This window comes from Dietzia sp. IBK-p2-15D (genome assembly GCF_057773105.1).
In genome coordinates, this window is sequence record NZ_JBYMTK010000006.1 from 1 (window position 1) to 114,862 (window position 114,862).

Below are 114,862 nucleotides of genomic sequence, written 5' to 3' on the forward strand. Positions count from 1 at the left end.
TTGGCGAGGGACTGGCCCGCAGCATGGCCCGCAAGGTTGACGATGCGTTCTTCGGCAGCCTCGCCAGCCCCGCCCCCGCCGGACTCGGCAGCCTCACCGCAACCGCCACCGCGACCGGTGAACTGTCCAGCGTGGACGTGTTCGCTGACGCGCTCGCCGAGGCCGAGGCCGCAGGCGCAACCGTGACCGCGTTCATCCTGAATCCCGACGACGCGCTCGCGCTCGCCAAGGTCCGGGTCGCAACCGGCTCGGCGCAGCCGCTACTGGGCACCGACGCCACCGCCGGAACCTCGAGGCAGGTACTCGGCATCCCCGTCCACGTGTCCTCGAGCCTGACCGCGGGCACCGCCTGGGCCGTCGACTCAAGCCGAGTCCTCACCGTCCTGCGCGACGACGTCCGACTCGAGACCGACAGCTCGCGCTACTTCGACAGTGACCGGGTCGCCGTCCGCGCAACCATGCGCGTCGGCTTCGCGTTCCCCTCAGAGGGCGCCCTCGTGAAGCTGACGCTCACCACCCCCGCCGAGTAACAATGGCTGGACACGATGCCCCCGGCCACCACGGTCGGGGGCGTCACCAGCCGCAGAGGGGTGGGGGGTGACCCCCAGACACCCCACGGAAGCCCCCACGGCATTGCTTCCAATATCCCCCCGACCTGGAATAACGCCGGTGCCTGCGGTTTCTGGGCCGCTGCTTTTCGCGTGAGGATGACCGATGGAGCGCAAGTGTGACGAGTGTTCGGCGGGGTTTGTGGCCCGGTCGCCGCGGCAGCGGTTCTGTTCGGATCGGTGTCGGTATCTCGAGAAGGACCGCCGGCGGATGCTCGCGTGTTCGGTGTGTGGCGGGCCGATGCACCGGGGGCCGACGGTGAGGGTGGACGGGATGCAGCGTCACAATCGGTGCTGTGGTGTGGCCTGAGCGCCAGGAGGCAGGTGCGGCAAATGCCGCACCTGAGTCTCCGGTCACCGGCACGGACGGTAAGACCTACAGCCCGCGCCCCCGGTGGTCACCGTTAAAGACAAAGATCATGGACCCCTACGGGGATGGTCTTGCTTGGCCCCCTCCCACAAAAAACCCACGAACCATGCCGGCATATCGCGTCTGCCCACGACGAGTAGCCCTTCCACTTTTTCGTGAAAAGGCTGTCGTGACCCCCGGTAGCGTCCGGCCGGACACCGCTACGGGAGCGCCCCACCCGGTTGTGGGGATTACTTGCACCGGGACGATCTTTTTAGGGGTGGACCGCCTGAAACACCCGTCTGTACGGCACGCTGAGCGCCGATCCCGCCCCGCCCGACCATCTACGTCGGGTGAGGGGGAACCGCGCTCAGAGCCGCGTCTGGGCCGCTTTAACCGCTTCGATGACCTCGAGGGCGTACGCTTCCGCCTCTTCGAGGGTGAGGGGCCGTTCAGGGTCGAACACCTGGACCCGAGTGGGGCCGGCCATGATGCCGTCCGCGGTGGTCGTGTCCTCCGCTACAAGCGCGACTCCCCACGGTCGACCGGCCGGGGTGAAGTACCGCGACCAGGTGGCAAACATGGTCTGCCCGTCGCGGGCGGATGAGTGGTCCTCCGGTGCATCATCGAGGCACCACGCCGGCCGCTGGCCGGGGGCACGCTCGCTGGGGATGCGGGAGTGGCCGCACCCGCAGACGGTGAGCGCCTCGGATGCGCGGGCCGCACCGGGCCGCCCGTCGACGTACCCGACACCGAGGGGTGACGGGCCGCCGCAGACCTTGCACATGAAGCCCGCGCTCATCGCAGGGACTCCCGCCACGACTCGAGCGCCACGGCGTAGGCGGCGCGGGCCGCGGTGAGCGCGTCGGCAATCTCGACGGCTTGGTCGGTGCCCATGTCGAGCTCGCCGTGAACCGAGAGGATCGGCGGGGATGCGTCGCCGTTGTCGACCAGGCTGACAACCTCGACGGTGATCATCTGCCGGTCGTTGCCCGGTCCGCCGGCGATGATGTGCCGGTAATGGGTTATGTCGTCGCCCGTGAGCGGTGGCGGTGTGGGATGCTGGCTGTTGGCCATGACGGTTACCTCGTCTTGGTCGCTGGCCCCGAGCGTTCCCGCGCTACGGGGCCATTTCTATTGACCAACACAAGGCAACTTGTACGCCAGTTGCACGACCTGCGGATCACGCAGCATAAATGCCGCTTGACCTGCGTAAACCTTGCGCCCCCGAGAGGATTCGAACCCCTGACCAGCCGGGTAGAAACCGGATGCTCTATCCACTGAGCTACGGAGGCCTGGCGACGCGCGCGTGGGGCGTCGCCGGGAGAATGGTAACCGATCCGGGGGGTGGGTCCGACAGTGGCGAATCGGCCCGGGGGCGCCGCGGTTCCTACGATGGTGGTCATGACGTCGTCGAAGACCGCCCCCGCCACCGCCGGGCGGTTCGGAACCCGCAACATCGTCGCCCTGGTACTGCTCCTGGCGGCGGTGGCGGCCGCGGTGGTCATCCCACTGTCGGCCATGTCCGCCGAGGTGGCGCTCGAACTGGTGGGCGTGCCCGATCCGGGCCCGCTCACCACGGCCGGCCTCCCGGCCCTGCGGTCGATCGGCGAGCTCCTCGCCGCCGTGGCCGTGGGGGCGGCACTGTTCGCGGCGTTCTTCACCCCGCCGCAGAAGGACAAGACCCTCGACGTCGACGGTTACCGCATGCAGCAGATCTCGTCGTGGGCGAACATCGCCTGGGCGATCGCCGCGGCACTGCTCATCCCGCTGACCCTGTCGGACGTCTCCGGGCGCACCTTCCTCCAGTCGCTCCCGCCGGACCAGTGGTTGGTCGCGATCAACCAGATCGACATCGCGTCCTCGTGGCGCTGGGCGGCGATCATCGCGCTGGTCGCCGGGATCGGGCAGCGGCTCACACTGAGCTGGCGGTGGTCGGTCATCTGGCTGGCCGTCTCCCTGCTGTCGCTGCTTCCGGTGGCGGCCACGGGCCACGCGTCCGGCAGCACCGCGCACGACCTGGCCACCAATTCGCTGATGATCCACCTGTTCGGCGCCGCGTTCTACGTGGGTGGGCTCGTCGCGCTGATCATCCACACGTGGCGCGGCGGCTCACGCGTCGCCCTGGCCCTGCGCCGCTACTCGGTGGTGGCGACGGTCGCGATCGTCGCCCTCGGGTTCACGGGCGTGATCAACGCGCTCGTCCGCCTGCACCCGGGTGACCTTCTCACCTCCACCTACGGACTGTTGGTGGTGTCCAAGGCTCTCCTGCTGTGCCTGTTGGCTCTGTTCGGTCTGGCGATCCGCCGCCGGATCATCGCCAAGATCGAGTCGACGGGGGCCAACGCGCCGGTCGACCGGCCCACGCTGCTGCGGATCATCGTGGTGGAGGCCGTCGTCATGGCCGGCACCCTGGGGCTGTCGGTCTCGCTCGGCCGCACCCCGCCGCCGGCGCCGCTGTACGTGCCCACGAGGCAGGAGGCGCTACTGGGCTTCGAGCTGCCCGGGCCCTTCGCGTTCGGAACGGTCTTCGGCACCTGGCGCTTCGACCTGGTGCTGGGTCTGGCCGCGGTGGTCCTGCTCGGCCTGTACCTCTGGGGCCTGGTGCGGCTGCGCCGCCGTGGGGATGCCTGGCCGCTGAGCCGCACCGCGTTCTGGGTGGCGGGCTGCGTGATCCTGTTCCTCACCACCAGTTCCGGCATGGGGATGTACATGATGGCCGACTTCGCCAGCCACATGGTGGGCCACATGCTCATCTCGATGCTGGTGCCGGTCCTCCTGGCGCTCGGTGGCCCGTTCACGCTGGCCCTGCGCGCGCTCCCGGCCGCCGGTCGCGGCAACCCTCCCGGGCCCCGCGAGTGGCTGGTCGAGTTCATCAACAACCCGCTCTCGCACTTCCTCACCCACCCGATCGTGGCGTCGGTGCAGTTCGTGGCCGGTTTCTACCTCATCTACTTCGGCGGGTTCTATCAGACGTTGGCCTCGGAGCACCTGGGCCACATGTTCATGAACGTGCACTTCCTCATCAGCGGCTACCTGTTCTACTGGGTGATCATCGGCGTGGACGCCGCGCCGCGGCACTTCTCGCCGATGTACAAGCTCATGGTCCTGCTGAGTTCGCTGCCGTTCCACGCGTTCTTCGGCATCCTGCTCATGAACACCAAGACCGTGCTGGCCGAGCCCTGGTATTCGGGCATCGGCCTGCCGTGGATCCCGGATCTGCTGCAGAGCCAGCAGGTCGGCGGTGGCGTCGCGTGGGCGGCGGGGGAGATCCCGCTGGTGATCGTCATGCTGGCCCTGGCGTGGCAGTGGTACCAGAGCGACATGCGCGAGGCGCGGCGCGGCGAGCGGCAGGCCGACCGCGACGACGATGCCGAGCTCAAGGCCTACAACGAGATGCTCCGGGAGATGTCCCGCGCCGACCGCCGGCCCTGAGACCGAACACCTCGTCGTCGTCACAGGCGCCGGTTCTCCACACCCCCCGCCCCCCTCCACAGGGCGGCCACCGCGGGCGGTGGGAACGAGGGGTGACGACGACGAGGTGGGGCACGCTGCAAGTCACGAGGCCGACGCACGGTCGGCCGAACGTGACAGGAGTGACCCCATGAACGAGACCCACACGACCGTCCGCGGAACCGTGATCACCGACCCCACCACCCGGAGAGTGGGCGACGACCAGGTGTTCACCTTCCGGGTGGCGAGCAACAGCCGGTACCAGGACCGGCTCACCGGCGAATGGAAGACCGGCGGCACGCTGTACTTCTCGGCCAACTGCTGGGGACGCCTCGGGCAACGGGCGTCCGGCGCGCTGTGCAAGGGCGACGGCGTGATCCTGCACGGCCGGCTGCTCACCAACGAGTACGAACGCGACGGTCGCATCATGCGCGACCTGGAGATGCGGGTCAGCGCCGTGGGGCCAGACCTGTCCCGCATGGACGTCACCGTGCGCCGCGCCAGGACGGACGCGCCGGCCGAGGGGGCCGGCGTCGACGGGGCGGGTGTCGACGGTGCGGGCGTCGACGAGGGCGGCCTGCAGGGAGCTGCCGAGGACTCCGACGCCATGGCGCTCGGGTCGCTGGACCCGGATGAGCCGGAGTCCGAGCAGAGCGAGGCGGGCGAGTTCGTGGGGGCGGCCGGCGCCTGATGCTCCCGGGGGTGGGGCCGGCGTCCGCCGCGGACGCCGGGGCCGCGGGCGGACACGTAACATAGGGGTCGTGCCCGCGGCCGACCCGCGGCGAAGTGAACTGTCTGCGCAGGTGAGAGGGTAGAATGGCCGAGTTTATCTACACGATGAAGAAGGTACGCAAGGCGCACGGGGACAAGGTGATCCTCGACGACGTCACGATGTCCTTCTATCCCGGTGCGAAGATCGGCGTCGTGGGCCCCAACGGCGCCGGCAAGTCCTCCATCCTCAAGATCATGGCCGGGATCGACCAGCCCTCCAACGGCGAGGCGTTCCTCGATCCCGAGGCGACCGTCGGCATCCTGCTGCAGGAGCCGGAACTCGACCAGTCCAAGACCGTCAAGGAGAACGTCGAGGACGGCCTCGGCGAGACGATGGTGCAGCTGCGTCGGTACAACGAGGTCGCCGAGGAAATGGCGACCGACTACACCGACGAGCTCATGGAGGAGATGGGTCGGCTGCAGGAGCAGCTCGACGCCGTGGACGCCTGGGACGTGGACTCCCAGATCGAGCAGGCCATGGACGCCCTGCGCTGCCCGCCGGGCGACTCGCCGGTGACCAACCTGTCCGGTGGCGAGGCGCGCCGGGTGGCGCTGTGCAAGTTGCTGCTGAGCAAGCCCGACCTGCTGCTGCTCGACGAGCCCACCAACCACCTGGACGCCGAGTCCGTCCTGTGGTTGGAGCAGCACCTGGCCGCCTACCCCGGCGCCGTCCTTGCCGTCACACACGACCGGTACTTCCTCGACCACGTCGCGCAGTGGATCTGTGAGGTCGACCGCGGTCAGCTGCACCCCTACGAGGGCAACTACTCCACCTACCTGGAGAAGAAGGCCGAGCGCCTCGAGGTCCAGGGCAAGAAAGACCAGAAGCTGCAGAAGCGGCTCAAGGCCGAGCTCGAGTGGGTGCGCTCCGGTGCCAAGGCGCGCCAGTCCAAGTCCAAGGCCCGTCTGGCCAAGTACGAGGAGATGGCCGCGGAGGCGGAGAAGCACCGCAAGCTCGACTTCGAGGAGATCCAGATCCCCACGCCGCCGCGGCTCGGCAACGTGGTGGTGGACGTCGACAAGCTCACCAAGGGCTTCGACGACCGCGTCCTCATCAAGGACCTGTCGTTCACGCTGCCTCGCAACGGCATCGTCGGCGTGATCGGCCCCAACGGCGTCGGTAAGACGACGCTGTTCAAGACCATCGTGGGCCTGGAGGAGCCGGACTCCGGCACCGTCAAGGTGGGCGACACGGTGAAGCTGAGCTACGTCGACCAGAACCGCGCCAACATCGACCCGGAGAAGTCGGTGTGGGAGGTCGTCTCCGAGGGCAACGACTACATCGAGGTCGGCCAGAACGAGATGCCCTCGCGTGCCTACGTCAGCGCCTTCGGCTTCAAGGGCCCGGACCAGCAGAAGAAGTCCGGCGTCCTGTCCGGTGGTGAGCGCAACCGTCTCAACCTGGCGCTGACGCTCAAGGTCGGCGGCAACCTGATCCTCCTCGATGAGCCCACCAACGACCTCGACACCGAGACGCTGGGCAGCCTGGAGAACGCACTCGAGGACTTCCCGGGTTGCGCCGTGGTCATCTCGCACGACCGCTGGTTCCTGGACCGCACCTGTACCCACATCCTCGCCTGGGAGGGCAACGTGGACGAGGGGCAGTGGTACTGGTTCGAGGGCAACTTCGAGGGGTACGAGAAGAACAAGGTCGAGCGTCTCGGCCCCGACGCGGCCCGCCCGCACCGGGTCACGCACCGCAAGCTCACCAGGGACTGACCGCAGATGGCCACGCCGACCACCCAGGGCTCGGACGCCCCGACCACCGGAACCTCACCCGGGGCCGCCACCGTGGCGGGGGCCGTGCACCGGGTCCGGATCCCGTTGCGCATCTCCGACTTCGTGGGCATGCACGTCAACAACGTGCGGTTCCAGGAGTTCTCGCAGGACGCCCGCCTGATGTGGTTCCGCGAGAAGTTCGGGGTGCCGGGCTCCCGGGTGCCGAGCGCGCTGGCGCGGTGGATGGAGATCGACTTCCGTCGCACCATCGCCATGGGCGTGCCCGAGGTGTGGGTGGACGTGCAGGTGGTGCGGGTGGGCCGCACCTCGTTCACGATGCGGACCTCGATCGGCTCCGAGTCGACCGGTGCCGAGCCCTGCGCGGTGGTCGACACCGTGATGGTGGTGACCGCGGATGACGAGACCACGACACTGGAGATCACCCCCGTGGAGCGCGCGGCGCTGCTCGGGGACCGGGAGGAGGCGGGATGACCATGCGCGACGCCGTGGACGCCGGAACGTTCCGCTGCACCCTGCAGGTGCGGTGGGCGGATTTCGACCAGTACGGCCACGTCAACAACATCAAGTACCTCGAGTACGCGCAGGAGGCGCGGATCCTGTTCATCCGCAGCCGATTCGGACCGTTCGGCCTGGGCAACCTGCCCCAGGTCGTGCGGCGCACCGAGATCGACCACCTGCGGCCCGTCCTGCGTGACTCCACCTCGGTGGACGTGGAGATCGACGTCGAACACGTCGGGACCACGTCGTACCAGATCCGCCAGACCATCCTGGACGCGGCGGGCGAGATCTGTTGCACGCTGCGGGTGGTCATGGTCGCCTACGACTCCTCCACCTCGACCGCGGTGGAGATTCCCTCCGGTGTCCGCAACGTGCTGGAGGCGGCCACACAGCCGGCGGCGATCACCGACCAGGGGCCCGCCACGTGACCGACCAGCTCGTCTACGAGACCGGCGGCCCCCTGGGCGTGTCCGGAGAGCCGGGCCGCAGGGTGTTCACCTCGGCGATGCCGGTCCGGTGGTCGGACCAGGACCTCTACCACCACGTCAACCACGCCCGGATGATCACGCTCATCGAGGAGGCGCGGATCCCGTGGCTCTTCTCCGAGGGCATGCCCACCGCGACGCTCACCGCGGGTGCGGTGATGACCGACCTGGCGGTGAAGTACCGGGGCCAGGTCAAGCACGCAGACGGCCCCATCCGCGTGCGCATGTGGTGCGAGAAGGTCGGCGGGGCGATGTTCGTGGCCCGGCACGAGGTCCGCGGCCGCATGACGCCGGACTCGGCGCCGCCCGCGGTGGACTGCACGGCCACCATCGCCGCGTTTGACTTGGCAACCCAGCGCCCGCGCCGGTTCACCCGCGCCGAGCGCGACTACCTGCTGGAGTTCCGGCACGAGGACCCGGCGTGATGGCACCCGGACCGGACGCCGGGATGATCCGCGTGCCCGACCCCGCCGACCGCGACGACCTGCGCACCCTCCTCCGGCGCATCCTCCGCCTCGACGAGGCCGCCGTGGTGCGGCTGACCTCCGGGGCCGGGGGCCGGATGCGCGTGTGGGCCCGCACCCCCTTCGGGGCACTGGTCGTCCGCGGACTCGGCGGCGACTGCCCCGGCGGCGACGTCGTGGCAGGTGCGGACCACCTGCTCACCGAACTCGACGTCCTGCCGCGCGGAGACATCGACGGTCGGATCGACCCCGGCATGCCGCTCCTCTCGGCATGGCAGGGACTGCTGCCGCCCGCCGACGGGTTCCAGCCCGTCGAGGACGTGCCGGCCCAGGTGCTGCTCGACCTCACCCGGTCGGGCCGGGAGGCCGCGCGGGAGAACGCCGGGCCCGCCGGCTTGCCGCCGTCGCTGCTCGACCAGGTGGCCCTCACCGTCCGAGCGGACACCGCCCACCCCGTCGGCGTGGACATGCGGACGGTGTTCTCCATGGTGATGTGCGGGTTCGTGCCGGAGAAGGCCGGTTCCGCCCCGGAGGGCGAGCCGGTCCGCGTGAGCGAACGCGGCGCCTGGCTCCGCCTGGACGCCCGGTACGGCACGGTGTTCCGCCGGACCGACTCCCTCACCCTCGAACCACTGCGGTGACCGCTCCCGACTTCTCCATCTCCTGGCCCGGGCGGGGCCGCGCCGCGGCCTCGGGTGCCGACGGACCGGTCCCGCGGATCGAGGCCCTCGTCACCGGCGACGCGGATCGCGCTGACGGGGCCGGGGTCGTCACCGAGGGGGCCGTGCTGGTCGGCGACGGCGCGCGCATCGCCGAGGCCCACGACGCGCTGGACGCGCACGGCCTCGCGCCCTGCGGCGCCGCGCAGGTGGTCTACCTCGACCCGCCGTACAACCGCGGGGGCCGGTTCGACGCCTACCACGACAACATGCCGCGCCACGAGTGGCTCGACTACATCGAGACCCGGCTCGTGGTGGCCCGCGACCTGCTCGCCGAGACCGGAACCGTGTGGGTACACCTCGACGACGCCGAAGCCCACCGGGTGCGTTGCCTGCTCGACGAGATCTTCGGCGCCGACGCGTTCATCGCGGACCTCACGGTGGAGAGCAACCCCAAGGGACGGCAACTGGACCGCTTCTTCGCCGGTTCGCACGACCGTCTGATGGTGTACGCCCGTGACCCCGAGCACGTGCGGCTGGCGGGCGGGGTGGCCTCGGCGGTCGATCCGGCGGACTTCCCGCACCGGGGCGTCGACGGGGTCAGCTTCCGGCTCCTACCGCTGCGCAACACCAACAAGCGTTTCAACCCGCGGACCACGCCCACCATGACGTACCCACTCTACGGCGACCCGGTCACCGGCGAGGTGTCGGTGGAACCGGGCGGGGGACTGGAAGAGATCCTCCCGGTCTTCGGCGATCTCACCCCTGCGGTGTGGCGGTGGTCGCGAGAGCGGGCGCGGGAACGCGTCGGCGACCTGGTGTGCCGGACGGTGAAGGGTCGCTCGGGACCCCGGGTCGACATCTACCAACGGGACCGGTTCGAGGCGGGTCGGATCAAGAAGCTCAAGACCATCTGGCTGTCCCAGGAGGTCGGCTCGACGGACACCGCGCGAGCCGAACTGAGGGCGGCCGGGGTCGACGGGTTCCGCACCCCCAAGCCGGAAGCGCTGATGCGGCGGGTCGTCGAACTGGCCACCGACCCCGGCGAACTGGTCGTGGACCTGTTCGCCGGGTCCGGGACCACGGCGGTCGCGGCCCGTGCACTGGGCCGGCGCTGGGTGGTGGTCGAACGCAACCCCGAGACGGTCCGCGACGTGCTGGTGCCGAGGTTGCGCGTCGGCTCCGACGACGGTTAGCGGAGCATGAGCCCGCCGCCGTCGACCATCATCGTCTGGCCGGTCATGTACGACGCGTCGTCGCTGGCCAGGAAGACCGCGACCCGGCCGATGTCGGACTCGGGATCCCCGAAACGGCGCATCGGGGTGCCGGACAGGAGCCGCTTCTCGATCCCCGGGTTCGCCTCGATGTAGGCTTCCACGCCCTCGGTGAGCGCGAGGGGGGAGATGACGTTGACGTTGATCCCGTCGCGCGCCCACTCGTTGGCGGCCACCCGGCTGATCGCGCGGATCGCCTCCTTCGCCGCGGCGTACGACGCCTGGGTGGGGCTGCCGTCGATGCCGGCGCCGGAGGCGAAGTTGATCACCGACCCGTCCCGCCTTGCCAGATGCGGGTGCGCGGCCTTCATCAGCCAGAACGTCGGGTAGAAGCTGGTGGAGAAGGACAGGTCCATCATGTCGCCGGTGGTCTCGAGCAGTGGTGCCTGTCGGGACGCGTGGGCGTTGTTGACCAGGACGTCGAGGTGCCCGAACGCCTCCACGGCGGCCGCGACGATCGATGCGGCGTTGGCCTCGACCGAGATGTCTGAGTGGAGGTAGCGCACCTGCTCACCGAGCTCGGCGGCGAGCGCGTCCCCGGCGTCGTCGTTGATGTCCACCACGAGGACGTTGGCGCCCTCCTTGACGAACGCACGGGTGATGCCGCGGCCGATCCCGCCGGCACCGCCGGTGACGATCGCGGTCTTGTCGGAAAGTCGCACGTCGAAGCCCTTCAGGAGTCCTGCAGCCACACGGCGGTGTCCGGTGGCAGATCCCTCCCGTCGAGTGGGCCGGAGGCGAGGAGGATCTCGCCGTCGGGCAGGGGCACCGTCCGAGGGGATGTGTTGATCATGCACAGGATCCCGCCGCCTTCGCGCCGAAACGCCTGACACCCGTCAAGTTCACTTTCCCAGACGATCGCTTCCGTGTCCGCCGTCGGCCAGGACTGCCTGATCCCGATCGCCGTCCGGTACAGCGACAGCACGGAGTCGGGGTCCTCCCGCTGGGCGGCGACCGTGAGGTGCGACCATCCCTCGGGCATCGGCAACCAGGTGTCGTCGGCGGTCGAGAACCCGTACGGGGGCCGGTCGCCCTCCCACGGGATCGGCACGCGGCAGTGGTCACGGCCCATCTCGGCGTGACCGGTGCGCTCCCAGGTCGGGTCGGTGAGTCGGTCGTGGGGGATCGCGTAATCGCTGGGTAGACCGAGTTCGGCACCGTTGTAGACGAACGCGATCCCCGGCAGCGCCAGCGTCACCAGGAGCATGGCGCGGGCCCGGGCCGTACCGACGGCCCCGTTGCCGTAGCGGGTCACCTCGCGGACGACGTCGTGGTTCGACAGCGCCCACGTGGGTGCCGCCCGCGAGACCCGTGCGGCCTCGAGCGTGGAGTCGATCGCCTCGCGCAGGGCGCGCGCGTCGAACGGGGCGCCGGTGAGGGCGAAGTGGAACGCGAAGTGCAGCTCGTCGGGCCGGAGGTAGCGCGCGAACCGCTCGGTCGGTCCCACCCACACCTCGCCGAAGGCGGCGGCGCCCGGGTAGTCGTCGAGGACGCGGCGGATCCGTCGGTGGATGTCGTGGACGCCGGGTCGGTCCCAGCGCGCGTCGCGGGGGTCGACGACGAGCTGGGCGATCTCCACGTCGTCGGGTAGATCCGCCAGGTCGTCGGGTTTGGCCAGCCCGTGGGCCACGTCGATCCGGAAGCCGTCGACCCCCAGGTCCAGCCAGAACCGCAGGGTCCGCTCGAGATCGTCGGCGACCTCGGGATTCGTCCAGTCCAGGTCCGGCTGTTCGGGGGCGAAGAGGTGGAGGTACCACTGGCCGGGCGTGCCGTCGGGCTCGGTGACGCGGGTCCAGGCGGGTCCGCCGAACACCGACGGCCAGTTGTTCGGCGGTTCGGAGCCGTCCTCGCCGCGGCCGTCCCGGAAGAGATAGCGCGCGCGTTCCGGGCTGCCCGGTCCGGCGGCGACCGCGGCGGCGAACCAGGGGTGCTCGATGCTGGTGTGATTGGGCACCAGGTCCATGATGAGCACCTTGCGGGCGGCGTGGAGCCGCCCGAGGAGCTCACGCAGCGTGTCGACGCTGCCGAACAGCGGATCCACGTCCCGCGGGTCGGACACGTCGTATCCGTGGTCGGCGCCGGGGGAGCGCATGATCGGGGAGAACCACACCCCGTCGACGCCCAGATGGTCCAGGTGGTCGAGGCGGTCGATCACGCCCTGCAGGTCACCGACGCCGTCGCCGTCGGAGTCGGCGAACGACCGCGGGTAGATCTGGTAGAGGACCATGTCCTCCCACCGGCGCGTCGCGTGGGAGGGAGGCCTCACCCGATCTCCGCGGTGTTGACCATCATCGCCGCGGCGCGGGTGAGGTAGTCGATGAGCGCCGACCGGTGTTCGTCGTCCAGCGTCTCGCGGTCGATCGTGTCCACGGCGGCGAGCATGTGGGTGAGCCAGGCGTCGTGGGCGGCGCGGTCGACGACGTACGGGTTGTGCCGCATCCGCAGCCTCGGGTGCCCGCGCTGCTCGGAGTAGGTGGTGGGCCCTCCCCAGTACTGCTCGAGGAACATCCGCAGGCGGTCCTCGGCCGGTTCCAGGTCCTCCTCGGGGTACATCGGGCGCAGCACGGGGTCGCCCGCCACCCGGCGGTAGAACTCGTGGACGATCTTCCGGAACGTCTCCGCTCCACCGATCTCGTCATAAAAAGTGCTGCTGCTCATGCCTCCCATCATGCCTGCCCAGGTGTCCGTGGGGCCCCTGGGCAGGTGGTGGCGGGTGGGCGGTGGTGGCCGGAACCCCCGGGAGACGACGACGACGAGGTCCCGCGACGGCGACCCCGGATCCGCCCGCCCGCCGGGCCGAACCGGCCGGGTCGGCCACCTTCTGCTACGCGTTAGCCGCACGAAGTGTTCACCGAAGGTGCATCATCGTGGCAGGCGAGGTTCAAGACGAGCCCGGACGCGGCTGATGCACTGGGCACGGGGCAGACGAGCGGAGACCGACCATGGGCACTGCAGTGCGCGAGAACACGGAGTACCGACAACGGGGTTCACGAGCCCCCTCCCGGCTGGAACCGGTCCCGGACCGGCACGTCCCGCTCGCGTCCGCCCCGCGCGTCCTGCTGCTCAACGCCAGCTACGAGGCCCTGACGGCCCTGCCCGCCCGCCGCGCGGTGGTGATGCTGATCGGCGGCAAGGCCGACGTGGTTCACGACCACCCGGTCGAGCTCCTGGTCCGCTCGGTGGACACCGCGATCCGCGTGCCGTCGGTGATCCGACTACGCGAATACGTGCGGATCCCGTATCGGTCGCAGGTCCCCATGACCCGCGCCGCGCTCATGCACCGCGACGGCCACCGGTGCGGCTACTGCAGTGCCAGGGCCACCACCGTCGACCACGTCATCCCGCGCAGCCGCGGGGGAGCGCACAGCTGGGAGAACTGCGTCGCCTCCTGCGCGCCGTGCAACCACCGCAAGGCCGACAAGCTGCTCTCCGAGCTCGGCTGGGAGCTGCGGGAGCCCCTTGCCGCCCCGCGGGGCCGGACCTGGCGGTTGGTCTCCCAGTTGCGGGAGATCGGCCCGCACTGGGAGGACTACCTCTACCTCGACGCCGCCTGACCGACCGGTGTGGCCGCCCGGCCGACCGGCCGGTCAGCCGGCCTCGGCCGCGTCGACGGCCCGGGCGTCCAGAGCCCGGACCATGTCGGCGGTCTGCTCGGCGATGATCCGCCGGAGGGCCGACGGGTGGGTCTCGTCCGCGACGACCTGCTCGAAACGCTCGACGGTGTCGCGGTCCACCGCCCAGGACGGGAAGAGCCCCTCGGCGACGGTCTGGGCGAGATCGCCGGGTCGTGCCCTCCACAGCGCAGTGACGTTGTCCAGGTAGCGCTCGCAGAGGCCGGTGAGCAGGTGCTCCTGACCGGGCAGGTCGACACCCAGGAGCGTGGCGCGCACGATCGCGTTGGTGGGGGCGTCGGCACCGGTCTCCAGCAGCAGCTGCTCGGCCTCCTCCTTGGCTCCGACGGTGGGGCGGGCGGCACGCGCGGTGGCGGCCCGCCGGGCTCCGCCGGCGGTGTCGTCGGTGGCCAGTTCCGCCTCGATGCGGTCGGTGTCCGCGGCGCCGGCGGCGACCAGCGCGGTGAGCACGGTCCAGCGTAGGTCCGTGTCGACGACGAGGCCGGGCAGTCCCGCCTCGTCGGCTCCGGCGTCGAGGAGCGTGGCGAGCACGCGCCCCTGATCGACACCGATGGGGCAGGCGCACAGGGCGGTGAGGAACGCCAGCTGGTGATCGGACCCCGCCTCGGCGTCGCGGGCCGCGGTGAGCATGGCCGCGGAGAACGTCTTCCAGCCGGTGGCGGCGGCCCAGTCCGGGTCGGCGTACCGGGCCAGGGCTGTCTGGGCCTGGGTGAGCACCCTCTGCACCACGCCGATGTGGGACTCACGCGGCACGGCCCGGGCCACGACCTCGACGAACCGGCGGGCCGGCAGGCGCCCCTCCCGCGTCATCTCCCACAGTGCGGACCAGCACAGCGTCCGCGCCAGCGGGTCCGCGACGTCCTCGAGCGACTCCAGGACGGTGGCCAGGGACCGCTCGTCGAGCCGGACCGAGCAGTAGGTCAGGTCGTCGTCGTTGGGCAGGATCAGATCGGGCACGTGCTGCCCGGCGAGCGAGGCGACGGGCGTCCGCTCGCCGGAGATGTCCAGCTCGGCCCGTTCGGTGCGCACGATCGCACCGGACCCGTCGCGGCTGTACAGGCCCACGCCGAGCCGGTGGGTGCGCAGCTCGCCGGCGCCCGGGGACGCCGGGCCCTGGACCACGGTCAGGTCGTCGATCGTGCGGGAGTCGCCACCTGTCGTGACCTCGACGGAGATCGGGTTGATGCCGGTCGTGCGCAGCCACTGGTCGGCCCAGCCCGACAGGTCGCGCCCCGACGATGCCTCCAGTGCGGAGAGCAGGTCGTCGAACCGGGCGTTACCGAAGGCGTGGTCGGCGAAGTACGCGCGCAGACCGGCCAGGAACGGCTCGCGACCGACATAGCCTACGAGCTGCTTGAGTACCGAGGCGCCCTTGGCGTAGGTGATCCCGTCGAAGTTCGTCTCCACCGTCTCCAGGTCGGTCATGTCCGCGGCGACGGGGTGTGTGGAGGGCAGCTGGTCCTGGCGGTACGCCCACGACTTCTCCACGATCGCGAAGGTCGTCCAGGCGTCCGTGTACTGCGTCGCGTCGACCTGGGCCAGCACCGAGGCGAACGTGGCGAAGGATTCGTTGAGCCACAGGTCGTCCCACCAGAACATGGTCACCAGATCGCCGAACCACATGTGGGCCATCTCGTGCAGGATCGTCTCGTTGCGCCGTTCGTAGCGGTAGCCGGTGGCCCGGGAGCGGAAGACGTAGTCCTCGAGGAACGTCACGGCACCGGCGTTCTCCATGGCACCGGCGTTGAACTCTGGGACGAATATCTGGTCGTACTTGCCGAACGCGTACGGCAGGCCGAACTCACGGTGGTAGAAGCCGAAGCCCTCCTTGGTCTCGGCGAACAGGCGTTCCGAGTCGAGGAACTCCGCCAGCGACGCCCGGCACAGCAGGCGTAGAGGAATGGTGCCGTGCTCGTCGGTGTAGGCGTCCTCCACCACGTGGTACGGGCCCGCGATGAGGGCGACGAGGTACGTCGACATGATCTCGGTGGGGGCGAAGCGGTGCACCACGCCACCGCCGGGGGCCGGGGACTCCTGGGCCGGGGTGTTGGCCACCACCACCCACTGCTCGGGCGCGGTCACCGTCAGGGTGTAGCGGGCTTTGAGGTCGGGCTGGTCGAAGCAGGCGAACACCCGCTTGGCGTCCGCCGTCTCGAACTGCGAGTAGAGATAGACCTCCCCGTCGGCCGGTTCGACCATCCGGTGCAGGCCCTCACCGGTGGTGGTGTACGCCAGATCGGCGTCCACGATCAGCTCATTGTTCTCCTGCAGGTCGGGCAGGGTGATGCCGTCCTCGTCGTCGTACCGCTCGTCGCCGGGGGCCGGGAACAGTTCCCGGCCGTTCAGGGTCGCCGACCGGATCACGGCCGCGCGGAGGTCGATGAAGGTCTCCGCACCCGGACGCGAGCAGGAGAACCGCACCACGGTGCGCGAACGGAAGGTGTCGGTCCCGGGACTGCCGTGGCCGTCGGTGAGATCGATCTCCACGTCGTACGACTCGACGGCGAGCAGTTCCGACCGGGCGGCGGCGTCGGCGCGGGTGAGGTTGAGCGAGCGCATCGGTGAGGACCTCGGTTCGGTGGGGGTTCGGCTACCGCACCAGTCCTACCACCCGGCGGGGAGCCGAGGCGGCCGCAGTGGCGGCGGCCGCCGGAGACGGGGAGGATGGGGTCATGACATCAACTACCCGGTCCGCCACCCGCTCCGTCGACTTCTGGTTCGACCCCCTGTGCCCCTTCGCCTGGGTGACCAGCCGGTGGATCCTCGAGGTCGAGAAGGTCCGCGACATCGAGTTGACCTGGAACGTCATGAGCCTGTCCGTGCTCAACGACGGCCGCGACCTGCCCGAGGAGTACATGGAGAAGATGAAGCTCGGCTGGGGCCCGGTGCGTGTGGCGATCGCGGCAGCCAAGCGACACGGCGACGATGTCCTCGGCACGCTCTACACCGAGCTCGGGACCCGCATCCACGACCAGGATCGCGGCATCGATGACCCCACCGTGATCACCGAGGCGCTCGAGGCAGCCGGCCTGGACGCCGACCTCGCCGCCGCAGCGGGGTCCGATGAGTACGACGACGAGCTGCGCGCCTCGCACCACCGCGGCATGGACCCGGTCGGCGACGAGGTCGGCACCCCGGTCCTGCATGTCGACGGCACCGCCTTCTTCGGGCCCGTCCTGACCCGCATCCCGCGCGGCGAGGACGCCGGGAAGGTCTTCGACGGCGCCGCGCTGCTCGCGGACTTCCCGTATTTCTTCGAGCTCAAGCGCAGCCGCACCGAGGCGCCGCAGTTCGGATGACGCGGCGTTCCGGATGAGTCGCCGCTGAACTCGCGGGGTTTGCCTCGCTCACTTCACGTCGACGTAGAAGTTCCAATCGGTACTGTCCCAGGTCACCGTCACGAGCAAGTCGATCGTCCCGCGAGAGACAGATCTGGCAGGTGCGGTACAGCGCACCACGTCCCCGGAACGGAAGGTGCTGTCGGGGCACCTGATCAGGGAGGTGACGACCGCCGCACCGGTTCGCGAGGTGAGTTGGTCCCGGAGCGCGCGTTGAACCTCGCGCCCGTCAATGGTCTTTCCGGAATCCCTGCTAATCAAAAGTGGGATCAACAAGATAATGCCGATGATCAGTACTGCCGCTGCGGACAACGTTGCGATGACCTGGGGCTTGGGGCTGTTGTGCAGTTGACCAGCCCAGAGTGACTTCGGATCGGAAATTGATCCCATGCCTTCTTCTCCCACCCCAGAGTCTGTCGAGACGACGGTTGCCGCAAGCGTGTTGAACTCTTAAGGTTACCCATCCCGGAAGGCCTCGGCCATGAGCGAGAGGAACTGATGAGTCGCGACGCAGAGTACCTCCGACGAATAAATCGAGGCGTCGGGATCTCCAATGCGATCGGTGTCGCAGGGCTGGCCCAGCAGGCGATGGTGCACGGTGAGCTGAAACAGCTCAGCAGCTCCATCAGTCAGGCGCAGGACGAAGAGCGGGCGTATCGGATGGCGATGTGGCTGCAGACTCCGGATGGTCAGGCGTTTGCGCGCTGGAGGAATGCCGCACTGGACGTCGCTTCGGAGATTATGCGCAGGAGTGATTCGTGGAATGACGCGTGGTCTTCCGAAATCGCGAGGGTGATTCCGAAGGTGGAGCAGGACGCGGTTAGGGAAGACAGCTACACACCACAGCCGCGAAAGGTTCTGGTGCAATCCAAGATCGGGCCCTGGTCTGTTTTTGTTTTCCTGATCGCGGTGCTCGTAATGATGAACTCGTACACCGCTCAGTCACTCATTTTGTTTCTCCTTTCCACGCTCGTGGCGGCGGCGAGCCTCGGAGGGGCTGTGTGGGCGGCTCTCTACCGCGACCACGGTTATATCGCAGCCGAAGCCGAGATCAAGAAGACGCTCGCGACGCGGCGGATCGAGCACTTCGGCATGGATCCGATCGACGAGAGTTCGATGATGCCGACGTGGTCTGTCCGTGCGCAGCATCTTGTTCTGCTGGAGACCATCAAGCGTGTCTTGTCAGATGCCGACGTCGAGTTCCCCGCTCCCGCGAGCCTTCCGGCCCTCGAATTTCCTCAGCTCGTGGAGCCGGACTCGATGGCTCTCGAATCGCACAAGCAGCTGCTTCGCGGCTGGTCGAAGGGTGAGTGACGTCCACTGGTTCGCCCGTGTCGCGCCGTAGTGTCGTGAAGGGATCCCGGCGTGGCACAATCTGCGCCATGCGCATCTACCTGGGGGCGGACCACGCCGGCTTCGAGACCAAGAACGCCATCGCCGAGCACCTGAAGGCCTCCGGGCACGAGGTGGTCGACTGCGGCGCCCACACCTACGACGCCGAGGACGACTACCCGGCCTTCTGCATCGACGCGGCAGCCAAGGTCGTCGCGGACCCGGGCAGCCTCGGGATCGTGCTCGGCGGCTCCGGCAACGGCGAGCAGATCGCGGCCAACAAGGTCCCCGGCGCCCGCTGCGCCCTGGCGTGGAGCGTCGAGACCGCGCGGCTGGCGCGTGAGCACAACAACGCCCAGCTCATCGGCATCGGGGGCCGCATGCACTCGGAGGAGGAGGCGCTCGCGATCGTCGACGCCTTCCTCGACCAGGAGTGGTCGGGGGTCGAGCGTCATCAGCGGCGCATCGACATCCTCGCCGAGTACGAGGCCACCCACGAGGCCCCGCCCGTCCCCGGCGCCTGAGTCCCCGTGCCTGAAGGGCACACCCTCCACCGGCTGGCCCGCCTGCACACCGAGTACTTCGCAGGCGGGCCCGTCAGTGTGTCCAGCCCACAGGGGCGGTTTGCCGACCACGTCGTCGTCGACGGACGGCACCTCGACCGCGCGACGGCCGTCGGCAAGCATCTCTTCCACCACTACGAGGGCGGCCTCGCGGTCCACGTCCACCTGGGGTTGTACGGGTTCTTCGACACGCACCTGGTCCCCGAGGGGCAGGACCCGCCCGCCCCGGTCGGGCAGGTGCGGATGCGGGTGGGCGCGACGGCGGGGGACGGGCCCGCCCACGTCGTCGACCTGCGCGGCCCGACCCGCTGTGAGGTGATCGCCGAGGCGGGCGTCGCAGACGTACGAGATCGGCTGGGCCCGGACCCGCTGGACCCCGCGGCCGATCCCGACCGGGCGTGGGCGCGGATCAGTCGCAGCTCGCGGGCGATCGGCGCACTGCTCATGGACCAGAAGGTGCTTGCCGGCGTCGGCAACGTCTACCGCGCCGAGGTGCTCTTCCGGCACGGGATCAACCCCTTCCTCCCCGGGGTGGAGCTGCGCGAGGAGCAGTTCCGGGCGCTCTGGGACGACCTTGTGGAGCTGATGGAGGTCGGGGTGGAGACCGGCGCCATCCACACGATCCGGCCCGAGCACGACCACGGCGACGTGCCCCGCCGGGGCGCCGATCGACCGCGCAACTACGTCTACCAACGCGACGGCTGGGAGTGCCGGGTGTGCGGGGACGAGATCGCCCTGCAGACGATGGACGCCCGGACGCTCTTCTGGTGCCCGACGTGCCAGGCGGGCCGACGGCGCTGAGGCCGCGGGCTGATCGGACAGGCGCTCGCGCGAGTCGTCGTCCGTGGGAACTCCGGCCGGGAAATCGACGATGCCCCGCCTCGTCAGAGTCTGACGGGGCGGGGCATCCAGTGGAGCGGGTGACGGGAATCGAACCCGCGTAGCCTGCTTGGAAGGCAGGGGCTTTACCATTAAGCTACACCCGCATCGGCAGCCTGACCTGGCGTTTCATCCACGGTCACGCTCACGCCCGGATAACACTACCGGACCGTGGCGACGCTCCCAACTCCCGGCCCGACAAGTCGGAATCGGCGGGCGGATGGCCCTGTCGTACACTGGGCGAGTTGGTTTGCGGCCCGGCGGATGTCCTGTGCATGATCGCGGGATGGTTGGCCGCGCGACTCACCGGGATGTGGCGCAGCTTGGTAGCGCATCCGCTTTGGGAGCGGAGGGTCGCAGGTTCGAATCCTGTCATCCCGACCAGCGGAGCCGAAAGACACGAACCCCACATGACTTCCTAGGAGAACATCACCGTGAAGAGCACTGTCGAGCAGCTCAACCCGACCCGGGTCAAGATCACCGTGGAGGTGCCGTTCGCGGAGCTCGAGCCGGATTTCGCCAAGGCCTACAAGTCGCTCGCCGGCCAGGTCAACATCCCGGGCTTCCGCCCGGGTAAGGCCCCGGCCAAGCTCCTCGAGTCGCGGATCGGTCGCCCGGCGGTCCTCGAGCAGGTCATCAACGACATGATCCCGTCGCGCTACAGCCAGGCCGTCGACGAGCACGAGCTCGTCGTGCTGGCCCAGCCCGAGATCGAGGTGACCAAGCTGGAGGACAACGACGTCGTCGAGTTCACCGCCGAGGTCGACATCCGCCCGGAGATCACCCTGCCGACCTTCGAGGACCTCGAGGTCACCGTCGAGGCCCCCGAGACCGACGAGGCCGCCGTCGACGCGGAGCTGGACAACCTGCGTGCCCGCTTCGGCACCCTCAAGGGCGTCGAGCGCGGCGCCACCACGGGCGACTTCCTCTCGGTGGACCTGGCCGCGACCGTCGACGGCGAGCCCGTCGACGAGGCCTCAACCGAAGGCCTGTCCTACGAGCTCGGCTCGGGCACCCTCGTCGAGGGCCTGGACGACGCGGCGGCGGGTCTCAAGGCCGGCGAGTCCAAGGAGTTCACCTCCTCGCTCGTCGCCGGTGACCACGCCGGCAAGGAGGCGGTCATCACCGTCACCGTGCAGTCCGTCAAGGAGCGCGAGCTGCCCGAGGCCGACGACGAGTTCGCGCAGATGGCCAGCGAGTTCGACACTCTCGACGAGCTCAAGGCAGACCTCACCGAGAAGGTCGCGCAGCAGGCCAAGGCCGGCCTCGCGGGCGAGATCCGCGACAAGGTCCTCGACGCGCTGATGGAGGCCACCGACGTCCCGACCCCGGAGGCGGTCGTCGCCTCCGAGGCCCACGCCCAGATGCACCAGCTCATCGACCAGTTCGGTGGCGACGCGTCGATCCTGGACCAGGCGCTGGCCGCCGAGGGCACCGACCGCGAGACCTTCGAGGCCGAGACCCGTGAAGGCGCCGCCCGCGCCATCCGCAGCCAGCTGCTGCTGGACGCCGTCGCCGAGCAGAACTCGACCGACGTCTCGCAGGAGGAGCTCACCCAGCACATCCTGTTCCAGGCCCAGCGCTACGGCATGGACCCCAACCAGTTCGTGCAGCAGATCCAGCAGGCCGGTCAGCTCGGCTCGCTGTTCTCCGACGTCCGCCGGTCCAAGGCCCTGGCCGACGTGATCGGCAAGGTCACCGTCAAGGACACCGAGGGCAACGTCGTCGACACCAGCGAGTTCTTCGGCACCGTCGAGGCCGACTCCGCCGAGGACGCCGATGAGGCCGGGTCCGACGCCTGATCGTCCCCTGATCGACCCCCGACAGGGCCGGGACCGCACCACGCGGCCCCGGCCCTGTCGTCGTGGCCCCCGCGGACGATGCTGGTGGCCCGACGCTGAGAGCGAACACCCGCCCCGGCGGGACGGTTCCGTCGTCGGTGTTGGTTAGTGTTTGACGTAACGGTTCCCCGGCCACCGGTCGGCCGGGCGCCGCGCTAGCGGTGAAGACGATGAGCGAAGGTAGGTTCCCCGTGGCCCAGAACGGTTCAGCGGCTCAGCCCGGTTCGACGCAGCCCGCACTCAGCTCGCCGGGGTCGCACGGACTCACCCTCGGCGACTCCGTGTACGAGCGCCTCCTGCAGGAGCGGATCATCTTCCTGGGCTCCCAGGTCGACGACGACATCTCCAACCGCCTCTGCGCGCAGATCCTGCTGCTCGCGGCGGAGGACCCCACCCGCGACATCGCGCTGTACATCAACTCGCCCGGTGGTTCCGTGACGGCCGGCATGGCGATCTACGACACGATGCAGTTCGTCGAGTGCGACGTGGCCACCTACGGCATGGGCCTGGCCGCCTCGATGGGTCAGTTCCTGCTGACCGCGGGCACCAAGGGCAAGCGCTACGCCCTGCCGCACGCCAAGATCATGATGCACCAGCCGTCGGCCGGTGTCGGTGGTTCGGCCGCTGACATCGCCATCCAGGCCGAGCAGTACGCCGCCACCAAGCGTGAGATGGCCGAGCTCATCGCCTTCCACACGGGCCAGACGTTCGAGCAGGTCACCGAGGACTCCGACCGTGACCGCTGGTTCTCCGCGGAGGAGGCCAAGGAGTACGGGTTCGTCGATCACGTGATCTCGCGTGCGTCCCAGACGGGCGGGACCTCGCCGTCGTGATCGAGCCCTCCGCCCACGGGAGCGCTCCCGCAGCCCACCCAGCCCCGCACACCACCACGGAGTCACCGATGACCTCAATGCCGACCTCCCGATACATCCTGCCGTCCTTCGTCGAGCACTCCAGCTACGGCGTCAAGGAGTCCAACCCCTACAACAAGCTCTTCGAGGAGCGCATCATCTTCCTGGGCACCCAGGTCGACGACGCCTCGGCGAACGACATCATGGCCCAGCTGCTGGTCCTGGAGGGTCAGGACCCGGACCGCGACATCACCATGTACATCAACTCGCCGGGTGGCTCGTTCACCTCGCTCATGGCGATCTACGACACCATGCAGTACGTGCGGCCGGACATCGTGACGGTCTGCCTCGGCCAGGCCGCGTCGGCCGCCGCCGTGCTGCTCGCGGCGGGCACCAAGGGCAAGCGGGCTGCGCTGCCCAACGCCCGCGTGCTCATCCACCAGCCGGCCACCGGCGGCATCCAGGGCCAGGTCTCCGACCTCGAGATCCAGGCCGCGGAGATCGAGCGGATGCGTCGCCTCATGGAGACCACGCTGGCCCAGCACACCGGGCGCACCGCCGATCAGGTCCGCAAGGACACCGATCGCGACAAGATCCTCACGGCCGCGGAGGCCAAGGACTACGGCATCATCGACACCGTGTTCGACTACCGCAAACTGTCGACGAGCAACTGAGCCGACGGCGGCGCGCCGCTGGGGGTAGCGGTGCGCCGTCGGGTGCAATGAACTGATCTCGCGGGGTCGGCTTTACGGCCGTCGCCGCGTACCGTCGACTACGGGGCGTGACATCGGCGCCCCCGGAATGCGAGGACGTAGAACTCATGGCGCGTGTAGGTGAGAGCGGCGACCTGTTGAAGTGTTCCTTCTGTGGGAAGAGCCAGAAGCAGGTCAAGAAGCTGATCGCCGGTCCCGGCGTCTACATCTGCGACGAGTGCATCGAGCTGTGCAACGAGATCATCGAGTCCGAGGTCGACGATGCGCAGGAGACGGGTCCGGACACGCTGCCCAAGCCGTCCGAGATCCACGCGTTCCTGGACGAGTATGTGGTGGGGCAGGACGCCGCCAAGCGGAACCTGGCGGTGGCCGTCTACAACCACTACAAGCGCATCCGGGTGGGGGCCTCCCTCGGCCGCGGCGACGGTGTCGAGTTGGCCAAGTCCAACATCCTCATGCTGGGACCCACCGGCTGTGGCAAGACGTACCTCGCCCAGACGTTGGCCAAGATGCTCAACGTGCCCTTCGCGATCGCGGACGCCACCGCGCTGACCGAGGCCGGTTACGTGGGCGAGGATGTGGAAAACATCCTCCTCAAGCTCATCCAGGCCGCGGACTTCGACACCAAGCGTGCCGAGATGGGCATCATCTACATCGACGAGGTCGACAAGATCGCCCGCAAGGCCGAGAACCCGTCGATCACCCGGGACGTCTCCGGTGAGGGCGTCCAGCAGGCGCTGCTGAAGATCCTCGAGGGCACGCAGGCGTCGGTGCCGCCGCAGGGCGGCCGCAAGCACCCGCACCAGGAGTTCATCCAGATCGACACGTCCAACGTGTTGTTCATCGTGGCCGGTGCCTTCCAGGGCCTGGAGAAGATCGTCGGCGACCGCGTGGGTCGCAAGGGGATGGGTTTCGGGTCCGAGGTCGCCAGCAAGAAGGATCTCGACACGACCGACAACTTCAGCGAGGTCATGCCGGAGGACCTGGTGAAGTACGGGTTGATCCCCGAGTTCATCGGCCGCCTGCCCGTCGTGGCGACCGTGACGAGCCTGGACCGCGAGGCCCTGGTCAACATCCTCTCCGAGCCCAAGAACGCGCTGGTCAAGCAGTACGCCCGGCTGTTCGAGATGGACGGTGTCGAGCTGGAGTTCACCGAGGACGCCCTCGAGGCCGTGGCCGACCAGGCGATCCTGCGGGGGACCGGTGCCCGTGGCCTGCGCGCCATCATGGAGGAGGTCCTCCTGCCGGTCATGTACGACATCCCCGGGCGCGATGACGTCGCCCGCGTGGTGGTCACCGGTGAGACGGTCCGCGACAACGTCCTGCCGACGATCGTCCCCTTCTCCGACGAGGAGTTGCGCGAGCGTTCCGCCTGACACCGGACCCGTGAGAAGGCCCCCGCCACTCGGCGGGGGCCTTCTGTCGTCTCCGGCCCGGGTGGGCGCCGGGTCAGACCGCCGCGCGCCGCTCGAGCAGCGCCGAGACGGCCATCCCCAGCACGATGCCCCAGAACGGCGCCGAGATCCCGAGCAGCGAGACGTCCGCGACGGTGACGAGCAGACACACGAGCGGTCCGAGTGCCCGGTCGGTCCGGAACGCGGTGACGAACGCCGACTGCAGCGGCGCGAGCATCGCCAACCCGCCGAGGGCCGCGATGAACGCCGCGGGCGTGCCGAGGATGAGCCCGACGAAGGCCGGGGAGAAGACGCCCACCACCAGGGCCAGGCCGCCGTTGGCGATCGCGGCGGCGTAGTGGCGGTCGCGCTCACCGGAGGAGACGAGCAGGGCGTTCGTCGGTCCGGTCAGGCACGTCGAGACCGCGCCGACCGCCGAGACCAGCAGGGACCAGACGCCGCACGCCACCGCGCACGCCGAGACCGGGGGGTGGTGGCCCTTCGCGCGCAGGACCGCGATGCCCTGACCGTTCTGCACCACGAGGACGGTGATGGCCAGTGGCACGACCAGCTCGGCGATCGCCCGGAGGGTGAACTCCGGGGCCTGCAGCATGGGGGCGGCGATCAGTCCGTCGTCGAGCACGCCGCGCGACAGCCCACCGGACAGGACCACGGCGACGATCCCCACGACCATCGCGGCCAGGATGGGCGGTACCACCCTGGCCAGGCGGGGGACGGCGCCGACGACGAGGAACGCGATCGCCATCGGCAGGGCCACCGCGACGGAGGCCCACACGGCCTCGACCAGTCCCAGCCCGAACCGGAGGAACACCCCGGCGACCATCGCCATGATGATCGGCATGGGGATCCAGTCCATGAGCCGGCGGGCCAGGCCGGTCAGCCCGACCAGCAGGATCAGCACCCCGGTCACGACGTAGGCCCCTAGGACCTCCGACCACCGCAGGTGCCCGAGTGAGTTGCCCACGATCACGGTGCCCGGGATGGTCCAGAAGAACGCCAGCGGCGTGCGGTAGGCCCAGCTCATGATGATGGTGAGCAGTCCGTTGGCGAAGAACACGCCGAAGATCCACGAGGACAACTGTGCGGGGGACAGGTCGCCCTGCCCACCGGCGGCGAGGATGACGGCGACGGGGCCGGTCGCCGAGAACACGAGCGCGATCAGCGCGTTGGCGAACTCGCGGGGGCCGAGGTCGGCGAGCACCCGGCGGGGCGAGGGGCGCGCCACCGGGGCGGAGTCGCGTCGGCGGCCGCGCGCGGGCGGCTGGCCGGTCGCGGTCGGGTCGGCGGGGCGGACGGTGGTGTCGTCCGGGGTTCCGTTGCTCACAGGTCTCCCGTGGGGTCGGGGTCGGTACGCAGGGAATCGATACGGGGCGAGTCGGTACGGAAGGGCTCGCTGCTGCGGGAGACGTGGGCGGCCAGTTCCGTGCGACCGCTCACTCCGAGCTTCGAGTAGATGCGGGTCAGGTGGTACTGGACGGTCTTGACCGACAGGAACAACTCCTCGGCCGCCTGGGCGTTGGTCCGGCCCGCGGCGACGAGCGTCGCGACCGCACTCTCCTGGGGCGTCAGGGTGCTGTTGCCCCCTGTCCTGGCCACGTCCACGCCGCCCGCGCGGCGTTCGCGATCGCACCGCTCCACGTAGGCGCGGGCCCCCAGTTGCTCGTAGATGTCGCGGGCGGTACCCAGCGCGAGGTGCGCCTCCCGGCGCCGGCCGGCCCTGCGCAGGGTCTGCCCGTAGCCGAAGTGCATGCGTGCCGAGTAGTAGGGCATGGCCAGGCCGTCGAGGTGGTCGAGACTGCGGCGGAAGATCCGGTTGCACTCGTCCACGTCCCCGCGCACCGCGGCGACCCGGGCGCGCACCGCCCCGAGCCGGGCGAGGGTGGAACGGTGGCCCTGGCGCTCGGCGCGGGCCTCGGCGGGACCGATGAGGTCCTCCGCCTCGTCGAGCCGACCCGCGAGGACGAGAGCGTGGGAGTACAGGTCGTGCCACGGCCAGTACCCGGGCTGATCGATGTCGAGCTCGCGGGACAGGGCCACCAGGGGCTCGGCGGCCAGACGCACGGACGTGTAGTCACCGGACGAGGCCGCCACCTGCATCCGCGCCATCGCCGACGGGATGACCTGGACCGGGTAGGCGTCGGCGCTGGTCGTGAGATTGCGCAGGTGGGCGGCCGCCCCGAGGTGGTCACCCCGCATGGACCGGATGACGGCGCCGGGCCAGTGCACGACCGGGGCCAGCAGGTCCAGTTCGAGATCGTCGACCCTGCGGGCGGCGGTGTCCACCACCCGCAGGGCGTCATCCCAGTCGCCGCGCAGCAGGAGCGTGCGGGCGAGCCACGCCTGGGCCCAGATGGAGATGCGTGCGGAGCCCGAGACGTCCGCCGTGGGGACGGCGGACCCCAGGTGCCGGCGGGCGGTCTCCAGGTCGTCGCGAGCCAGGGCGATCCACCCCGCCGCCATCTCGAAGCGCTGGGCCACGGCCGGCGCGAGACCGGCGAGCCGGTCATCGACGGCGGGGGACGCGTCGGGACCGCCCGCGCCCTCGATCGCGCGGCCCAGCATCTCGATGGCCCGGGCCTCCTCGAACTCGGGTTGGTCCGGGCGCCCGCTGCCGGTGACCACCCGTGTCCAGTGGCGGATGCGGGTCGGTCGCCACTCGCACAGGGAGTGGACGACGAACTTCTGGGCCAGGGCGACCGGGTCCGCGGCGGGAGAACCCGGGACGCCGCCCTCGCGGGCGGCGAGGGCGCGGTCGAGCAGGACCTGGGCCTCCCCGGCGTGCCCGAGGTGCACCGCGAGGGATCCCAGCACGGCGTCCCGCCGGGGATCCGACCGAACCCGCTCCAGCCCCTGGGCCAGTGATCGGGCCTCGCTGATCCGGCCCGCGTTGATGAGTGCGTCGACCCCGTCGATGTGCAGGTCGCGGGCGCGGTCGCCGTCCGGGGTGAGCGCCGCCGCGGTGAGGTAGGCGTGGCCGGCCGAGCTCCATCGACCGGCGCGGGCGTGCACGAGCGCGCGGGCGCGCAGCGTCTCGGACAGGTCCGCATCGGGCCCCGTCGACGCGGAGGCGCGGTGGTCGAGCGCGCCGTCGACGTCGTCGGCGGCCTCGGCGACGCGGCCGGCCAGCGCATGCAGGTGGAGCAGTTCGCTGGGCGGTACGCCGCGCAGGACCGCCGTCCGCAACAGTGGGGAGCGGAACCGGACGGTCGCGGCGCCGGGGGAGAGGTCCACCTGGGCCAGGTCCGCCGTGTGGGCGGCGTCCAGGGCGGCGGACACGAGCGCGGGGCCGGGGACGGTCCCGCCCCGCGCGGAGATGAGCGCGGTCAGCGACTCGAGCGTGACGGGGGGAGACAGGACGGCGGCAGCCTCGATGACCTCCCGCTGTCCGGGCACCATCGCGGCGAGCAGGGCCGCCGTCTCCCGCTCGACGGAGGCGGGCAGCGGCGGAACGGAGAAGGGGGCGATCCACCACGAGTCGGGTGCCTGATCGGCGACCGTCGCGACGGCACCCGCCTCGCCGCCCGTGTAGTCCAGTAGACGCCGGGCCGCCGCCGCGGACGGTTCGCGCCCGGTCCGGGTCGCGACGAGCGTCCGGATCTCGGACTGGTCCAGGGCTCCCAGCCGCACCGTCTCGCGGGCCAGTTCCGCGCACAGTTCGGCGGAGGGACCGTGCGCGGGGCTGCCGAGGGTCAGCACGAGCATGACGGAGGCCCGGCCGGCCGCCTCCACCGCGGAGGCCAGGACACGCAGGGAGTCGGGATCGGAGTACTCGGCGTCGTCGATCACCACCACCGCGCCGGGGCCGGCGGTGACGAACGCCCGGGCCAGGGCCTCGACGAGCACGACGTCACCGACCGGCCCGGCCGTCTCTGCGGCCCCCGCTGCCCCGGCGACCCCGGCCGTCTCTGCGGCCCCTGCGCGACGTGGGGGTTCGGTGTCGGGCCGGGGCAGGCGCTCGAGGACCCGGGCGGCCACGACGAGCTTCGTGTCCTTCTCCCACGGCAGCGCCCGCACGAGCACCGAGGTGACCCCGGCGAGTTCGGCGACCACGGAATCGACGAGGTGGCTCTTGCCCCCACCGTCGGCGGCGGTGACCAGCACGGTCGTCGACCGCTTGCCCGCCACCGCGCCGTGGATCGAGTGGAGACGATCCGCGGCGCGGTGGTGACCGTAGCGGGGGACGGGGTGGGCGAAGGTCATGCGGTCAGCGTAGATCCGACCCGGCGTGCTCGACCGGTTCCGCGGCGACGGGCTCCCCGGCTCCCTCCCCGGCCACCGCTGTGGCCGGCGGGTCGAAGTCCAGCGGCGTGATCTCGTCGGGGACCGCGACGGGCTCGGACTGGGCGGGTGAGCGGGGCACGGCCAGGGTCAGGGCGGCGCCGGCGAGGGCGATCCCGCCGAACACGAGGAAGGAGGTGTCGGCCTCCAGTCCGGCGGCGACGAGGAATCCGCCGATGACGGGACCGAGGATGCCGCCGAGGCGTCCGAACCCCGCGCACCACGCCACACCCGCGGCGCGTGCGCCCGTCTCGTAGTAGTTGGAGACGAACCCGTACAGCAGGACCTGCGTGCCGATCGTGCCCATGCCGGCAGCCGCGACCAGGGCGACGACCAGGACGAACGGTGGGGACACGGTGATGGCGACCAGGGCCAGCGTGGCCAGGACGAAGGAGCAGGCGACGATCACGCGCGGCCCGTGCCGGTCGGCGAGCCACGAGGCCGCGAGACCGCCCACGATCGCGCCGCCGTTGAGGACGAGCAGGAAGCCGAGGGAGCTCTTGGCGTCGATGCCGTAGTTCTCCATGATCGTCGGCAGCCAGGTGTTGAGGCCGTAGGTGAGCAGCAGGCCGGCGAAGCTCATGAACCCCAGGAGCAGGGTGCCGAGGCGGTAGTCGGGGGACAGCAGGGCGGCGAAGCCGGTGCGGGCGACCACCTTGTCGTCGTCGTGGTCATCGCGAGGCGTCGTGTCGGCGGTGAGGGGCGCGCCCGGCGCCGCGGCCATCTCGAGCGGCAGGCCCCTGCTGGCGCACACCTCGGCGGCCTGGCGGGTGCGGCCGCGGGAGGCCAGCCACCGCGGGGACTCGGGGAGTGCGAACCAGGCGTAGGGAAGGACCAGCACCAGCGGGACGGCGCCGATGAGGAACAGGCCGCGCCATCCGATGTGGTCCCGCAGCACCATGGCCAGCGCGGAGGCCAGGACACCGCCGGCGGGGATCCCGCTGTAGACGACCGCGTTGAACAGGTTGCGACGCCCGGCGGGGGCGAACTCGGCGATGATCGCACCGGCAGTGGCGACGATGGCGCCGATCCCCAGCCCGGTGAGCAGGCGCAGGACGCCGAACGTGGTGATGTCGCGGGCGAACGCGGTGGCGGCCATCCCGACGGAGAACCAGGCGATGGCGCCGAGCATGATCCGGCGTCGGCCGATGCGGTCACCGACCGCGCCGGCGGTGAGGGCGCCGATCATCACTCCGACGAGGGCGTACGAGCCGAGTGCGCCGGCCTGAGCCGCGCCGAGGGCGCCGATCTGGGTGGGGTCGGCCATGAGGGTGGGCAGGACGGCGCCGTAGACGACGAGGTCGTAGCCGTCGAAGAGGATGGCGAGCGCCACCACGGCGAGGACACCGTAGACCGTGCGGCGGTGGGCGGGGGACTCCCACACATCGGGGGCGGGGGCGGTCCTCCCGGGCGGGCTGGAGGGGACGGGGCGGCTGGAGGGCGCAGGGGTGCTCGAGGACACGGAATGGCTCCGTTCGGTGGGGGGGGGGCAGGGCGTTCAGCCCGGGGTGGCAGGCGGTTCAGCCCTGGTCGCCGCCGGCGACGGGGAGGACGGATCCGGTGATGTAGGAGGCCTCGTCGGAGGCGAGGAAGCAGATCGGCGCGGCCTGCTCGTGGAGGGTGCCGTAGCGACCCATCACGGTCGAGTCGACGGTCTGCTCGACGATCTCCGAGTACCAGGTCTTCTCCTGGTCGGTGCGGGCGTCACCGCCGCGGGAGATCTGTCGTTCGGGGGCGAGGGTTCCGCCGGGGGCGGTGGCCACCACCCGCACCCCGTGCGGCGCGGCTTCCAGCGCCAACGCCGAGGTGAGGCCGTTGACGCCGCCCTTGGAGGCGGCGTAGGGGACACGGTTGACCCCGCGGGTGGCGACGGAGGAGACGTTGACGATCGTGCCCGCGCCCGCCGAGACCATGGACGGCAGGACCGCCCGGCACATCCACAGCGTGGGGAACAGGGAGCGGCGGACCTCGGCCTCGATCTGCTCGGCCGAGTACTCGTGGTACGGCCGGGCCCAGATGGTGCCACCGACGTTGTTGATGAGCACGTCGATCCGGCCGTGGGCGTCCAACGCCGCACGGGCCGACGACTCGGCACCCTCGAACGTCTCCAGGTCGGCCTCCACGGGCACGACCCGGTGGCCGTCCGGGGACACCGCGGTCAGCTCGTCGGCGACCGTGGTGATGAGGTCGGCCCGGTCCACCACGGTGACCAGCCCGCCCTCGCGGACCACCCGGTCGGCGACGGTGCGGCCGATCCCCTGGACGGCGCCGGTGATGAGCACCGACCGGCCGGCGAAGCGACCGGGGGAGACGACGGGCGGGACGGGGTCGTACTCGCCGACGGGCGCGCTCACGACGCCGCCTCCACGGCCTGCTGGTCCAGTGCGGTACGCATGGTGGCCTTGGCGTGTTCGCTGTGCCGACGGATGAGGTACCGGGCGGCGTCGCGGTCGCCCGTCTCGAAGGCCGCGACGATCTCCAGGTGCTCGGGGACGATGTCCTCGGACACCCAGCGGGCGTCGGGCAGGACGCTGTTCATCACCTGGGTCACCTCCAGCATGCGGTAGGCCTGCAGCAGCGAGTCGTTGCCGGTGCAGCGGAACAGGAACTCGTGGAACTGGGCGTTCGCGGCGGTGAACCGTTCGGGGTCGAGGAACCGATCGCCCTCGATGTACTGGTTGGCGGACTCGGCGAGCATCCGGAACTCGGCGAGGCGGGCGCCGTCGAGACGTCCCATGGTCAGCTCGATCACGCCGAGCTCGAGCGCCATGCGGGCGTCGAACTGGGCGTCGGAGTGGCGGATCGCGGGATGCACCTCGCCACTGACGACGCCGGGGGCCGACGTGATGGTCTCGGAGCGGTTCCCGCCGGCCAGGGACACCGTGGTCGTGGTGCCCGCGGTGGGTGCGGGTGACCGGGGCGCGAGCGTGACCTGCGGCGGGACGTAACCGACCGGGCGTGCGGCGATGGGCGCGGGGGATTCGGTCGCGCGGTCGGCGGGCACGGCGTGCCCGCCCGGGGTCGGCGGGGTGAAACCGACCGGGCGCGCGGCGATGTTCGTCACCGGCTCGGCGGTCCGGGTGGCGGGCGCCGTGTGTCCGCCGGGGGCGGGCGGGGTGTAGCCGACCGGTCGGGCCTCGATGGCCGGCACGGGGTCCCCGGGGCGGCGCGAGATGATCCGGGCCGGCCCGTGTGGTGCGGCCGGGGCCGTGGTGGCCGCGGCGGGTGCCGCGGGCTCCGTCTCCGGGGTGGAGGGGGAGGTGTCGACGACGAGGGCGGCCTCCTCCGTCGGCTCCGCCGATTCCGCGGCGGGCTCGGCGGACTGGTCGGGCACCGCGGTCGCGGGAGTGAACTTCTCGTAGTAGAAGTGCGTCACCTGCAGGCCCTCGTCGTCGAGGAATCCGCGCACCGCCTCGACCATCGGGGGAGGCCCGCACAGGTAGATGTCGGTCGTCCCGTCATGCAGGTGCTCCGGGCGGATCAGCCCCGTGACGTACCCGCTGTTCGGGTGGGTCGTGGCCGGGTCGGCGACGACCAGGTCCCAGGTCATGCCCGGGATCCGGGTGGTGAACTCGTCCAGCAGGTCCGTGTAGACCACGTCGGTGTCGAACGAGGCGCCGTAGATGAGGTGGACCGGCCGGTCGGTGGTGCCGGCGGCGGCGAGGGTCTCCAGGATCGACAGCACGGGCGCCAGGCCGGTGCCGCCCGCCAGCAGGAGCAGGGGGCGGCTGGACTCGCGGAGGAAGAAGCTGCCCATCGGACCGGTCAGCTCGAGGCGGTCGCCCACGGCGCAGCGCTGGGCCAGGTACTCCGACATCGCGCCGCCGGAGGCGTACTTGATGAGGAACGACAGGTGCCGCGAGTCCGCTCCGGTGGAGAACGAGTACGACCGCGTCTGGTCGGTACCCGGAACCGCGATGTTGACGTACTGGCCGGGCAGGAACGCCAGGGCGTCGCGGTCGTCCAACTCGACCGACAGCGCGAACGCACCCTCGGCCAGGCGCTCGACGGCCGTGACCGTCGCCGGGTGCGCCGCGGCGGCCGTCTTGGCCACGTCGGAGGTGGTGGGGATCTGCACGACCAGGTCGGATCGCGGGACCATCTGGCAGGGCAGGCAGTATCCGGCCGCGGCCTCGTCCTCGGTGAGGGCGTCGTCGATGTAGTCGCCGCCGTCGAAGTCGCCGGACTCGCACAGGGACTTGCACGTCCCGCACGCTCCGTCGCGGCAGTCGAGGGGGATGTTGATCCGGGCCTTGTACGAGGCGTCGGCGACGGTCTCCATCGGACCGCAGTTGACGAAGCGCGTCACGCCGTCCTCGAAGGCCAGTGCCACTGAATAGCTCATGGGGTCTCACTCCAGGTCGCTGGCGGTGTCGGCCGCGCACGCGACCGGGTGGGTGCCGGCGCCCTGGGCGGGCGCCGGCGTGGGTGTGGGATCACACCATGTAGACGTCCACGATGTGGTGGATGTAGTCGTTCTTCAGGACCACCTTCTTGTAGGTGATCAGCGGGGACTCACCGGTGACGTCGAGGGTGTAGAAGGACGTGCCGAAGTACTGGTCGGTGGTGTTGTACCGGAAGTACGACGACAGCCAGTTGAAGCGGATGTCGACCTCTCCGGGCCGGCGGTCGAGCACCTCGATGTTGCTGATGAGGTGGTTCGTCCGCGGTTCCGGCAGTGACGTCGAGGAGGAGCGCTCGGTCCGGATGCGGAACACCCGGTCCTCGATACCGGCCCGGTTCGGGTAGAAGATCAACGAGATCTCCGAGTACGGGTCGGTCGTGAGCTCACCGTCGTCGTCCCAGGCGGGCATCCAGTACATCGCGTCCTCGCGGTAGCACTCGATCCACTGCTCGAACTGGCGGTCGTCGAGCAGTCGTGCCTCGCGGAACAGGAAAGCGGAGATCTCGTCGACGGAGATCGACGCCACGGCGGGTGCGGTCATGGTCAGGCCTTTCGTGGGGCGGGGGTGGGGCGTGCGGTCGACTCGGGCCGGGTCAGGCGTCTGCCGGGACGGTCGTGCGCTGCCGGGCCCGACGCTCGTCGTCCTCGCGGGCCTGAGCCTCGGCGGCATCACGGGCGGCGGTCTCGGCCTCGAGCGCGCGCTGCATGGTCTCGAGCCAGTAGGCGTGCTGGATCGGGTACAGCCCCTCGTCCTCGGTCTTGGCCCCGGAGGACAACACGTTCTCCATGCCCAGACCGCGGGCGGTCTCGTCCGGGCCGGTGATCTGGTGGGTGCTGCCGCGGGTCATGTCGTTCCACGGCGCGACGTCCGCCAGGTAGGTCTTCTGGCAGGACCGGAACTCCTCCAGGTCGTCCGGGGTCGCCATCCCGGTGGCGTTGAAGAAGTCCTCGTACTGACGGATCCGGGCCGCGCGGTTCTCGGCGCTCTCGCCCTTGGGGGCGATGCAGTAGATCGTCACCTCGGTCTTGTCCACCGAGACGGGCTTGAAGTGCCGGATCTGACTCGAGAACTGGTCCATCAGGTACACGTTCGGGTACAGGCACAGGTTGCGGGAGGCTCCCACCATGAACTCGGCCTTCTTGGTGCCGATCTGGTCGGCGAGCTCCTGGCGGCGGTCCCACAGCGGCCGGTCCTCGGGGTTGCCCCACCACATCCACAGGAGCAGGTGGCCGTGCTCGAACGACCAGTAGCCGCCGCCCTGCTTGCCCCAGGTGCCGGCGTCCATCGCCTTGGTCTCGTTCTTGGACTCACCCGACGAGCGGCGCGCGGTGGTCGCCGCGTAGTTCCAATGGGTGGCCGACACGTGGTAACCGTCGGCCCCGTTCTCGGCCTGGAGCTTCCAGTTGCCGTCGAAGGTGTAGGTGGACGAGCCGCGCAGGACCTCCAGTCCCTCGGGGGACTGGTCGACCAGCATGTCGATGATCGTGCGGCTGTCACCGAGATGCTCCTCCAGCGGGACCACGTCCGGGTTGAGGCTGCCGAACAGGAACCCGCGGTAGCTCTCGAAGCGTGCCACGCGACGCAGGTCGTGCGAGCCGTCGGTGTTGAACTGCTCGGGGTACCCGGCGTCCCGCGGGTCCTTGACCTTCAGCAGCTCCCCGGAGTTGGAGAACGTCCAGCCGTGGAACGGGCAGGTCAGGGTGGTGCGGTTGTCGGTCTTGCGCCGGCAGAGCATCGCGCCGCGGTGGGAGCAGGCGTTGATGAGGCAGTTGAGCTGCCCGTCCTTGCCGCGGGTGATCACGACGGGCTGGCGGCCGATGTCGGTGGTGAAGTAGTCGCCGACCTCCGGAATCTGGCTCTCGTGCGCCAGATAGACCCAGTTGCCCTCGAAGATGTGCTTCATCTCGAGTTCGAAGATCTCCTCGTCGGTGAAGATGCGACGGTTGGCGCGGATGATGCCGTCCGCGGGCCGGTCCTCGAGTGCGGTCTCGAGGGTGGCCTGGACGTGGTCGAGTCGATCTGACATCGAGGGCTCCTAGCGTGGGGTCGGTTCCGGCCGCGACGATGCGGCCTGCTGCCGGTGTTCCTCCACGGTGCCCTACTGTGGGTTCGATCACACTAGGGCACCTCCTAGTCATACCTAGGTGTGCCGCGTTCGCAATGCGAACACTGTGGAGGCTCCAGGCACGAGACCTGCACCATTGCCCGAAAAACGTTCGCTCCGCGCACGAAATGCGCTCTACATGTGTAGTGGACGGTGATTGACGACACATCGAATCCGGCGCACAGTAGGGGCATCGACCGGGCCCCACCGGTCCGATCCGACCCCCACCCCGACCCCACCAGAGGGAGCGTCATGACCAGCACCGCAGTGCCCACCGCCGCCGGCTCCGGCTCCGCCGCGACGGACAAGTTCAAGGGCAGCCGCTTCACGTCCGACACGAGCACCGAGCGTGCGGCCGCCATCTACAAGGACGTGCTCACCAAGCTGTCCGAGGTGATCTTCGAGCACGAGGTCACCTACGACGAGTACCGCGTCCTCAAGCAGTGGCTCATCGAGGTCGGCGAGGGTGGCGAGTGGCCGCTCTGGCTGGACGTCTTCCTGGAGCACTTCATCGAGGACTCCAACAGCCGCATCTTCAACGGGACCAAGGGTTCCATCGAGGGCCCCTACTACGTGCCGAACGCCCCGGACCTCGGCGCCGTGGGCGTCATGCCGATGCGCGAGGACGAGAAGGGCACGCAGTTCGTGTTCAAGGGCCAGGTCCGCGACCTGGACGGCACGGGCATCGAGGGCGCGTCCGTCGAGCTGTGGCACGCCGACGCCGACGGTTACTACTCGCAGTTCGACGACGGCATGGGCATCCCGGAGTGGAACCTGCGCGGCACCTTCACCACGGACGCCGAGGGCAACTTCCACATCACCACGGTCCAGCCGGCGCCGTACCAGATCCCGCACGACGGCCCGACCGGCGAGTTCATCGCCAGCTACGGTGGCCACCCGTGGCGTCCGGCGCACCTGCACCTGAAGGTCACCGCCCCGGGCAAGCGCCTCATCACCACCCAGCTGTACTTCCAGGGTGGAAAGTGGGTCGAGGACGACGTGGCCGGGGCCGTCAAGCCCGAGCTGATCCTGGACCCGAAGCCCAACGCGGACGGGATCGACGAGGTCGTCTACGACTTCGTCCTGGACCCCGTCTCCGAGAAGCGTTTCGTGGCCTGACCGGCGACGACCTCGTCTGCAATCCCCGCCCGCCCCGGCCGCCACGAGCGGCCGGGGCGTCGGCGGTCGATCCGGCCGGACCACCACTACGAAGGGCTCGACGATGTCTGACCTGACCATCCGTTCCGTGGAGACACGGATCCTCGACGTGCCGCTCATCAGGCCGCACAAGTTCGCCACCACCACCGCCACCGCCCAGTCGATCCTGCTCGTGGCGGTGACCACCGAGTCCGGGGTCGTGGGCTACGGCGAAGGCGTCACACCGGGCGGCCCCTGGTGGGGAGGCGAGTCCGCCGAGACCATGCAGGTCCTGGTGGAGAAGTACCTGGCCCCCGTGGCCGTCGGTCGGCGGGTCGACGAGATCCCCGCCGTCCTCGAGGCGATGGAGGGCGTGGTGGCCCGCGGCCGTTTCGCCAAGGCCTCCCTCGAGATCGCCCTGTTCGACGCGTGGGCCCGGTCGCTGGACGTACCCGTGCGCTCGCTGCTCGGCGGAGCGGTCCGCGACTCGATCGAGTGCACGTGGGCCCTGGGGGCAATGCCGCTCGAGGAGATGGTCGAGGAGATCGACGAACTCCTCGCCGCGGATCGTCACCGCACGTTCAAGCTGAAGATGGGCGCCCTGGACCCGGCCGAGGACGTCGCCCGCATCGCGGCGCTGGCCGAGCGCCTCGACGGCCGGGCTGGGCTTCGGGTGGACATCAACGCACGCTGGGACCGGTTCACCGCGAACGTCCACCTCCCGGCGCTCGTCGAGGCCGGCATCGAGCTGATCGAGCAGCCGACCCCCACCGAGCAGATCGAGGTGCTGGCCGAGCTCAACCGCTCGCTGCCGGTGCAGTTCATGGCCGACGAGTCGGTCCAGTCCCCGCACGACGCCCTCGAGGTGGCACGCCGGGACGCGGCCGGGGTGATCGCGGTGAAGACCACCAAGCTCGGTGGACTGACCCGGGGCAAGGAGGTCGTGGCGATCGCCCGCGCGGCCGGGATCGCCTGCCACGCCGCCACGTCGCTCGAGGGGCCGATCGGGACCGTCGCCTCACTGCATCTCGCGTGCGCCGAGCCCGGCTTCAACTACGGCTCGGAGCTCTTCGGGCCGCTGCTGCTCGCCGAGACCTACGTGACCACCCCGATCCGCTACGAGGCCGGCCGGGTCCACCTGCCGTCCGGGCCCGGGCTGGGCGTCGAGCTCGACCACGACGCCGTCGACAAGTTCACCCGCCGCTGACCGCGGCACCACACGAGAAGGAGAGCCCGACGATGGCACTGTTCCACGTCCGCATGGACGTCAACATCCCCAATGACCTGGACCCCGAGGTCCGCGCCGACACCCTGGCCCGTGAGAAGGCCTACAGCCAGGAGCTGCAGCGCTCCGGCACGTGGCGGGAGCTGTGGCGCATCGTGGGCCGGTACTCGAACATCAGCATCTTCGATGTCGAGTCCGGCGACGAACTGCACGAGATCCTCCAGGGGCTGCCGCTGTTCCCGTACATGGACATCGAGGTCATGGCCCTGACGCGGCACCCGTCGCGAATCGAGTGATCGCGCCGGGCTGACCGCCCGGGAACTCCCGTCCCGCGGAAGACGACGAGGCCGCCCGCCCCGAAAGGGGCGGGCGGCCTCGTCGCGCGGGAGGTGTGTCGGTCAGACGCGCTCGAACACCGCCGCGAGCCCCTGGCCGCCTCCGATGCACATGGTCTCCAGGCCCCACTGCGCGTCGCGGCGCACCATCTCGCGCGACAGGGTGGCGAGCATGCGCGCCCCGGTGGCGCCGACGGGGTGGCCCAGGGAGATGCCGGAGCCGTGCGGGTTGAGGTGCTCGGAGGTGGGGTCGAGGTCCCACTCGCGCATCACGGACAGGGCCTGCGCGGCGAACGCCTCGTTGAGCTCGATGACATCCATGTCGGCGAGCGTGAGGCCGAGTCGGTCGAGCGCCTTGGCGGTGGCGGGGACCGGCCCGATGCCCATCGTCTCCGGTGCCACGCCCGCGACGGCCCACGAGGCAAGGCGGACCAGGGGGGTCAGTCCGAGGGAGGCGGCCCTGTCCGCGGTGGTGACGATGCACATCGCGGCACCGTCGTTCTGGCCGGAGGCGTTCCCGGCGGTCACGGTGGCCTCCGGGTCGGTGCGGCCCATGATGGGCCGCAGGCGCGCCAGCGCCTCGACGGAACTGTCGGCACGGGGATGCTCGTCGGTGTCGACGACGAGGTCGTCACCCTTGCGCTGCGGAACGGTCACCGGGACGATCTCCTCGGCGAACGCCCCGGACTCCTGCGCGGCCACGGCCCGCTGGTGGGACTGCACGGTCAACCGGTCCTGCTCGTCCCGGCTGATGCCGTACTCACGACGGAGGTTCTCGGCGGTCTCGATCATCCCGCCGTCGATGATGTGCGAGCGTCCGCCGACGGTCGTGCGAGCCCGGCCGAGACGGTCGACCAGCGAGATCCCGTCCCCGCGGATGCCCCAGCGGGGGCTCGGGGAAGCGTAGAACTCCACCTGGCTCATCGACTCGACGCCGCCGGCGACCACGAGGTCCATGCCGCCGGAGGCGACCTGGAGTGCGCCGGTGATGATCGCCTGGAGTCCGGAGCCGCAGCGCCGGTCGAGTTGCATGCCCGGCACGTCGATCCCCAGGGGGGAGTCGAGTGCGGCGATGCGGCCGATGGCGGGCCCCTCGCCGTTCGGGGAGCCCTGTCCCAGCACCACGTCGTCGACGTCGGCTCCGGTCAGGCCGGTGCGCTCGACGAGGGCGGTGAGCAGGTCGGTGGCCAGGGTGTTCGCGTCCAGGTCGCGGAACACCCCGCCGAAGCGTCCCACGGGGGTGCGCAGGGGTTGGCAGATGACGACGTCACGCATGGGGTTCCTTCGTTCGGGTTCAGCGGTTGACTATGGCGAGGTCCGCCGACAGTGCGCGGGCGGTGGCCAGCAGTTCGGGGATGACCTCGTCGTCGAGTTGGGTGGGGGAGTAGCGGGCGGCGTGGGTGGAGACGTTGAGGGCGGCGCTGACCGCGCCGTGGCGGTCGTGGACCGGGGCGGCCACCGAGCGCAGGCCGGGCTCGAGTTCCTGGTCGACGACGCACCACCCGCGCTCGGCCACCCGCGAGAGCTCCGCGCGGAGCGCTGACTCGTCGGCGAGGCCGTGGGGGGTGAGCGCCCGCAGGTCCGTCGCGGCGAGGTAGGCGTCGAGGTCCTCGGCGGGGAGCGAGGCGAGCAGGACCCGCCCCATCGATGTGGCGTAGGCGGGGAACCGGGTTCCGATGGTGATGCCGATGGTCATGATGCGACGCACCTGGACGCGCCCCACGTAGACGATGTCGGGGCCGTCGAGGACCGCCACGGACGAGGATTCGCCGAGCCGCGAGCTGAGCTTCTCCAGGTGCGGTTGGGCGAGATCGGTCAGCGGGAGCGCCGACAGGTAGCTGTACCCGAGGTCGAGGACCCGGGGGGTGAGCCAGAAGACAGAGTCGGCCGTGTCCACGTAGCCCAGTTCGACGAGGGTGTGGAGGAAGCGGCGGGCGGTCGCCCGGGTCAGGCCGGTGTTGCGCGCGACGTCACTGAGGGTCTGGCGGGGCTGGCGGGCGTCGAATGCCCGGATGACCGCCAGGCCGCGCGCGAGCGACTGGACGAAGTCGGGGGAGGCCGGGCGGTCCCCGCCGTCGTCCACGGACCCGGCCGGGGTCGACACCACGTCGGGGCGGGTCACGCCGCGCCCGTGTTCCGTGCGGCGTCGAGGTGTCGGCGGAGCACGTCGGTGATGCGGTCCGGGATCTCGACGGTGGGCACGTGGGCCGCCGGGGAGACGACGACGAAGTCCGCTCCGGGCACCCCGTCGGCGATCTCGCGCAGTACCTCCGGGGGAGTGGAGGGGTCTTCTTCCCCGGCGAGCACGAGGGTGGGGCAGGAGATCCGACCCAGCTCGGCGCGGTTGTCCCAGCCGGCCAGCGCGTCGCAGCAGGAGGCGTATCCCTCGGCCGGGGTGCCCAGGACCATCTCACGGAGCCCGGCGACCAGCTCGGGCTCGGCCTCGGCCCGCGCGGCGGTGATCCACCGTGCGACGACGGCGTCGGCGACCGCGGCCGTCCCGCCCTCGCGGACCGCGGCGGCGCGATCGGCCCAGCCGGACGGTTCACCGAACTTCGCGGCGGTGCACAGGAGGGCGGTGGAGAGCACGCGGGTGGGCTCGTGGACGGCGAGCCACTGGGCCACCGCGCCACCGAGCGACAACCCGGCCACGTGGAACCGGTCGACGTCGAGCGAGTCGAGCAGGGCCAGAACGTCGGCGGCCAGGTCGGCGATCGTGCACGGCCCGGGGACGACCTCGGACGTGCCGTGGCCCCGGTGGTCCACCGCGACCACGGTGTGGTCGCGGGACAGGTCCCGGACCTGCGCGTCCCACATCGAACGGTCGGATCCGAGTGATCCGAGGAGGACGAGGACGGGGGTGTCGGCGGACCGGGGTCCGCTGACCTCGTGGGACAGGGTGGCGGGCATGGTGTCGGTCCTCTCGTGCGTCTGGCTTCCGGTTCGGGACCACGATACGCGGAGATCGTGCGAAGGGCGAACACTTGTACAAGATGCGAACACCGGATAGGGTTCGTGACATGACCAACAAGATCTTCTCGTCGGCCGCGGACGCGGTCGCGGACATCCCCGACGGTGCCTCCCTGGCCGTGGGCGGGTTCGGTCTGGTCGGCATCCCCGCCGTCCTCATCGACGCGCTCCTCGAGCAGGGCGCCACCGACCTGAGCACGGTGAGCAACAACTGCGGCACCGACGGTTTCGGCCTGGGCAAGCTTCTGGAATCGCACCGGATCACCCGGACCACGGCCTCGTATGTCGGCGCCAACAAGGAGTTCGCCCGCCAGTACCTCTCCGGCGAGCTCGAGGTGGAGCTCACGCCGCAGGGCACGCTCGCCGAGCGCATGCGGGCCGGAGGCGCCGGCATCCCCGCCTTCTACACCCCGGCCGGCGTCGGCACGATGGTCGCCGACGGGGGCCTGCCGCTGCGCTACGACGGCGAGGGGGGCGTCGCCAAGGCGTCCGAGCCCAAGGAGGTCCGGGTCTTCGACGGCGAACAGTACGTCCTCGAGCGCGGGATCGTCACCGACTTCGCCCTGGTCCACGCCCACAGGGCCGACACCATGGGCAACCTGCAGTTCCGTGGGACGGCCCGCAACTTCAACCCGGACGTGGCCATGGCCGGTCGGATCACGATCGTGCAGGCCGAGGAGGTCGTCGAGCCGGGCGGGATCGACCCGGCCAACGTCCACATCCCCGGCATCTTCGTCCAACGGATCGTCGAGGTCGGCCGCCAGGAGACCGGCGTCGAGATCCGCACCACCAGGGAGGCCTGAGCCATGAGCTGGACCCACGAGCAGATGGCGGCCCGCATCGCCGCGGATTTCACCGACGGCCAGTACGTCAACCTCGGTATCGGTATGCCCACCCTCATCCCCGGCTATCTTCCCGAGAGTGTGCAGGTGACCCTCCACTCGGAGAACGGCATCCTCGGCGTCGGGCCGTACCCGACGGACGACGAGCTCGACCCCGAGATGATCAACGCCGGCAAGGAGACCATCACCGCCGAGGCGGGGGCGGCGTTCTTCTCGTCGTCGGAGTCCTTCGCCATGATCCGCGGCGGCCACGTCGACGTCGCCGTCCTCGGCGCTATGCAGGTCTCGCAGTCCGGCGACCTGTCCAACTGGATGGTCCCCGGCGCCATGGTCAAGGGCATGGGCGGTGCGATGGACCTCGTCCACGGCGCCGACCGCGTGATCGTGATGATGGACCACGTCACCCGCAAGGGCGACCTCAAGCTCATGCAGGAGAACACGCTCCCGTACACGGGCAAGGGCTGCGTCCAGCGGGTCGTCACCGACCTCTGCGTCCTCGACATCGCGCCGGAGGGCTTCCGGCTCGTCGAACTGGCGCCGGACGTGACGATCGACGAGGTCCGCCGGAAGACGGGCGCCGAGATCCACGCCTGAGTCGACCCTCGGGTGGACGTCAGGTGTACACCGCCCGCGGAGGCGGGAGGCGGGGTCGGTTTCTCACTACTGTGGGAACCGACCCCGTCGTCGTCCCCGGAAGGTCCGCCCCACATGAGCACCTCCACCCCGGTCACCGCCACCCCGGCCACCGTGACCGTCACCGGCGCCGCCGGAAAGATCGCCTACTCGTTGCTGTTCCGTCTCGCCTCCGGGTTGGTGTTCGGGCCCGGGACCCCGGTCCGCCTGCGTCTGCTCGACATCCCGTCGGCCGTGGTCGCGGCGGAGGGCGTCGCGATGGAGATCGAGGACTGCGCGCTCCCGCTGGTCGAGTCGATCGAGATCACCGACGACGTGGACACCGCGTTCGACGGCGCCAACGCGGCATTCCTGGTGGGCGCCAGGCCGCGCGGCAAGGGGATGGAGCGCGCCGACCTGCTCACCGCCAACGGGGCGATCTTCCGGGAACAGGGCCGCGCCATCAACGCCCACGCCGCCGACGACGTGCGGGTGGTGGTGGTGGGCAACCCCGCCAACACCAACGCCTACATCGCCCACCGACACGCGCACGACGTCCCCGCCGGTCGCTTCACCGCCCTGATGCGGCTCGACCACAACCGCGCGCTCAGCCAACTCGCCACCCGGCTGGGAGCGCCGGTCGCCGACCTGGACGGGGTGGTGGTATGGGGCAACCACTCGGCCACCCAGTTCCCCGACGTGTCGTACCTGACGCGACGAGGCGAGCCGGTCACCTCCGGGCTCGACGAGGAGTGGTTGGCCGACACGTTCATCCCACGGGTCGCGAACCGGGGAGCCGAGATCATCTCGGTGCGCGGATCGTCGTCGGCCGCCTCGGCCGCCGGCGCGGCGGTCGACCAGATGCGCGACTGGGTGCACGGCACCAGTGGGGAGAGCTGGACCACGGTCGCACTGCCGTCGGAGGGGCAGTACGGCACCGTGCCGGGTGTGGTGACGGGGTTGCCCTGCCGCAGCCGCGGCGCGGAGTGGGAGGTCGTCGAAGGACTGGCGATCGGGGACTTCCAACGAGCCCGCATCGACGCGTCGGTGGCGGAGCTGGTCTCGGAGCGTGACGCCGTTCACGGACTGGGACTGGCCGACTGACCTCGGGTGCACCGGGGCTGACGGCGTGTGCCGGGCCCCGGCGTCCACGGCCTAGGATGGTCGGGTGACGACTCCAGCTTCTGCCTCCCCGAACACCGACCGCGCGGACGCCCTGCCCGCCTCCTGGAACCCAGGTGAGGTGGAAGGCGGGCTGTACCAGCGCTGGGTGGAGGCCGGCTACTTCGAGGCCGATCCGTCCAGCGACAAGCCCGCCTACTCGGTGGTGTTGCCGCCGCCCAACGTCACGGGCAGCCTGCACATGGGCCACGCGCTCGACCACACCCTCATGGACGTGCTCACGCGGCGCAAGCGCATGCAGGGCTTCGAGGTCCTGTGGCTGCCCGGCATGGACCATGCCGGGATCGCCACGCAGACCCTCGTGGACCGCAAGCTCCGCGACGAGGGGATCGACCGCCACGAGATCGGCCGCGACGCGTTCATCGAGAAGGTCTGGGAATGGAAGCGCGAGTCCGGTGGGACCATCGGGGAGCAGATGCGTCGCCTCGGCGACGGTGTCGACTGGTCGCGTGAGCGGTTCACCCTCGACGACGGACTGTCGCGCGCGGTGCAGACCATCTTCAAGGAGCTCTACGACAACGGCCTGATCTACCGCGCCGAGCGACTGGTCAACTGGTCGCCCACCCTGCAGACCGCGATCTCGGACATCGAGGTCAAGTACGCGGACGTCGAGGGCGAGCTGGTGAGCTTCCGCTACGGCTCGATGGACGACTCCGAGCCGCACCTGGTCGTGGCCACGACCAGGCTCGAGACGATGCTCGGTGACACCGCGATCGCCGTCCATCCCTCCGACGAGCGCTACGCGCACCTGGTGGGCACCGAGATCCCGCACCCGTTCCGGGACGGGTGGACCATGCGCGTGGTCGCGGACGACTATGTCGATCCCGAGTTCGGGACCGGCGCGGTGAAGGTCACGCCCGCGCACGACCCCAACGACTTCGCGATCGGCCAGCGTCACGGCCTCGAGATGCCCACGATCATGGACGCCACCGGCCACATCACCGGGACCGGGACCCGCTACGACGGCATGGACCGTTTCGACGCCCGCAAGGCCGTCCGGGAGGACCTCGCCGAGCAGGGACGCATCGTCAAGGAGGTGCGTCCGTACCTGCACTCGGTGGGCCACTCCGAACGGTCCGGCGAGCCGATCGAGCCGCGGCTGTCGCTCCAGTGGTGGGTGCGGGTCGAGGAACTGGCGAGGATGGCCGGGGACGCCGTGCGCGACGGTGACACGGTGATCCACCCGACGAGCCAGGAACCGCGCTGGTTCGACTGGGTCGACGACATGCACGACTGGTGCATCTCCCGCCAGTTGTGGTGGGGTCACCGCATCCCGATCTGGTACGGCCCCGACGGCGACGTGGTCTGCGTGGGACCAGGCGAGGAGCCGCCCGCCGGATACACCCAGGACACCGACGTGCTCGACACGTGGTTCTCCTCCGGACTGTGGCCGTTCTCCACCATGGGCTGGCCCGATCGCACCGCCGACCTCGAGCGGTTCTACCCGACGTCCGTCCTGGTCACCGGGTACGACATCCTCTTCTTCTGGGTGGCGCGGATGATGATGTTCGGCACCTTCGTGGGCCGGACCCTCACCGGCGACAAGGCCGCTCCGGGGAAGGTTCCGTTCACCGACGTCTTCCTCCACGGCCTCGTGCGCGACGAGCACGGCCAGAAGATGTCCAAGTCCAAGGGCAACGGCATCGACCCGCTCGACTGGGTGGACCGCTTCGGCGCCGACGCCCTGCGCTTCACCCTGGCCCGCGGGGCCAACCCGGGCGGCGACCTGTCGGTCGGGGATGACGCCGCCCAGGCGTCGCGCAACTTCGCCACCAAGCTGTTCAACGCCACCCGCTTCGCGCTGATGAACGGGGCGAAGGTGGGCGAGCTGCCCGCCGCGTCCGCGCTCACCGACGCCGACCGGTGGATCCTGCATCGCCTCGGGGAGGTGCGGGTGGGCGTCGACGACGCGCTGGACCGCTACGAGTTCTCCAAGGCGTGCGAGGCCCTGTACCACTTCGCCTGGGACGAGGTGTGCGACTGGTACCTCGAGCTCGCGAAGGTCCAGTTCGGTTCGGACGACGCCGCGCGCGCGTCCGAGCGGGCGGAGAACACGAGACTCGTCCTCGGACACGTGTTGGACGTCCTCATGCGGATGCTGCACCCGGTCATCCCGTTCGTCACGGAGACGCTGTGGACGGCACTGACCGAGCGGGAGTCCGTGGTGGTCGCGGACTGGCCCACCGACGTGGCGCCGGCCGATGACGCCACGGAGCCGGTCCGCCGCGTGGCCGACGCCCAGACCCTCGTCACGGAGATCCGGCGGTTCCGCTCCGACCAGGGCCTCAAGCCCGGTCAGCGGGTGCCGGCACGGATCTCCGGCGTCGACGCCGCCGACCTGCCGGCGGACCTGCTCGCCCAGGTGTGCGCACTCGCCCGGCTGACCCCGGCCGCCGAGGACTTCACCGCGACGGCCTCGCTCGAGGTCCGGCTCGGGTTGTCGACGGTGGACGTGGAGATCGACACCTCCGGGACGATCGACCTCGCCGCCGAGCGACGCCGGTTGGAGAAGGATCTCGTCGCCGCCCGCAAGGAACTCGAGACCACCGGTGCCAAACTCGGCAACGAGGCGTTCCTGGGCAAGGCGCCCGACCACGTCGTCGACAAGATCCGCGGTCGCCGCGACCTCGCCGAGGCCGAGGTCGCCCGGATCGCCGCCCGGCTCGAGTCGATGCCGGTAGGAAGTGACCCCGCGTGAGCGATCGACAGTGGCTCCCACCGCACGACCCGAGCGAGGGGTGGGACACCCCGACCGAGGAGGACGTCGCCGAGATGCTCGGCGAGGACGGCCTCGTCTCGGGCGTCCCGCTCGGTGGTCCGATCCCGGGTGACGAGGACGGCGACGGCGACGATCACCTGCCGCCGCGCCCGGTCCCCGAGGTCGGCAGCCCCGAATGGCAGGCCGACGCGGCCGACCTGGCCGCGGTCGAGGAGGAACTGACGACCCGCTGGCCGGAGTCCCGCCTCGAGCCGAGCCTGGACCGGATCGCCGAGCTGATGTCCGTGCTCGGCGATCCGCAGCACGCGTACCCCGTGGTCCACGTGGCGGGCACCAACGGCAAGACATCGGTCACGCGGATGGTCGACGCGCTGCTGCGGGCCCTGCACCAGCGCACCGGACGCAACTCCAGCCCCCACCTGCAGAGCGTCACCGAGCGCATCGCGCTCGACGGGGAGCCGGTCACCGCCCGCACCTTCGTGGACACCTACCGCGAACTCCAGCCCTATCTCGAGCTCGTCGACCAGCGGTCCGAGGAGGCCGGCGGCCCACGGATGAGCTACTTCGAGGTGCTGACCGCGATGGCGTTCGCCGCGTTCGCCGACGCACCGGTCGAGGTGGCGGTCGTGGAGACGGGGATGGGCGGGACGTGGGACGCCACGAACGTGGTCCGGCCCGCCGTCGCCGTGATCACCCCCGTCGGCCTGGACCACACCGACTACCTGGGCGAGGACCTCGCGACGATCGCGGGGGAGAAGGCCGGGATCATCCAGCCGGGCCCGGAGGACGATCTGCTGCCGCGTGACCCGATCGCCGTGATCGGGCGCCAGGAGCCCGAGGCCATGGACGTCCTGTTGCGTCGCGCCGTGGAGGTGGGCGCGGTCGTCGCCCGCCTCGGTTCGGAGTTCGACGTGGTCGAACGGCGGGTCGCCGTCGGAGGCCAGCAGCTCACCCTGCGAGGCCTCGGGGGCGAGTACCCCGAGGTGTTCCTCCCGCTGTTCGGGGAGCACCAGGCCGAGAACGCCGCGACCGCGCTCGCGGCCGTCGAGGCGTTCTTCGGCGCGGGCCCGGACAGGGCCCTGGACCCGGAACTCATCCGTGCCGGCTTCGCGGCGGTCGACAATCCCGGGCGCCTCGAGCGGCTCAGCTCCAGCCCCACCGTCCTGGTGGACGCCGCCCACAACGGGCACGGCGGACGCGCACTCGCCGAGGCTGTCACCTCGGAGTTCGACTTCAAGCGGCTGGTCGCCGTGGTCGCGATGCTCGACGGCAAGGACGCCGACGCGTTTCTCGCCGCACTCGAGCCGGTGGTGGAGGAGGTCGTCGTCACTCGGGCCGCCTCACCGCGCGCGATGGACCCGGGCGACCTCGCTCGCATCGCCGAGGAGCGGTTCACCGCCCAGCGCGTCCACGTCGTGGACACCCTGCCCGACGCGGTCAGCGCGGCCCTCGACCTGGTCGGGGTCCCGGATCCGACCGCGGACGACGACGTCTCGGGCGTCGGCGTGCTCATCACGGGTTCCGTGGTGACCGCCGGGGCCGCCCGCAGCCTGTTCGGAAAGGACGCACAGTGACCGACCCGACCCCCGGCCCCCGGGGCACCGCGCACGAGCCCTCGGTGGACCCGTGGAAGGGGCTGCGGGGCATCATGGCCGGCACTCTCGTCCTCGAGGCGATCGTGATCGGTCTGGTGCTGACGGTCATCGCCCGGCTCGACGGCGGCGCCCACTTCCAACCGTGGAAGGTGTGGTTCGTCAGCCTCCTCGCGGTCGCGATGCTCGTGGCCAGTGGACTCCAGCGCAAGCCCTGGGCGATCCCGCTGAACCTCACGCTCGCGGGTCTGGCCGTCGCCGGCTGGGCCGTGCACTGGTCGATGGGGGTCTGCGGGCTCATGTTCGCCGCGGTCTGGGCGTACATCCTGTACCTGCGCCGGGACCTGACCCGCCGGATGGCCGGTGGCTATCTGCCCAGCCAGCACGACTGACGGCTCCGGACGGTCGGCGTGGACACAGGGCTTGTAGGATCGCCCTCGTGACCGAGAGAACTTTCTTCCTCATCAAGCCCGACGGTGTCGAGCGCGCGCTGACCGGGACCATCCTGGCCCGTATCGAGGCCAAGGGCCTCAAGATCGTCGCCATGGACATGCGTCAGGTGTCCAGGGAGACGGCGGCCGAGCACTACGCCGAGCACTCCGAGCGTCCGTTCTACGGGGACCTGCTCGAGTTCATCACCTCCGGTCCGGTTGTCGCCGGCGTGCTCGAGGGACCCCGGGCGATCGCCGCGTGGCGTCAGCTCGCCGGGGGCACCGACCCGGTGGAGAAGGCCGCGCCCGGCTCCATCCGTGGCGACTTCGGTCTCGAGACCCAGTTCAACCTCGTCCACGGCTCGGACTCCGAGGAGTCCGCCGCCAGTGAGATCGCGCTCTGGTTCCCCGGTCTGTAGATCCCCCGTCCTCCCGCAGTGATCGAGCTGCGCGCGCCCGTCGGCCCTGAGGCCCGGCGGGCGCGTTTGCGTTCGGTGGTGCCGGGCGACGACGTTTCGGCGGCGGGTGTGGGAGAATGGTCGAAGCCCATCCTGGCGAGTGGACCACCAGTCCGCCCCGGAACGGGCGCCCGCCACCCGTGGCCCGGTTCGTCCCGGTGCCGCGGACCACAAGACGTCGCCCCACCCCGGTGGGGCCCAGACAAGAAGACGCCCGACCCCGTGCGGCGGCGTGGGTCACCGGTATCCGGTGACGTGATCGCGCCCGGAGTCCGGCCGGAGGAGACACGTGTCGGATCCGAACCTGACAATCGACGACATCAACGCGCTTCCCGAGAGGATGCGCGCGCACGCGGCCGCCAGGGCCGTGGGCATGAGCAGCAGGGAATTCCTGACCGCCATGGCCGGGATCGGCGTGGAGATCAAGAGCGCCCAGTCCGGGGTGACCCGGCAGGTGCTGCTCGACTGGTTCACCAGCCGCGGGCAGGACACGGGGACGGCGCCCGGTGCTGCGCCGGCAGGGGACACCGGTGCCCAGGCGCCGGTGGCCGAGGCGTCCGCGACCGACGCCCCCGCCCGGAAGGCCCCCGCGAAGAAGGCCGCCGCCAAGAGGGCGGCCAAGGCGCCCGCCGGGAAGACCGCCGAGAAGACCCCCACCGCAGAGGTGCCCGCCGACCCGGCGTCGGCTGAGCCGACCGCCGCTGAGACGATGCCGGCCGAGGCGCCTGCTGCAGAGTCGGCGACGGGCGGGACGGCGGCGACGGAGACCGCTCCCGCGAAGAAGGCGTCCGGCAGGAAGAGCCCGGCGCGCAAGACCACAGCCGAGAAGACCGCCGAGAAGGCCACGGACGCCGAGAAGTCCGCCTCCAGGTCCGCGGAGAAGTCCGGCACGAGGACCGGGAAGAAGTCCGTACAGGGCTCCGCGGACGAGTCCGCAGGGACCGGGGGAGGCGGGACGAGCGGTCGGAACCGCCCGGCGCTGCCCGAGATCGCGATCGTCACCGGCGAGGTGGGGTCGGAGGAGTCGGGCAACCGTCGGCGTCGGTCCACCGCGACCCCGTCGTTCTCTCCGCTGTTCCTCTCGCCCGACGAGGCTCCCGCGCAGACGCAGGCGGACACCCGTTCGGGCGACGAGCCCCGCGGCCGCCGCGGCCAGGGCCAGACCCAGGGCCAGACCCAGGGCCGGGCCCGCACCGAGACCGCCCCCGACACCGCCCCCACCCCTCCCGCCGAGGACGCGCAGGTCGAGCAGGACGGGCAGGAGCAGGGATCCGACGACGGCCGCGCCACGGACCAGTCCGACTCCGGTGACGGCGGGGCCCGTCGTCGCCGTCGGGGCCGTCGTGGGCGTGGGCGCGGGCGCGGCGAGGCCGGCGACGACCAGAACGGCGAGAACACCGGGACCGAGTCGTCGGACGACGGAGACCAGCGCGGCGACGACCAGCGCGGCAGCGACCAGCGCGACGACGCCCCGGACGAGACCTCCGGCAGCGATGACGGGAGCTCCGACGCCCGTCCCGATTCCGCCGCTGAGACCGACGACCGGTCCGCCGACGACTCCGACGGGCAGTCCGGTCCGGGTGACGCCGACGGTGACGATTCGGACGACTCGGGGAACGGTCCGTCGGGTTCGAGGCGCCGTCGCCGTCGTCGTCGTCGCAGTGGGAGCTCCGGCTCCGACGACACCCAGACGTCCAACGACGACCCGCCCCAGACCGAGGTCCACGAACGCGAGGCCCGCCGTCGCTCCGGACGCGGGGGACAGGGCCCGGGCACGTCGTCCGACGAGGTCCAGGGCATCACCGGCTCCACGCGGCTCGAGGCCAAGCGCCAGCGCCGCCGCGACGGCCGCGAGGCCGGTCGTCGTCGCCAGCCGATCCTCTCCGAGTCCGAGTTCCTCGCCCGCCGCGAGGCCGTGGACCGCGTCATGGTGGTCCGCGAGAAGCAGCGCGGCGACGGCAAGGGCGTCATGACCCAGGTCGGCGTACTCGAGGACAAGGTCCTCGTGGAGCATTTCGTCACCACCGAATCGGCGCGTTCGATGGTCGGCAACGTCTACCTCGGCCGTGTGCAGAACGTGCTGCCCAGCATGGAGGCGGCGTTCGTCGACATCGGGCGCGGCCGCAACGGCGTCCTGTACGCCGGCGAGGTCAACTGGGAGGCCGCCGGGCTCGGTGGCAAGGCCCGGCGGATCGAGCAGGCGCTCAAGTCCGGCGACATGGTGCTGGTGCAGGTCACCAAGGACCCGATCGGGCAGAAGGGTGCCCGCCTGTCCACGCAGATCTCGCTGGCCGGGCGCTTCCTCGTGTACGTGCCGGACGGCAACTCCACCGGCATCTCGCGCAAGTTGCCCGACACCGAGCGTCGCCGCCTCAAGGCGATCCTCAAGGAGGTCGTGCCGGAGGGCTCCGGCGTCATCATCCGCACCGCCGCCGAGGGCGTCAGCGCGGAGGAGATCGGCCGCGACGTCGAGCGTCTCGCCGCCCAGTGGACCGAGATCTCGGAGGCTGCCGCCAAGCGCACCGACTCCGGGGCCGGCACGCCCGTGTCCCTGTACGAGGAGCCGGACCTGCTGGTCAAGGTCGTCCGCGACCTGTTCAACGAGGACTTCTCCAAGCTCGTCATCCAGGGCGAGACATCCTGGGACACGGTGCACGACTACGTCTCGCGGGTCGCGCCCGAGATGACGGAGCGCGTGGAGCGGTACGACAACCCGGATGTGGACGTGTTCGCCACCTATCGCGTGGACGAGCAGCTGGCCAAGGCGCTCGACCGCAAGGTGTGGCTGCCCTCCGGCGGCTCGCTGGTGATCGACCGCACCGAGGCGATGACCGTCATCGACGTCAACACCGGCAAGTACACCGGCTCCGGCGGCAACCTCGAGGAGACCGTCACCAAGAACAACCTCGAGGCCGCCGAGGAGATTGTCCGCCAGTTGCGCCTGCGCGACGTCGGCGGGATGGTGATCATCGACTTCATCGACATGGTGCTCGAGTCCAACCGCGACCTCGTGCTGCGGCGCCTCACCGAGGCGCTGGGGCGCGACCGCACCCGGCACCAGGTCTCCGAGGTCACGTCGCTGGGGCTGGTGCAGCTCACCCGCAAGAAGCTCGGTACCGGTTTGGTCGAGGCGTTCTCCACCCCGTGCGAGCACTGCCAGGGCCGCGGGCTGATCGTGCACGCGGACCCGCTGCACACCGAGTCGCACAACGCTGACGAGCCCGGTGGCCGCCGCGGCCGTCGCAAGGGTGGCAACGGCAAGGGCTCGGGGGAGTCCGAGGCGCCCGCGCCCAAGCAGGCCCCGCGCAAGGACGGCCCCGCGCCGGCCGCGCACCCGGCCGCGCTCGCGATCTCACGGCAGAACGGCGAGGCCGACGCCGACGCGGACAGCGCGGCCGGGTCGCACGCCGAGGGTGGCACCCGCACCGACGGGGGCCGTGGCGCGGCGCCCGAGACCCGGGCAGCCGAGACCCCGGCAGCCGGGACCGAGGCAGCCGATGCCAGGGGGGCCGCGACCCCCGAGGTCGTGACCGCGCCCACCGCGGAGACGCCGACCGCTCCCACCGCGGAGCAGACCGCCGAGCCGACGCCGACGCCGGGGACCGCCGAGCCCGACTCGGCGGACGCCGCCGGGACCACGCGGCCGGCGCGTCGCCGCCGGGCAGCGAGGCGGGCCACGAGCAGTGCTCCGGCGCCGACGACAGCGGCCGAGGACGCCGCTGCGGCCGAGGTGACCGACACCCCGCAGTCCGAGGCCGCCGTGGTGGCCGAGGCGGAGACCGTCGTGGAGCAGGTCTCCACCCCGGGTCCGGACACGGCGGGTCCGGACTCCGGGCCGACGGGTCAGGCCCCGGGCGGGCGTCGCCCCCGCAGGCGGTCCACCCGCCGCGAGGCGGGCGCCGCCGGGGCCGATACCCCGCCGCAGGCCGCACCGGCCGATCCGGTGGCGAAGGTCGAGGCCGCGCCCCTGGCGGAGGCACCCACCACCGTGGTCGCCGAGCCGCGCACGCGGCCCGCGAGGCGACGTGCCACCAGGACGACGACCGCCCCCGCGGGCGACTGACGCACCTGGCCGCGGGCCGGCGGCACGGTCGGTTTGACCTGCTGTGCCGCCGGACCGTAACCTTGACAGGTCGCTCGTCGCGGCGCTATGTCGTGGCGCGAGGAGTCGCGCGACGGGACCGGGAACGGTTCCGGGGCCCGCGACCCTCGACCGACGCGAGTCGGCGAGCAAGAGAGAACACCGCACACCAGGTGTGGTCGCCCCAGGCGGCCGCACACCCGAGAAGCAAGGGGAAGCCCTCGATGTACGCGATCGTCAAGACCGGCGGCAAGCAGTACAAGGTCGCCGAAGGGGACCACGTCAAGGTCGAGAAGATCGAGGGCGAGGCCGGAACCTCCGTGTCGCTGTCCCCGATCCTCGTGGTCGACGGTTCGGCCGTCACCTCCGACGCCGACGCCCTGGCCAAGGTCACCGTCTCCGGCGAGATCGTCGAGCAGACCAAGGGACCGAAGATCCGGATCCACAAGTTCAAGAACAAGACCGGGTACCACAAGCGTCAGGGCCACCGTCAGAAGCTGACGGTCGTCAAGATCACCGGTATCAAGTAATCCATCTCCGGCCGCTCAGGCCACCAGCTCAGCGCCCTCGGGCGTGCTCCCTGAAGGAGGGACTCGGACATGGCAAGTAAGAAGGGCGCATCCAGCACCCGTAACGGTCGTGACTCCAACGCACAGCGCCTCGGCGTCAAGCGGTTCGGCGGCCAGGAGGTCAACGCCGGTGAGATCCTGGTGCGCCAGCGCGGCACCAAGTTCCACCCGGGCGTCAACGTCGGCCGTGGTGGCGACGACACCCTGTTCGCCCTCTCCGCCGGTGCGGTGGAGTTCGGCACCAAGCGCGGTCGCAAGACCGTGAACATCGTGCCGGCCGGCGCCGAGGCCTGAGCCTCCCAGCCGACCACTTTCATGAACAGCCCTCGGGGGCCGGGCGGGGTCGTCAAGACCTCACACCCGGCCCCCGAGAGTATTTGCACCACCCCGCCCGTCACCACCCGTCACCCGGAGGAGTCCCCACCATGTCGAGATTCATCGACCGCGTAGTGCTCCACCTCGCAGCGGGGGACGGCGGCCGCGGCTGCACCTCGGTGCACCGCGAGAAGTTCAAGCCCCTCGGCGGCCCCGACGGCGGCAACGGCGGGCACGGCGGCGACGTCGTCCTCGTCGTGGACCCCCAGGTCCACACCCTGCTCGACTTCCACTTCCGGCCCCACGCCCGCGCGGGCCGGGGCCAGCCGGGTATGGGCGCCAACCGCAACGGAGCCCAGGGCGCCGACCTCGTGCTGTCGGTGCCGCCCGGCACCGTCGTCCTCGACGAGGACGGCGAGGTGCTGGCCGACCTCACCGGTGTCGGCACCCGCTTCGTCGCTGCCGAGGGCGGCAAGGGCGGGCTGGGCAACGCCGCCCTGGCCTCCCGGGCCCGCAAGGCCCCCGGCTTCGCGCTGCTCGGCGAGCCCGGCGAGGTCCGCGACCTCACGCTCGAGCTCAAGTCCATGGCCGACGTCGGACTTGTCGGCTTCCCGTCCGCCGGGAAGTCCTCCCTGGTCTCGGTGCTCTCGGCGGCCAAGCCCAAGATCGCCGACTACCCCTTCACGACCCTGGCACCGAACCTCGGCGTGGTCTCGGTCGGCGACGACACCTTCACCATCGCCGACGTGCCCGGCCTCATCCCCGGCGCCAGCGAGGGCAGGGGCCTGGGTCTGGACTTCCTGCGTCACATCGAGCGCACCGCCGTGCTGGCCCACGTGGTGGACTGCGCGAACCTCGAGTCCGACCGGGACCCGATCTCCGACGTGGACGCCCTCGAGGCCGAGCTCGCCGCCTACCGGTCCGAACTGACCGACGCCGGGATCGGCGACCTGGCAGACCGCCCCCGCGTGGTCGTGCTCAACAAGATCGACGTGCCCGACGCCGCCGACATGGCGGAGATGGTGCGCGAGCACTTCGAGGCCAAGGGGTGGCCCGTCTACGCGATCTCCGCGGTGGCCCACAAGGGGCTCGACGAGCTGCGGTACGGCCTGTACGAGCTGATCAAGGCACACCGTAAAGCCAACCCGCCCGCCGCGCCCGAACGGATCGTCATCCGCCCCAAGGCGGTGGACGTCGAGGAGTTCCGCGTCCGCCCGGATCCCGCCGACCGCGGCGCGTTCATCGTCACCGGGGCCAAGCCCGAGCGGTGGATCCGCCAGACCGAGTTCGACAACGACGAGGCCGTGGGCTTCCTCGCCGACCGGCTGGCCCGGATCGGGGTCGAGGAGGCGCTCATCAAGGCCGGCGCCACGGAGGGCTGCACCGTCACCATCGGTGACGTCTCGTTCGAGTGGGAGCCGCAGACCCCGGCCGGCGTCGACCTCATGCGCACCGGGCGTGGCACCGACATCCGGCTCGAGTCCGACGAGCGGATCGGCGCCACCGAGCGCAAGTACCGCAAGCGGGTGCGCCGCGGCCTGATCGACCCGGACGAGGAGATCCTGGAGTGACCAAGGAGCGGGAGTTGCGCCGTCGTATCGGCGCGGCCCGCCGCGTGGTGGTCAAGATCGGCTCGTCGGCCATCACCAGTTTCCACGGCGGGATCCGGCGGGCCGAACTCGACGCACTCGCCGACGTCTGCCAGTCGCGGATGGCCGCGGGGTCGGACGTCTTCGTCGTCTCCTCCGGTGCAATCGGCGCCGGCATGGCGCCACTGGGGATGACCACCCGCCCCGGCACCCTGTCCGCGAAGCAGGCCGCGGCCAGCGTCGGACAACTCGAATTGGCGCGCGCGTGGGGCGACTCGTTCGCCCGCTTCGACCGCGTGGTGGGTCAGGTCCTGCTCACGGCCGCCGACATCGGCCGGCGGGACAGCGCCGCCAACGCCCAGCGGACCCTCGATCGCCTGCGCACCCTGCACGCGGTGCCGGTGATCAACGAGAACGACACCGTGGCCACCAACGAGATCCGGTTCGGCGACAACGACCGGCTCGCCGCGTTGGTCGCGCACCTCATCAGCGCCGACGCCCTCATCCTGCTCTCGGACGTCGACGCCCTGTACGACTCCGACCCGCGCAAGGGCGGGGCCAGCGCGGTGACCATGGTCGGCGGCGAGGGCGACCTCGACGGCGTGATCGCCGGTGCCGGCGGTGCCCTGGGGACCGGCGGCATGGCCTCCAAGCTCGCCGCCGCCCGTCTGGCCGCGGACGCGGGCATCCCGGTCCTGCTCACGGCCGCCGAGTTGGCGCCGCAGGCCCTCGCCGCAGACCCGGCGGTGGGCACGGTCTTCGCGGCCCGGCCCGAGCGGATGACCGCCCGGCGCTTCTGGGTCCGGCACGCCGCGGACGCCCGCGGGGCGGTCCTGCTGGACGACGGAGCGGTCCGGGCGGTGACCGGCTCGCGGCGCTCCCTGCTACTGGCCGGGGTGGCCGGGGTGGACGGGCTGTTCCACTTCGGCGACGTCATCGAGATGCACGACGTCGACGGCCGGGTGGTCGCCCGCGGGATCGCCCAGTACGACTCGGTCGAGGTCCGCGCCCGGTTGGCCGACCGGGCGGCGGGCGGCACCGGCTCCGGTCAGGGGCGCCCGTTGGTGCACGCCGACGACCTCGTCCCGGTCTGACCAGCGCTGATCCGGCCGGCGGCCCCGGTCGGCCCGCGCTCAGCCGTCCGTGACGGTCCCCTCGGTGTGGACCGGGGTGACGGTCCCCTCCTCGAGGTTGTAGATCGCGCCGACGATCGCGGTGCGGCCCTCGGTGATCGCGCGGTCGACGGCGGCCGACTTCTGCCGGATCGCGGTGACGGTGTGGCGGACGTTCTCCACCACCACGTCGTCGTACCCGGCGTCCGGGTCGCGCCGCGCCTCGAACACGGCCGGCGAGATCCGCTCGACCACGTCGCGCAGGTAGCCGGACGGGGTGGAGTGCGTGTCGATGGCGGTGATCGTGGCGCCCACCGCACCGCACGAGGTGTGTCCCAGCACGAGGGTCAGCGGGATGTTCAGGGCCTCGATCCCGAACTCGATCGCCCCGAGCACCGACGAGTCCACGATGTGGCCGGCGTTGCGGATCACGAACAGGTCGCCGAGCCCCTGGTCGAAGACGACCTCGGCGGGGACGCGTGAGTCGGCGCAGCCGAACACCTGCGCGAACGGATTCTGCTGGCCGGCGAGCTCGGTGCGCCGAGAGGGGTCTTTGTGCTCGTTGAGGTTCTCCCCGGCCACGTAGCGGGCGTTGCCGCGGAGTAGTCGGGCCAGTGCGGTCTCCGGTGTCTTTGCGATCTGCATTGCCCTATTTTGCTCCTCGACGCTCACCCGTGGTGCGGCAGGGCCGCATCTGTCAGCTCGAGGACCTCCACGCAGTCGCCGTCGATCGTCAGGGTGGCCTCGTCGTGCGCGCGGGTGCGGCCGCGGTTGACCACCGCGACGGGCGTGCCGGTGGTCACCGCACGCCGTACGAACCGGTATCCGGAGCGGACGGTCAGGGAGGAGCCGACGACGACGAGGACGTCAGAGGAGTCCACGAGGTCGTTCGCCGCGTGGACACGGGAGGCGGGGACGTTCTCGCCGAAGTAGACGATGTCCGGTTTGAGGACTCCCGAGCAGGCCCGACAGTCGACCATGCGGAAGTCGGAGGTCTCGGCCAGGACGGCGTCGGCATCCGGCGCCACCTCGATCGCCCCGCGGGAGGTCACGCGTTCGATGAAGCCGGGGTTGAGGCGTTCGAGCTGTTCGTGCAGAGCCCACCGGCTCTGTCGCAGGCCGCAGTCCAGGCAGATGACCACGGCGTAGGTCCCGTGCAGGTCCACGAGACGGCGGCTGCCCGCCTTGAGGTGCAACAGGTCCACGTTCTGGGTGATCACCCCGGTGACCAGGCCGCGACGCTCCCAGTCGGCGAGCAGGAGGTGCGCGGCGTTGGGTCGCGCGGCCTCCATGTGCCGCCAACCGAGGTGGTTGCGCGCCCAGTAGTGCCGGCGGAACGTGGGGTCGCCCACGAACTGCTGGAACGTCATCGGGGTCCGACCGGGCGAATCGGGGCCGCGATAGTCGGGGATGCCCGACGGGGTCGAGATCCCGGCGCCGGTGAGCACCACCGCCCGCCGCCCCCGCAGGAGTTCGGCGAGTGCCGCCGCCCGGTCGGGCAGGTCCGGGTCCGCCTCCGTGCGCTCGGCCGGCGTCCAGGCGGTCTCACGGATCCTGACCATCTACAGGCCCCCGGGGCCCGAGGGATCGTGCGCGCACACCACGTCGAGGGTGTCCCGGCGGCGCCGGGCCAACCCGGCGAGCCTGGCGTGCGTCGGGGACACCGCGCCCGGCTCCAGGGCCAGGGCGCGTTCCATGACGGGGATCGGCCGCGGCACGCGACCCGTCGGACCGATCTGTCCCCGGTGGTAGAAGGCGTCCCCGGCGTGGAGGAGGTCTTTGTCGTCGTCGTCGTTGCCGTGGACGCGGTCGTGGTCCCCGACACCACCGGTGCGGCCGCCGCCGGGCACCAACACCCCGGCGTGACCCACCGCGTGGCCCGGCAGGTCCACCAGCATCATCCCCTCGGCGACATGGTCCAGGGGGTGCGCCCGGAAGCCCTCCCACCGGTCGGTCCCGTAGGAGTACTCGACGAACCGCGGCCCGTGCGACCACTGGGGGCGGCGGTACCGGCGGCGCTCGACGAACCGCGGCGTGCGCACCGCCCACGTCAGCGCCTGGGCAGCGACGTGCACCTGCGCGTCCGGGAAGTCGGCGAGCCCACCGATGTGGTCGGCGTCCATGTGGGTCAGCACGATGTGCCGCACGTCCCGCGGATCCAGGCCCAGCGTCTCGATGCGGCGGACCGCGGTCTCGCCGGTGCGCAGCGCCGGGCGCAGCGCGTGACGCATCGCACCGAGGCGGCCGGCCGGATCGGCGATGTCCTGCAACCCGATCCCGGAATCCACCAGCACGAGCCCGTCCGGGGCCTCCACGAGCAGCACGCGCGTCGGAACGAGGCCCCCCATCGTGCCGCAGTTGAGCTGGTGGATCCGCATGGGAGAAACGGTACCGACCGACGGTAGGGTGCGTGGCATGGCCGCAGGTGGAGTGCTCGATCCACGACCGGTGGTACGCGTCGAGCGGCAGCGCGACGGGGGCGTGGACGAGCGGGCCGAGCCCGTGTCGGCCGGGGCGGGGCGGTGGCCGTACTCGATCCCGGCGGTGGCCCAGCTGTTGCGCGAGGGACTCGAACTCGACGACCTCACCGTGCTCGTGGGGGAGAACGGCGCCGGCAAGTCGACGATCGTCGAGGCCGTCGCCATGGCGTACGGGCTCGGCGCCGAGGGCGGGTCGGTCAACGGCCGTGACGTCACCTGGGAGTCGGAGTCCCCGCTGCACGACTCACTGCGGCTGGTCCGGGGCGGGGGCGCGCCGAAGTGGGGCTACTTCCTGCGCGCCGAGACCATGCACGGCATGTTCACCTACCTGCAGTCCTCGGGCCCGGAGCAGGACTTCCACTCCCGCAGCCACGGTGAGGCGTTCTGGGACATCGTCACCACCTCGCGGTTCTCCGGAGGCGGGTTGTTCGTGCTGGACGAGCCCGAGGCCGGGCTGTCCTTCGACGCCCAACTCAGACTGGTCGCCCTGCTGCTCGAGCTGGCCGACCGGCGCGGGGCGCAGGTGCTCATGGCCACCCACTCGCCGATCCTGGCCTCGGTGCCCGGCGCCGCGGTGTACGAGCTCTCCGACGCCGGGATGCACCGCACCCGGTGGGAGGATCTGGCGATGGTCGACCACCACCGGCGCTATCTCGACGCGCCGGAACGGTATCTGCGCCACCTGTCGGAGTGACCGGGCACACTGGGGCGCATGAGCCGCTCTGAGTCCCGATCGCACCGCACCACCGGCGAGGCCCGGCCCGTCCACCCCGTCTATCCGGAGTGGCAGCCGCCATCGGCGTCACGGGCGGCCAACACCGGACCGCTTCCCGCGCCGGAGCCGGGCTTCACCCCGGACGTGATCGTCGTGGGGCACGGTCTGTCCGGACTGGTCGCCACCCACGAGGCGACCCGCGCGGGCAAGAAGGTGCTCGTGGTGGACCAGGAGAACGAGAAGAACCTCGGCGGTCAGGCGTTCTGGTCCCTCGGCGGACTGTTCCTCGTGGACACCCCGGAGCAGCGGCGGATCGGGATCTCCGACTCGCTCGAATTGGCGTGGCGGGACTGGCTGGGCTCCGCCGGCTTCGACCGGCCGGAGGACCACTGGCCGCGGCAGTGGGCGCGTGCCTATGTCGAGTTCGCCGCGGGGGAGAAGCGGCGGTACCTCCACGACCTGGGCCTGCGGATCATCCCCACCGTCGGCTGGGCCGAGCGCGGCGGCGGCGACGTGGCCGGGCACGGCAACTCCGTCCCGCGCTTCCACGTGACCTGGGGGACCGGGCCCGAGGTGGTGCGGGTGTTCGAGGAACCCGTTCTGGAGGCCGCCCGGGCCGGGCTCGTGCGCTTCGCCGTACGTCACCGGGTGGACGAGATCGTGGTCGAGGACGGTCGCGCCGTCGGCGTGCGCGGCGCGATCCTCGTGCCCTGCGACCACGACCGGGGTGTGGCCTCTCCGCGCGAGGAGACCGGCGCGTTCGAGTTCCGGGCCGGGGCGGTGCTCCTCGCCTCCGGCGGTATCGGCGGCAACCCCGACCTCGTTCGTCGGTACTGGCCCGCGGACCGGCTCGGCGACGCTCCCGAGCGCCTGATCCTGGGGGTGCCCGAGCACGTGGACGGCCGGATCCTGGAGATCTCCGCGGTGGCCGGGGCCAACCTCATCAACCGGGACAGGATGTGGCACTACACCGAGGGCGTCGAGCACTACGCGCCCGTGTGGCCCTCGCACGCGATCCGCATCATCCCCGGGCCGTCCACCCTGTGGCTGGACGCGAACGGCGACAGGATGCCGGTGCCGCTGTTCCCGGGGTTCCACACCACGGCGTCCATCGAGGCCATCCGCCGCACCGGCCGGGACTACTCCTGGTTCATCCTCGACTCGTCGATTGCCAGCAAGGAGTTCATCCTCTCCGGCTCCGAGCAGAACCCCGAGCTCACGGACAAGAGCATCAAGAAGTTCGCCTCCAAGGCCGGAAGCGGACTGCCGCCATCGATCGCCGAGTTCGCCGAGAAGGGCGTCGACTGGGTGGTCGCGGACACCCTGGAGGAGATGGTCGCCGGCATGAACTCGCTGCTGCGCGACGGGGAGCCGGAGCTCGACGTGGAGAGGGTGCGCGAGTTCGTCCTGGCGATGGACGGGCAGATGGACAACCCGTTCGCCAAGGACGCCCAGGTACAGGCCATCCACAACGCCCGGCGCGTCCTCACCGACAAGCTCACCCGGTTGGCCAAGCCGCACCGGCTGCTCAGGGACTCGGGGCAGGGCACGGGCTCGGCGGCCGGCTCCGGCGGCCCGCTCATCGCGGTCAAGGTGCACCTCATGACCCGCAAGACGCTCGGCGGCATCGAGACGACCCTCGACTCCCAGTGCCTGACCCCCGGCGGCGAGCCCTTCCCGGGTCTGTACGCGGCGGGCGAGGTCGCCGGCTTCGGCGGCGGCGGCGTGCACGGGTACAACTCGCTGGAGGGGACGTTCCTCGGCGGGTGCATCTTCTCGGGCCTCAAGGCGGGCCGGGCGATGGCGCGGGAGGCCTGATCGGCGCGGGCGGCGGCGAGGAGCGCACGCTCTCCGCGGCGAGGATCGGTATCGCCGGCGCGGCGGTCGTCGGCGTCGCCTTCGGCATGGCGCGGTACGTCTACGGGCTCACCCTGCCCGACATCCGCCGGGACCTCGGTCTGCCGGAGCTGGTGCTCGGGCTCGTCGCCAGCGCCACGTTCGTCGGCTACCTGGCCGGCCTGCTGCTCGCGGGACCCCTGGCGGCCCGGCGTGGACCGCGCGCACCGACCACCGTGGGCGGGGTCTGCGGCGCGCTCGGTGCCGCCATCGTGGTGACCGCGCAGTCGCCGTGGCTGCTCGCCGTGGGCGCGGTGCTGGCCGGCAGCGCGGGCGGCTGGGTCTGGGCGCCGTACTCGGACATCGTCACCCGGACGGTGACCGCCCGACACCAGCCCAGGGCTCTGGCGATGATCACCACCGGCACGGGAGTCGGGCTGATCGCCCTGGGCGGCCTGGCCGTCCTCGCCGTCCAGGGATCCTGGCGTCTGGTGTGGGCGGGGGTCGCCGCGGCAGCGGTCGTCGCGGCGGTCGTCAACCTGCGCCTGGTACCGCGGAGCGACCCGGTGGCGCGCCCGCGGGGTCAGCGCGGGCTCGCGGACCTGGCCAGGGTCCTGCCCGTACCCGCCGGCTACTCGGTCGTCTACTTCGCCGTCGTCATCATCTACTTCACCTACGCCTCCGACGTCCTCGACCGCACGGACCTGCCGGAGCTCGCCGTCCCGGCGGCCTACGTCCTGATCGGTGCCAGCGGCCTGACGGCACTGGCGACCGGCGCCATGGCGCAACGGTGGGGCAGTGCCCGGGTCGCGGCGATGTGCCTGGTGACCGTCGCGGTCTCGTTGGCGCTGCTGGGTCAGGCGGGGAACTCCCTGGTCGCGACGGTGATCTCCGCCTGCGTCTTCGGTGTGGGGTACATGACCGGTTCGGCGGTCCTCGCCGTGTGGACGGCGGAACTGGCCCCCGATCGCGCGGGGGCGGCCTTCACGGCGTGCCTGGTGGTGGGCGCCGTGAGCTCGGTGATCGCGCCTGCGCTCGCCGGGGCCGTCATACCGTCCCTGGGCCTCGGTGCACTACTGCTCGCCTCCGCCGCGGTCTCGGGGGTCAGCGGTGCCGTGTTGCTCCGGGCCCCCGGAGCCCCACGCCGGTCGCCCGCGCCCGCCGAGTGACCATCGGAACGTGCGATTCCGATGTGGGCCGGGTACCGGTCCGCGAGTGTTGCGGGTATGCAGGATGCGCACGAGATCATGGACCTGTTCGACCCCTCGAGGACATCGCCGGGAATCGAGCGGGTGGGGGACTCGGGCTTCTACGCCGTCCGGTCATGGGACCTGATCGCGGAGGCCGCGAGCAGGGTCGAGGATTTCTCGTCCAACCTCACCGCGACGATGGTGGTGGGCCCCGGTGGGGAGGTGACCGAGTTCCCCGTCGCCGAACTCGGATCCCCCGTCCACGCGCTGGCGATCGCTGACGGGCAGGTGCACCGAGCCCACCGGAGCGTGGTCACGTCGTCCCTCTCCCCGCGCACACTGCGAGCCTGGCGGCCCTTCGTCGACCGCCGACTGCGAGAACTGTGGGCGGACGGCTGGCGAGACGGCGGGATCGACGGGGTGAGGGACATCGCCGAGCGTCTCCCGCCCGCCGTCATCGCGGAACTCATGGGGCTGCCGCCACAGGATGCCGACCGACTGTGGGAGTGGGCGTTCGCCAGTACCAGGATGTTGGACGGGATGGTCACGGCCGACGAGTTCGACGACTCGCTCCGGTCGGCCGGGGAGCTGGTCGACTACCTCTCGGCCGCGGTGACCGGGGCGGAGGCCGGACAGGGCGCCTCGGTGCTCGGGGCACTCGCCCGTGAGCTGGAGCGTGGCGAGATCTCCCACGACGCCGCGGTGCAGGTCCTGGTCCAGCTCGTGGCGGCGGGTATCGAATCCACCGTGGGCCACCTGGGCACGCTGGTGTGGCGCCTGGGGCAGCACCCCGAGCACCTCGACACACTCCGGTCGGACCCGGGGCGCCGCTCGCCGTTCATCGAGGAGACACTGAGAACGGATGCGCCCTTCCGGGGGCATTACCGCCACGTCACCACGGACACCGAACTCGGCGGGACCGCTCTCCCCGCGGGCACCCACCTCTTCCTCCTGTGGGGTAGCGCCAACCGGGACCCCCACCGGTTCGGGGATCCGGACCGGTTCAGACCGGACCGCGATGAGGGCTCGCACTTGTCGTTCGGGCGCGGCATCCACTTCTGCCTGGGTGCGGCGCTGGCGCGCGTGGAATCCCGCGCCGCACTCGACTTCCTCCTCGATCTCGGCGGGGAGCTCGAGATCGACGTGTCGCGGACCGAATGGCACCAGAGTCTTCTGGTCCGTCGCCTCCGGAGCCTCCGACTCACCGTGTGAACCGGAGGTCCTCGGCGAACGGGCCCGGCGAGGGCGCTCACCCGTCGCGGGTCACCCCTTCCGTCGGGTCCTCCTCGTCCGCTACGCGCGCCCCCGCCGCGACTCGCCGCTCCCGCGCCTGTCGGCGCCCCCGCAGTACGCCGAGTTCATAGGTGGCCAGCACGATGAGCCACAGCGCGGTGATGGGGATGACGAACCAGAGCATGGCGGCGCTGAACGGATCCAACGCGTCGTGGTCGGCCGCCTGCAGCACCACGTAGACGACGTACGCGGCGTAGAAGCCGGTGAAGAGCAGTCCCTCCCACCGCTTGATCGCCATACCGGTGAAGGCGATCGGGAGCAGGGCCAGCGAGACGGCGAGCATGATCGGCAGGTCGAAGCGGACGGCCCCGGGGGCGACGTCGATGGGCGTGATGAGCGAGGTCATCCCGAGAACGGCACCGAGGTTGAACATGTTGCTACCGACGATGTTGCCGATGGCCAGGTCCCGTTCACCGCGGATCGCCGCCACCACGCTCGTGGCGAGCTCCGGCAGCGATGTCCCGACCGCCACCACCGTGAGACCGATGACCAGGTCACTCATTCCCCATGCCGATGCGAGATCACTCGCCGCCGCGACGAGTAGTCGCGCGCCGACCACCAGCAGGGCCACTCCGACGATCACGAAGGCGCTGCTGACCAGAACCGGGTGTGACGACGCGACGCCGGACGACCGCGTCTCGCCGGCACTGGCGCCACCCGCGTCGCCATCACCCGCGCCGTCGACGGCGGCGTCGCCACCACCGGCGCCGTCAGCGACCGGGTCCTCCGGTGCCGCGGCGGCCCGGCCTCCATCCTGCTTGCGCGAGATGACGATCGTCGCCACCACATACGCCACGAGGCCGGCGAACAACAGCAGACCGTCGAGGAAGCTGATCGTGCCGTCGAGTGCCACCAGCAGCGCGACCAGCGAGAACAGCACCATGATGGGGATGTCGACCCGCACGATGCGGGACGTCGCCACCAGCGGGGCAACGATCGCTGTCAGACCCAGGATGAGCAGGATGTTCGCGATGTTGCTGCCCACCACGTTGCCGACGGCCAACCCCGGGTATCCGCTCAGCGCGGCGTCGACGCTCACCGCGAACTCCGGCGCGGAGGTCGCGAAGGCGACGACGGTGAGTCCCACCACCAGCGGGGAGATCCCGAGGGTCGCGGCCAGACCGCCGGCGCCTCGCACCAGCACTTCGCCGCCGCCGATGAGCAGGACGAATCCCACCGCGAGGGCGAGCACCGTGAGGGCGCTCATGACGGGTCCGACCGGATCGTGGTGAACCCCGGCCCGGCCGACGGTGACGGTCTCGTTGCGTTACCCATGGGTCGATGATCCCGTGCCGGACTCCGGTCTGTCGATGCGCGGGCGGCGACCTCCCCGGACATCACACCCAGCCGGATATCACACCCAGCCGGACATCACACCCAGCCGGACAACACACCTAGCCGGCTGTGGCCACGGCCAGGGGCAGGACGGCGGGGACCCCGGAGGAGCGGAGATGCCGGGCCGCCTCGGTGATCGTCCACCCCGTCCCGAGCAGGTCGGTGACCAGGAGGACGGGGCCCTCGGACGGCGTCGACGGGCCGGAGAACGTGCCCCACAACTGAGCCACGCGGTACGCGGAGTTCTGGGCCGTCACCGCGGGCAGGGCCGGATCGCGGGAGATCTCCCCGAGGTGTTCCATGCGACCCATCTGAGCCAGGGCATGCGCGAGAGTGGTGACCAGCTGCGGGTGCTCGCCGGTGAGGAGGGCGGCGACGCCGGTGGGCCGGTCCGCCCAGCCCCACTCGCGGAGGACGGGAATACACGCGCGGGCGAGCCATTCCGGGGCGTCCTGGTCGGGCTCGGCGAGCAGGGCGCGCAGCTTCTGGCCCAGGCCGAGATCGGTCAGGCGGGCCAGAGCCCGGCCCTCGGCGGGGCCGTCGGCGATCTTGCCCTTGAGCGGGACGTCGAGCTTGGCGAGGCCGGTGGGCCACTGGCGGCGGGGCGGCAGGACCACGCCGGGCCGTTCGAGGGCGTCGCGGGCGCGGGTCAGGGCGCCGGAGTCGACGTCCGTGGTGCGGCGCTGGCCCGTGCAGTTGTCGCAGCGACCGCAACCGCCGGAGGCCGGGTCGAGGGTGGGGTCGTCGAGCTGGCCGCGGAGGAACTCCATGCGGCAGGACCCGGTGCGCTGGTATTCCAACATCGCCTGCTGCTCGGACTGCCGTGCCTCCGCCAGCCCCGCGTACCGCTCGGCGTCGTAGTGCCACGGCCGCCCGGTGGCCACCCAGCCACCCCGGACGCGCTGGACCGCGCCGTCGACGTCGAGGACCTTGAGCACCATCTCGAGCCGGTTGCGGCCGAGGTCGACGGCGGGTTCGAGCGCCTGCGTGCTCTGCGGTCGATCGGGCTCCAGCGCGTCGAGGACCCGCCGCACCACGTCCTCGGGCGGGAACGCCAGGGAGGCGAAGTGGTTCCAGATCGCGCGGTCCTCGGGCCCGGGAAGCAGGACCACCTCGGCGCGGTCGGCGGCACGTCCGGCGCGGCCGATCTGCTGGTAGTACGAGATGGGGGAGGGTGGGGCACCCAGGTGGACCACGAAGCCCAGGTCCGGCTTGTCGAAGCCCATGCCCAGCGCGGAGGTGGCGACCAGGGCCTTGACCTCGTTGTCGAGCAGCGCGCGCTCCAGCTCCTCCCGTTCACCGGCGTCGGTGCGGCCGGTGTAGGAGCTGACCCGGTGCCCGGCCGAGGTGAGTAGTTCGGCCATGTCCTCGGCCGCCGCGACGGTGAGGCTGTAGATGATGCCGCTGCCCGGCAGCGACTCGAGGTTCTCCACGAGCCAGGCGGCGCGCTTCTCCGAGTCGTCGATAGCCACCACCGACAGCCGCAGCGACTCGCGGTCCAGTCCGCCTCGCAGGACGAGGGTGTCCTCCGAGGCGGACTCACCGACCCCGAGCTGCTGCGCGACGTCGCGGACCACCCGGTCGTTGGCCGTGGCCGTGGTGGCCAGGACCGGCACGCCGTGGGGCAGATCGGCGAGCAGGGTGCGGATACGCCGGTAGTCCGGCCGGAAGTCGTGACCCCAGTCCGAGACGCAGTGGGCCTCGTCCACCACCACGAGGCCGGCGTCCGCCGCGAGCGCGGGCAGGACCGTGTCCCGGAAGTCGGGGTTGTTGAGACGCTCCGGGCTCACCAGCAGCACGTCGACCTCACCGGCCCGGACCGCCGAGCGGACCTCGTCCCACTCGGTCATGTTGGCCGAGTTGATGGTGGCCGCCCGCACCCCGGCCCGGGCGGCGGCCTCGACCTGGTTCCGCATGAGTGCGAGCAACGGCGAGACGATCACGGTGGGGCCCGACCCCAGCTCGCGGAGCAACCGGGCGGCGATGAAGTACACCGCCGACTTGCCCCAGCCGGTGCGCTGGACCACCAGCGCGCGTCGCCGGTCCGCCACCAGGGCCTCGATGGCGACCCACTGGTCCTCGCGCAGGACGGCGCCCGGGCCGGCGAGGCCGCTGAGCAGTTCGTCGGCGCGGGCCCGGAGGGCGGCCCGGTCCCCGGTGGCCGGGTCGTCGGATGTGGGACGGTCCGCTGTCGAGGTCATGGACCCATCGTGCCCCACCGCTCCGACAGCTCACCTGCGGAGCGGAGCCCGGAAGCGTTTACTCGGTCCCATGACCGGTGGTGGGCAGGGAATCGCGGGGCAGGTCGAGCGGGCGACGGACCGACTGTCGCGGCGGCGGGTCGGGGTCGTGATGGCTGCCGGGCCACCGGGCGGTGTCCACACCGCCACCCGCGGGGACACCGGTCGGGGCGCCACCCCGGACGCCCACACGCTCTTCGAGATCGGCTCCATCACGAAGGTGTTCACCGCCCTGCTGCTGGCCGACGGTGTCGTCCGGGGGCAGTGGCGGCTGGACACCCCGGTCCGGGACCTGCTCCCCGCCGGCACGGACCTGCCGGGTGGCGGCGACGAGCCGATCACGCTGCAGCACCTCGCGACCCACACCTCCGGGCTCCCGCGGACGCCCGGTCGGTTGGGGCTCCGGGAGAACCTCGCCTACGTGCGCACGGGTGCGGATCCCTATGCGGACCTCACGGAATCGGACGTCCTCGCCGGACTCCGTGGCCTCCGCCCGCGTCGGCACCCGGGGCAGGGCACGCCGAGGTACTCGAACCTCGGCTTCGGCCTTCTCGGCATCGCGATGACCAGCGCGACCGGCGCCGACTTCGGGGCGCTCGTCCGCGACCGGATCTGCGGACCACTGGGCATGCCCGACACCGTGACCGAGGATCAGATGACCGACGAGCAGCGGCGACGAACGGCCCTCGGGCACCGCAGCCGCCACCGCGGCGCCGAGCCGTGGCCACTGCGCGGCATGCCGGGCGCCGGAGCACTGCGCTCCACGGCGGCCGACATGACGCGGTTCCTCGCCGCGCACCTCGATCCGTCGACCACCGACCTCAGGGCCGCCGTCCGACTCACGCAGGCCACGCCGCCGTCCGGGCCCGAACGGATGGGGCTCGGGTGGCATCGCGCCGGCCCGGGCACCCTGTGGCACAACGGCGGGACCGGCGGATTCCGGTCGATCGCCGTCGTCGACACCGTCGGCGGGACCCTCGCGGTCACCCTCGTCAACCAGACCAGGGGAGCCGATCTGCCCACCTTCCGACTCCTCCGCGCCATCGGCTCGTGACCACCGCGTTCCGCCGGCCCTGCTGCGGCCGCGCTCGTCGTCGTCGTCGTCCTCCGCGACGCATGTCGCTCCCTGCGGCCATACTGGGCCGCATGGCTCAGACATGGAAGCAGATCGTGGAGGCCGACCCCGAGCACTCCCGGCGGTACGCCCGGCGGTGGGACGACATGGTGGCCGAGGGAGTGGACATCGACGGCGAGGCGCGGCTGATCGACGCGATGGTCCCGCGCGGTGCCCGGATCCTCGACGTGGGCTGTGGTCAGGGGCGCACCGGCGCCTACCTGCACTCGCGTGGTCACCGTGTCACCGGCGTCGACCTCGACCCCCACCTGATCGAGCGGGCGCGGGAGCTGTGCCCGGAGGCATCGTGGGAGGTCGCGGACCTGGCGGACGAGGGCTGGCCCCGCGGGCCGTTCGACCTCGCCGTGTCGGCGGGCAACGTCCTGGCCTTCGTCGACCCCGCCGACCGCGGCACCGTGCTGACCAACCTCGCCGCGCGGCTCGCCACGGCGGACGAGGGCACCGAGGGGAGGGCAGGTCGCCTGGTCGTGGGCTTCGGGCTCGACCGGGGCTGGACCCGGGAGGAGTTCGACCGCGACGCCGACCGCGCCGGGCTGCGGGTGCAGCAGCGCTGGTCGACGTGGGATCTGTTGCCGTTCGACGACGACAGCGGCTTCATGGTCACCGTCCTCGTGCGCAGCGACGGGGCCGCCTCGTGAGCTCCGCGGCGTGGACCGTCGACGACCTGCCCGACCTGACCGGGAAGACCATCGTGGTCACGGGCGGCACCAGCGGCATCGGGAAGGAAGCCGCGCGTGAACTCGCGCGCCGGGGCGCCCACGTCGTGCTCCCGTCCATCACCCGCGCCGAGGGGGAGGCGGCGGCCGCGGAGATCGGCGGCTCCACCGAGGTCCACGAGCTGGACCTGAGCGACCTGCACGCCGTGCGGGAGTTCGCGACCTCGTACACGGACCCCGTCGACATCCTGCTGGACAACGCCGGTCTGATGAGCAAGACCCGGCGGGAGACTGCGGACGGCTTCGAGCTGCACTTGGGGGTCAACGTCCTCGCGCCGTTCCTGCTCACCGAACTCCTGCTGCCCCGAATCCGGGAGCGGGTGGTGATCACGGCCTCCATGGCCCACGCCAAGGGGCGGATCGACTTCGCCGACCCCCACTTCCGACAGCGCCCCTACTCGATGGCGGCGGCGTACGCCCAGTCGAAGCTGGCGTGCATGCTCTGGGGACTCGACCTGCAGACCCGTCTCGCCGCCGCGGGCTCCGCGGTGGACGTACAGCTCGCGCACCCCGGGTTCGCCGCCACCTCGATCCTCGACCCGACCCCGTTCCCACCGGTCAACGCCGTGCTCAATCTGCTCGGCCGGCGGATCGTGCCCACGGCCGCCGATGGGGCACGCCCGCTGCTGTACGCGGCGACGGAGGATCTGCCGCCGGCGTCGTACATCGGACCGACGGGTTTCCGACAGATCGCGGGCCCGCCCGGACCCGGCGAGCGATCGGGCCCTGCCGGGGACCCGGACCTGGCCCGCCGATTCCGGGAGTTCGCCGTGCGCGAGACCGGGGCCGTCCCGACGGTCTGACTCGTCGGAAGTGGCCCCGCCGGCCGCATCGGTAAGCTGGAACGCATGACAGCCAGCCACCTCGACGCTTCCGACCTCACTGGCCAGACGGACGCCGGGCCCGCCGCGGACCCGACCCGCGACGCCGTCCACGACGCCGCCCGCCGGGCCCGGTCCGCCTCGCGCGAGCTGGCCCTGCTCACCGCGGACCGCAAGAACGCACTGCTGCAGGCCGCCGCCGACGCCCTCGTGGTGGCGGAGTCGACGATCCTCGAGGCCAACGCCCGGGACCTCGCCGAGCAGTCCGAGGCCGGGATGGGCGAGGCCATGCTCGACCGGCTGCGGCTCACCGCCGAGCGGATCGAGGGCATCGCCGGCGGCCTGCGTCAGGTGGCCGGTCTGGCGGACCCTGTCGGCACCGTCACGCGTGGCTCGACCCGCCCCAACGGGCTGCAGTTGCGACAGGTCCGGGTCCCGCTCGGGGTGGTCGGGATGATCTACGAGGGTCGCCCCAACGTCACCGTCGACGCGTTCGGGCTCGCCTTCAAGTCGGGCAACGCAGCACTGCTGCGGGGGTCGCGCTCGGCCCGCAACTCCAACGAGGCGCTGGTCGAGGTGCTGCGCGGTGTGCTCGCGGAGCACGGCCTGCCCGTGGACGCGGCCCAGCTCCTGCCGTCCGATGACCGGTCGTCGGTCACGCACCTCATCCAGGCGCGCGGTCTGGTGGACGTCGTCATCCCCCGCGGCGGCGCTGGTCTGATCCAGACCGTGGTGGAGAACGCCAAGGTCCCGGCCATCGAGACCGGCACCGGTAACTGCCACCTCTACATCCATGGAGACGCGGACCTGGACGAGGCCATCAGCCTGCTTCTCAACGGGAAGACGCGTCGCTGCAGCGTCTGCAACGCCACCGAGACGGTGTTGCTCGATTCCGCACTCGGCGACGCGGCCGTGGACCGCGTCGTGGGGGCGTTGAGGTCGGCCGGCGTCACCGTCCACGGTGACCGCGAGGGCCTCGTCCCCGCCGATGACGTCGACTGGGGCGAGGAGTACCTCAGCATGGACATCGCGCTCAAGGTGGTCGACGGGGTGGACGAGGCGATCGAGCACATCGACCGCTGGTCCTCCGGACACACCGAGGCCATCTCCACCCGCAGCATCGACGTGGCGGACCAGTTCTGCGCCCGCGTCGACGCGGCGGCGGTGATGGTCAACGCCTCCACCGCCTGGACCGACGGTGAGATGTTCGGCTTCGGCGCCGAGATCGGTATCTCCACCCAGAAGCTCCACGCTCGCGGCCCGATGGGGCTCGAGGAACTGACCAGCACGAAGTGGATCGCCCACGGCAAGGGGCACGTGCGGCCGTAGAGGCACTCGCGCCCGGGCCACCCGCCGGCCCGCCACCGTCGACCCCGAACCGAAAAGGACCCACCCGATGGACCGAGCCCGCACCGCCCAGCGACCCGCATTCGAGAGCATCGACCACGTCATCGAGGCCCTCGGCGGACAGGGGTACCTGGCCGACCGGTCGACCGCCACGGTGGTCTACCTCGCCGACCGGCTGGGCAAGCCGCTGCTCATCGAGGGCCCGGCCGGTGTCGGCAAGACGGAGCTGTCGAAGGCCGTCGCCGCCGCCACGGAGGCCGAACTCATCCGCCTCCAGTGCTACGAGGGCGTGGACGAGGCCCGTGCGCTCTACGAGTGGAACCACGCCAAGCAGATCCTGCGGATCCAGGCCGGGCAGGGCGAGGGGTGGGACTCCACGCGCGATGACGTGTTCGCCGAGGAGTTCCTGCTGTCGCGGCCGCTGCTCACCGCCATCCGGCGCAGTGAGCCCACCGTCCTGCTCGTCGACGAGGTGGACAAGGCCGACATCGAGATCGAGGGACTGCTGCTGGAGGTCCTCAGCGACTTCGCGGTGACCATCCCCGAGCTCGGGACCATCGAGGCCTCCCGACGCCCGTTCGTGGTGCTGACCTCCAACGCGGCCCGCGAGCTGTCCGAGGCGCTCAAGCGGCGGTGCCTCTACCTGCACCTGGACTTCCCGACCCCCGAGCTGGAGCGCAAGATCCTCGCCTCCCGGGTGCCGGAGCTCGACGACCGGCTGGCCGAGCAGCTCGTACGCGTGGTGGGCGTCCTGCGCGCGATGGCGCTGAAGAAGGTGCCGAGCGTGTCGGAGACGATCGACTGGGGCCGCACCCTCGTGGCGCTGGGCCTGGACACCATCGACGACGAGGTCGTCCTGCAGACGCTCGGCGTGGTGCTCAAGCACCAGTCCGACCAGCTGCGCGCGGCCGCCGAGCTCCGGCTCAACTAGGGCCGTGGGGACAAGGAGGTGGGTGACAAGGAGATGGGCGGAATGACCGACAGGGCCCCGGGCGGGATGTCCGGCCACCTCGTCGACTTCGTCGACGCACTGCGCCGCAAGGGCATCCCCGTCGGCCCGAGCGAGGCCGTGGACGCCGCCGCGGCGATGGTGCACGTCGACCTGCTCGACCGCGCCGCGCTGCGCGAGGCACTGGCCTCGACGATCCTGCACAAGTCCACGCACCGTGGGGTGTTCGACCAGCTCTTCGACCTGTGGTTCCCGGCCGCCGTGGGGTCCCACACCGCGGGCGACGCGGTGACGCTCGAGGTGGAGATCCCGACCGACGACGACGGCAAGGTGGATCCGGACGCCCTGAACGAGCTCATCGCGTCGCTCCTGCTCGAGGACACCGAGGAGTCGCGGGCCAAGGCCCGGGCGTTGGCGGAGCTCCTGGTCGAGCAGCTGGGCTCGTACGACTCGGTGAACGGACCGCGCTACTCCGCCTACCAGGCACTGAGCCCGCTCGACACCAACTCGATCATGCAGCGGATCCTGGACGGACTGCTCGGCGCCGACCCCTTCGACCCAGACGGCGCGAAGCGACACGCCGAGAAGACGGCGGCCGCCAACTCGGCGGCCGACCTGGTCCGCGGCTTCCTGCGGGAGGTCGCCGACGAGACCCGCCGCCGTACCGCCGAGACCGTGGGCCGCGATCGCGTCGCGCAGTACGCGGTGGGGCCCGCGGCCGAACAGGTCGACTTCCTGCGGGCCAACGACCAGGACCTGCAGGCACTGCGCCGCAGGGTGGGTCCGCTGGCCAGACAGCTGGGCAGCCGACTGGCGGCCCGCCGGCGTCGTCACCGGCACGGTGCGATCGACATGCGCAAGACCATGCGGCGGTCCATGTCCACCGGCGGCGTGCCCGTGGAACTGGTGCTGCGCAAGCCCCGCCCGGCCCGTCCGGAGCTGGTCGTGCTGTGCGACGTGTCCGGCTCGGTGGCCGGGTTCAGCCACTTCACCCTCCAGTTGGTGCACTCGCTCCGTGAGCAGTTCTCCCGGGTGCGGGTGTTCGCGTTCGTCGACACCACCGACGAGGTGACCTCGTTCTTCGAGACCGGGTCGGACCTCGGATCCGCGATGAGCCGGATGGTCCGCGAGGCCGAGATCGTCACCTATGACGGTCACTCCGACTACGGCCACGCGCTGGCGGGCTTCGCGGACAGGTACGCCCACACCCTGACCAGGACGGGGTCGCTGCTCATCCTGGGAGACGGCCGCAACAACTACCGGGATCCGTCCGTCGAGGCACTCGAGTTCGTCAGCGAGCGGGTCGGACACACCCACTGGCTCAACCCGGAGCCCAAGCGGCAGTGGGGGACCGGCGATTCGGCCGCCAGGCTGTACTCCCAGTACGTCCCCATGCACGAGTGCCGCAACGTCGAACAGCTCACGACGGTCGTCGCGAGCATGCTCCCCGTGTGAGCGATAGCGGCGACGGGGCGCGGCAGACGACTGGGCGGCACCCCCGACCGATAGACTCACCGACCATGACCACGACGGGGACCTCCGACGGCGCTCGACGCCGCATCGGAGTGATGGGCGGGACCTTCGACCCCATCCATCACGGTCACCTCGTCGCGGCCAGCGAGGTCGCCCACCGGTTCGGTCTCGACGACGTGGTGTTCGTCCCCACCGGCGAGCCGTGGCAGAAACGGGGCCGGGCGGTGTCACCGGCCGAGGACCGCTACCTGATGACGGTCATCGCCACGGCCTCCAACCCGCGCTTCTCGGTCAGCCGCGTCGATATCGACCGGGACGGACCGACCTACACGCTCGACACGCTCAAGGACCTGCTGCGCCAGCACCCGGACACCGATCTGTACTTCATCACGGGCGCCGACGCGCTGGAGAAGATCCTCACATGGCGCGGGTGGGAGGAGATGTTCGACTTCGCCACGTTCGTCGGGGTCTCCCGGCCCGGGTTCGAACTGTCCGACACACACCTCGCCGAGATCAGGGACGGGCGCGTCTACCTGCTCGAGATCCCCGCGCTGGCCATCTCGTCCACGGAGTGCCGCCGCCGGGCGGCCGAGGACGCGCCCGTGTGGTATCTCGTGCCGGACGGTGTCGTGCAGTACATCGCGAAACGCAATCTCTACCGGCCCGAGGGCTCGACCCGCCTGGACGGCACCCCCGCAGCGACGGCCCCGGTACACCGGGTGCCCGTCCCCACCGATCCCCACCCCGAGGAGAATTCCCAGTGACCGCAAGCCCCGAGGCCCTTGAGATGGCCGCCATCGCGGCCCGCGCCGCCGACGACAAACTGGCGACCGACATCGTCGTCATCGACGTCTCCGGCCAGCTCATCATCACCGACTGTTTCGTCCTGGCGTCCGCCGACACGGAGCGACAGGTCAACTCCGTCGTCGACGAGATCGAGGACAAGCTGCGCGAGGCCGGCCACAAGCCGCTGCGTCGCGAGGGCACTCGTGAGGGGCGGTGGGCACTGCTCGACTACAACGAGCTGGTCGTGCACGTCCAGCACGTCGACGAGCGTGACTACTACTCGCTCGACCGCCTGTGGAAGGACTGCCCGGTCGTCGAGATCGAGGGCGTCGAGTCGTCGCGACGGTCCGCTGACGATGCCGGCAACGCCGACGACTCGCTCGCGCCGGAGGAGCCACAGCGGGATCAGGAGCTCTGAACCACCCGGTGACCCGACGTCTCATCCTCCTGCGTCACGGCCAGACGCACTACAACGCCTCGTTGCGGATGCAGGGACAGCTGGACACCGAGCTCAGTGAGCTGGGTGAGCGGCAGGCCCACGCCGTCGGCCGTGTGCTGGCGCCGCGTCGCCCGTGGACGATCCTGTCCTCGGACCTGCAGCGGGCGCACGAGACGGCGAAGGCGTTGGCCACCGAGGTGGGATTGGACGTCCGGACCGACCCGCGGCTGCGGGAGACGCACCTGGGCACCTGGCAGGGCATGAGCCACTCCGAGGTCGACGGGCAGTGGCCCGACGCCCGGGTCCGGTGGCGCAGCAGTCCCCGGTGGTCACCGCCGGAGGGGGAGAGCCGTCTGGACGTGGCGCGGCGGACCCGAGAGGTCGTCGACGAGTTGGTCGAGTCGTCGCCCGACTGGAGCGAGCACCCCGCCGTGATCGTGGCCCACGGCGGCGCGATCGCGGCCCTCACCGCGTCGCTGCTCGAGTTGCCGGTGGAGCAGTACTCGGTGTTCAACGGGTTGGGCAACACGTGCTGGGTGCAGCTGTCGGCGCATGTCCGCCCCGAGGGCACGGCCGCGCAGCCTCCCGAGCCCGAGGTCGGCCCCGCCACCGAGGCCGCCCGAGGTGTGCTGTGGCGCCTAGACCAGTGGAACGCCGGCATCACGCCCCCGGTGGGCTCGTCATGACGATCCGCCTGGTCACCGACTCGAGCGCCGACCTGCCGGCCGAGTGGGTCCGCGGGTTCGGCATCACGGTGGTGGGTCTGCACGTCGTGGAGGAGAACGACCGGGCGGTGTCCACGGCCGCGGTCACGCCCGACGAACTGGCGGAGATCTACGAGGAACTGCTCGCGGATCCCGACTGCACCGGCGTGGTGTCGGTGCACCTGTCCCGCGAGCTCTCGCGTACCTGGCAGTCGGCGGCCGATGCCGCGACCAGATTCGGGGGCCGGGTGCTGGTCTCGGACTCCCGCGGGGCGGGCATGGCGTTCGGGGCCGCCGTCGCCCAGTGCGCGTGGGCGGCGGGAAACGGGCTCGGTCTGTCCGCGACCTACGAACTCGCCGAGCGGCTCTGCCGGGGCGCCTCGACCTACGCCGCCCTGGAGTCACTCGAGAGCCTGCGCAGAGGCGGCCGGATCAGTGCGCTCGCCGCGCTCTTCGGAAGCGCCCTGGCAATGCGCCCGGTGATCGTGTTGCGTAACGGATCGGTGGACCTGGCGGCCAAGGCCCGCACCACCACCAAGGCGCATGCGCGGCTGCGGTCCCTGCTGCGCGACGACGTGGCGCGCGGTGACGTGCTGGTGGTGGTCCACCACCACCAGGCGCGCGAGCGGGCCGAGGAGATGGCCACCGAGATCCGCAAGGAGACCCAGTTTCCGGAGCGGGTCATGATCGTCGAATTCGACGAGGTCCTCGCATGGCACCTGGGGCCGGGAACAGTGGGTGTCTCGGTGACGGACCTGGTCGACACCGAATTCCCCATCCTTCCCCCCTCTCCACAGCCGGCGGACTGACGGCCGCGATCGGGGCCACCGCGGAGGATGTGCCGGGCTAGCTTCGCGCCATGCGAACCGAGACCCCGGCACGATCCGGCGGCCCCGTCGACTCCCACCGGGACCCTGCGCGGGCGGCCGCCCTGCACCGACTCGCCAGCGCACTCTCGCCGCCGGACGCCGACCGTCCCGCCGCGGTCGATCATCGTCCGGCCCCGGGCGACGCCCCTCCGGCAACCGGTGGTGGGCCCGGCCGGCTGGCCGCGGTGCCGTGGGCCGACCTCGACCCCGCGGGTGACCGGCCGGAGCGGATCCCGCCGCAGTACCCGGATGCGACCGCCTGGGCCGACCCGCCGTGGTGGGGTCGCATCCGGTGGGCGCCCGACCGGCTCGCCGGGATCGCCCTGGTGATGCTCGTGCTGGGTCTCGGCGCGTTCTCCGTGCACCGTCTGATCTCGTCCGTCCCCGAGGGGCCTGCGGTCCCCGACCTCCCGTTGGCGCAGGTGGGGGAGCCTGTCGCCGATCCCGCCGATCCCGCCGATCCCGCCGACGCGGCCACTGACGAGGGCGGCGCCTCGACCCGGCCCGCCCCGCCGTCCCCGGGGTCGGGGAGCGGGGAAGCGGGTACCGCCGGGGAACCGCTCGTCGTCTCCGTCGTCGGGCTGGTCGGCCGCAGCGGACTGGTCACCCTCGCGCCCGGCGCGCGCGTCGCCGACGCGCTCGACAGCGCGGGGGGTGTCCTGGAGGGCGGGGACCGGGACGGGCTCAACCTGGCGCGCAAGGTCTCCGACGGCGAACAGATCCTCGTCGGGTCGGCCCCCGGCCCGGACGGGTCGGGAGGCCCGCGCAGCGACATCATCGGACCGGGCCCCGGCCCGGGCCCCGGCCCGGGGCCGGGTTCTGGTGCGGGGCCGGGAACGGCGGGGACCGGCGCGCCAGCGGGCGGCCCACCGGATCCGGGAGGAGGTGGGGGTCTGGTCGATCTCAACACCGCCGACGCGGCGGCACTCGAGTCGTTGCCCGGCGTGGGGCCGGTGACCGCGTCGTCGATCCTGGCGTGGCGGGCCGCGAACGGGTCGTTTACCAGCGTCGACCAGCTGGTGGAGGTCGACGGTATCGGGCCGGCGACCCTGGCACGGCTCCGGCCGCTGGTCACGGTGTGAGCGACCCGGTCGACACGTCACGGCGCCGGATCCCTGCGGCGCGGGATCTGCGGTTGGTCGTGCCGACGCTCGCGGTGTTCGCGGCCACGGCCGCGACGGGCGTGGTCCGCCCGGCTCTCGCCGCCGCCGTCGCGGTGGTGTTGGCGGCGGCCGCGGTGGTCGCCGCGCTGTGGTCCGTCGGCGGGTCGACCGGTTCCGGGCACGGGGTGCGTGAGCGACTCGACCGCGCCGCGCTGGGCGTCCTCGCGGTGGTGTGCGCGACGGGCGCGGTTGCGGCGGGGGTACAGGCCGCCCGGGTGCACGCCCTGTCCGCGCACCCGCTGAACGATCTGGTGGGCGCGCGGACAGGGGTACAGGCGGTGGTGACCGGGTTTGACCGGCCGATCCGCGGCGGCGGGGTGATGGTGCCGGTCCGGGTGGAGTCCACCGGGTCGGGGAGCTCGGCGCGCGAGGCCGAACTCGACGTTGTGCTGCTGGCCCGCAACGGCTGGCGGGGGCTCCCGCCGGGGACCCGGGTGGAGGCATCGGTGGCGGTGGTGGAGCCGCGATCCGCGGGAGAACCACCTGCACTCCGGGCGCTGTCCCCGCCCCGCGTGACGGGCCCACCCGGATGGTCCGGACAGATCCCGGCGGCGGTGCGGGAGCGGCTCCGGCAGGTCTCCGGCCGCGCACTCGAGGGAGAGGCCGCCGGGCTGCTCCCCTCCTTCGTCCTGGGCGACGAGGGAGGGGTCTCCGCCCGGACCCGGGACGAGTTCCGGGCGGCGGGGCTGGCGCATCTCGCTGCGGTCTCGGGCGCCAACACCACCTACGTCGTGGGGGCGGTCCTGCTCGCCGCGGCGGCTCTCGGGGTGGGGCGACGCGGGCGGATCGTGGCGGCAGGACTCGCCCTGGGCGGGTTCGTGGCCGTGGTCGGCCCGGAGCCGGCCGTTCTGCGGGCCGCCGGCACCGGGGCCATCGGTCTGGCGGCGCTGGGCGCCCACCGCACCGGCCGCCCGCTTGCCGCCCTGGCGGCGGTGGTCCTCGTCGTCGCCCTCCTCGATCCCGCCACCGCCACCGGGACGGGCTTCGTCCTGTCCGTCACCGCGACCGCCGCTCTCGTACTGGCCGCGAGGCCGGTGGCCCTGCGGATCCGTCGACCGTGGATGCCCGGCCCGGTCGCCGATATCCTGGCGGTCTGCGTCGTCGCCCACCTGGCGACGCTTCCGGTGCTCGTGGCCTCGGGGCTGGGTCAGGGGCCGTGGGCCCTGCCCGCGAACATCGCCGTCGCTCCGGCCGTCCCGTTGGTCACCGTGCTCGGTACGGCGGCGGCCACGCTCGGTCCGGTGTGGGAGGGCGGTGCGGTCCTGCTCGCCGCGGCCTGCGCCCCCGCACTGTGGTGGCTCGAGACCGTCGCCGACATCGCTGCCGGGCTGCCGGGCTCGCCACCCGTCATGCCCGGGTGAGAAGCTCCTGGTCGCGCACCAGGTCGAGCGACAGCGTTCGGTAGCCCTGTTCCTCGAAGAACACGGTGAGCCGGTCGTCGTCGACGCTCATGACGATCCCGGATCCCCACTCGCGGTGCACGACCGCGGACTGCAGGGGGAAGTCCGCCGCGTCGTGGGTGAGGTCGACGGCGGTGCCCGCGTCGCAGGTGTCGCAGTTCCCGCACGGGTCCGCGAGCTCCTCGCCGAAGTAGCCGAGCAGGAACTGGCGCCGGCACCCGTCGGTCTCGGCGTATCCGCGCATCATCCCGATCCGCGAGCGATCGATCCGCTCGAACATCTCCGAGGTCTCCTCGGCCCGGCGGACCGCCTCCTTCGGCCGCACGTCCTCAACGAGTTCCAGCCCTTTCCGGCCGGACTCGACGAGGGCCGCCGCCTCGAGCAGGTTGACCGCGCCCGTGACACGCCGCGGGCCGAAGTCGAGGGACTTCTTCAACCGGCTCAGCCGTACCGGGCCGTCGGCGCGACGCAGGTGCTTGATGACCGCGCGGATGACCTCCTCGTCGGCACTGTGCGACGAGAAGAAGCTGCGCAGACCGAGGTCCTCGCTGCGGTAGTGGAGTTCGATCGTCGCCGGCTCGCGGTCGCGTCCGGCCCGTCCCGCCTCCTGGTAGTACGTGTCGAGCGAGTCGGGGATGTCGGCGTGCAGGACGAACCGCACGTCCTCCTTGTCGATCCCCATCCCGAACGCGCTCGTCGCCACCACCACGTCGAGGTCACCGTCGAGGAAGGAGCCCAGCGTCTCTTCACGGTCGGCCGACTTCTGCCCGGCGTGGTAGGCACGGACCGTCAGTGGGCGATCTGAGTCGGCCGCTCGTGCAGCGATCCGCTCGGCGTACTCCTCGGTGGAGCGGCGGGTGGCGGTGTAGACCAGGCCGGGGCCGGCGAGTTCGACGGCCCGCTCGACGACCGCGTCCTTTTTGCCGTCGTCCTCGACGTGTCGTCTCACCGCGAGGTGCAGCTCCGATCGGTCGAACCCGCCGGCCAGCACCAGGGCGTCGGTCATGGCGAGTCGGTCGACGATCTCCTCGCGGACCGGGGTCGAGGCGGTGGCGGTGAGCGCGATGACGGTGGGTGACCCCATCCGGTGGCGGGCGGTGTCCAGCCGCAGGTAGTCGGGGCGGAAGTCGTGGCCCCAGGCGGAGACGCAGTGCGCCTCGTCGACCACGAGGAAGCTCGGCCCGGCCTCACGGAGCCGGTCGAGGACCTCGCGTTTGGCCAGCTGCTCGGGGGTGAGGAACACGAAGTGGACGCGACCGGCGACGACCTCGTCCCAGGCCTCGGCCTGCTGGCGTGCACCCATCGAGGAGTTGATCGCCAGCGACCGGGTGGGCGCGGAGTCCGCCACTGAGTTCAGCCCCTCGCATTGGTCGCTCTGCAACGCGATGAGCGGTGAGACGACCACACACGGGCCGTCCGCCATGATCCCGGCGAGCTGGTAGATGGCCGATTTGCCGTAGCCGGTGGGCAGCACCGCCAGCACGTCCCGACCACCCACCGCCGCCTCGATCGCCTCGGCCTGCAGCGGGCGCAGGTCGTCCCAGCCGAACACGTGGTGCGCCACCTCGTGGGGATCGGTGGCCTCGGCCCGGGTCGTCGTCACGTGTGCGTCCTCTCGAGTCGCGGTCGGGCTGCCCGCGGTGGGATGGTCCCGGATCGTCGAGCGTAAGCGCACCAGGCGGGGTGCTCCCACCGGACGGGCCCCGGCCGGTCGTGGTCGCACCCACCGGCCGCTCAACCGTCCCGGGGTGGGCCGTCGGGGGCATCCAGGTCGCCGGGGTGGTCGATGTCGCGCGGTGACCCGGTGTCGTCGCACGGCACCTCGGTCACGAGGTGGGGGTGTGCCCGCAGGTAGTGGCGGGCGCCCGCGTCTCCGGCCGCCGTGGCGATGATCCCGGGGAGGTGTGGCGCACCGAGGAGGACCGGGTGCGCACGGGTCCCGCCGTAGGTGGCGACCGCCAGTGACGCTTCGGCGGCGAGGACCCGGCGGACCGACTCCGGTCCCAGCCACGGCATGTCGACGGGGACCACCACCACGTCCTCGTCCCCGACCGCGGTGAGCCCGACGCGCAGGGAGGAGCCCATGCCGGTGTCCCAGTCCGGGTTGTGCACCACCTCGGCGCCGGGCACCTCCAGCTCGACCGCGCCACTGACCACCAGCACCCGGTCGCATCCGCCCGCGCGGAGAAGGCCCACCGCGCGGTCCACCAGGCGGACACCGCGGAAGTCGACGAGGGCCTTGGGGCCGCCGAACCGTCTGCCGGCGCCCGCGGCCAGGACGAGGCCGGTCATCGGGGCACGGTCGCGTCGAGGCCGGAACCGGGCCCACCGTCCCGGGGCCGACGGCGCACGACCTCGAGCAGCGGACTCACGCCACCAGTATCCCCCGACGGCTAGGGCGTGGGCATGCCGCCGGTCACCGCGAGCGTCTCGCCGATCACGTAGCTCGACTCGGGCGAGGCCAGGAACACGTAGGCGGGTGCCAACTCGGTGGGCTGCCCGGCACGGCCGAGCGGGGTGGAGTGCCCGAACTCGGGCAGCTCGTCCTTGGGTTGCCCGTCCGACACCTGTAGAGGCGTCCAGATGGGGCCGGGCGCCACGGCGTTCACCCGGATGCCCTTGGGGGCGAGCTGCTGGGCCAGCCCCTTGGTGAAGTTGTTGATCGCGGCCTTGGTGGACGCGTAGTCCAGCAGGTTCGGCGGCGCCATGTAGGCGACCACGGAGGTCGTGTTGATGATCGTGGACCCGGGCTCCAGGTGGCGCAACGCGGCCCTGGTCACCCGGAACATCCCCACGATGTTGACCTCGAAGGTGTCGGTGAGCTGCTCGTCGGGCAGGTCCTCGAGCGCGGGTGCGACCACCTGCTTGCCCGCGTTGTTGACGAGGATGTCGAGGCCTCCGAGCCGCTCGACGGCGGTGTCGGCGAGGCTCTCGCAGAACGCGCGGTCGGTGAGGTCGCCGGGGATGAGCGCGGCGGTGCGGCCCTCGCGTTCGATGATCTCGGCGACGGCACGGGCGTCGGGTTCCTCGTCGGGCAGGTGGTGGATGGCCACGTCGGCGCCCTCGCGGGCGAAGGCGATCGCCACCGCGGCCCCGATGCCCGAGTCGCCGCCGGTGATGAGCGCCCTGCGGCCGGTGAGCCGGCCGGTGCCGCGGTAGGAGTGCTCGCCGAGGTCCGCCTTGGGTTCGAGCCGCGCGTCGAGTCCCGGCTCGTCCTGGTGCTGGACCGGCGGTTCGATGGAGGGGTAGCGGGTCGCCGGGTTCTGGAACGTCAGCTGGTCGCTCGTCTCGGTGTCGGCGTCGTGGTTCTCGCTCATGTCGTTCCCTTCGATGCTCGGACACCGCGCATGGTGGCGCTTCGCGTCGGCGTCGCTCGGTCGGACTGGCTCGCCCCGAAAATACGTGGGGGAGCGGGCGGGGTCGACCGGTCGGGCGCGGTGGTGGTGCGGGCCTGTCGGCGCGGCGTGGCACGATGACTGGGATAGACGACGAAGAAGACGACGACGAGGAGCGCAGATGGCATCGGGGTCCGCGCCGGCTGTGTTGCACCTGGTGTTGGGCGAGGACGAGTTCCTCACCGAACGCGCCACCACGGGCGTCGTCTCGACGGTGCGTGCGGCGACCCCGGCCGGGCAGGACCCGCCGGTGGTCTCGAGGCTCGGTGGGCCTGAGGTCACCGCCCCGCAGTTGTTCGAACTGCTCTCGCCGTCCTTGTTCGGCGAGGCCCGCATCGTGGTGATCACCGGCGCGGCGGAGCTGGGCAAGGACGCCCAGTCCGCGGTGCTCGGCGCGGCCCGTGATCTACCCCCCGAGACGGTTCTGGTCGTCCAGCACACCGGTGGCGGCCGCGCCAACGCCCTGGTGGCGGACCTGCGCAAGGCGGGGGCCGAGGAACATGCGGCCGGCAAGCTCACCCGGCACATGGACGTGGTCGGCTTCGTCCGGTCCGAGTTCCGGACACTCGACGTGAGGGTCGCGCCCGAGGCCTGCGAGGCCCTGGTGGAGGCGGTGGGCACGGACCTGCGGCAGTTGGCGTCGGCGTGCGGTCAGCTCGTGGCCGACACCGGCGGCAAGGTCGACGTGGAGGCGGTGCGGCGCTACCACTCGGGGGTCGTGGGGGTCAGCGGGTTCACCGTGGCCGAACGCGCTGTCACGGGGGACGTGGCCGGCGCGATCGAGGCACTGGAGTGGGCCATGCACACCGGCGTCCCGCACGTCGTGCTCGCGGATGCCCTGGCCGACGCGGTGAACTCCATCGCCCTGGTCGGTACCCAGCGGGGCGTGCCGCCGGCCGACCTGGCCCGGCAGGGCCTGCCGCCGTGGAAGGTCAAGAAGGTCACCGCGCAGACCCGGTACTGGTCCATCGAGACCCTGGGCAGCGCGCTGCAGGTCGTCGCCACCCTCAACGGCGAGGTCAAGGGCGGGGCGGAGGACACGTCCTACGCGCTCGAGCGCGCCGTCCGCGCGGTCGGAACGCTCGCGTCCGCCGGCTGACCGGACCCGCGCGGCAGGGACGCGGGCGGGCCCGAATCGGGGAATCGACGGCCAGACACATGGCGGCCAGGCACACGACGGCCATACATACGACGAGGGCCCACCTCACGCACGTGGTGCGGGGTGGGCCCTCGGAGCCTCGTCACGTCAGGCGAGCAGACGTGGGGCTGGGTGCCTCCCGGTCAGGGGAGGGACCGGGGTGCTCAGAGGCTGTTGACAGCCTTGGTGAGCGCCGACTTCTTGTTGGCGGCCTGGTTCGGGTGGATGACACCCTTGCTGGCGGCCTTGTCGAGCTGACGGGAGGTGGCGACGAGCAGGGCGCCGGCCTTCTCCTTGTCACCGGCCGCGGTGGCCTCACGCAGGCTGCGGATGGCGGTACGCAGGCCCGACTTGGTCGACTGGTTACGGAGGCGGTTGCGCTCGTTGGTGAGGTTCCGCTTGATCTGGGACTTGATGTTGGCCACTCGTCACACCTTTTTGTCGTGTGTCGACGGCTCCACGAGGGGATCCCGCCGATCGGATGTCTTGTCGTCTCGTCCGCGCGGACACGTGCACAACGTGGTCCGGTGGACACCGACGACCCACTTTACCAGCGGGGGTGTCACCGGCCAAAACGTGCGGCGACGCCTCCGTTGATCCCCGGGCCCGGAGGGCCGCTCGTGCTCAGCGCCAGCCGTAGTCCGCGCGGAGCCGATCGGCGACCGCCTCGAACTTCGGCCGCGGGCAGATCGCGCCCTCGCGGCGGATGCCCTGTTCGGGAACGTCCAGCACCCGGTCGAGGCGCACCCAGCTCGGTCGGCCCTCGGGGTCCCAGGGGCCCGATCCGAGCCCGAGCCACCCCTCGTCGTCGTCCCTGGAGTCCTGGGACGAGAGCTGGAGGCCGAGCAGGCGGTCCCCGTCGCGCCCCACCACCAGGACCGGGCGGTCCTTGCCGCGGCCGTCGTTCTCCTCGAACTCGACCCAGGTCCACACGATCTCGCCGGGGTCGGCGTGGCCGTCGAGGTCGGGGGCGTAGGCGATCCGGCGGGCCCGGCTCGAGGTGGGGGCGGTGCCGGTGGTGGCGGGCCGTCCCCCGCCACCGACCTCCGAGGACAGGGCGGGGGAGACCCCACGGTCGTCCAGCCGCCTGCGTACCTCGCGCGCGACGGTCGGTCCGTACCTGCGGCCCACGCGGACCGCCGTTCGACCCACCCGGGCCCAGTCGATAGCCATGGGCGTCAGCGTAACCGCCCTATGATCTCGACATGGACATGCTGTTGGCAGTGGTGTGGGCAGACGACGACGCCTCGGTGGATCCTGCGGACGCCGCGGGCCTGCGGGCACGGATCGCGGACGCCGTCGAGGGGCCGCTGGCCGCCCTCGGGGTGGAGGAGTACCTGCTCAACGTGCGCGACGAGGCGGTCTCGGGCGCGATGATCGACGTCCGGGTCACGCCGCGGCCGGTGCTGGCGGCGCTGCGCGCCCGCGTGCCGGTCGCCTCGGCTTCCGCGTGCGCCGACCTGATGGAGGCACTGCGCGAGCTGGGGCCGGTGTCGGCCTGGTCGGTCACCGCCTCCGAGCCGCTGCCCGCGGCCGGACCGGGGCCGGACGGCCGGTGCGAGGGGATGGCCAACCTGGCGTTCCTGCGGCGGCCGGAGCGCATCGGCCGGGAGGAGTGGCTGCGCACCTGGCTCGAGGAGCACACGCAGGTCGCGATCGACACCCAGTCCACCACCGCCTACACCCAGCACGTGGTGGTCCGCGCGTTGACCGCCGACGCACCGGTGATCGACGGGATCGTGGAGGAGGTCTTCCCCATCGAGGCCGCGACGGACCTCGGGGTGTTCTTCGACGCCGGCGGTGACGACGCGCGCATGGCGGCCAACATCGAGGCCATGACCGCCTCGACCGGACGGTTCCTCGACGACGGCACGGTGGACGCCGTCCCCACAGGGCGGTACGTGATGGGAGTTCCCGGCGTGGGCGTGTGACAATGGGGTGATCGCCCGGTCGGACCGCACCCAGCCACGCCCGGGCCCGCCCGAGGAGTGATCGAGATTCCCAACTTCGCAGAGACGACGTTCACCGATCCCGCCAGGATCAGGAACTTCTGCATCATCGCCCACATCGACCACGGCAAGTCGACGCTCGCCGACCGCATGCTGCAACTCACCGGCGTGGTCGAGGAGCGGCTCATGCGCGCCCAGTACCTCGACCGGATGGACATCGAGCGCGAGCGCGGCATCACCATCAAGGCGCAGAACGTCCGCCTGCCGTGGGTGCCGCGTTCCGGCCCCCACCAGGGCGAGGAGATCGTCCTGCACATGATCGACACCCCGGGCCACGTGGACTTCACCTACGAGGTCTCCCGCGCGCTCGAGGCGTGCGAGGGTGCGATCCTGCTGGTCGACGCCGCGCAGGGCATCGAGGCCCAGACGCTGGCCAACCTCTACCTGGCCATGGAGAACGACCTCGAGATCATCCCGGTGCTCAACAAGATCGACCTGCCGGCCGCGGATCCGGACCGGTTCGCGGAGGAGATCTCCCACATCGTCGGGTGCGAGCCGGACGACGTGCTGCGGGTCTCCGGCAAGACGGGCATGGGCGTCGAGGCGCTGCTGGACAGGGTGTGCGAGCGGATCCCGGCGCCCGTGGGCGATCCGGACGCCCCGGCCCGCGCGATGATCTTCGACTCGGTGTACGACACCTACCGCGGTGTGGTCACCTACGTCCGGGTGTTCGACGGCTCGCTCAACCCGCGCGAGAAGGTCAGGATGATGTCCACGGGCAGCACCCACGAGGCGCTCGAGGTCGGCATCATCTCGCCGGAGCCCAAAGCGATGAAGGGGCTCGGGCCCGGCGAGGTCGGTTATCTCATCACCGGCGTCAAGGACGTCCGCCAGTCCAAGGTCGGCGACACCATCACCACCGCCCGCGGCGGGGCGGAGGAGCCGCTCGCGGGGTACGCCGAGCCCAACCCGATGGTCTTCTCCGGGCTGTACCCGATCGACGGGTCGGACTACCCGGTCCTGCGCGACGCCCTGGACAAGCTGCAGCTCAACGACGCCTCGCTGGACTACGAGCCGGAGACCTCGGTCGCGCTCGGGTTCGGCTTCCGCTGCGGCTTCCTCGGACTGTTGCACATGGAGATCACCCGGGACCGGCTGGAGCGCGAGTTCAACCTGGACCTCATCTCCACCGCCCCGAACGTGGTGTACCGGGTGGTCGCGGAGGACGGCAGCGAGCACCAGGTCACCAACCCGTCGTACTGGCCCGAGGGCAAGCACCGCGAGATCTACGAGCCGATCGTCAAGTGCACGATCATCGTGCCCAGCGAGTACGTGGGCACCGTCATGGAGCTGTGCCAGTCCAAGCGCGGCGAGATGAAGGGCATGGACTACCTGTCCGAGACCCGCGTCGAGCTCCGGTACGTCATGCCGATGGGCGAGATCATCTTCGACTTCTTCGACTCGCTCAAGTCCCGCACCAAGGGCTACGCGTCGATGGACTACGAGGAGGCCGGCGAGCAGGTCTCCGATCTGGTCAAGGTCGACATCCTGCTGCAGGGTGAGGCCGTGGACGCGTTCAGCGCGATCGTGCACCGCGACTACGCCCAGGCCTACGGCAACAAGATGACGGGCAAGCTCAAGGAGCTCATCCCGCGTCAGCAGTACGAGGTGCCGATCCAGGCGGCGATCGGCGCGAAGATCATCTCCCGCGAGAACATCCGCGCGATCCGCAAGGACGTGCTCTCCAAGTGCTACGGCGGCGATATCAGCCGTAAGCGCAAGCTGCTGGAGAAGCAGAAGGAGGGCAAGAAGCGGATGAAGTCCATCGGGCGGGTGGACGTGCCGCAGGAGGCCTTCGTCGCGGCGCTGTCGGCGGATTCGAGCGCGGACAAGAAGTAGGCCCGGCCGCAACGCGGGTGCGATCCGCCCGGACGGCGGGGCCTCACGCCCGCGCGCGGTGTCGGCGGACGGCGCACCGGTTGGTGCACCGCGTCGAGCAGTAGGTCTTGCGTCCGTTGCGGGTGGTGTCGGCGAAGACGGCGTCGCAGTCGTCGGCGGCGCACCGCGCGAGCCGGTCGATGCCCCGCGAGGTCAGGTGCAGTGCGGTGCCCACCGCGAACATGGCGGTGAGCAGGCGCGCGAAGGAGACGTCGTCGGCGCGGTAGTGCACGTGCCAGTGGCCGTCGTGGTCGGTCAGGCGCGGCGGTGCCGAGTGCTCGGCCAGGAGGGCGTTGAGGGCGTCGGCGCGCCCGTGCGGCGCAGTGGTGTCGACGACGACGAGCCACGCGTCCAGGAAGGTGTCGACCTCGTCCAGGTCCGCGTCCGAGGCGCTCCGATCGATGGTCACCCCCGCCTCGCGACAGCGGTCCACCAGTTCGCGGGTGGTGCGGGGGCGGCGATTGGCCAGGTCGGCGGCCAGGGTGACCGGATCGGCCCCGTAAGGGTTGATATACACAAACCGATTACAGCACAGTGATCGCCATGCCTTCGTCATTCGCGGCCGTCGCCGCGTCCCCCGCAGTCGGTGTGTCCGTCTGGGTGCTCGCCGCGCTGGTCCTGGCGGCGTTCGTCGCCGGGTGGGTGGACTCGGTGGTCGGCGGGGGAGGGCTCATCCAGTTGCCGGCGCTGGTGATCGCGCTGCCGGCGGAGGCCTCGACGCCGGAGATCCTCGGCACCAACAAATTGTCTTCGGTCGCCGGCACCCTGGTCGCGACCCTGACCTATCTCCGGAAGATCCGTGTGCCGGTGGCAATGGTGCTCCCACTGGTGGTGGCGGCCTTCGCGGGGTCCGCGGCCGGGTCCTCGGTGGCCCGGTTCATCCCCAAGGAGCTCCTCACGCCGATCGTCCTGGTGGCCGTCGTGGCGGTGGGCGCCTACACCTACTTCAAGCCGACCATGGGGCGGGTCCACGAGGAACGGCACACCGGCTGGTCGAGGACGTGGCGCCCGGCGCTCATCGGTGGGGTGATCGGCTTCTACGACGGGGTGCTCGGCCCGGGGACGGGGTCGTTCTTCGTCATCGCGATCGTCGCGTTCCTGGGGTTCGGGTTCCTCCAGGGCACCGTGGCGGCCAAGCTCGCCAATCTCACCACGAACATCGCGTCGATCCTGGTGTTCGGCCTCCACGGTGAACTGCTGTGGATCATCGGCGGGTGCATGGCGGTGGCCAACCTGGCCGGGGGTTTCCTCGGGGCGCGGATGGCGATGCGGCACGGCAACGAGTTCATCCGCACCGTGTTCCTCGTGGTCATCAGCATCCTGGCGGTGAGACTGGCCTGGGAGACCGCCACGCAGTGGCTGTGACCCCGGGGCCCGCCGCGGCGGGCGCCGACGCGAGCGCCGGCGGACGTAGACTCCCGGTCATGACCCTTCCGAGCCCCGAGGCCTCCCGTCATCCGCTGCTCGACGAGTCGCCGTTGCCGTACGGCCTGCCGGACTTCGCCGCCATCCGGGAGGAGGATCTGGAGCCGGCCATCCGGACCGCGATCGACGACCACGCGGCCGAGGTCGCCGCGATCGTCGCCAACCCGGAGTCGGCGACGGTGGACAACACCGTGGTCGCCCTCGAGCGCTCGGGCCTGGCCCTGAACCGGGTGCTGTCGGTGTTCTACGGCCTGCTCGGCCCGGACGCCACCAAAGCCCGCCTCGACGTGGACCGGGTCGTCTCGCCGCTGCTGGCCGCGCACCATTCCGCGGTGATGACCAACCCGGTCCTGTTCGGCCGGGTCGACGCGGTGCTCTCCGCGCTGGAGGCGGGGGAGTTGGAGGCCGACGACGAGACGGACCGGCTCGTGCGCCGCCACCACCGTGACCTGCTGCGCGCGGGCGCCGCCCTCGACGACGCCGGCCGCGCCCGACTCACCGCCATCGACACCAGGCTGGCCGAGTTGACCACCGAGTTCGGCGAGAACCTGCTGGCCTCGACCACGGAACTGGCCGTCCCGGTCACCGATGAGGCCGAACTCGCGGGCCTGTCGGACTCCATGCGGTCCACGCTCGCCGCGGTCGCCGCCGAGTCGGGGCGTGAGGGGTGGCTGATCCCGCTCGGGCTTCCCACCGTGCAGCCGATCAGCGCCCTGCTGGACGACGCCGGTCTGCGCCACCGCGTCATGGAGGCCTCACTCGGTCGGGGCGCGACGCCGGGCCACGAGAACACCCCGGTCGTGCTGGAGATCGTCCGCCTACGCGCCGAGCGGGCGCGACTGCTCGGGTTGGGATGCCACGCGGAGCACGTCCTCGCGGTGGAGACCGCCGGATCGCCCGAGGCGGCTCGCGGGCTGCTGCTCGACGTGGTCGACGCGGCCGTGACCAACGCCCGCAACGAGGCCAAGGACCTGCTCGGCGGCGACGACAGTGAACTGAACCCGGCCGACTGGGCCTGGGCGTCCGAGCGGCTGCGGGCCGAGCGGTTCCGGGTCGACGACGCGACCGTCCGTCCCTACTTCGAGCTCGAGCGGGTGCTGCGCGACGGGGTGATGCACGCGGCCTCCGAGCTGTACGGGCTGCGCTTTTCCGAGCGGAACGACCTGCGCGGGTTTCTCCCCGACGTCCGGGTCATCGAGGTGTTCGACGACGAGCGGGCCGAGCCCGACGCCGGCGTGGGTCTCCTGCTGTTGGACTACTACGCCCGCCCGACCAAGCGCGGCGGTGCGTGGATGAGCTCGTTCCGCGACCAGTCCCGGCTCCTGGACTCGCGGCCCGTCGTCGTCAACGTCATGAACCTGGCCCGTCCCGCGGCGGGGCAGCCCACGCTGCTCACGATGGACGAGGTCACCACGATGTTCCACGAGTTCGGGCACGCCCTGCACGGGCTGCTGTCGGACGTGGAGTACCCGGTGTTCTCCGGCACCTCCGTGCCCCGGGACTTCGTCGAGTTCCCCTCCCAGGTCAACGAGATGTGGGCGCGTCGACCGGAGATGCTCGCGCACTACGCCCGGCACGTGGAGACGGGGGCACCGATCGCCGAGGACCTCGTCGAGCGGATGCGGGAGGCCGAGCGCTTCGGTGAGGGGCAGGCGACCGTGGAGTACCTCGGGGCGGCACTGCTCGACCTGGCCTGGCACTCCCTGTCGCCGGAGGAGGCCGACGCCGTCACCGACGTCGACGAGTTCGAGGCCCGCGTCCTCGCCGAGGCAGGTCTCGACGTCCCCGGCATCGAGCCGCGTTACCGGTCCCGGTACTTCCAGCACATCTTCGCGGGTGGGTACTCCGCCGCGTACTACTCCTACTTCTGGGCCGAGGTGCTCGACGCCGACGCCACCGAGTGGTTCGTCGAGAGCGGGGGCCTGAAGCGGTCCTCGGGCGAGCGGATGCGGCGCGAGGTGCTGTCCCGGGGCGGGGCCATCGACTTCCTCGACGCCTACCGCCGCATGCGGGGGTCGGAGCCGAGCACCGCCGCGCTGCTGCGTCGGCGCGGGCTCGACTCCTCGGTGGTGGGAGGCCACGGGGTCGCCACCGCCGGGCGGTCGTAGGATCGGGACGTGACGGCGTTCCTGCAGTTCTGGGACAGAGTCGAGCTCTGGCTCGCCACCCTGCCGTTCCCGTTGCAGGTGATGATCCTGCTCGTGATGGGGCTCCCGCTGTTCTTCCTCGTCGCGGTGGCGGTCGAGAAGGGCGCGGATGTCCTCGTCCACCGGTTCCGGGCGCTCGTCGCCCCGAGGACCGTCGAGACCCGGAAGGAGGTCCGTTGATGCCCCGGTCGCGTGTGACACTCGCCCTGGTCCTGCTGATCGCGCTCGTCGTGATCGCGTGGCTCCTCGTCGAGGTGCTGTAACCCCCTTCTTCCGGGCTGTTTTTTCCGCGTTCACCACGGAAGGGCAACGACCTCCGCAGAGTGCTCCCCGGACGTACACTCCTCGGCATGCAGCGCTTGAGTGGGCTCGATGCCAGCTTCCTCTACTTCGAGACCAGGTCCCAGCTCCTGCACGTCTGCGGGTTGATCGTCCTGGACGTGTCCGAGATGGCGGGCGGGTATTCCTACGACGCCCTACGGACCGAGCTGCATCGCCGGATCACGGCGATGCCGCCGTTCCGGCGCAAGCTGCACGACTCGCTTCTCAACGTGGACCATCCGGTGTGGGTCGAGGCCGAGGACTTCGATATCGATCACCACCTCCACCGCATCGGCATCCCGGAGCCCGGCGGGGACCACGAGCTCGCCGAGCTGTGCGCGCATCTGGCCAGCCAGCCGATCGACCGGTCCATGCCGCTGTGGCAGATGTACGTCATCGAGGGACTGCCGGACGGCCGGGTCGCGGTCTTCGCCAAGATGCACCACTCGACCGTCGACGGCGTCACCGGCGCCAACATGCTCTCGCAGCTGTGCACCCTCACACCGGACGAGCCGGAGCTCGACGAGGAGCTGGTCGAGGAGACCGCCGGTGGGTCCGGTGCCCTGGAGCTCGCCGTCGGCGGTGCCCTGTCGCGCCTGGCCACGCCATGGCGGCTCGCCTCCCTGTTGCCGGGGACGGTCGGGGTGCTCCCGTCGTGGATCAACCGCGCCCGCAAGGGTCTGGCGATGCCCGCGCCGTTCACCGCCCCGCGGACCCCGTTCAACCGCACGATCACCGGGCACCGGTCGATCTCCTACGCGAGCGTGGACCTGGCGGACATCAAGCGGGTCAAGAACGCGTTCGGAACCACCGTCAACGACGTGGTGCTCGCCGTCTGCTCGACCGCCCTGCGCAAGTACCTCGACGACCAGGACGCGCTGCCGCGTAAACCGTTGATCGCCATGGTGCCGATGTCCGTGCACGCCGCGGAGTCCCGCCCGGGTACGAACCGAGTGTCGGGCATGTTCATGTCGCTGGCCACCGACATCGACGACCCGGTCGGTCGGCTGGAGGCGATCCGAGACGCCAACACCGTCGCCAAGGACCACACCGACGCACTGGACGCCAACCTGCTCACCGACTGGGCGCAGTTCGCGGCGCCGTCGGTATTCGGCTCCGCGGTCCGGATGTACTCGCGGCTACGGCTCTCCGAGCGCCACCCCGTGGTGCACAATCTCGTCATCTCGAACGTGCCCGGCCCCAACTTCCCGCTGTACTTCCTCGGTGCCAAGATCGAGAAGATGCTGCCCCTGGGCCCGGTCTTCCACGGCGCGGGGCTCAACTGCACGGTGATGTCGTTGGACGGCAGCCTGCACTTCGGGTTCATCGGATGCCGTGACCTCGTCCCGGATCCCTGGCCACTGGCGAACGCGGTCGAGGACGCACTGGCAGAGTTCGTCGTCGCGGCGGAGGAGCGGGAGAAGAGCGGCACCCCCACCGCCGCGCGCAAATCGGCGGGCGAGTTGGCGCAGCAGCGCAAGGAGCAGCGCAGTGCTGCCCGCCAGGCGTCCAAGGAGTCCGCGAAATCGGGGTCCAAGGCCACGGCGGTGACCGGACGCGAGCGCGATTCGACCCGGGAGGCCACGCAGGCCGGGACCGGCGCTGGCGCGGCCTCGCGGCCCGCCACCGGAGAGGCGGGTGCCACGACGGCGCCGGCGAAGAAGGCGCCGGCGAAGAAGGCTCCGGCCAAGAAGGCGGCCGCGAAGAAGGCTCCGGCCAAGAAGGCGGCCGCGAAGCAAGCGCCCGCGGAGAAGGTCTCGGCGGAAAAGGCTCCCGCGAAGAAGGCGCCCGCGAAAAAGGCACCGGCGACGAAGGCTCCGGCAAAAAAGACCTCGGCAAGAAAGGCCCCGGCCACGACGAGTTCGCAGCAGAAGCGCGCGGCGAAGCCGACCGGGTCCAAGCCCGCAGCCTCCACACCGGCCGCGACCACACCGGCCGCGACCACGCAGACCGCGCCCACGCAGACCGCGGCCGGGCCCGATCGTCGGACAACCGCGCCGGAGGCTCCCGCGGGACCGGGTACCCCCGACGATGCCGCCCAGGCACCGACCTACAGCGCGCCCGCGGCTACAGTCCTTGGCGACGACGAGATCTCGGCGACGCCGACCCCGCCGATCGAGACCCTGCCCGCCCCGGACCCGACTGGAGATGAGACCTCATCGGACACCCAGACCGGTCAGGTGTGACCGCCGCTCCCCACGACCCCGCCACACTGGCGAGCGCGCCCCCGCCCCGCGATCCGCGGGCGCCCTTCGGCATCTACCTCCACGTGCCGTTCTGCTCCACCCGGTGCGGATACTGCGATTTCAACACCTACACCGCCGGCGAACTCGGCTCGGCGACCTCCCCGGTCGACTGGGAACGGGCCGCGGCCGTCGAGATCGACCGGGCCGCACAGGCCCTGGCCGCGACGGGCACGCCCCCGCAGGTCGACACGGTCTTCATCGGCGGCGGCACCCCATCGCTGGTCGGCGCGGACGTCCTCGTGGGCCTGCTCGAGCGTATCGACTCGACCTTCGGATTGGCACCCGGTGCGGAGGTCACCACCGAGAGCAACCCGGAGTCCACCTCGCCGGAGTTCTTCGCCCGGTTGCGTGAGGGCGGGTTCACCCGCATCTCCCTGGGCATGCAGTCGACGGCCGCCCACGTCCTGCGCGTCCTCGACCGGACCCACACCCCCGGACGCCCGCAGGAGGCGGTGGCCGAGGCCCTGCGGGCCGGGTTCGAGCACGTCAACCTCGACGTCATCTACGGCACCCCGGGCGAGACGGACGACGACCTGGCGCGGACACTCGACGCGGTCGTCGACGCCGGGGTCGACCACGTCTCCGCCTACTCGCTGATCGTGGAGGACGGCACCGCGCTGGCCCGCCGCATCCGCCGCGGTGAGATGCCGGGCACGGTCGACGACGTCCTGGCCGACCGTTACGAGCAGGTGGCCGAGCGTCTGGCCCGCGCCGGGTTCCACTGGTACGAGGTCTCCAACTTCGCCACCGATTCCTCGGGATACTGCCGCCACAACATGGGCTACTGGCGCGGCGGTGACTGGTGGGGCATCGGGCCGGGCGCGCACTCGCACGTCGCCGGGGCCCGGTGGTGGAACGTCAAGCATCCCGCCCGCTACGCCGCCGAGTGCGACGCGGGCCGGCTGCCCGTGGACGGCGGGGAACTCCTCACCGACACCGACCGCCACATCGAGCGCATCATGACCGGGCTCCGCCTGGCCGAGGGGCTCGGCGACGGCGCCTTCACCGCCGACGAGCGGACCCGCGCCGACACCCAGGTGGCGGCCGGACTGCTCCGGCGACGGGCGGCGGGCGATCCCGCGGGCCCCGGTTACGCGCTCACCGAGGCGGGCCGGTTGTTGGCCGACGGGGTCGTGCGCGACGTCCTCGTCTGAACCGTCGGCCCGGGAAGTGGCATAGAATCGCCACGACGAGGACAAGGAGGAGCGAGCATGTCGAGTACGGCCGATCGTAGGACCGACGTCTTACGCGCGATCGTCTCCGACTACATCGCCTCCCACGAACCGGTCGGGTCCAAGGCCCTCGTCGACCGGCACTCACTGGGCGTGTCCAGCGCCACCATCCGCAACGACATGGCTGTGCTCGAGGCCGAGGGGTTCATCGTCCAACCCCACACCAGTTCCGGTCGGGTCCCCACGGAGAAGGGCTACCGGCACTTCGTCGACTCCATCGAGGAGATCACCCCGCTGTCGCGCGCGGAACGCCGGGCGATCCAGGCCTTCCTCGAGGGCGCCGTCGACCTGGACGACGTCCTCCGGCGGGCCGCACGGCTGCTGTCCCAGCTCACCCGTCAGGTCGCCGTCGTCCAGTACCCGGTCCTCGGTCGCTCCACGGTGCGCCACCTCGAGGTGGTGAGCCTGAGCCCCACCCGCCTGCTGCTGGTCCTCATCACCGACACCGGCCGCGTCGATCAACGGACGGTGGAGCTGGCCGCGCCGTTGACCGACGAGCTCCTCGGGGAACTGCGGACCCTGCTGTCCGAGGCCGTCGCCGACAAACGCCTGCCTGACGCCTCCGAGGCCCTGACCGCCACGGGCGACCGGGCCCGTCCCGAGATCCGCGACGCGGTCGAGCGCTGCGTCGCGGTCCTGGTCGGCACGCTCGTCGAACACCCCGACGACCGGATCGTCCTCGGCGGCACGGCCAACCTCACCCGCAGCGCCGCCGACTTCGACGGCTCCCTGCGCTCGGTCCTCGAGGCGCTCGAGGAGCAGGTCGTGATCCTGCGGCTGCTCACCGCGGCCCACTCGGTGGGCCGGGGAGGGCCGGGGGGTGTCTCCGTCCAGATCGGGGCGGAGACCCAGGCCGCCGAGATCCGCGGCGCCTCCGTGGTGTCCTCGCAGTACGGGGCGGAGGGCCAGACATTCGGTGGGATGGGGGTGCTCGGGCCCACACGGATGGACTACCCGGGAACAATCGCCTCGGTCGCCGCTGTTGCCCACTACGTGGGCGAGCTCATCACCGGGCGCTGACGTCCGTACGCTCCTTCCCGGAGCCAGAACTTCCTCTCGACGAAAGGCCACACGTGTCACGCGACTACTACGGGACCCTCGGGGTCGATAGGGGCGCCTCGGAATCCGAGATCAAGCGCGCCTACCGCAAGCTCGCCCGGGAGCTCCACCCCGACGTCAACCCGTCGGACGAGGCGCGTGAGAAGTTCAGTGAGATCACCGCGATCTACGAGGTGCTCACCGACCCCGAGAAGCGCCGGGTCGTCGACATGGGCGGCGACCCGCTGGACTCCTCGCCCGGCGCCGGTTACGGCGGCGGCGGCGGCTTCGGTGGTGGCTTCGGCAGCGGCGGCCTCGGTGACGTGTTCGAGGCCTTCTTCGGCGGCGGCGGGGGAGGCGGCGGCGGCCGCGGTCCGCGCAGCCGCGTGCAGCCCGGCTCGGACGCTCTCATCCGCGTGACCCTGGGCCTGGACGAGTGCGCCACCGGAGTGACCAAGGAGATCCAGGTCGACACCGCCGTGCTGTGCGAGAAGTGCCACGGCAAGGGGTCGGCCACGGACACGCCGCCGGCCACGTGTGGCATGTGTCAGGGCCAGGGCGAGATCCAGTCCGTCCAGCGGTCGCTGCTCGGCAACATCATGACCAGCCGCCCGTGCCCCACCTGCGCGGGCACCGGCGAGATCATCACCGACCCGTGCGGTGAGTGCACCGGCCAGGGCCGCGTCCGCAAGCGCCGCACCGTCTCGGCCAAGATCCCCGCCGGCGTCGGCGGCGGCATGCGCATCCGCCTGTCCGGGCAGGGTGAGGTCGGTCCCGGTGGCGGTCCCGCCGGCGACCTGTACATCGAGGTCAACGAGCGCAACCACCCGGTATTCGTCCGCGACGGCGAGGACCTGCACTGCACCGTCCGCGTGCCCGTCGTCGACGCCATGCTGGGCGGCGAGGTCGAGCTCGAGACCGTCGTGGGCGAGCCCCTGACGATCGACATCCCGTCCGGTACCCAGCCCGGTCACACCGTCACGCTGACCGGCCGGGGGATGCCCCGCGTGCGCGGCGGCGGCGCCGGCGACCTCACGGTCCACATGGAGGTCGTGGTCCCGGAGAAGTTGGACCGCAAGCGCCGCGACCTGGTCGAGCAGCTGCGCCGCCTCGACGGCGACTCGGCCGAGGTCGTCAACGAGGACACCGCCCGCCGCGGTGGCCTGTTCTCCCGCCTGCGCGACGCCGTCGCGGGGCACTGAGGCGCCCGTGACCCCGTCGTTGTTCCGGGCCGGGACGGTCCCCGGTGTCGGCGAGACACTGGTGCTCGACGGGCCGGAGGGCCGGCACGCCGGATCCGCGCTCCGCGTCCGGGTGGGAGAGGCCGTGCGGGTCGGTGACGGTCGGGGAGTGGTGGCGGACTGTGTGGTGATGACGACGAGCCCCGGCAGGGTCGAGGCGGAGGTCGTCACCCGGGTCGACGTCCTACGCCCCACCCCGGAGGTCACCGTCGTGCAGGCCCTGCCCAAGTCCGAGCGGTCCGAGCTGGCGGTCGAACTGGCCACCGAGGCCGGAGCCGACCGGATCGTGCCGTGGCAGGCCGACCGCTGCGTGAGCCGCTGGACCGGCCCCAAAGTCGACAAGGGCCGCACCAAGTGGACCAACGCCGCCCGCGCCGCGGCCAAGCAGTCGCGGCGGGCGTGGGAGCCCGAGATCGGCGACCTCGTCGACTCGACCGCCCTCGCCGCCCTGGTCGCCTCCGAGGTCGACGCCGGCGCCTGCGCACTCGTCCTGCACGAGGACGGCGCCGCCGGTTTCGCCGACGCGGTCACCGCGGGCCCGCCGGCGACACGGGTCCTCGTCGTCGTCGGCCCCGAGGGCGGGGTCTCCGACGCCGAACTCGACGCGCTGACCGCGGCAGGCGCCCGGCCCGTCGTCCTGGGCCCGGAGGTGCTCCGCACCTCCACCGCCGCCACCGTGGCGCTGGCCGCACTCGGCGTTCTCACACCGAGATGGTCGCCCGCGGGGTCTACACTCGATCCAACCTCACCATGACACGGGAAGTGATCCACGTAAGCACCGCAGGAAACGACCGCGCCACCGGAAACGACCGCGCCACCGGAAACGACCGCGCCACCGGAAACGACCGGGATCCCGCCACGGCCACCGACACCGGTGGCGTCCGACGCGACACGGGCGACTCCACCGCCCGCACGGCCGTCCAGCTGGACCCGGACCTGGCGATGGCGGTGCTCGGCACCGCCGACGCCAACCTCCGCGCACTCGAGGACCTGCTCGACGCGGACCTGCACGTGCGGGGTGGCACCATGACCATCTCGGGCGATCCGCCCCACGTGGACCGTGCCTCCCGCGTCGTGTCCGACCTGCTGCGGCAGGCCCGCAGGGGAGTGGAGATCACCCCCGCCTCGGTGCGCCGCTCGGTGGAGATCCTCGCCGACTCGGGGCCGCTCACGCCCGAGGAGGTGCTCGGCACCGACGTCCTGTCCCGCCGCGGCGGCATGATCCGGCCCAAGACCCTCGGCCAGAAGCGGTATGTCGACGCCATCGACGACCACACGATCGTGTTCGGACTGGGCCCGGCCGGCACCGGCAAGACCTACCTCGCCATGGCCAAGGCCGTCGCCGCGCTCCGCGCCAAGGAGGTCAGCCGCATCATCCTCACCCGGCCCGCGGTCGAGGCCGGTGAACGCCTGGGCTACCTGCCCGGCACCCTGCACGAGAAGATCGACCCGTACCTGCGGCCGCTGTACGACTCGCTGCACGACATGATGGACCCCGAGGCCATCCCGAAGCTCATGGCGGCCGGGGTGATCGAGGTGGCGCCGCTGGCGTACATGCGCGGGCGGACGCTCAACGACTCGTTCATCATCCTCGACGAGGCGCAGAACACCACGCCCGAGCAGATGAAGATGTTCCTCACGAGGCTCGGCTTCGGCTCGAAGATCGTCGTGACCGGGGACGTCACGCAGATCGACCTCCCCGGCGGGCAGCGCTCGGGCCTGAAGGTCGTCCGCGACATCCTCACCGGGGTCGACGACATCCACTTCTCCGAACTCACCTCCCGCGACGTCATCCGCCACGCGCTGGTCGGGCGGATCGTCGACGCCTACGCCAAGCACGAAGCGCGTCTCGAACGAGGCGAGCGACCCACCATCCACAAGAACAGGGAGCAGCGCCGCCGATGAGCATCGAGGTCGCCAACGAGTCGGGCGTGGAGGTCGACGAGGCAGAACTCATCGACGTGGCCGCGTTCGTGATCGCCCGGATGGACGTCCACCCGGCCGCCGAACTGTCGATCACCCTCGTCGACAAGGACACGATGGCCGATCTCCACGTGACGTGGATGAACCTGCCCGGCCCCACCGACGTCATGAGCTTCCCCATGGATGAGCTCACGCCCGGAGGCCGACCCGACCTGCCCGAACCCGGACCGGCCATGCTCGGCGACATCGTCCTGTGCCCGGCGTTCGCCGCCGACCAGGCCGCCAGCTCCGGGCACCCCCTCGCCCACGAACTCGCGTTGCTCACCGTCCACGGGTGCCTGCACCTGCTGGGGTACGACCACGCGGAGCCCGCCGAGGAGCGGGAGATGTTCGGCCTCCAGAACGAACTGCTGGGCGAGTGGTACGACCACCGCGACGAGTCCCCGAGAGTGGACGCCTGAGACGTGGACACCACCATCCTCACGGCTGTCGCGGCCGTGGTGCTCATTCCCGTCGCTGGACTGTTCGCCGCCCTCGACGCCGCCCTGAGCACGGTCTCGGTGGCCCGCGTCGAGGAGATGGCCAAGGAGAACCGTCACGGCGCGACGCGGTTGTCGAAGATGCTCGCCACCCGGCCGCGGTACATCAACGTCACCGTCCTGCTCCACATGCTGAGCCTCGTGGCCGCGGCGGTGTTGTTCACCGTCGTGTTCAACGATCTCATCGACTCCACGGGCTGGGCGCTGGCCGTCGCCGTCGTGGTGACCACCGTCGCCGCCTACATCGTGGCCGGGGTCGGACCCCGCACCCTCGGCCGACAACACGCCTACTCCCTCGCCCTGGGCGCCGCGACCCCGCTGACCGTGACCGGGTTCGTCCTGGGCCCCGTCGCCACCCTGCTCGTCGGCCTGGGCAACGCCGTCACCCCCGGCGGCGGTTTCCGCAACGGTCCCTTCGCCTCCGAGATCGAGCTGCTCGAGATCGTCGACATGGCCCGCGAGCGCGGGGTCGTGGCCGACGACGAGTCCCGCATGATCCAGTCGGTGTTCGAACTCGGGGACACCACCGCGCGCGAGGTGATGACGCCGCGCACCGAGATGGTGTGGATCGAGTCGGACAAGACGGTCGGCCAGGCCGCGCGGCTCACCGTGAAGTCCGGGTACTCGCGTATCCCGGTGGTCGACGGGGACAACTCCGACGACGTGGTGGGCGTCGTCTACCTGCGCGACATCGTCGCCCGGCTCGACGACCCGGACGGGCGCGCCGCCCCGGTGGCCGACGTGATGCGCCCCGCGGTGTTCGTGCCGGACGCCAAGCGGATCGACGACCTGCTGAGCGAGATGCAGCGGGACCACAACCACCTGGCGATCCTCGTCGACGAGTACGGCGGGACCGCCGGGCTGGTCTCCATCGAGGACATCCTCGAGGAGATCGTCGGGGAGATCGTCGACGAGTACGACACCACCGAGGTGCCGCCCGTCGAGGACCTCGGCGACGGACGCTACCGCCTGTCCGCCCGGCTCGGGCTGGACGAGGTGGCCGAGCTGTTCGACGTCGAGTTCGCCGACGAGGTGACCGAGGAGGTCGAGACCCTGGGCGGGCTGCTCGCCCTGGAACTCGGGCGCGTCCCGCTGCCCGGCGCGCACGTCGTGTCCACCGGGCTCGACCTGCGCGCCGAGGGCGGCCACGACCGGCGCGGACGGGTCAAGGTGGTCACCGTCGTGGCCGCGCCCGTCGAGACGAACGAGCACGACACCCAGGATCACGACGAGGAGAACAGATGAGCACCCCCGAGGGCTACCGGAGCGGGTTCGTCAGCTTCGTGGGCCGGCCCAACACGGGCAAGTCCACGCTGACCAACGCGCTCGTGGGGGAGAAGATCGCCATCACCTCCTCGCGGCCCCAGACCACCCGGCACGCGATCCGCGGGATCGTGCACCGGCCGGACGCCCAGATCATCCTGGTCGACACCCCCGGACTACACCGCCCCCGCACGCTGCTCGGCGAGCGGCTCAACGCGCTGGTCGAGGACACCTACTCCGACGTCGACCTCATCGGCCTGTGCATCCCCGCCGGGGAGCGCATCGGCCCCGGGGACCGCTGGATCCTCGAGCAGGTCCGCAAGCTGTGCCCCACCACGCCGGTGCTCGGGCTGGTGACCAAGATCGACACCGTCTCCAAGAAGAAGGTCATGGAGCAGCTCGTGGCCGTATCGAGGTTCCTCGGACCGGACTCGGAGGTCGTCCCGGTGTCGGCCGCGTCCGGCGAGCAGGTCGACGTGGTGGCCGACGTCATCGCGACCCTGCTGCCCGAGGGGCCCCAGTTCTACCCCGACGACATCATCACCGAGGAGTCCGACGAGAGCCGCATGGCCGAGCTCATCCGCGAGGCGGCCCTCGAGGGCGTCCGCGACGAGTTGCCCCACTCGATCGCCGTGTCGATCGAGGAGATCCTGCCGCACGAGGGCCGCGACGACATGGTGGACGTCCACGCCACCGTGTACGTGGAACGACAGAGCCAGAAGTCGATCGTCCTGGGCAAGGGCGGCTCGCGGATGCGCGAGGTCGGCACCACCGCCCGGGCCGGCATCGAGAAGTTGCTCGGCACCAAGGTCTACCTCGACCTGCACGTCAAGGTCCTCAAGGAGTGGCAGCGCGACCCCAAGATGCTGGGACGCCTGGGCTTCTAGCCTCTCCACGGCTCGTGGCCCGTGGGACACTGGACACCTGAGCGCGCACGCACCCGCGTGCGCGCCCGCCCGGACATCGCCCCGGAAGGAGGCCCGGATGCATCCCTTCACCGACACGGGCCTCGTCGTGCGCACCTACGACCTCGGTGAGGCCGACCGGATCGTCACCCTGCTGACCGAGCGGCACGGGCTCGTCCGCGCCGTTGCCCGGGCCGTGCGACGCACCCGGTCCCGGATGGGCGCGAGCCTCGAGCCGTTCGCGGTGGTGGAGGTGCAGATCGCCCCGGGCCGTGGTCGCAGTGGGCTCGGGACCGTCCGCCAGGCCAGCAGCCGTGAGTCCCTGGCTCGTCCGCTGGTGGCGGACTACCCGGCGTACACCTCCGGGTGCGTGGTCCTGGAGACCGCCGAGCGCCTCGCGGGCGAGGAGGGGGCGCCCACCCCGCGGCTGCTCGGCCTCGCCGTGAACGCCCTGCGCTCCCTGGCCGAGCACCGCCGCGAGCCCGGACTGGTCGCCGACGCGTTCCTCCTGCGTGCCATGTCCGCCTCCGGCTGGGAGCCCGTCCTGGACTGCTGCGTGCGCTGCGGCGTGGTGGGCCCGCACCGGGCCTTCCACGTCGCGTCCGGCGGGACCGTGTGCGTGCACTGCCGCCCGCAGGGATGCGCGATGCTCTCACCCGGTGTCGCCGAGCACCTGTCCGCGCTGCTGGCGGGGGAGTGGGACGCCGTCGGGGTGTCCTCGCCCGCCGTCGTGCGGCAGGCCTCCGGCATCGCCGCCGCCCACCTGCAGTGGCATCTCGAACGAGACCTGCGCAGCCTGCCCCTGGTCGACCGCGGCACGGTCGGCCCCGTCGAGCCAGTAGAGGAGTCCCGTGCCCGGACTACCCAGATTTCGTAAGCGTCCCGTCCCTCAGGCGAGCGTGGTCCGGCCACCCACCCCGCACGCGTCGGGTGCCCGTCCGCCGGCCATCCCGGCCGAGTTCGTGCCGCGCCACGTCGCGCTGGTCATGGACGGCAACGGCCGCTGGGCGCAGGAGCGCGGTCTGCCCCGCACCGAGGGGCACAAGCGCGGCGAGGCCGTGCTCATGGACGTCGTGCAGGGCTGCATCGAGATGGGTATCCCGTACCTGTCCGCCTACGCCTTCTCGACCGAGAACTGGAAGCGCAGTCCCGAGGAGGTCCGATTCCTCATGGGCTTCAACCGGGACGTCCTGCGCCGCCGCCGGGACGAGATGCACTCGCTGGGGGTGCGGGTCCGGTGGGCGGGGCAGCGACCCCGGCTGTGGCGGTCGGTGATCTCGGAGCTCGAGGAGGCCGAGGAGCTCACCCGCGACAACACGGTCATGACCCTGGCCATGTGCGTGAACTACGGGGGTCGCGCCGAGATCGTCGACGCCGCCCGCGACTTCGCCCGCCGCGTGGCCGCCGGCGAACTCTCGCCCGATGACCTCACGGAGGACAACTTCTCCCAGTTCCTCGACGAGCCGGACATGCCGGACGTGGACCTGTTCCTGCGGCCGTCCGGAGAGCTGCGCACGTCCAACTTCATGCTGTGGCAGGCCGCCTACGCCGAGTTCGTCTTCCAGGACACGCTGTTCCCGGACTTCGACCGCCGCGACCTGTGGGCGGCGTGCCTGGAGTACGCCGAGCGCGACCGGCGCTTCGGCGGCGTCACCAGCCCCTGACTCGCGGGCGCCCGGTCAGTCAGCCAGGCCAGCCCCGCCCGCCTGGCCCGCCGCGCACTCCGCGCACAGGCCGAACAGCTCGATGGTGTGGCTGACGTCGGTGAACCCGTGTGCCCGGCCCGCGCGATGGGCCCACACCTCGACCCCCGGCTCCTCGACCTCCACGGTGAACCCGCACACGCGGCACACGAGGTGATGGTGGTGCGAGTCGGAGCACTTGCGGAAGATGAGCTCCCCGGAGTCGGTCCGCAGCACGTCGACGGCCTCCGCGTCGGCCATCGACTGCAGGGTCCGGTACACGGTGGTCAGCCCGATCGTGTCCCCGCGCTCACGGAGTTCGGCGTGCAGGTCTTGGGCGGAACGGAAGCCCTTGGACTCGTCGAGCAGAGCGGAGATCGCGCTGCGCTGTCGGGTCGACCGCACGCCGATCGGCTTGTCCGGTGTCGTCATGGATCTACTGCTCTCCGGCGTGCCCGACGGCCGCCTCGACGATGTCGAGCAGATGCTCGTCCAATAGTTCGTAGCGCATCTCCCGACCCTGCCGGTGGGAGGAGACCACGCCGGAGGACTTGAGGATGCGCAGGTGCTGACTGACCAGCGGCTGGGTGACGCCGAGTGCGTCGACCAACTCGTGCACGCACCGGGGACCGTCCCGGAGCTGCAGCACGATCGCGATACGCAGCGGGGCGGACAGGGCCCGGAGCAGTTCCCCGGCCGCGGACACCACCCGCTCGGGCGGCAGGGGGACCGGGGAGGCCCGGTGGTCGGCGTCGTGGACGTCCGTGACCGGGTCGGATCCGGTCGATCGGGGTCCGCTGTGCATCGTCTCCACCTTCCGGGCTCGCTCCCGGGCTCGCTCCCGGGCTCGGTCGCCGCCGGCGTCGTATCGGGTAGGGGACCCCAGTATCCCAGACCCGGGGGCCCGACCGGATACCCTGGTGAAAGTGCCCGGGCGCCGGCCCGCGCCGAGGTGGTCCATCCGACGCCTCCGCCAACCGACTCACCAAGGGAGAACCCCCGACGTGGCAGCCTCAGCTTCCGTCATCGACACCGTCGTCAACCTCTGCAAGCGCCGAGGACTGGTGTACCAGTGTGGCGAGATCTACGGCGGTACGCGCTCGGCGTGGGACTACGGCCCCCTGGGTGTGGAGCTCAAGGACAACATCAAGAAGCAGTGGTGGCGCACCTTCGTCACCGGCCGGGACGACGTGGTGGGCCTGGACTCGTCGATCATCCTGCCCCGCCAGGTGTGGCAGGCCTCCGGCCACGTCGAGACGTTCACCGACCCCCTGGTCGAGTGCAGGTCCTGCCACACCCGGCTGCGTCAGGACCATCTCCAGGAGGCGTACGCCGCCAAGAAGAAGCTGGATCATCCGTCCGAGGCCCCGATGTCGGAGATCGCCTGCCCCAACTGTGGGAACAAGGGCCAGTGGACCGAGCCCCAGCTGTTCTCGGGCCTGATGAAGACCTTCCTCGGCCCCGTGGACAACGAGACCGGCCTGCACTACCTGCGTCCGGAGACCGCGCAGGGCATTTTCATCAACTACAAGAACGTCATGACCACCGCGCGTCGCAAGCCGCCGTTCGGTATCGGCCAGATCGGCAAGGCGTTCCGCAACGAGATCACCCCCGGCAACTTCATCTTCCGCACCCGCGAGTTCGAGCAGATGGAGATCGAGTACTTCGTCAAGCCCGACGAGGCGGACGAGTACTTCACGACGTGGGTCGAGGACTGCTGGGACTGGTTCGTGGACCTGGGGATCGACCCGCAGAACCTGCGTCGCTTCGACGTCCCCGAGGACGAGCGCGCCCACTACTCGGCGGGCACGATCGACTTCGAGTACAAGTTCGGGTTCTCCGGCAACGAGTGGGGCGAGCTCATGGGTATCGCCAACCGCACGGACTACGACCTCACGCAGCACCAGACCCACTCCGGTGAGGACCTGCAGTACTTCGACCAGGCCTCGGGCGAGAAGTACATCCCCTACGTCATCGAGCCGAGCTTCGGCCTGACCCGCTCGCTCATGGCGTTCCTCGTCGACGCCTACACGGAGGACGAGGCCCCCAACGCCAAGGGCGGGGTGGACACCCGGACCGTGCTCAAGCTCGACCGCCGGCTCGCGCCGGTCAAGGCCGCGGTGCTGCCGCTGTCGCGCAACGCGGACCTGTCGCCCAAGGCCCGTGACCTGGCGGCCCAGTTGCGCAAGAACTGGAACGTCGACTTCGACGACGCCCAGGCCATCGGTCGCCGCTACCGCCGCCACGACGAGATCGGCACCCCGTTCTGCATCACGGTCGACTTCGACACCCTCGAGGACCAGGCCGTGACCATCCGTGAGCGCGACACCATGGCGCAGGAGCGCGTGGCGATCGACCAGGTCGAGGGGTACCTCGCGCAGCGCCTGATCGGGTGCTGACGGACTCCCCTGGCACACTGGTCGGGTGAGTAGAACAACCCGGTCCCCGGTCCGTGCGGTGTCCAGGGCCGTCGGCTGGCTCCTGGCCATCGCACTGCTGTTGTGCCTGGTCATACCCGGATTCATCTCGTTCCGAGTGTGGTCCGTGGCGCGTGTCGATGATCGATCTCCGGCCGACGCGATCGTGGTGCTGGGCGCGGCGCAGTACAACGGCATCCCCACCCCCGTGTTCCAGGCCCGGCTGGAGCACGCGGCCCTGCTGTTCGAGGAGGGGGTCGCGCCGCAGGTCATCACGGTCGGTGGTAGCCAGCCGGGTGACCTGTACACGGAGGCCGGGTCGGGGCGGGCTTATCTGACCCGCCTAGGCGTGCCCCCGGAGGTGATCCTGGCGGTGGAGACCGGGACCAACACCGAGGGCAGTCTGGACGCCGTGGCGCAGACCGTGCGCGACCAGGGCGGGCAGTCGGTGGTGCTGGTCAGCGACCCCACGCACTCGTATCGCTCGCGCATGATGGCGCGGGACGCGGGGCTGGACGCGTGGACCTCGCCGACCCGCCACGGGCCGGCGGTGTGGACCCGGGAGAACCAGATCATGGGGATCATCCGGGAGACGGGCGCGGTGCTCTGGTACCAGTACCACCGGCTCGCCGGGAGCAGTGTGGACTTCCCGGACTGAACCGCCGGGGCGGGTCGCGCGAGCGGATGCGGCCTGCCGCAGGGATGACGGGGCGGTGACGCCCGGAGGAGAAGTGGATGACGGGATACGCGTACGACGCCGCGGACGCCGAGCGCCGGGTCGACGAGGGTTCCGGCCGCGCCCGCGGGAAGGCGAGCGAACGCAGCCCGTTCGACCGGGACCGCGCCCGCGTCCTGCATTCGGCCGCATTGCGCCGACTCGCCGACAAGACCCAGGTGGTCGGCCCCGGGGACGGCGACACCCCGCGGACCCGCCTCACCCATTCGCTCGAGGTCGCCCAGATCTCCCGCAGTATCGCGGCCGGGCTGGGGAGCGACCCGGACCTGGCGGACCTGGCGGGCCTGAGCCACGACATCGGACACCCGCCCTACGGACACAACGGCGAGCGGGCGTTGGACGAGGTCGCCCGCGGGTTCGGCGGCTACGAGGGCAACGCCCAGACCGTGCGGATCCTGTCGCGGCTCGAGCCCAAGGTCGTCGACGCCTCCGGCCGTGGGGTGGGGTTGAACCTCACCCGCGCCGCGCTGGACGCGGCCACCAAGTACCCGTGGCTGCCGCGGGAGGGGACGCGGAAGTTCGGCGCCTACGCCGATGACGCGGACACCCTCGCGTGGATCCGGCAGGGCGCTCCCGGGGACACCCGGTGCCTCGAGGCCCAGATCATGGACTTCTCCGACGACGTTGCCTATTCGGTCCACGATGTCGAAGACGCGATCGTCGCCGGCCGGCTGGACCTGCGCTCGCTGTCCGACCGGTCGGAGGTCGCGGCGCTCGCGGAACTGGGCGCGGAGGAGTTCCGCGGTCCGGACGCCGATCTGCTGGAGCAGGCCGCCGGGCGTCTCGGTGCGCTCGAGGTGGTCCGCGCCGTGCAGCCGTTCTCCGAGAGCTTCACCGGGTTCGTGGCGCTCAAGGCCCTGACCAGTGAGCTGGTGGGCCGGTTCGTCATGCCCGCTATCCACGCCACCCGCGAGGTGCACGGGGCCAGGCCGCACGGCCGCTACAGCGCGGGTCTCGAGGTGCCGGTGGAAGTCGAGGCCGAGGTGGTGATGCTCAAGACGATGGCGGTGCGCTACGTCATGAGCGACCCCGGCCACCGCTTGAGGCAGGACCGCCAGCGGGACCGGATCCATCGGGTGGCGGAGTTCCTCGCCCAGTCCGCGCCCGCGGGCCTCGACCCGGTCCTCCGCCCGCTGTGGGATTCGGCGCCGGACGACGCCGCGCGGATGCGGGTGATCGTCGACCAGATCGCCCTGTACACCGAGAGCCGGCTCGAGCGGGTCGACCGGGCGAGCGCCGGCATCCAGGCCGCCTGGGGCTGAGCCGCCCGCCCTCGGCGCCCGTCAGCCGACCGCGCGCACGACCTCGCCGACCAGCTGGTCCACGCCCACCGCGTCGAGGGTCGAGCCGGGGGAGAAGCCGGTGCGGACCACCACGAGATCGGCCGAGTGGACCACCACGACGTACTGCCCGTCGTGCCCGGAGGCCCAGAACGCGTCGGTCGGCAGGTCCGCGAACCGGAGCGGGGTCCCGTCACCGGCCGTGTTGAGCCACCACTGGGCGCCGTACGGTTCGGGCTCGCCGCCTGCCGGGACCCCGGTCGTCGCGTAGTCCATCCATCCCGCGGGCAGCAGCCGCTGTCCGTCCACCTCGCCGTCGTCGAGCACGAACTGACCGAACCGCGCCCAGTCGCGCGGGCTCGCCCACAGGTACGAACTACACACCGATCCGCCGGAGGCGTCGGCCTCGAGGACAGCGCTGCGCATCCCGAGCGGGCGGAAGAGCAGTTCCTCGGCCATCTCCGGCCCCAGCCCGGTGCGTTGGTGCAGCAGGTCGCAGACGATGTTGCTCGTGCCGGACGAGTACTGGCGGAACTCGCCGGGGGCGTGGGCGGCCGGCTGTGAGGCGGCGAAGGCGGCCATGTCGGGTTCGAGGAAGAGCATCCGGGTGATGGGCGTGCCCAGGTCGTACTCCTCGTCCCAGTCGAGGCCGGAGGTCATGCGCAGCAGGTGGTCCAGCGAGATCTGCGACCGTCCGTCGGTCCACTCGGGGCGCAGGCCGGTGGTGGCGGGGTCGAGGTCGGCGTCGGGGAACTCGACCTGCGCGCGCCCGACGAGCGTGGAGGCCACGCTCTTGGCCATGGACCAGCCGAGCTGGCGGGTGTCGGGGCCGAAACCGTCGGCGTACCGCTCGCCGAGGATCTCGCCGCGTCGGACGACGACGAGGCCCCGCGTCCCCTCCTGCGCCGCGGCCTCATCCAGTGCCGACGAGACCTCGTCCGGTGCGTCGGACGCCTCTGCCAGGCGGATGCCCTGAGGGCCATCCCCGCGGAGCGGCGGGGGCGGCTCGCTGCCCTGCGATCCCGCCGCGCGGTCACCGAGGGCACAGCCGTGCTCGGAGACGTGGGCGGTCTGCCGGAAGCCCACCCCCAGCACCGAGGCGGTCGCGGTCCCGGCCTCCTCGTCGACCGATGTCCGCATGACGGGCACCAGCGGATTGGGCGGGAGGTCGGTGTCGTAGTCCTCGCGGCCCACGAGGTAGTGCAGGGCGCAGGCGTTGTGGGCGGCGTACCCGGTGCCGGTGAGCAGCATCGGCCGGTACCAGACGCCCACCGCGACCACGGCTGCGACGAGGAGCGCGACCACCGCGACCACCGCGATGAGAACTTTCCGACGACGTGTCATGGGGTCAGAACCGCCCGCCCGCGCCGCCACCGCCGAAGCCGCCGCCACCGCCTCCGAGGCCGCCGCCGCCGAAGCCGCGGGCGGATCCGAAGCCGCCACCGCCGCCGCGGAGCATCCCCTGGATGAGCGCGCCGGCGACCATGCCGCCGACCATCGCGCCGGTGTTGGACCCGCGCCGTCCGCCGCGTCCGTACGGGCCGCCCCGGCCGCCGTACCCGCCGTACCCGCCGGAGTACTGGGGCCGGGAGGCGTCGCTCTGCGCGAGACGGAGCGCCTCGCGGGCGAGGTTGAGCGCGCGCTCGGCGGCAGGGAACGCGGCCGGGCCGACCGTGCCCTCGGCGGTCGCCAGCGAGCTCTTCGCGGCCGCGAGGCGCGTGCGGGCGGCCTGGCCGATCACGTACGAGCGGCTGCCGATGAAGTCGTCGGCCTCGCGGACCGCTCCGGCGGCGCGGGTGATCGCGGCCCGGCGGGCGGCCCGGGCGCGGTTGGCGGCCTCGGCCTCGTGCCCGGCGGCGGCCAGGGCCTCGTCGAGGTCGCGGTCCACGTCGATGAGGTGGGAGAAGGTTCCCAGCGGATCGGTCTGACCGTCGCGGCGGGCCGCGTCGACCGCCTCGCGCGCCGCGGCGGCCACCTGCGTGAGGGTCTGGCTGGAGGTGTCACTGACGTCGGTCGACGCCAGCAGCCGCGAGGCCATGGTCAGTTCCTCCTCGACCTCCTCGATCAGCGGGTCGAGGTCGCGGCGCGCGGTCGCGATGTCGTCGGCGGCGTGTTCGACGCCGTTGACCAGCTTCTCGGCCCGGGACAGCTCGCCTTCGGCGGAGGTGATGGCGTCCACGGCCTCGCCCTGCTCACCCACCGGCCGGGCCAGTGCCGCGCGGGCGCGGACGGTCTCGCCTTCCGCGGCGTCGAGCAGCTCCCCGGCCAGCGAGAGGTTGTCGGAGATGGAGGAGAGCACGGCCGACGGGAACCGCTCGCGCAGGTCCGCCATGGTCTTCTCGGCCTCGGGGAGCCGGGCGCGCAGGGAGACCGCGCGGCGGGTGAGCGTGTCGACGGAGGCCGCGCCGTTGATGAGCAGGTCGCGCATCTCAGCGAAGGCCGTGGCCTGTCCCTCGAGGCCGCGTTCGGCGCGTTCGGCGCGGGCGGCCACCTCGAGCAGCATGGCCTTGCGCTGGTCGGGCGTCTCGGGGATGTCGTCGTCGAGCCGCTGGACGAGTGCGTGCGCGGCGGCGACCTCGGCCCGTGCCGAGTCGAGCGCGGAGCGGAACGGCCGGGTACGCAGCTCGCCGAACTCGCCTGCGGCGGTCTCGAGGGCGTCCGTGGAGGCGTCCACCGACTGGTCGGCATCGGCCAACCCGGAGCGGGCGCGCGCGTCGAGCACCTCCACAGGCAGGGCCGACATCCGGGCGGTGTCGTCGCCGGGGATGTCGCGGGCGTCCTCGGCCTGCCTGGCCGTCCGCGTGGCGCGGCGCCGGCGGGCGAACAGGACCACGGCCGCGACGACGGCGATGATCACCACGATGATGGCCAGGATGGCGAACGGCGAGATCTCCGAGCCGGAGCCCTGGCGTTCGAGCCCGTCGGCCGCGCCGGTGACGGCGCCGGCCCAGTCGCCGGCGGCGAGGCGCGGTTCGATGTCGCGGTCGGCGATCTCTTGCGCGGTCAGCTGATCGGCAGTGGGCGAGGCCTCGGGGTCGTCGAACTCGAACCAGTACCTTCCCTCGTCCACGGCCACCACGAGCAGTGCGTCGGACGCGCCCAGGTCGGACAGTTCCCGGGTCTGCTGCGTCCACTGCTCGACCGGGATGCCGTCGAGGGTGTCGACGAACGTCACCCACAGCTGGATCTGATCGGTCGAGCGCAGTTCGGCCAGTCTGCTCTCCACCTCGGGGGTGTCGCCGCCGAGGACCCCCGCGGAGTCGGTGAGCTGCTGCTGCAGGTTCGACGGGGGCTCGGCGGAGGCGCCGGGGGCGGCCCACACCAGCGCGCAGGCCAGGAACGCGACCACCGTCGCGAGCGCTGTCACCGGGGCCTGGCTGAACCGGGAACGGGGTCGCCGGGCGGCGGCGGGCGGGAGTTGGGCGGCGATCATGGCCCCAGCGTATCGGCCCCGAACAGGGGGCACGCCGGTCCTCGCCGGAGGCGGCTACTCTGGGCGTCATGGCAGGGCGGATTCCGGAGCAGGACATCGCCGCGATCCGCGAACGCACCCGTATCGAGGAGATCGTCGGCGAGTACGTCGCGCTCAAACCAGGTGGCGCGGACTCGCTCAAGGGGCTGTCCCCGTTCAAGGACGAGAAGACCCCCTCGTTCCACGTGCGTCCGCAGCACGGCTACTTCCACTGTTTCTCCACGGGTGAGGGCGGCGACGTCTTCGCGTTCCTCATGAAGATGGAGCACATCAGCTTCGTGGAGGCGGTGGAGCAGCTGGCCGACCGGCTGGGCTACCGCATCTCCTACGAGGGTGGCGGTCAGGTCATCCAGCGCGATCGCGGCACGCGGTCCCGGCTGGCGCAGGCGAACGCGGCCGCGCAGAAGTTCTACGCCGAGCGCCTGGCGCAGGATCCGGAGGCGGAGACGGCGCGCACCTTCCTCACCGACCGCGGGTTCGACATGGCCCAGGCCCAGCACTTCGGCTGTGGGTACGCGCCCGCCGGCTGGGACACCATGAGCAAGCACCTCATGCGCCAGGGGTTCGAGCCCAAGGAGCTGGAGGCGGCCGGGCTGTCCAAGACGAGTTCGCGTGGCACCCTCATCGACCGTTTCCACCGCCGGTTGTTGTGGCCCATCCGCAACCTCGGGGGCGAGGTGATCGGGTTCGGCGCGCGCAAGCTGTTCGAGGACGACACCCTGGGCAAGTACATGAACACCCCCGAGACGATGCTCTACAAGAAGTCCCAGGTGTTGTTCGGTCTGGACCTGTCCAAGCGGGAGATCGCCTCGCAGCGTCGCGCGGTCGTGGTCGAGGGGTACACCGACGTCATGGCCATGCACGCGGCCGGCGTCACGACGGCGGTGGCCGCGTGTGGCACCGCGTTCGGCGAGGACCACCTGTCCACGCTGCGGCGCCTGATGCTGGACGACAACTACTTCCGCGGCGAGATCATCTACACCTTCGACGGCGACGAAGCCGGCAAGAAGGCCGCGCTCCGGGCGTTCTCGGGGGATCAGCAGTTCTCCGGCCGGACGTTCGTGGCGGTGGCCCCGCCGGGGACGGATCCGTGCGACCTGCGTCAGAACAAGGGCGACGCCGCGGTGCGGGATCTCGTGTCCGCGCGGGTGCCGATGTTCGAGTTCGCGATCCGCTCGATGCTCGAGGACTACGACCTCGACCACGCCGAGGGGCGCGTGGAGGCCCTGCGTCGCACGGTGCCGGTGGTGGCGGACATCCGCGATTCGACGTTGCGTGACGAGTACGCCCGCCAGCTCGCCGGCTGGGTCGGTTGGGACGATCCTGCGACGGTGGTGCGCCGCGTCCGCGAGGAGGCGCGCAAGAAGGGTCGCGCGCGGTCGGCCGGGTCGGGTCCCGGGTTGCGCAAGCGTGCCCCCGGTGGACCGGGCGGGGGAGCCCGACCGGGATGGGACGCCGCCGAGCGTGGGGGCGCCGACCGTGGCCGTGGGGGATACGACGACGACGAGGCCAGCGGCCGCGATGCTCCGCAGGCACCGGAGGCGCCGAGAGGCGTGCCCATCCCCGCCGCGGCGGACCCGGTGCTGTGGCCCCAGCGGGAGGCCGTGAAGGCGGCCCTGCAGTACCCAGGGCTGGCCGGGCCGCTCTTCGACTCCCTACCGGAGGAGTGCTACACCCACCCCGCCTATGCCACGATCGCGCAGGCGCTGTCGAAGGCCGGGGGGTGCGCGGCCGGCAAGAGCGGCGCGAACTGGGTCTCCGAGGTCTCCGAGGGGCTGGGCGACGACGGGCTGCGCCGACTGGTCGGGAGCCTCGCGGTGGAGACGCTGCGCGTGTCCGAGGAGGCGTTGCCCCGCTACATCTCCGGTGTCCTGGCGCGTCTGCAGGAGGTGTGGGTCTCGGGTCAGATCGCGGACCTCAAGTCCAAGGTGCAGCGGATGAGCCCCGCCGAGGACCCGGAGGGTTATTCCGCGTTGTTCGGTGATCTGGTGGCTCTGGAGGAGTACCGGCGCGGCCTGTTGAACCAGGCGGTCGGCGCGACTCCGGACATCGCCTGACCAGCCGATTTGGTTCGTCGGCCTGCGGCGCACTAAGGTGAGTTCTCGGTATCCGGCATCGCCGCCGGGCGCCAGCAGTGATCCCCCATAGCTCAATTGGCAGAGCATTCGACTGTTAATCGAAGGGTTATTGGTTCGAGTCCAATTGGGGGAGCTCAGCAACCAGGTCAGTGGCTTCCGAGCCACTGACCTGGTCTGCATTTCAGGGTGGTCAGCCGGGTGGGGCGTGCAGGGTGGGCCGGTAGATCAGTTCCTGGATCCGGCCGTCGAGGGTACGGCTCTCGAGCAGCTCGAGGTCACACTCCGCTCCCCCCACGGCCCGGGACACTCTCGCCCGGCTCTGCGCCGAGGTCGCGGGGGAGCACTCGGCGCGGGTGGCGGCGGTCCACCGCGTGGGTGTGCTGCCGGTGGGCGAGGTCGCGATGGTGGTGGTCGCCGTGGCACCGCATCGGGCCGAGGCGTTCGCGGCGTGCTCGGAGCTCATCGAGCGGCTCAAGCACGGGGTGCCAATCTGGAAGCGGCAGCGCTTCACCGACGGCGTCTCCGAATGGGTGGGCGTCGGCGACTGCTGAGGCGGTCAGGCCGGCCGTCTGCGGGGTCCGCGCGGGTTCTGACCCGGCGGATTGATGAGTGTGCCGTCGTCGGCGACGATGCGGTCGGCGAAGGCGTTCCACTCGCGTTCCCAGATGGCGTCACGGGCACGGGCCAAGGGGCCCTTGGGTCTGGTGCGGTGTTCGTGTCCGGTGTCGGTGATGATGACGAGTTCACCCAACGGCCCGGACCGGTAGGCGTTGGTCCCGAACGT

General features: G+C 71.3%; 102 protein-coding genes, 4 tRNA genes and 3 pseudogenes (1 of these 109 cut by a window edge). 73 read left to right on the forward strand and 36 right to left on the reverse strand.

Annotated elements, in window-relative coordinates; translation table 11 throughout:
• The coding region (locus AC3DEV_RS09395) for a phage major capsid protein (protein ID WP_488371935.1) at nt 1-530 on the forward strand (530 nt) is incomplete at its 5' end.
• A gap of 797 nt (nt 531-1,327) precedes the next feature.
• On the opposite strand, the gene AC3DEV_RS09400 is transcribed toward AC3DEV_RS09395, so the two are convergent.
• From AC3DEV_RS09400 to AC3DEV_RS09410, 3 genes are all read right to left on the reverse strand, one after another.
• The gene (locus tag AC3DEV_RS09400) at nt 1,328-1,759 is read right to left on the reverse strand and encodes a hypothetical protein (protein WP_488371936.1); all 432 of its coding nucleotides are present in this window, start codon (nt 1,757-1,759) and stop codon (nt 1,328-1,330) included.
• The gene (locus tag AC3DEV_RS09405) at nt 1,756-2,034 is read right to left on the reverse strand and encodes a hypothetical protein (RefSeq protein ID WP_488371937.1); all 279 of its coding nucleotides are present in this window, start codon (nt 2,032-2,034) and stop codon (nt 1,756-1,758) included. Before AC3DEV_RS09405 ends, AC3DEV_RS09400 begins: the two co-directional genes overlap by 4 nt.
• A gap of 145 nt (nt 2,035-2,179) precedes the next feature.
• A tRNA-Arg gene (locus AC3DEV_RS09410) sits at nt 2,180-2,252 on the reverse strand.
• A 109-nt stretch (nt 2,253-2,361) separates the two neighbouring features.
• Here AC3DEV_RS09410 and AC3DEV_RS09415 point away from each other — a divergent pair.
• From AC3DEV_RS09415 to AC3DEV_RS09450, 8 genes are all read left to right on the forward strand, one after another.
• Entirely contained in the window at nt 2,362-4,392 is a 2,031-nt protein-coding gene (locus AC3DEV_RS09415; RefSeq protein WP_182633982.1) for a bifunctional copper resistance protein CopD/cytochrome c oxidase assembly protein, read from the forward strand.
• 169 nt (nt 4,393-4,561) lie between these two features.
• Entirely contained in the window at nt 4,562-5,101 is a 540-nt protein-coding gene (locus AC3DEV_RS09420) for a single-stranded DNA-binding protein (RefSeq protein WP_396444552.1), read from the forward strand.
• A gap of 125 nt (nt 5,102-5,226) precedes the next feature.
• On the forward strand, nt 5,227-6,900 hold the full coding sequence (gene ettA, locus AC3DEV_RS09425; protein ID WP_067719805.1) for an energy-dependent translational throttle protein EttA: 1,674 nt from the start codon (nt 5,227-5,229) through the stop codon (nt 6,898-6,900).
• Nucleotides 6,901-6,906: 6 nt separating this feature from the next.
• Nucleotides 6,907-7,392, forward strand: a complete 486-nt coding sequence (locus AC3DEV_RS09430) for an acyl-CoA thioesterase (RefSeq protein WP_119192396.1) — start codon at nt 6,907-6,909, stop codon at nt 7,390-7,392.
• The gene (locus AC3DEV_RS09435; RefSeq protein ID WP_067719802.1) at nt 7,389-7,847 is read left to right on the forward strand and encodes an acyl-CoA thioesterase; all 459 of its coding nucleotides are present in this window, start codon (nt 7,389-7,391) and stop codon (nt 7,845-7,847) included. The genes AC3DEV_RS09430 and AC3DEV_RS09435 overlap by 4 nt, the downstream gene beginning before the upstream one ends.
• The gene (locus AC3DEV_RS09440; protein ID WP_082924106.1) at nt 7,844-8,329 is read left to right on the forward strand and encodes an acyl-CoA thioesterase; all 486 of its coding nucleotides are present in this window, start codon (nt 7,844-7,846) and stop codon (nt 8,327-8,329) included. Before AC3DEV_RS09435 ends, AC3DEV_RS09440 begins: the two co-directional genes overlap by 4 nt.
• On the forward strand, nt 8,329-9,009 hold the full coding sequence (locus AC3DEV_RS09445; protein ID WP_082924105.1) for a DUF8185 domain-containing protein: 681 nt from the start codon (nt 8,329-8,331) through the stop codon (nt 9,007-9,009). The genes AC3DEV_RS09440 and AC3DEV_RS09445 overlap by 1 nt, the downstream gene beginning before the upstream one ends.
• Complete coding sequence (locus tag AC3DEV_RS09450) at nt 9,006-10,223, forward strand: site-specific DNA-methyltransferase (RefSeq protein ID WP_067719799.1); 1,218 nt, start codon at nt 9,006-9,008, stop codon at nt 10,221-10,223. Before AC3DEV_RS09445 ends, AC3DEV_RS09450 begins: the two co-directional genes overlap by 4 nt.
• Here AC3DEV_RS09450 and AC3DEV_RS09455 read toward each other — a convergent pair.
• The 3 genes from AC3DEV_RS09455 to AC3DEV_RS09465 are packed head-to-tail and all read right to left on the reverse strand — an operon-like array spanning nt 10,220 to nt 12,959.
• Nucleotides 10,220-10,963 (reverse strand): SDR family NAD(P)-dependent oxidoreductase, encoded by a 744-nt coding sequence (locus AC3DEV_RS09455; protein ID WP_478218045.1) that lies wholly within the window; start codon nt 10,961-10,963, stop codon nt 10,220-10,222. The genes AC3DEV_RS09450 and AC3DEV_RS09455 overlap by 4 nt on opposite strands.
• Before the next feature lie 11 nt (nt 10,964-10,974).
• Complete coding sequence (locus AC3DEV_RS09460; protein ID WP_488372054.1) at nt 10,975-12,528, reverse strand: glycoside hydrolase family 13 protein; 1,554 nt, start codon at nt 12,526-12,528, stop codon at nt 10,975-10,977.
• A gap of 35 nt (nt 12,529-12,563) precedes the next feature.
• Nucleotides 12,564-12,959: a globin gene (locus AC3DEV_RS09465; RefSeq protein WP_488371938.1), complete on the reverse strand. Its 396-nt coding sequence runs from the start codon at nt 12,957-12,959 to the stop codon at nt 12,564-12,566.
• A gap of 284 nt (nt 12,960-13,243) precedes the next feature.
• Here AC3DEV_RS09465 and AC3DEV_RS09470 point away from each other — a divergent pair, with 284 nt between their 5' ends.
• Entirely contained in the window at nt 13,244-13,855 is a 612-nt protein-coding gene (locus AC3DEV_RS09470) for an HNH endonuclease (RefSeq protein WP_206474228.1), read from the forward strand.
• A 33-nt stretch (nt 13,856-13,888) separates the two neighbouring features.
• Here the strand turns inward: AC3DEV_RS09470 and pepN are convergent, their stop codons facing one another.
• Nucleotides 13,889-16,492, reverse strand: coding sequence for an aminopeptidase N (gene pepN, locus AC3DEV_RS09475; protein WP_488371939.1), 2,604 nt, complete (start codon nt 16,490-16,492; stop codon nt 13,889-13,891).
• Nucleotides 16,493-16,605: 113 nt separating this feature from the next.
• On the opposite strand from pepN, the gene AC3DEV_RS09480 reads away from it, so the two are divergent.
• Entirely contained in the window at nt 16,606-17,232 is a 627-nt protein-coding gene (locus AC3DEV_RS09480; RefSeq protein ID WP_488371940.1) for a mycothiol-dependent nitroreductase Rv2466c family protein, read from the forward strand.
• A 48-nt stretch (nt 17,233-17,280) separates the two neighbouring features.
• Here the strand turns inward: AC3DEV_RS09480 and AC3DEV_RS09485 are convergent, their stop codons facing one another.
• Nucleotides 17,281-17,661, reverse strand: a complete 381-nt coding sequence (locus tag AC3DEV_RS09485) for a hypothetical protein (protein WP_488371941.1) — start codon at nt 17,659-17,661, stop codon at nt 17,281-17,283.
• A 108-nt stretch (nt 17,662-17,769) separates the two neighbouring features.
• Between AC3DEV_RS09485 and AC3DEV_RS09490 the strand changes: the two genes are divergently transcribed.
• The 3 genes from AC3DEV_RS09490 (at nt 17,770) to AC3DEV_RS09500 (ending at nt 19,967) form a co-directional block, all read left to right on the forward strand.
• Nucleotides 17,770-18,585: a hypothetical protein gene (locus AC3DEV_RS09490; RefSeq protein ID WP_488371942.1), complete on the forward strand. Its 816-nt coding sequence runs from the start codon at nt 17,770-17,772 to the stop codon at nt 18,583-18,585.
• Between the two features lie 68 nt (nt 18,586-18,653).
• Complete coding sequence (locus AC3DEV_RS09495) at nt 18,654-19,127, forward strand: ribose-5-phosphate isomerase (RefSeq protein WP_096905799.1); 474 nt, start codon at nt 18,654-18,656, stop codon at nt 19,125-19,127.
• Nucleotides 19,128-19,133: 6 nt separating this feature from the next.
• Nucleotides 19,134-19,967, forward strand: a complete 834-nt coding sequence (locus AC3DEV_RS09500; protein ID WP_488371943.1) for an Fpg/Nei family DNA glycosylase — start codon at nt 19,134-19,136, stop codon at nt 19,965-19,967.
• 111 nt (nt 19,968-20,078) lie between these two features.
• Here the strand turns inward: AC3DEV_RS09500 and AC3DEV_RS09505 are convergent.
• Nucleotides 20,079-20,152 (reverse strand) — tRNA-Gly (locus AC3DEV_RS09505).
• A 200-nt stretch (nt 20,153-20,352) separates the two neighbouring features.
• Here AC3DEV_RS09505 and AC3DEV_RS09510 point away from each other — a divergent pair.
• The 5 genes from AC3DEV_RS09510 (at nt 20,353) to clpX (ending at nt 24,826) form a co-directional block, all read left to right on the forward strand.
• Nucleotides 20,353-20,429, forward strand: a tRNA-Pro gene (locus tag AC3DEV_RS09510).
• A 50-nt stretch (nt 20,430-20,479) separates the two neighbouring features.
• Nucleotides 20,480-21,847 carry a trigger factor gene (gene tig / locus AC3DEV_RS09515; RefSeq protein ID WP_488371944.1) on the forward strand — a complete coding sequence of 456 codons (1,368 nt, stop codon included), beginning with the start codon at nt 20,480-20,482 and terminating at the stop codon, nt 21,845-21,847.
• 209 nt (nt 21,848-22,056) lie between these two features.
• Nucleotides 22,057-22,719, forward strand: a complete 663-nt coding sequence (locus AC3DEV_RS09520) for an ATP-dependent Clp protease proteolytic subunit (protein ID WP_119192410.1) — start codon at nt 22,057-22,059, stop codon at nt 22,717-22,719.
• Between the two features lie 68 nt (nt 22,720-22,787).
• Nucleotides 22,788-23,411, forward strand: a complete 624-nt coding sequence (locus AC3DEV_RS09525; protein WP_119192402.1) for an ATP-dependent Clp protease proteolytic subunit — start codon at nt 22,788-22,790, stop codon at nt 23,409-23,411.
• Nucleotides 23,412-23,557: 146 nt separating this feature from the next.
• Entirely contained in the window at nt 23,558-24,826 is a 1,269-nt protein-coding gene (gene clpX / locus AC3DEV_RS09530; RefSeq protein ID WP_096905794.1) for an ATP-dependent Clp protease ATP-binding subunit ClpX, read from the forward strand.
• Nucleotides 24,827-24,899: 73 nt separating this feature from the next.
• Here clpX and AC3DEV_RS09535 read toward each other — a convergent pair whose 3' ends face one another.
• The 7 genes from AC3DEV_RS09535 to benA all read right to left on the reverse strand — a co-directional run bounded on the left by AC3DEV_RS09535 (nt 24,900) and on the right by benA (nt 35,575).
• Nucleotides 24,900-26,189, reverse strand: coding sequence for a benzoate/H(+) symporter BenE family transporter (locus AC3DEV_RS09535; RefSeq protein ID WP_488371945.1), 1,290 nt, complete (start codon nt 26,187-26,189; stop codon nt 24,900-24,902).
• Nucleotides 26,186-29,065 (reverse strand): helix-turn-helix transcriptional regulator, encoded by a 2,880-nt coding sequence (locus AC3DEV_RS09540; RefSeq protein ID WP_488371946.1) that lies wholly within the window; start codon nt 29,063-29,065, stop codon nt 26,186-26,188. Before AC3DEV_RS09540 ends, AC3DEV_RS09535 begins: the two co-directional genes overlap by 4 nt.
• Nucleotides 29,066-29,069: 4 nt before the next feature.
• A complete protein-coding gene (locus tag AC3DEV_RS09545; RefSeq protein ID WP_488372055.1) occupies nt 29,070-30,527 on the reverse strand; it encodes an MFS transporter in 1,458 nt (485 codons plus the stop codon).
• A 136-nt stretch (nt 30,528-30,663) separates the two neighbouring features.
• The gene (locus AC3DEV_RS09550) at nt 30,664-31,497 is read right to left on the reverse strand and encodes a 1,6-dihydroxycyclohexa-2,4-diene-1-carboxylate dehydrogenase (protein ID WP_472981151.1); all 834 of its coding nucleotides are present in this window, start codon (nt 31,495-31,497) and stop codon (nt 30,664-30,666) included.
• Complete coding sequence (gene benC / locus AC3DEV_RS09555) at nt 31,494-33,488, reverse strand: benzoate 1,2-dioxygenase electron transfer component BenC (protein ID WP_488371947.1); 1,995 nt, start codon at nt 33,486-33,488, stop codon at nt 31,494-31,496. Before benC ends, AC3DEV_RS09550 begins: the two co-directional genes overlap by 4 nt.
• 91 nt (nt 33,489-33,579) lie before the next feature.
• Nucleotides 33,580-34,089, reverse strand: a complete 510-nt coding sequence (gene benB, locus AC3DEV_RS09560; protein WP_173674771.1) for a benzoate 1,2-dioxygenase small subunit — start codon at nt 34,087-34,089, stop codon at nt 33,580-33,582.
• Between the two features lie 52 nt (nt 34,090-34,141).
• A complete protein-coding gene (gene benA / locus AC3DEV_RS09565) occupies nt 34,142-35,575 on the reverse strand; it encodes a benzoate 1,2-dioxygenase large subunit (RefSeq protein ID WP_119193189.1) in 1,434 nt (477 codons plus the stop codon).
• A gap of 330 nt (nt 35,576-35,905) precedes the next feature.
• On the opposite strand from benA, the gene catA reads away from it, so the two are divergent.
• From catA to catC, 3 genes are all read left to right on the forward strand, one after another.
• Nucleotides 35,906-36,772 (forward strand): catechol 1,2-dioxygenase, encoded by an 867-nt coding sequence (gene catA / locus AC3DEV_RS09570; RefSeq protein ID WP_256820711.1) that lies wholly within the window; start codon nt 35,906-35,908, stop codon nt 36,770-36,772.
• A gap of 103 nt (nt 36,773-36,875) precedes the next feature.
• The gene (locus AC3DEV_RS09575) at nt 36,876-37,997 is read left to right on the forward strand and encodes a muconate/chloromuconate family cycloisomerase (RefSeq protein ID WP_096905787.1); all 1,122 of its coding nucleotides are present in this window, start codon (nt 36,876-36,878) and stop codon (nt 37,995-37,997) included.
• Between the two features lie 32 nt (nt 37,998-38,029).
• The gene (gene catC / locus AC3DEV_RS09580; protein WP_119193192.1) at nt 38,030-38,311 is read left to right on the forward strand and encodes a muconolactone Delta-isomerase; all 282 of its coding nucleotides are present in this window, start codon (nt 38,030-38,032) and stop codon (nt 38,309-38,311) included.
• Between the two features lie 102 nt (nt 38,312-38,413).
• Here catC and AC3DEV_RS09585 read toward each other — a convergent pair whose 3' ends face one another.
• From AC3DEV_RS09585 to pcaD, 3 genes are read right to left on the reverse strand one after another with little or no spacing between them, the layout of a single operon-like run.
• A complete protein-coding gene (locus tag AC3DEV_RS09585) occupies nt 38,414-39,625 on the reverse strand; it encodes an acetyl-CoA C-acetyltransferase (protein ID WP_341254332.1) in 1,212 nt (403 codons plus the stop codon).
• Nucleotides 39,626-39,644: 19 nt separating this feature from the next.
• On the reverse strand, nt 39,645-40,433 hold the full coding sequence (locus tag AC3DEV_RS09590) for an IclR family transcriptional regulator (protein ID WP_119193199.1): 789 nt from the start codon (nt 40,431-40,433) through the stop codon (nt 39,645-39,647).
• Between the two features lie 35 nt (nt 40,434-40,468).
• Nucleotides 40,469-41,260 (reverse strand): 3-oxoadipate enol-lactonase, encoded by a 792-nt coding sequence (pcaD, locus tag AC3DEV_RS09595; RefSeq protein ID WP_067719754.1) that lies wholly within the window; start codon nt 41,258-41,260, stop codon nt 40,469-40,471.
• 110 nt (nt 41,261-41,370) lie between these two features.
• Between pcaD and AC3DEV_RS09600 the strand changes: the two genes are divergently transcribed.
• The 12 genes from AC3DEV_RS09600 (at nt 41,371) to proB (ending at nt 56,804) form a co-directional block, all read left to right on the forward strand.
• Complete coding sequence (locus AC3DEV_RS09600; RefSeq protein WP_120286322.1) at nt 41,371-42,123, forward strand: CoA transferase subunit A; 753 nt, start codon at nt 41,371-41,373, stop codon at nt 42,121-42,123.
• Between the two features lie 3 nt (nt 42,124-42,126).
• The gene (locus AC3DEV_RS09605; protein ID WP_067719746.1) at nt 42,127-42,756 is read left to right on the forward strand and encodes a 3-oxoacid CoA-transferase subunit B; all 630 of its coding nucleotides are present in this window, start codon (nt 42,127-42,129) and stop codon (nt 42,754-42,756) included.
• A gap of 114 nt (nt 42,757-42,870) precedes the next feature.
• Nucleotides 42,871-43,878, forward strand: a complete 1,008-nt coding sequence (locus AC3DEV_RS09610; protein ID WP_119193194.1) for a malate dehydrogenase — start codon at nt 42,871-42,873, stop codon at nt 43,876-43,878.
• Between the two features lie 64 nt (nt 43,879-43,942).
• Complete coding sequence (locus tag AC3DEV_RS09615) at nt 43,943-46,654, forward strand: valine--tRNA ligase (protein ID WP_488371948.1); 2,712 nt, start codon at nt 43,943-43,945, stop codon at nt 46,652-46,654.
• Nucleotides 46,651-48,249 (forward strand): bifunctional tetrahydrofolate synthase/dihydrofolate synthase, encoded by a 1,599-nt coding sequence (gene folC / locus AC3DEV_RS09620; RefSeq protein ID WP_182640345.1) that lies wholly within the window; start codon nt 46,651-46,653, stop codon nt 48,247-48,249. The genes AC3DEV_RS09615 and folC overlap by 4 nt, the downstream gene beginning before the upstream one ends.
• Complete coding sequence (locus tag AC3DEV_RS09625) at nt 48,246-48,659, forward strand: DUF4233 domain-containing protein (RefSeq protein ID WP_119193196.1); 414 nt, start codon at nt 48,246-48,248, stop codon at nt 48,657-48,659. The genes folC and AC3DEV_RS09625 overlap by 4 nt, the downstream gene beginning before the upstream one ends.
• 47 nt (nt 48,660-48,706) lie before the next feature.
• Nucleotides 48,707-49,117: a nucleoside-diphosphate kinase gene (gene ndk / locus AC3DEV_RS09630; RefSeq protein ID WP_067719736.1), complete on the forward strand. Its 411-nt coding sequence runs from the start codon at nt 48,707-48,709 to the stop codon at nt 49,115-49,117.
• Nucleotides 49,118-49,445: 328 nt separating this feature from the next.
• Nucleotides 49,446-53,219, forward strand: a complete 3,774-nt coding sequence (locus tag AC3DEV_RS09635) for an Rne/Rng family ribonuclease (protein WP_488371949.1) — start codon at nt 49,446-49,448, stop codon at nt 53,217-53,219.
• 242 nt (nt 53,220-53,461) lie between these two features.
• Nucleotides 53,462-53,767 (forward strand): 50S ribosomal protein L21, encoded by a 306-nt coding sequence (gene rplU / locus AC3DEV_RS09640; protein ID WP_067719729.1) that lies wholly within the window; start codon nt 53,462-53,464, stop codon nt 53,765-53,767.
• 69 nt (nt 53,768-53,836) lie between these two features.
• Entirely contained in the window at nt 53,837-54,100 is a 264-nt protein-coding gene (rpmA, locus tag AC3DEV_RS09645; protein WP_007626965.1) for a 50S ribosomal protein L27, read from the forward strand.
• Between the two features lie 131 nt (nt 54,101-54,231).
• The gene (gene obgE / locus AC3DEV_RS09650; RefSeq protein ID WP_067719726.1) at nt 54,232-55,692 is read left to right on the forward strand and encodes a GTPase ObgE; all 1,461 of its coding nucleotides are present in this window, start codon (nt 54,232-54,234) and stop codon (nt 55,690-55,692) included.
• Complete coding sequence (proB, locus tag AC3DEV_RS09655; RefSeq protein WP_488371950.1) at nt 55,689-56,804, forward strand: glutamate 5-kinase; 1,116 nt, start codon at nt 55,689-55,691, stop codon at nt 56,802-56,804. The genes obgE and proB overlap by 4 nt, the downstream gene beginning before the upstream one ends.
• Nucleotides 56,805-56,843: 39 nt before the next feature.
• Here proB and AC3DEV_RS09660 read toward each other — a convergent pair whose 3' ends face one another.
• The 3 genes from AC3DEV_RS09660 to AC3DEV_RS09670 are packed head-to-tail and all read right to left on the reverse strand — an operon-like array spanning nt 56,844 to nt 59,200.
• Nucleotides 56,844-57,467, reverse strand: coding sequence for a carbonic anhydrase (locus AC3DEV_RS09660; RefSeq protein ID WP_488371951.1), 624 nt, complete (start codon nt 57,465-57,467; stop codon nt 56,844-56,846).
• Between the two features lie 23 nt (nt 57,468-57,490).
• Entirely contained in the window at nt 57,491-58,384 is an 894-nt protein-coding gene (locus AC3DEV_RS09665; RefSeq protein WP_488371952.1) for a Sir2 family NAD-dependent protein deacetylase, read from the reverse strand.
• On the reverse strand, nt 58,385-59,200 hold the full coding sequence (locus AC3DEV_RS09670) for an MBL fold metallo-hydrolase (RefSeq protein WP_488371953.1): 816 nt from the start codon (nt 59,198-59,200) through the stop codon (nt 58,385-58,387).
• A gap of 37 nt (nt 59,201-59,237) precedes the next feature.
• On the opposite strand from AC3DEV_RS09670, the gene AC3DEV_RS09675 reads away from it, so the two are divergent.
• From AC3DEV_RS09675 to AC3DEV_RS09690, 4 genes are read left to right on the forward strand one after another with little or no spacing between them, the layout of a single operon-like run.
• Nucleotides 59,238-59,996 (forward strand): AAA family ATPase, encoded by a 759-nt coding sequence (locus AC3DEV_RS09675; protein WP_488371954.1) that lies wholly within the window; start codon nt 59,238-59,240, stop codon nt 59,994-59,996.
• An 18-nt stretch (nt 59,997-60,014) separates the two neighbouring features.
• Nucleotides 60,015-61,835: an FAD-binding dehydrogenase gene (locus tag AC3DEV_RS09680; RefSeq protein WP_488371955.1), complete on the forward strand. Its 1,821-nt coding sequence runs from the start codon at nt 60,015-60,017 to the stop codon at nt 61,833-61,835.
• Nucleotides 61,784-63,022 (forward strand): MFS transporter, encoded by a 1,239-nt coding sequence (locus tag AC3DEV_RS09685; protein ID WP_488371956.1) that lies wholly within the window; start codon nt 61,784-61,786, stop codon nt 63,020-63,022. Before AC3DEV_RS09680 ends, AC3DEV_RS09685 begins: the two co-directional genes overlap by 52 nt.
• Before the next feature lie 57 nt (nt 63,023-63,079).
• A complete protein-coding gene (locus AC3DEV_RS09690) occupies nt 63,080-64,255 on the forward strand; it encodes a cytochrome P450 (RefSeq protein ID WP_488371957.1) in 1,176 nt (391 codons plus the stop codon).
• Between the two features lie 37 nt (nt 64,256-64,292).
• On the opposite strand, the gene AC3DEV_RS09695 is transcribed toward AC3DEV_RS09690, so the two are convergent.
• Both AC3DEV_RS09695 and AC3DEV_RS09700 read right to left on the reverse strand, forming a co-directional pair.
• Nucleotides 64,293-65,543: a calcium/sodium antiporter gene (locus AC3DEV_RS09695; protein ID WP_488371958.1), complete on the reverse strand. Its 1,251-nt coding sequence runs from the start codon at nt 65,541-65,543 to the stop codon at nt 64,293-64,295.
• A 187-nt stretch (nt 65,544-65,730) separates the two neighbouring features.
• Nucleotides 65,731-67,872 (reverse strand): RecQ family ATP-dependent DNA helicase, encoded by a 2,142-nt coding sequence (locus AC3DEV_RS09700; RefSeq protein ID WP_488371959.1) that lies wholly within the window; start codon nt 67,870-67,872, stop codon nt 65,731-65,733.
• 70 nt (nt 67,873-67,942) lie between these two features.
• Between AC3DEV_RS09700 and AC3DEV_RS09705 the strand changes: the two genes are divergently transcribed.
• From AC3DEV_RS09705 to AC3DEV_RS09760, 12 genes are all read left to right on the forward strand, one after another.
• Nucleotides 67,943-68,965 (forward strand): serine hydrolase domain-containing protein, encoded by a 1,023-nt coding sequence (locus tag AC3DEV_RS09705; RefSeq protein ID WP_488371960.1) that lies wholly within the window; start codon nt 67,943-67,945, stop codon nt 68,963-68,965.
• A gap of 92 nt (nt 68,966-69,057) precedes the next feature.
• Nucleotides 69,058-69,684, forward strand: coding sequence for a class I SAM-dependent DNA methyltransferase (locus tag AC3DEV_RS09710; protein WP_182633926.1), 627 nt, complete (start codon nt 69,058-69,060; stop codon nt 69,682-69,684).
• Nucleotides 69,681-70,565, forward strand: a complete 885-nt coding sequence (locus AC3DEV_RS09715; protein ID WP_488371961.1) for an SDR family NAD(P)-dependent oxidoreductase — start codon at nt 69,681-69,683, stop codon at nt 70,563-70,565. Before AC3DEV_RS09710 ends, AC3DEV_RS09715 begins: the two co-directional genes overlap by 4 nt.
• Nucleotides 70,566-70,610: 45 nt before the next feature.
• Nucleotides 70,611-71,912: a glutamate-5-semialdehyde dehydrogenase gene (locus AC3DEV_RS09720; protein ID WP_488371962.1), complete on the forward strand. Its 1,302-nt coding sequence runs from the start codon at nt 70,611-70,613 to the stop codon at nt 71,910-71,912.
• A gap of 67 nt (nt 71,913-71,979) precedes the next feature.
• The gene (locus AC3DEV_RS09725) at nt 71,980-72,861 is read left to right on the forward strand and encodes an AAA family ATPase (RefSeq protein ID WP_096905768.1); all 882 of its coding nucleotides are present in this window, start codon (nt 71,980-71,982) and stop codon (nt 72,859-72,861) included.
• A 42-nt stretch (nt 72,862-72,903) separates the two neighbouring features.
• Entirely contained in the window at nt 72,904-74,334 is a 1,431-nt protein-coding gene (locus AC3DEV_RS09730; protein ID WP_488371963.1) for a vWA domain-containing protein, read from the forward strand.
• A gap of 65 nt (nt 74,335-74,399) precedes the next feature.
• Nucleotides 74,400-75,116, forward strand: coding sequence for a nicotinate-nucleotide adenylyltransferase (gene nadD, locus AC3DEV_RS09735; protein ID WP_096905766.1), 717 nt, complete (start codon nt 74,400-74,402; stop codon nt 75,114-75,116).
• Entirely contained in the window at nt 75,113-75,556 is a 444-nt protein-coding gene (gene rsfS / locus AC3DEV_RS09740; protein WP_154830439.1) for a ribosome silencing factor, read from the forward strand. The genes nadD and rsfS overlap by 4 nt, the downstream gene beginning before the upstream one ends.
• A gap of 8 nt (nt 75,557-75,564) precedes the next feature.
• Nucleotides 75,565-76,263 carry a histidine phosphatase family protein gene (locus AC3DEV_RS09745; RefSeq protein WP_488371964.1) on the forward strand — a complete coding sequence of 233 codons (699 nt, stop codon included), beginning with the start codon at nt 75,565-75,567 and terminating at the stop codon, nt 76,261-76,263.
• Entirely contained in the window at nt 76,260-77,090 is an 831-nt protein-coding gene (locus AC3DEV_RS09750; protein ID WP_335673036.1) for a DegV family protein, read from the forward strand. Before AC3DEV_RS09745 ends, AC3DEV_RS09750 begins: the two co-directional genes overlap by 4 nt.
• Before the next feature lie 50 nt (nt 77,091-77,140).
• Nucleotides 77,141-78,232 (forward strand): ComEA family DNA-binding protein, encoded by a 1,092-nt coding sequence (locus AC3DEV_RS09755; protein WP_488371965.1) that lies wholly within the window; start codon nt 77,141-77,143, stop codon nt 78,230-78,232.
• The gene (locus AC3DEV_RS09760) at nt 78,229-79,674 is read left to right on the forward strand and encodes a ComEC/Rec2 family competence protein (RefSeq protein WP_488371966.1); all 1,446 of its coding nucleotides are present in this window, start codon (nt 78,229-78,231) and stop codon (nt 79,672-79,674) included. The genes AC3DEV_RS09755 and AC3DEV_RS09760 overlap by 4 nt, the downstream gene beginning before the upstream one ends.
• Here AC3DEV_RS09760 and AC3DEV_RS09765 read toward each other — a convergent pair.
• From AC3DEV_RS09765 to AC3DEV_RS09775, 3 genes are all read right to left on the reverse strand, one after another.
• Nucleotides 79,661-81,316 carry a RecQ family ATP-dependent DNA helicase gene (locus tag AC3DEV_RS09765; protein ID WP_363425300.1) on the reverse strand — a complete coding sequence of 552 codons (1,656 nt, stop codon included), beginning with the start codon at nt 81,314-81,316 and terminating at the stop codon, nt 79,661-79,663. The genes AC3DEV_RS09760 and AC3DEV_RS09765 overlap by 14 nt on opposite strands.
• Nucleotides 81,317-81,447: 131 nt before the next feature.
• The gene (locus tag AC3DEV_RS09770; RefSeq protein WP_119192820.1) at nt 81,448-82,005 is read right to left on the reverse strand and encodes a nucleotidyltransferase family protein; all 558 of its coding nucleotides are present in this window, start codon (nt 82,003-82,005) and stop codon (nt 81,448-81,450) included.
• A 101-nt stretch (nt 82,006-82,106) separates the two neighbouring features.
• Nucleotides 82,107-83,030, reverse strand: a complete 924-nt coding sequence (locus AC3DEV_RS09775) for an SDR family oxidoreductase (protein ID WP_488371967.1) — start codon at nt 83,028-83,030, stop codon at nt 82,107-82,109.
• A gap of 199 nt (nt 83,031-83,229) precedes the next feature.
• Here AC3DEV_RS09775 and holA point away from each other — a divergent pair, with 199 nt between their 5' ends.
• The gene (holA, locus tag AC3DEV_RS09780) at nt 83,230-84,207 is read left to right on the forward strand and encodes a DNA polymerase III subunit delta (RefSeq protein WP_488371968.1); all 978 of its coding nucleotides are present in this window, start codon (nt 83,230-83,232) and stop codon (nt 84,205-84,207) included.
• Between the two features lie 203 nt (nt 84,208-84,410).
• Here holA and rpsT read toward each other — a convergent pair whose 3' ends face one another.
• Nucleotides 84,411-84,671, reverse strand: a complete 261-nt coding sequence (gene rpsT / locus AC3DEV_RS09785; RefSeq protein ID WP_067719663.1) for a 30S ribosomal protein S20 — start codon at nt 84,669-84,671, stop codon at nt 84,411-84,413.
• Between the two features lie 199 nt (nt 84,672-84,870).
• Entirely contained in the window at nt 84,871-85,419 is a 549-nt protein-coding gene (locus tag AC3DEV_RS09790) for a type II toxin-antitoxin system PemK/MazF family toxin (protein ID WP_488371969.1), read from the reverse strand.
• A gap of 32 nt (nt 85,420-85,451) precedes the next feature.
• Here AC3DEV_RS09790 and AC3DEV_RS09795 point away from each other — a divergent pair, with 32 nt between their 5' ends.
• Both AC3DEV_RS09795 and lepA read left to right on the forward strand, forming a co-directional pair.
• Entirely contained in the window at nt 85,452-86,177 is a 726-nt protein-coding gene (locus AC3DEV_RS09795; protein ID WP_488371970.1) for a hypothetical protein, read from the forward strand.
• A 57-nt stretch (nt 86,178-86,234) separates the two neighbouring features.
• Nucleotides 86,235-88,094 (forward strand): translation elongation factor 4, encoded by a 1,860-nt coding sequence (gene lepA / locus AC3DEV_RS09800; protein ID WP_488371971.1) that lies wholly within the window; start codon nt 86,235-86,237, stop codon nt 88,092-88,094.
• A gap of 43 nt (nt 88,095-88,137) precedes the next feature.
• Here lepA and AC3DEV_RS09805 read toward each other — a convergent pair whose 3' ends face one another.
• Nucleotides 88,138-88,650: a CGNR zinc finger domain-containing protein gene (locus AC3DEV_RS09805; RefSeq protein WP_185951463.1), complete on the reverse strand. Its 513-nt coding sequence runs from the start codon at nt 88,648-88,650 to the stop codon at nt 88,138-88,140.
• Between the two features lie 26 nt (nt 88,651-88,676).
• Between AC3DEV_RS09805 and AC3DEV_RS09810 the strand changes: the two genes are divergently transcribed.
• From AC3DEV_RS09810 to AC3DEV_RS09875, 14 genes and pseudogenes are all read left to right on the forward strand, one after another.
• Nucleotides 88,677-89,498 (forward strand): TSUP family transporter, encoded by an 822-nt coding sequence (locus AC3DEV_RS09810; protein ID WP_488371972.1) that lies wholly within the window; start codon nt 88,677-88,679, stop codon nt 89,496-89,498.
• A 59-nt stretch (nt 89,499-89,557) separates the two neighbouring features.
• Nucleotides 89,558-91,666, forward strand: a complete 2,109-nt coding sequence (locus AC3DEV_RS09815) for a M3 family metallopeptidase (RefSeq protein WP_488371973.1) — start codon at nt 89,558-89,560, stop codon at nt 91,664-91,666.
• Between the two features lie 9 nt (nt 91,667-91,675).
• Nucleotides 91,676-91,885 carry a hypothetical protein gene (locus AC3DEV_RS09820; protein WP_472985803.1) on the forward strand — a complete coding sequence of 70 codons (210 nt, stop codon included), beginning with the start codon at nt 91,676-91,678 and terminating at the stop codon, nt 91,883-91,885.
• Nucleotides 91,886-92,055: 170 nt separating this feature from the next.
• Nucleotides 92,056-93,444 (forward strand): annotated as a pseudogene (locus AC3DEV_RS09825) (WS/DGAT/MGAT family O-acyltransferase); the annotation flags it as partial.
• Nucleotides 93,445-94,238: 794 nt separating this feature from the next.
• Nucleotides 94,239-95,426 (forward strand): radical SAM family heme chaperone HemW, encoded by a 1,188-nt coding sequence (hemW, locus tag AC3DEV_RS09830; RefSeq protein ID WP_488372056.1) that lies wholly within the window; start codon nt 94,239-94,241, stop codon nt 95,424-95,426.
• 57 nt (nt 95,427-95,483) lie between these two features.
• The gene (gene hrcA, locus AC3DEV_RS09835) at nt 95,484-96,524 is read left to right on the forward strand and encodes a heat-inducible transcriptional repressor HrcA (RefSeq protein WP_488371974.1); all 1,041 of its coding nucleotides are present in this window, start codon (nt 95,484-95,486) and stop codon (nt 96,522-96,524) included.
• Between the two features lie 53 nt (nt 96,525-96,577).
• Nucleotides 96,578-97,744, forward strand: coding sequence for a molecular chaperone DnaJ (gene dnaJ / locus AC3DEV_RS09840; protein WP_067719637.1), 1,167 nt, complete (start codon nt 96,578-96,580; stop codon nt 97,742-97,744).
• Nucleotides 97,745-97,751: 7 nt separating this feature from the next.
• Complete coding sequence (locus AC3DEV_RS09845) at nt 97,752-98,537, forward strand: 16S rRNA (uracil(1498)-N(3))-methyltransferase (RefSeq protein ID WP_488371975.1); 786 nt, start codon at nt 97,752-97,754, stop codon at nt 98,535-98,537.
• On the forward strand, nt 98,534-99,688 hold the full coding sequence (locus tag AC3DEV_RS09850; RefSeq protein WP_488371976.1) for a PhoH family protein: 1,155 nt from the start codon (nt 98,534-98,536) through the stop codon (nt 99,686-99,688). Before AC3DEV_RS09845 ends, AC3DEV_RS09850 begins: the two co-directional genes overlap by 4 nt.
• Nucleotides 99,685-100,167, forward strand: coding sequence for an rRNA maturation RNase YbeY (gene ybeY, locus AC3DEV_RS09855; protein ID WP_007626431.1), 483 nt, complete (start codon nt 99,685-99,687; stop codon nt 100,165-100,167). The genes AC3DEV_RS09850 and ybeY overlap by 4 nt, the downstream gene beginning before the upstream one ends.
• A gap of 3 nt (nt 100,168-100,170) precedes the next feature.
• On the forward strand, nt 100,171-101,490 hold the full coding sequence (locus AC3DEV_RS09860; protein WP_488371977.1) for a hemolysin family protein: 1,320 nt from the start codon (nt 100,171-100,173) through the stop codon (nt 101,488-101,490).
• Nucleotides 101,487-102,395, forward strand: coding sequence for a GTPase Era (gene era, locus AC3DEV_RS09865; RefSeq protein WP_488371978.1), 909 nt, complete (start codon nt 101,487-101,489; stop codon nt 102,393-102,395). Before AC3DEV_RS09860 ends, era begins: the two co-directional genes overlap by 4 nt.
• Before the next feature lie 97 nt (nt 102,396-102,492).
• Nucleotides 102,493-103,290 (forward strand): DNA repair protein RecO, encoded by a 798-nt coding sequence (gene recO / locus AC3DEV_RS09870; RefSeq protein WP_096905746.1) that lies wholly within the window; start codon nt 102,493-102,495, stop codon nt 103,288-103,290.
• A gap of 22 nt (nt 103,291-103,312) precedes the next feature.
• On the forward strand, nt 103,313-104,077 hold the full coding sequence (locus AC3DEV_RS09875; protein WP_069388953.1) for an isoprenyl transferase: 765 nt from the start codon (nt 103,313-103,315) through the stop codon (nt 104,075-104,077).
• 15 nt (nt 104,078-104,092) lie between these two features.
• On the opposite strand, the gene AC3DEV_RS09880 is transcribed toward AC3DEV_RS09875, so the two are convergent.
• Nucleotides 104,093-104,527: a Fur family transcriptional regulator gene (locus tag AC3DEV_RS09880; RefSeq protein ID WP_132061966.1), complete on the reverse strand. Its 435-nt coding sequence runs from the start codon at nt 104,525-104,527 to the stop codon at nt 104,093-104,095.
• A 4-nt stretch (nt 104,528-104,531) separates the two neighbouring features.
• Complete coding sequence (locus tag AC3DEV_RS09885; protein WP_067719606.1) at nt 104,532-104,900, reverse strand: ArsR/SmtB family transcription factor; 369 nt, start codon at nt 104,898-104,900, stop codon at nt 104,532-104,534.
• Nucleotides 104,901-105,099: 199 nt separating this feature from the next.
• Between AC3DEV_RS09885 and AC3DEV_RS09890 the strand changes: the two genes are divergently transcribed.
• From AC3DEV_RS09890 to AC3DEV_RS09900, 3 genes are all read left to right on the forward strand, one after another.
• Complete coding sequence (locus tag AC3DEV_RS09890) at nt 105,100-106,494, forward strand: glycine--tRNA ligase (RefSeq protein ID WP_268091901.1); 1,395 nt, start codon at nt 105,100-105,102, stop codon at nt 106,492-106,494.
• Between the two features lie 58 nt (nt 106,495-106,552).
• The gene (locus AC3DEV_RS09895; RefSeq protein WP_096905743.1) at nt 106,553-107,170 is read left to right on the forward strand and encodes a YdcF family protein; all 618 of its coding nucleotides are present in this window, start codon (nt 106,553-106,555) and stop codon (nt 107,168-107,170) included.
• A 77-nt stretch (nt 107,171-107,247) separates the two neighbouring features.
• On the forward strand, nt 107,248-108,510 hold the full coding sequence (locus tag AC3DEV_RS09900; protein WP_488371979.1) for a deoxyguanosinetriphosphate triphosphohydrolase: 1,263 nt from the start codon (nt 107,248-107,250) through the stop codon (nt 108,508-108,510).
• A 21-nt stretch (nt 108,511-108,531) separates the two neighbouring features.
• Here the strand turns inward: AC3DEV_RS09900 and AC3DEV_RS09905 are convergent, their stop codons facing one another.
• Nucleotides 108,532-109,872: a serine hydrolase domain-containing protein gene (locus AC3DEV_RS09905; protein WP_488371980.1), complete on the reverse strand. Its 1,341-nt coding sequence runs from the start codon at nt 109,870-109,872 to the stop codon at nt 108,532-108,534.
• A gap of 4 nt (nt 109,873-109,876) precedes the next feature.
• Nucleotides 109,877-111,961: a TPM domain-containing protein gene (locus tag AC3DEV_RS09910; RefSeq protein ID WP_488371981.1), complete on the reverse strand. Its 2,085-nt coding sequence runs from the start codon at nt 111,959-111,961 to the stop codon at nt 109,877-109,879.
• 68 nt (nt 111,962-112,029) lie between these two features.
• Here AC3DEV_RS09910 and dnaG point away from each other — a divergent pair, with 68 nt between their 5' ends.
• Both dnaG and AC3DEV_RS09920 read left to right on the forward strand, forming a co-directional pair.
• A complete protein-coding gene (dnaG, locus tag AC3DEV_RS09915; RefSeq protein WP_488371982.1) occupies nt 112,030-114,057 on the forward strand; it encodes a DNA primase in 2,028 nt (675 codons plus the stop codon).
• Between the two features lie 81 nt (nt 114,058-114,138).
• Nucleotides 114,139-114,211, forward strand: a tRNA-Asn gene (locus tag AC3DEV_RS09920).
• 57 nt (nt 114,212-114,268) lie between these two features.
• On the opposite strand, the pseudogene AC3DEV_RS09925 reads toward AC3DEV_RS09920, so the two are convergent.
• Nucleotides 114,269-114,370 (reverse strand): annotated as a pseudogene (locus AC3DEV_RS09925) (dihydrofolate reductase family protein); the annotation flags it as partial.
• A 52-nt stretch (nt 114,371-114,422) separates the two neighbouring features.
• On the opposite strand from AC3DEV_RS09925, the pseudogene AC3DEV_RS09930 reads away from it, so the two are divergent.
• A pseudogene (locus AC3DEV_RS09930) lies at nt 114,423-114,629 on the forward strand (molybdenum cofactor biosynthesis protein MoaE); the annotation flags it as partial.
• 5 nt (nt 114,630-114,634) lie between these two features.
• Here AC3DEV_RS09930 and AC3DEV_RS09935 read toward each other — a convergent pair.
• Nucleotides 114,635-114,862, reverse strand: partial view of an HNH endonuclease signature motif containing protein gene (locus tag AC3DEV_RS09935; RefSeq protein WP_488371983.1) — the 3' portion only. It continues 1,296 nt past the right edge of the window; only the last 228 of its 1,524 coding nucleotides appear in the window; its start codon lies beyond the right edge, outside the window — the gene reads right to left on this strand; its stop codon occupies nt 114,635-114,637.

Coding starts and splice junctions, on each gene's coding strand:
- AC3DEV_RS09400 (WP_488371936.1), bottom strand. CDS start 1,759: ATGAGCGCGGGCTTCATGTGCAAGGTCTGCGGCGGCCCGTCACCCCTC.
- AC3DEV_RS09405 (WP_488371937.1), bottom strand. CDS start 2,034: ATGGCCAACAGCCAGCATCCCACACCGCCACCGCTCACGGGCGACGAC.
- AC3DEV_RS09415 (WP_182633982.1), top strand. CDS start 2,362: ATGACGTCGTCGAAGACCGCCCCCGCCACCGCCGGGCGGTTCGGAACC.
- AC3DEV_RS09420 (WP_396444552.1), top strand. CDS start 4,562: ATGAACGAGACCCACACGACCGTCCGCGGAACCGTGATCACCGACCCC.
- ettA (WP_067719805.1), top strand. CDS start 5,227: ATGGCCGAGTTTATCTACACGATGAAGAAGGTACGCAAGGCGCACGGG.
- AC3DEV_RS09430 (WP_119192396.1), top strand. CDS start 6,907: ATGGCCACGCCGACCACCCAGGGCTCGGACGCCCCGACCACCGGAACC.
- AC3DEV_RS09435 (WP_067719802.1), top strand. CDS start 7,389: ATGACCATGCGCGACGCCGTGGACGCCGGAACGTTCCGCTGCACCCTG.
- AC3DEV_RS09445 (WP_082924105.1), top strand. CDS start 8,329: ATGGCACCCGGACCGGACGCCGGGATGATCCGCGTGCCCGACCCCGCC.
- AC3DEV_RS09460 (WP_488372054.1), bottom strand. CDS start 12,528: ATGGTCCTCTACCAGATCTACCCGCGGTCGTTCGCCGACTCCGACGGC.
- AC3DEV_RS09465 (WP_488371938.1), bottom strand. CDS start 12,959: ATGAGCAGCAGCACTTTTTATGACGAGATCGGTGGAGCGGAGACGTTC.
- AC3DEV_RS09470 (WP_206474228.1), top strand. CDS start 13,244: ATGGGCACTGCAGTGCGCGAGAACACGGAGTACCGACAACGGGGTTCA.
- pepN (WP_488371939.1), bottom strand. CDS start 16,492: ATGCGCTCGCTCAACCTCACCCGCGCCGACGCCGCCGCCCGGTCGGAA.
- AC3DEV_RS09480 (WP_488371940.1), top strand. CDS start 16,606: ATGACATCAACTACCCGGTCCGCCACCCGCTCCGTCGACTTCTGGTTC.
- AC3DEV_RS09485 (WP_488371941.1), bottom strand. CDS start 17,661: ATGGGATCAATTTCCGATCCGAAGTCACTCTGGGCTGGTCAACTGCAC.
- AC3DEV_RS09490 (WP_488371942.1), top strand. CDS start 17,770: ATGAGTCGCGACGCAGAGTACCTCCGACGAATAAATCGAGGCGTCGGG.
- AC3DEV_RS09495 (WP_096905799.1), top strand. CDS start 18,654: ATGCGCATCTACCTGGGGGCGGACCACGCCGGCTTCGAGACCAAGAAC.
- AC3DEV_RS09520 (WP_119192410.1), top strand. CDS start 22,057: ATGAGCGAAGGTAGGTTCCCCGTGGCCCAGAACGGTTCAGCGGCTCAG.
- AC3DEV_RS09525 (WP_119192402.1), top strand. CDS start 22,788: ATGACCTCAATGCCGACCTCCCGATACATCCTGCCGTCCTTCGTCGAG.
- clpX (WP_096905794.1), top strand. CDS start 23,558: ATGGCGCGTGTAGGTGAGAGCGGCGACCTGTTGAAGTGTTCCTTCTGT.
- AC3DEV_RS09540 (WP_488371946.1), bottom strand. CDS start 29,065: ATGACCTTCGCCCACCCCGTCCCCCGCTACGGTCACCACCGCGCCGCG.
- benC (WP_488371947.1), bottom strand. CDS start 33,488: ATGAGCTATTCAGTGGCACTGGCCTTCGAGGACGGCGTGACGCGCTTC.
- benB (WP_173674771.1), bottom strand. CDS start 34,089: ATGACCGCACCCGCCGTGGCGTCGATCTCCGTCGACGAGATCTCCGCT.
- benA (WP_119193189.1), bottom strand. CDS start 35,575: ATGTCAGATCGACTCGACCACGTCCAGGCCACCCTCGAGACCGCACTC.
- catA (WP_256820711.1), top strand. CDS start 35,906: ATGACCAGCACCGCAGTGCCCACCGCCGCCGGCTCCGGCTCCGCCGCG.
- AC3DEV_RS09575 (WP_096905787.1), top strand. CDS start 36,876: ATGTCTGACCTGACCATCCGTTCCGTGGAGACACGGATCCTCGACGTG.
- catC (WP_119193192.1), top strand. CDS start 38,030: ATGGCACTGTTCCACGTCCGCATGGACGTCAACATCCCCAATGACCTG.
- AC3DEV_RS09585 (WP_341254332.1), bottom strand. CDS start 39,625: ATGCGTGACGTCGTCATCTGCCAACCCCTGCGCACCCCCGTGGGACGC.
- pcaD (WP_067719754.1), bottom strand. CDS start 41,260: ATGCCCGCCACCCTGTCCCACGAGGTCAGCGGACCCCGGTCCGCCGAC.
- AC3DEV_RS09600 (WP_120286322.1), top strand. CDS start 41,371: ATGACCAACAAGATCTTCTCGTCGGCCGCGGACGCGGTCGCGGACATC.
- AC3DEV_RS09605 (WP_067719746.1), top strand. CDS start 42,127: ATGAGCTGGACCCACGAGCAGATGGCGGCCCGCATCGCCGCGGATTTC.
- AC3DEV_RS09610 (WP_119193194.1), top strand. CDS start 42,871: ATGAGCACCTCCACCCCGGTCACCGCCACCCCGGCCACCGTGACCGTC.
- rplU (WP_067719729.1), top strand. CDS start 53,462: ATGTACGCGATCGTCAAGACCGGCGGCAAGCAGTACAAGGTCGCCGAA.
- rpmA (WP_007626965.1), top strand. CDS start 53,837: ATGGCAAGTAAGAAGGGCGCATCCAGCACCCGTAACGGTCGTGACTCC.
- obgE (WP_067719726.1), top strand. CDS start 54,232: ATGTCGAGATTCATCGACCGCGTAGTGCTCCACCTCGCAGCGGGGGAC.
- AC3DEV_RS09660 (WP_488371951.1), bottom strand. CDS start 57,467: ATGCAGATCGCAAAGACACCGGAGACCGCACTGGCCCGACTACTCCGC.
- AC3DEV_RS09665 (WP_488371952.1), bottom strand. CDS start 58,384: ATGGTCAGGATCCGTGAGACCGCCTGGACGCCGGCCGAGCGCACGGAG.
- AC3DEV_RS09670 (WP_488371953.1), bottom strand. CDS start 59,200: ATGCGGATCCACCAGCTCAACTGCGGCACGATGGGGGGCCTCGTTCCG.
- AC3DEV_RS09675 (WP_488371954.1), top strand. CDS start 59,238: ATGGCCGCAGGTGGAGTGCTCGATCCACGACCGGTGGTACGCGTCGAG.
- AC3DEV_RS09680 (WP_488371955.1), top strand. CDS start 60,015: ATGAGCCGCTCTGAGTCCCGATCGCACCGCACCACCGGCGAGGCCCGG.
- AC3DEV_RS09690 (WP_488371957.1), top strand. CDS start 63,080: ATGCAGGATGCGCACGAGATCATGGACCTGTTCGACCCCTCGAGGACA.
- AC3DEV_RS09695 (WP_488371958.1), bottom strand. CDS start 65,543: ATGAGCGCCCTCACGGTGCTCGCCCTCGCGGTGGGATTCGTCCTGCTC.
- AC3DEV_RS09700 (WP_488371959.1), bottom strand. CDS start 67,872: ATGACCTCGACAGCGGACCGTCCCACATCCGACGACCCGGCCACCGGG.
- AC3DEV_RS09705 (WP_488371960.1), top strand. CDS start 67,943: ATGACCGGTGGTGGGCAGGGAATCGCGGGGCAGGTCGAGCGGGCGACG.
- AC3DEV_RS09710 (WP_182633926.1), top strand. CDS start 69,058: ATGGCTCAGACATGGAAGCAGATCGTGGAGGCCGACCCCGAGCACTCC.
- AC3DEV_RS09720 (WP_488371962.1), top strand. CDS start 70,611: ATGACAGCCAGCCACCTCGACGCTTCCGACCTCACTGGCCAGACGGAC.
- AC3DEV_RS09725 (WP_096905768.1), top strand. CDS start 71,980: ATGGACCGAGCCCGCACCGCCCAGCGACCCGCATTCGAGAGCATCGAC.
- AC3DEV_RS09730 (WP_488371963.1), top strand. CDS start 72,904: ATGACCGACAGGGCCCCGGGCGGGATGTCCGGCCACCTCGTCGACTTC.
- nadD (WP_096905766.1), top strand. CDS start 74,400: ATGACCACGACGGGGACCTCCGACGGCGCTCGACGCCGCATCGGAGTG.
- AC3DEV_RS09750 (WP_335673036.1), top strand. CDS start 76,260: ATGACGATCCGCCTGGTCACCGACTCGAGCGCCGACCTGCCGGCCGAG.
- AC3DEV_RS09755 (WP_488371965.1), top strand. CDS start 77,141: ATGCGAACCGAGACCCCGGCACGATCCGGCGGCCCCGTCGACTCCCAC.
- AC3DEV_RS09770 (WP_119192820.1), bottom strand. CDS start 82,005: ATGACCGGCCTCGTCCTGGCCGCGGGCGCCGGCAGACGGTTCGGCGGC.
- AC3DEV_RS09775 (WP_488371967.1), bottom strand. CDS start 83,030: ATGAGCGAGAACCACGACGCCGACACCGAGACGAGCGACCAGCTGACG.
- holA (WP_488371968.1), top strand. CDS start 83,230: ATGGCATCGGGGTCCGCGCCGGCTGTGTTGCACCTGGTGTTGGGCGAG.
- AC3DEV_RS09790 (WP_488371969.1), bottom strand. CDS start 85,419: ATGGCTATCGACTGGGCCCGGGTGGGTCGAACGGCGGTCCGCGTGGGC.
- AC3DEV_RS09795 (WP_488371970.1), top strand. CDS start 85,452: ATGGACATGCTGTTGGCAGTGGTGTGGGCAGACGACGACGCCTCGGTG.
- AC3DEV_RS09810 (WP_488371972.1), top strand. CDS start 88,677: ATGCCTTCGTCATTCGCGGCCGTCGCCGCGTCCCCCGCAGTCGGTGTG.
- AC3DEV_RS09815 (WP_488371973.1), top strand. CDS start 89,558: ATGACCCTTCCGAGCCCCGAGGCCTCCCGTCATCCGCTGCTCGACGAG.
- hrcA (WP_488371974.1), top strand. CDS start 95,484: ATGTCGAGTACGGCCGATCGTAGGACCGACGTCTTACGCGCGATCGTC.
- AC3DEV_RS09850 (WP_488371976.1), top strand. CDS start 98,534: ATGACACGGGAAGTGATCCACGTAAGCACCGCAGGAAACGACCGCGCC.
- ybeY (WP_007626431.1), top strand. CDS start 99,685: ATGAGCATCGAGGTCGCCAACGAGTCGGGCGTGGAGGTCGACGAGGCA.
- era (WP_488371978.1), top strand. CDS start 101,487: ATGAGCACCCCCGAGGGCTACCGGAGCGGGTTCGTCAGCTTCGTGGGC.
- recO (WP_096905746.1), top strand. CDS start 102,493: ATGCATCCCTTCACCGACACGGGCCTCGTCGTGCGCACCTACGACCTC.
- AC3DEV_RS09880 (WP_132061966.1), bottom strand. CDS start 104,527: ATGACGACACCGGACAAGCCGATCGGCGTGCGGTCGACCCGACAGCGC.
- AC3DEV_RS09885 (WP_067719606.1), bottom strand. CDS start 104,900: ATGCACAGCGGACCCCGATCGACCGGATCCGACCCGGTCACGGACGTC.
- AC3DEV_RS09900 (WP_488371979.1), top strand. CDS start 107,248: ATGACGGGATACGCGTACGACGCCGCGGACGCCGAGCGCCGGGTCGAC.
- AC3DEV_RS09905 (WP_488371980.1), bottom strand. CDS start 109,872: ATGACACGTCGTCGGAAAGTTCTCATCGCGGTGGTCGCGGTGGTCGCG.
- AC3DEV_RS09910 (WP_488371981.1), bottom strand. CDS start 111,961: ATGATCGCCGCCCAACTCCCGCCCGCCGCCGCCCGGCGACCCCGTTCC.
- dnaG (WP_488371982.1), top strand. CDS start 112,030: ATGGCAGGGCGGATTCCGGAGCAGGACATCGCCGCGATCCGCGAACGC.